Here is a 113,451-nt window from a genome sequence, read left to right as displayed (position 1 = left end):
CGCCCACCGATGACCACGCGGCGAGCAGCGCCGACGAGAGTGGGCCGTAGACCCGGGAGAACGCGGCGCCAGCCTCGTCGTCGCCCCACGGCGAAGCGTCCGCCGGCACCCCGGACCGGGCCGCAGCCGATACCGCGGCGCCCACCGCGGACAGGTCGCGGGCCGCGCGGCCGACCGCCGACGGGTCGAGGAAGACCTCAGCCATGGCGGCGTAGCAACGCGTCGAGCTGCCCGGACCGCACATAGTCGGCCACCCCGGAGCCCGGCGGCAGATAGCCCGCCACCAGCTCGTGGACCGCCGCGGTGGCCGACGTCGTCGCCGAACGGACCGTCGCCGTCGCCACGGCCGCCAGTTGCTCCGGGCGGTGGGCGCGGTAGGCGGCCGGGTCGAAGACCAGGCGCACGAGTTGCCCCCGGGCGTCGACGGTCGCGATCACCAGGCCGTCTGGCGACGACGCCGTCGACGAGAACGCGGCCAGGCGTTCCTGCAGCTCGGCCATGCCGGCGCGGATGCGCTCGTATTGGCCGAGGACCTCGTCGAAACGCCCGCGGAGGGCGTCGTTGACCGCGCGGTCCGGCATTGCCGATTCTCCCAACCCCGCAGGCAGAGATCACCGTAAGTCACGCCGACGATACCGGGAGACATAGATCGATGTGACCCCGTCGACAGGAACTTTCCGGCGGACGGCCATGTCCCGGGGCCACCGACCCGCGTTGAGGAAGGGGCCAGCACACGCTGATGGTTGAAAGCCCAGGTCAAGCCCGCGTACGGGGTCTTGGCGGGCCCATGTGCGCACTGATCTCATGTGCCCATCCAGCCGCCGGCGCCGAACCTGTGCAGATTGGACGGTGCACGCCATGACTGTCACCCTGGGCAACCGGTCCGCGATACCGGCACCGCGCCGCGGGTCGGGTGTCTTCGAGCGGGCCCGCACCGTCACCGAACCGGCCCTGCGCGCCGCCGTCGACAGCCTGCCGCCGACCACCCGGCGCGCCGTGGGCTACCACTTCGGGTGGTGGGACGGCAAAGGCAACGACCGCCTTGGTACGCCGGGCAAGGCCGTTCGCCCCGCCCTCGTGCTCGTGGCGGCCGGGGCGGTCGGCGGCACACCGGTCGGCATGGCGGCCGTGTCGGCCGTGCCCGCGGCGATCCCGGCCGCCGTAGCCGTCGAGTGGGTGCACACCTTCTCGCTCCTGCACGACGACGTCCTCGACGGTGACGGCCTGCGCCGGCACTGGCCCACGGTAGCGAAGGCGTTCGGCACCGGGGCCGCCCTCCTGGCCGGCGATGCCCTGCTCGCGCTCGCGTTCGACGTCCTCGCCGCGACCGCGCACCCGGCCGGGGCACTCGAGACCGACGGCTGGCGCGACTGGTGTGGCACGGAGTCGAAGCGGCACCTGCGGGCGGCGCTCGACCAACTCGGGCCCGGCATCACCGTGGACCGGCAGCACGACCTGCGCGCGATCGCCCGACTGGTCGCCGACCGGGACCGGTGAGCCGACGCGTGCACCGGTTCGTCGCCGCCGCGGCACTCGCCGCCGCGGCAGTCCTCTTCCCCCTGGTGCCCGCGAGTGCCGCGGCGCCGGCCTGTGTCAACGGCGGCTACCTCGTGCAGGACGGCGATCTCTTGCGGCTCGCCGACCGGGCGACGGTCGCCCGCTTCGACGCGCCGCTGGACGCGGTCGCCTACGTGCCCGGGAGTCGGGCGTTCTGGGCCGTCAGCGGCGACCAGGTGGTCAGCTTCGACACCAGCGGCCGGATCACCCGGCGGGCCCCGCTGCCCGACGCGCTGCGGGTCACCGGGCCGGTCGCCGTGGCCGGCAGCGCGACCAGCGCCGGGGCCGGCACCGCGGACCGCTGGATCGTGCGCACCGGCCGCGATGTGGTCACCTTCCGCGTACCCGCGCTCAAGGAGGTTGAACGGCACCCGCTCGACGGCCCCGGGGCCGATATCCTGCTGCGACCGCGGATCGCCGACTGGGACGTCGACCCGGCCGACGGACGGCTCTACACGGTTGCGTCCGGGCCGCCCGCCCAACTGCTGCGGATCGACCCGCACACCGGCAGGGTGACACCTGTCGCCGCCCCGAAGGGACTACCACAGACCGGCAGCTTCGGCGCGGTCACCGTCGATCCACAAGGGACGTTGCACGCGCTGCACGACCCGAGCGGCCGGCTCTTCGACCTCGACCTCGCGAAACCCACCATCGCGACACCGCGAACCGCGGGGCCGCGCACCCAGAACCGTTCGGACGCCGCCGGCTGCACCGACGGATGGGACTACGGCGACGCCCCGAGCCCCTATCCGACCCGCCACGCCGCCGACGGCCCCCGCCACCGGATCGCCGACGGTCTCACCCTCGGCACGACAGCCGACGCCGAACCCGACGCCCGCACGGCCGACAAGGACGACGCCCGCCCGCTGGCGGTCCGCCACCGCGCCGGGCCCCTCAGGGTCGAGGTAACCGTGCGCAACACGACGGGGCACAACGCGCTGCTCGCCGCGTGGCACGACCTCGACGGCAACGGCAGGTTCGACGAGCGCGACCTGGCCACGGCCACGGTCAAGCCCGGTGGCGCCGCCCGTAGGGTCACGCTGACCTGGCCGAAGCCGCGCATCAACGCGACCCGGTCCACGGTGCGCATCCGGCTCTACGGCGGCCCGCGGGGTTATCGGGCGCCCGCCCCGAAACCGACCGGCCCGGCGGACAGCGGCGAGGTCGAGGACCACCTGATCACGGTGCCCGCTGCCGCGCCGGACAAGGCACCGCTCGACATCCGGAACCTGGCCGGGCCGGCCGTACCCGATGCCGGTCTGCCCGTGCCCGGCGTTCCCGCGACGCCGCTGCCCGCGCAGCCCCGGCGCCGCCACCCGGTCGCCATCACCGCGCCGCGCGAACCCGACGGGATCCCGCTGACCTGGTCGGTGTTTCTCGGGCTGCTCGTGCCCGCCGCCTCCGTCGCCGCCCGGGCGGCGGCCAAGAGAGGAAGTCGATGAACGTCCTGCTCGCCGGCATCGCCGTCGTGCTCGCCGCGGCGCTCGCGTCGATGGTCGGGTTCGCCATGGTGTCCCGTTATGTGCCGCGCCGCTGGCGGGTCGCCGACGGCGACGCGGCCGGCACGGTCTATTCGACGATCGGCATGGTGTACGCGATCCTGATCGCGATCGCCGCCATCGCGGTGTGGGAGCCGCGCGCCGACGTCGCCAGCAACACCGAGGCTGAGGCGAGCAGCCTGGTCGAGGCCTACTGGTCGGCCAACCGCCTCTCGGGTGCCGACAAAGACGACGTGCGGCGGCTGATCGTCGGCTATCTCCAGGTGGCCGGCGGCTCCGAGTGGGAACACCTGCGTACGGCCCACAGCGGCACGATGACCGCCGAGGGGTTGTCGACGGAGTTGCGCGAGCGGGTCGACACGATCCGGCCCGAGGGCGACGCCGAGCAGGCCGCACACCAGATGCTGGTCGCCCAGGTCAGCACCGCCGCCACCGCGCGGCGGGCCCGGATCGGCGACGCCGACTCGCGAATGCCGGCGCCGCTGTGGCCGATCCTGCTCGGCGGGGCTCTGGTGAGCGTCGGATTCCTCTACTTGTTCGGGCTCCGTCGAACGGTCCCCAATGGACTCATGTTCGCCGCGCTCGGCGGCATGGTGGCGCTGATGCTCTTCGTGCTCTACCAGGTGGAGCTGCCCTACAGCCGAGGATTCGCGGTCGATCCCGGCTCGCTGCGCGCCGCCCTGGAAACGCTGCGCGGCACCGACGGCCTTTGACCACGTCGTCGTGAACCGCGTGCGCGGCGCCGGTCGCGGGCCCTACGCCGCGGCGAAGGCGGCGACGAGGGTATCCAGCCCGCGTTCCAACGTGCGGTCGTCGATCACCAGCGGCGGCAGGAAGCGCAGCACATTGCCGTAGGTGCCGCACGTGAGCGTGAGCAGCCCCCGGCGGTGGCACTCGGCCGACACCGCGCCCGTCGTGACCGGGTCGGGGGTGAGCGTCCCCGGCTGGGTGATCTCGACGGCGAGCATGGCGCCGCGGCCGCGTACCTCAGCGATCCTCGGGTCCTCGGCCGCCAGATCGCGGAGCCGGCCGCCCATCGTCAGGTCGATCCGCCGTGCGGCGGTGACCAGGTCGAGGTCGCGCATCGTCTCGACCGAGGCCAGGGCCGCCGCGCAGGCCAGCGGGTTGCCACCGTAGGTGCCGCCGAGACCGCCCGGATGCACCGCGTCCATGATGTCGGCCCGCCCGGTCACCGCACCGAGCGGCAGGCCGCCGGCGATTCCCTTGGCCAGGGTCATCAGGTCGGGCACGACGCCCTCGTGGGACGAGGCGAACCAGTCGCCCGTACGGCAGAACCCGGTCTGGATCTCGTCGGCGATGAACACCGCGCCCGCCTCGCGCGCCCACGCCGACAGTGCCGGCAGGAACCCGGGCGCCGGCACGACGAAGCCGCCCTCGCCCTGGATCGGCTCGATCAGGACCGCGGCGACGTTGGTGGCGCCGATCTGCGACGAGACCAGGTCGATCGCGCGGGCAGCGGCGTCGGCGCCGGACAGCCCGCCGTCGCGCAGCGGGTAGGACATCGGCACCCGGTAGACCTCGCCGGCGAACGGGCCGAAGCGGTGCTTGTAGGGCATGTTCTTCGCGGTCAGCGCCATCGTCAGGTTGGTGCGGCCGTGGTAGGCGTGGTCGAACGCCACGACCGCCGTGCGTCCGGTCGCGTGCCGCGCGATCTTCACCGCGTTCTCCACGGCCTCGGCGCCGGAGTTGACCAGCATCGAGCGCTTGTCGAAGTCGCCCGGGGTCAGCGCGTTGAGCATCTCGCAGACGGCGACGTACTGCTCGTAGGGCGCGACCATGAAGCAGGTGTGGGTGAAGCGCTCGACCTGTGCCCGCACGGCGGCGACCACCCGCGGCGCCGCGTTGCCGACGGAGGTCACCGCGATCCCCGACGCGAAGTCGATCCACTCCTTGCCGTCGACGTCGGTCAGCGTGCCACCGCCGGCATGGTCCACATAGGATTCGATGACCGAGCTGACGCCTCTGGCCACCGCAGCCGACCGGCGCTTGTGCAGGTCGTGCGAGGTCATCAGGACTCCAGGTTGTGCATCACGTGCTTGACCCGGGTGTAGTCCTCGAGGCTGTAGACCGACAGGTCCTTGCCGTGGCCCGAGTGCTTGAAACCGCCGTGTGGCATCTCCGACACGAAGGGGATGTGGGTGTTGACCCAGACGCAACCGAAGTCGAGTCGCCGGGTCATCCGCATCGCCCGGCCGTGGTCGCGGGTCCAGACGGAGGCGGACAGGCCGTATTCGACGCCGTTGGCCCAGCGGACCGCCTCGTCTTCGTCGGTGAACCGCTGCACAGTGATCACCGGACCGAAGATCTCGTCCTGGATGACCTCGTCGTCCTGCCGGACGCCCGAGACGACCGTCGGCGCGTAGAAGAAGCCGCGCTCGCCGACCCGCGCGCCGCCGACCTCGAGGGAAGCGTGGTCGGGCAGGCGGTCGACGAAGCCGGTGACCCGGCCGAGTTGGTTGGCGTTGTTGAGCGGGCCGTAGAGCACGTCTTCCTCGTCGGGACCGCCGGTCTTGGTGCCGCGGGCCTGCTCGACCAGCGCGGCGAGGAACTCGTCGTGGATGCCGGGCCCGGCGAGCACCCGGGTCGCGGCGGTGCAGTCCTGGCCGGCGTTGAAGTAGCCGCCGACCGCGATCGCCTCGGCCGCCGCGGCCACGTCGGCGTCGTCGAAGAGCACGACCGGCGCCTTGCCGCCCAGCTCCAGGTGGGTGCGCTTGAGGTCGGGCGCGGCCGCGGCGGCCACCTCCCGCCCGGCGCGGGTCGAGCCGGTGATCGAGACGAGTTGCGGCACCGGGTGCGCGACCAGCGCGCGGCCGGTGTCGCGGTCACCGGTCACGACGTTGAAGACGCCCGCCGGGAAGAACTCGGACGCGATCTCGGCGAGCATCAACGAGCTGACCGGCGTCGTGTCGCTCGGCTTGAGGACGACGCAGTTGCCGGCCGCGAGAGCGGGGGCGATCTTCCAGATGGCCATCATCAGCGGGTAGTTCCAGGGTGTCACCTGGCCGACGACGCCGAGCGGCTCGCGGCGTACGTACGACGTGTGCCCGGCCAGGTATTCGCCGGCCGAGCGCCCTTCGAGCATCCGGGCGGCGCCGGCGAAGAAGCGCAGCTCGTCGACGGCGGGCGGCAGCTCCTCGTCGGTGGTGAGTTGGCGGGGCTTGCCGGTGTTGCGGACCTCGGCGTCGACGAGGTCGGCGGCCCGCGACTCGACCGCGTCGGCGAACTTGAGCAGCGCGAGCTGCCGTTGCGCCGGGGTCACGTCACGCCAGCTCTCGAACGCGGTCGCGGCCGCGGTCATCGCCCGGTCCACATCGGCCGCGCCGGAGACCGGCGCCTGCGCGAACACCTCACCGGTGCACGGGTCGACAAGGTCGCTGAAGTTGCCGTCGACCGGGTCGACGTAGTCACCGTTGACGAAGTTGCGCAACTGTTGCTTGTCGCTCATCGTGGCGTCTCCAGGCGTGGAAGCGGGCCATCGGGAGGGCTGCCGTATTCGCAACCCATGTGCCATCCTCGCGACTGAATCCGTTGCTGACAAGGCCTGCCGCCACCGTTTCCGCGAAGATGGCCAGCTGAGCTAGGCTGCCGCCGTGGACCCTGTCGCGTTCTACGTCGCCGGCCGCCCTGAGCACGGAGCCGACCCGGTGACCATCCGGCATCCTTTCGACGGCCATGCTGTCGGCGCCACCACCAACGCGACGCCCGCGCAGGTCGAACGCGCCGTCGCCGCGGCGGCCGCCGTCGCCCCGTCCGCCGCCGCCCTGCCGGCGCACGCCCGCGCCGCCGCGCTCGACCACGTGTCGCAGCGCCTGGCCTCGCGGTCGGAGGAAGTCGCCCGCCTGATCACGGCGGAGAACGGCAAGCCGCTGAAGTGGGCGCGGGCCGAGGCGGCCCGGGCGGTGTCGACGTTCCGGTGGGCGGCCGAGGAGGCCCGCCGTTTCGCCGGCGACCTGCAGCGCCTCGACACCGACCCGGCGGCGACGGGACGCTTGGCCGTCGTACGCCGATTCCCGCGCGGTCCGGTCCTCGGCATCTCGCCGTTCAACTTCCCGCTCAACCTGGTGGCGCACAAGGTCGCCCCGGCCATCGCAGCCGGCGCGCCGATCGTGGTCAAGCCGGCGCCGGCCACGCCGCTCAGCGCGTTGTTGCTGGGCGAGATCCTGGCCGAGACCGACCTGCCGGAGGGCATGTTCTCGGTGCTGCCGCTGCCCAACGAGCGGGCCGCCGACCTGGTCTCCGACCCGCGGCTGCCGGTTGTCAGCTTCACGGGCTCCGGCCCGGTCGGCGCGTCGATCCGCCGAGCCGCCCCCGACAAGCACGTCACGCTGGAGCTGGGCGGCAACGCGGCGGTGCTGCTGTGCGCCGACTGGACGGCCGACGAGGACCTGACCTGGGCGGCGTCGCGGATCGCGACGTTCTCCAACTACCAGGCGGGGCAGAGCTGCATCGCGGTGCAGCGGGTGTTCGTACACGAGTGGATCTATGACGGTTTCCTGCCCCGGCTGGTCGCGGCCGTCTCCGCGCTGCAGACGGGCGACCCGTTCGCCGACACCACCGATGTGGGCCCGCTGATCACCGAGGCGGCGGCGCAGCGGGTCGAGTCGTGGGTGGACGAGGCGATCGCGGCCGGTGCGACACTCGAGCTGGGCGGGCTGCGCGAGGGCGCGAGCTATCCGCCGACGGTGCTCTCGCGGGCGCCCAAGGACGCGAAGGTCAGCCAGGAGGAGGTCTTCGGGCCGGTGCTGGTGGTCTCCCCCGTCACCGACGACGAGGCCGGATTCGCGGCGATCAACGACTCGGCGTACGGCCTGCAGGCGGGAGTGTTCACCCGGAACCTGCAGACGGCCTTCACCGCCCACCGCACCCTGCAGGTAGGCGGCGTGATCGTCGGGGATGTGCCGTCCTACCGCGCGGACCAGATGCCGTACGGCGGCGTGAAGGGGTCGGGAGTGGGGCGCGAAGGGTTGCGCAGCGCGATCGACGACTACACCGAACCGAGGGTGATGGTGTTGACCGGGTTGGATCTTTAGCGGGTTGACTGTTGCGGCAACGCGGCCGGGCCCGGGGCCGGGCCCGGGGCCGGGGCCGGGGCCGGGGCCGGGGGCCGGGGGCCGGGGGCCTGGGCCGGGGCCGGGGCCGGGGTTCATGCCGGACCCGCCGTGAAGGCGCACGGCCCGCGCCACGCCCCCGGGTGGGGCGGGTCGGGCGCGGGCCGTTTGTTTGAGCCGCTGACCTTCGGTGGTGCAGGCGCTTAGGCCTCGCCGGCGTCTGGGCCGCGGCGGCGGAGTTCGTCCACCGCGCCCATGGCGTCGCGGAGCTCGGTGAGCCACTGGTCGGCATGTTCGCCGACCAGGCGGACGCACCACGCCAACGCCTCGGAGCGGCTGCGGGCCACGCCGGCGTCGATCAAGGTGTCGAGGACCTGGCGGTCGTTGAGCCGCAGCCGCGTCATGACCGGCGCGGAGAACGTGGTGAACAAGGCCTCGGTGCCGCCGGTTGCCGCGCCCCAGCTCACCTTGCGGCGCCACCGGTGCTCGACCTGCTGAGCGATCTTGATGCGTTGCTCCCGGGTGTCCTCCCGGTGCTGGGCGATGCGGCCCTGCTCGGCCGACGCGCGGTCGGCATCGGAAGCGTCGGCTCCGAGCTGCGGCTCCGGCAACCGACCAATGATCATGACCTCGTCACGGTCGATGGTGACGGCCGGCGGCTCGGTGAACCAGCCATCCGGCACCGCGCCGGTGATCCAGGCGGCCAGCCCTTCGGCCGGTGGCGGCTCCGCCCGCCCGCCGCGCTGCCCTTCCCATGGGCCCCGAAAACCCCTCATGGCACACCTCCCGCGTTGCTGCTTACTTGATTACAGCATTACACCGTTACGGGAGGCCGGACAGTAGCGGGCGGTTCGCTCTGAGCGGAAATGCCGGACCTCTTCTGCACCCTTATAGGAAGCAGCCCGCGACCAGCGCGCTTCCTGTAGGGCAGCAGAGCAAGGCGACAGAAACAGGCCAGGTCCTTGCTCTGCTGCCAGATAGGCAGCGCTCGGCGCAGCGGTGCTGCCTATCCGGCAGCAGAGCAAACCCAGGTCAGAGGCGGAATGGGATCAGCGCATCGCCCACGGGGAGCCGTAAGCCACCAGCAGGTCCAGGAATGGCCTCGGTGGGAACGCCTCCGGCCCCAGGACGCCCGACCCCGACCACGCACCCTCAGACAGCAGTTCCAACGCGACCACCGGGTTGACCGCTGTCTGCCAGACCACGGCCTGGTGGCCGTACTCGCGCATCGACCACTCGTTGTCGACCACGTGGTAGAGGTAGACCTCGCGGGGCGCGCCGTCGACGCCGACGCCGCGTACCCATGTGCCGGCGCAGGTCTTGCCGCGCATCCGCGGGCCCAGCGACGCCGGGTCTGGCAGGCAGGCCGCGACCACGTCGCGCGGCGCGACCGACACGTCACCAACCCGGATCGGTGCCGTCGAGTCGAGACCGAGGACATGCAGCGTGCGCAGCACCGAGATGAACTCCGCGCCGAGGCCGTATTTGAACGTCACCCGCTCGGCGTCGACCCAGCGCGGGATCAGCAGCACCTCTTCGTGCTCCACGTTGACGCACTCGACCGGGCCGATCCCCTCGGGGAAGTCGAACACCTCCGGCTCCGAGAACGGCTCCGTGGTGAACCAACCCCGCTCCTTCTCGTAGATCACCGGCGGGTTCAGGCACTCCTCGATCGTCGTCCAGATCGAGAACGACGGCGCGAAGGTGTGACCGTCGACCACCAGGTTGGCGCCGTCCCGCACGCCGATCTCGGAGATCGAGCTGAACAACTCGTCGGCCGCGTAGCGCGCGAAGATGTCCGACAGGCCTGGCTCGACGCCGATACCGACCAGGGCCAGCCGCCCCGCCTCCTGCCACAACGACTCGGTCGCGAACTGGGCCGCGCCGAGCACCACCCCGGTCGACGAGTACGGCGCCGTCGGATGCGGCTCCGACAGTGACATCGCCATGTCGAGATAGTCGGCGCCGGCCGCGAACGCACCGTCGAAGATGGACATGACGAACCGCGGGTCGACCGCATTGAAGACGTGGGTCGCGCCGGCGGCCAGGTCGCGCACCTCCGTCGCCGACGACGCGTCGACCTGGGCCGCCACGAAGCGCGGGTCGTTCACCGCCGCGACGACGCGCGACGCACGAGAAAGGGAATAGTCGGCCACCGTCCAGGACGTGAAGAAACCGCGGCGGGCGGCGATCGCGGCGGCCGCGGCGCCGACGCCGCCGGCTCCGATCTGTAGGACACGCATCAGGAATCGAACCCCAAACCGAATCTGTCGAGGGTACGCAGCCACAGGTTGCGCCGGCCCTCGTGTGCGTCCGCGTACGCCATGGACCGGCGCGTCGCGTTGATGACCAGGGAGCGCAACGGTTCCGGCGGGAACGGGACCGGGCGGCTGCGTACGAAGTCCAAAGTGGTCAATGGGGTTGGCGCCCCGGAGAGCAGGTCCAGCGCGACCCGCGCGCCGAACCGGGTGGCGCCCACGCCCAAGCCGGTGAAGCCCGTCGCGTAGGCGAGCCGGCCGCCTAACGCGGTGCCGAAGAACGCGCAGAAACGGGCGCACGTGTCGACCACCCCGCCCCAGCGGTGGGTGAACGTGACGTCGGACAACTGCGGGAACGTCTCGAAGAAATGCCGGGCCAGCGTGGCATAGGTGGGCGCGTCGCGCGACAACGACGGCGCCATCCGGTTGCCGAAGTGGTAGACCGCGTCGTAGCCGCCGAACAGGATCCGGTTGTCGGCGGTCAGCCGGTAATAGTGGAACTGGTTGCCCGAGTCGGCCAGCCCCTGCCGGTGCCGCCAGCCGATCGATGCCAGCTCACCGGCGGTCAACGGGCGGGTGACCAGCGCGTAGTCGTAGACCGGCACGACATAGTTGCGGAGCCGGCGCAGCAACGGCGGGAACGCGTTGGCGGCCAGCACCACCCCACCGGCGCGCACCGAGCCGGCCGGGCCGCACCACGCCAGCACCCCGGCCCCGGCCCGGGCCAGCCTGGTCACCCGGGTGTGCTCGAAGATCCGCACACCCTGCGAAAGGCAGGCATCCCGCAGACCCCAGGCCAACCGGGCCGGGTCGAGCATGACCGTGCGGTCGCGGTGCCAGACGCCGCCGAGGTAGGTGGGCGAGTCGACCTCGGCCCGCACCTCGTCGCGGCCGAGCACCAGCACGTCGTGGCCGTGGCGCCGGGCCAGCGCCGCACCCGACGCGAGTTCGGCCACGTGGTGTGGCTCGGTGGCCAACTCGATCTCGCCGGTACGTTCGACGTCGCAGCGGATGTCGAACAGCGCGATCGTGGCCAACAGGGCGTCGAGGTTGGCCTGGCCCAGGGTCTCCAAGGTCGCTATCTCGGCCGGGAATCTGGCCGCGCCGTTGGCCAGGCCGTGGGTCAGTGACGCCGCGCAGAAGCCGCCGTTGCGGCCCGACGCCGCCCATCCGCAGGTGCCGGCCTCGATCAGCACCACGTCGCGGCCCGGGTCGTCCTGCTTCGCCTGCAACGCGGCCCAGAGTCCCGAGTAGCCGCCGCCGACCACGAGCAGGTCGGCCGAGATGTCGGCCGAGAGTGGCGGCAGCGGATCCGGGCGCTCGGGACGGTCGAGCCAGAAGACCCGGGGCTGCGCGTCCGCGAGCGCCCGACCGACGTTCATGCCACCCGCGCCCCCCGCCGCCGTCGCACGTTGGTCGCCAGCACCAGCAGCAGTGCGATCGCGAACATCGCCGTCCCGACGACGTTGACCTGCGGCGGGATGCCGCGCTGGTTGGCTCCCCAAACGTACATCGGGAAGGTCACCGTGTTCCCGGAGTTGAAGTTCGTGATGATGAAGTCGTCGAAGGACAGGGAGAACGCGAGCAGGGCGGCGGCGACGATGCCGGGCAGCACCAGCGGCAGGGTGACCCGCCGGAAGGTCTGGAACGGCGTGGCGTAGAGGTCCATCGCCGCCTCTTCCAGCCGGGCGTCCATGCCGGCGAGCCGCGCCTTGACCGTGACCACCACGAACGAGACGCAGAACATGATGTGCGCGATCAGGATCGTGACGAAGCCCAGTTGTACGCCGCCCGCGGTGAACAGCGCCAGCAGCGAGGTACCCATCACGAGTTCGGGCGTCGCCATCGGCAGGAAGATCAGCAGGTTGGTCGTGGTCCGGCCGCGGAACTGGTGGCGGGCCAGGGCGAACGCCATCAACGTGCCGAGCACGGTCGAGCCGACCGTCGCCAGCAGGCCGATCCAGGCCGAGCGTTGCAGCGCCGCGCACAGGTCGGCGGGGCCGCACAGGTCGGTCCAGTTGTTGGTGGTGAACGTGTTGAAGTCGTAGGACAGCCGGCTCGACGGCTGGTTGAAGGACAGCCCGGCCACGACGGCGATCGGCAGGAACAGGTAGAGCAGCACCATCAGGCCGACGGCGAGCACCCAGTGGTCGGCAATCCAACGTCCGATCCGGTAACCCATGCCAGCTGGGGTCCTCCGAACCCGGGCCGCTTCCGCGGCCCCGCTTCGTGCGGTCATCGCTAGACCACCTCGTCCGTGCCGGCGCGGCGTACGTAGGTGAAGACGATCGCCAGGATCAGCGCCATCAGCAGGAACGAGAGCGCGGCGCCCTGGGGTGGCTGCTGGCGCGACAGGAACGCCGAGTTGACCACGTTGCCGACCATCGCGGTGTTGGTGTTGCCGAGCAGCGCGGCGTTGATGTAGTCGCCGACCGCCGGGATGAAGAACAGCAGCGTGCCGGCGACCAGGCCGGGCATCGACAGCGGCAGGGTGACCCGGACGAAGGTGCGGGCCGGGCTGGCGTAGAGATCGCCGGACGCCTCCAGCAGCCGGGTGTCGAGCCGCTCCAGGCTGGCGTAGAGCGGCAGCACCAGGAACGGCAGGAAGTTGTAGGTCAGGCCGAGCACCACCGCCACCGGCGTGGCCAGCAGGCGGCCGTCGGCGCCGAGCAGGCCGACATCGCGCAACACGTGCACGAGCCAGCCGTTGTCGGACAGGATCGTCTTCCAGGCCAGCGTGCGCACCAGGAAGCTGGTGAACATCGGCGCGACCACGCAGACCAGCAGCAGGTTCTTCCAGCGGCCGGCCTTCTGCGCGATGGCGTAGGCCAGCGGATAGCCGATCACGATGCCGATCACGGTGGCGATGCCGGCGTAGGCGAACGAGCGGACCACCTGCGGCCAGGCGTACGCGAGCGCGTCCGGGTAGTTGCCGAACTCCCACGTCATCGCGTAGCCCGTGGTCACCGAGCCCGACGGGTCGTAGAGGCTGGTCGCGCCGAGTTGCAGGGTCGGCACGACGAAGAACAGCACCAGCCAGGCGAAGCCGGGGAGCAGCAGCAGGTAGGGCAGCCAGCGGCGGCGGCCACGGGACAGCTCGGGGGCGGCGGTGGGTGCTTCGACCGGCCGGGCGCCGACGCCGGTCAGCAGGCTCACGTCCCGACCCCGCTTCGGGAGGTCGGGCGTTGTTCGCCCTGACTGCTGAGCCGGCTGGTTCGCTCGCTGCGCTCGCTCACGAGACGGCCCCGACGGCGTCGGGTGTGTCGAGTTCCGGCGTGGTGCGGTCGCCCTCGCCCGGCTCGCGGTGGAGCAGGAACGCGTGCTCGGGGCTCCAGTGCGCGGTCACCTCGCCGCCGACCGGCAGCGGTGCGGCCGAGCCGCCGTTGGGCGCGAACACCGCGAGCTCGGTGCCCCAGCCGGTGCGCACCAGGTATTGGGTGCTGACGCCGACATAGGACGAATCGGTGATCACGCCGCTGACCGACTGGTGGCCTGACGGGACGTCGCCTGTCGAAGAGACCAGAGCCAACTTCTCCGGGCGTACGCCGAGGAAGACCGGCCCGGTCTCGGCGCGGGCCCGCACCGCCGGCACGGCGAACCGCTGCCCGTAGGCCTCGACCAGCACGTCGCCGCCGGACCGGCCGGCGACGTCGCCGGCGAGCAGGTTGGACTGGCCGAGGAAGTTCGCGACGAACGGGCTCGCGGGGTATTCGTAGATCTCCGCGGGCCGGCCGAGCTGCTCGATCCGTCCGGCGTTCATCACCGCGACCGTGTCGGCCATCGTCATGGCCTCTTCCTGGTCGTGGGTGACGTGCACGAACGTGATGCCGACCTCGGTCTGGATCCGCTTGAGCTCGATCTGCATCTGCCGGCGCAGCTTGAGGTCGAGGGCGCCGAGCGGCTCGTCGAGCAGCAGCACCTGCGGGTGGTTGATCAGTGCCCGGGCCAGCGCGACCCGCTGCTGCTGGCCGCCGGAGAGCTCGGCCGGCCGGCGCTTGGTGAAGCCCTCCAGCTGGACCAGCGCCAGCATCCGCTCGACCTGCGGCGCGATCTCGCGGACCTTGCGCCGGCGCAGCCCGAAGGCGATGTTCTCGAAGACGTCGAGGTGCGGGAAGAGCGCGTAGCTCTGGAAGACCGTGTTGACCGGGCGCTGGTAGGGGCGCAGCCGGGTGATGTCGCGGTCGCCGAGCCGCACCTCGCCGGCGGTCGGTTCCTCGAGCCCCGCCACCATCCGCAACGTGGTGGTCTTGCCGCAGCCGGAGGCACCGAGCAGCGCGAAGAACGAGCCCTGCGGGACGGTCAGGCTCAGGTCGTCGACGGCGGTGAACTGGCCGAACCGCTTGGTGACGTTGGTGATGCGCAGGTCGCCGGCCTCGGAAGCGGTCACCATGTCAGGCTCCGATGACCTTCTGGAACGCGGCCTCGTACTCCCGTTCCTCGGCTTCGGTCAGTGCCTTGAAGACCTTGGCCTTCTTCAGCAGGGCGTCGTCGGGGAAGATCAGTGGGTTGGCCGCCAGGTCGGGGTCGATCTTCTCCATGGCTTCCTTGGCGCCGCTGACCGGACAGATGTAGTTGACGTAGGCCGCGACCTCGGCCGCCACCGCCGGGTCGTAGTAGTAGTCGAGGAACTGCTCGGCGTTGCCCTTGTGCGCGGCCTTGTTGGGCACCGAGGAGTTGTCGGAGTAGAGCATCACGCCGGCGTCCGGCGCGACGAACTTCACCTTGGGGTCTTCGAGACCGAGCTGGATGATGTCGCCGGACCAGCCGATGCACGCGGCGATGTCGCCCTTGGCCAGGTCGGGCGCGTAGTCGTTGCCGGTGAACCGGCGGATCTGGCCGGCGTCGACCGCCTTCTGCAGCTTGTTGATCGCGTCGTCGAACTGCGCCTTGGTGAAGTCGGACGGGTCGTGGCCGTTGGAGGCCAGGATCAGGCCCATCGTGTCGCGCATCTCGGTCAACGCGGTCACCTTGCCCTTGAGGTCGGGGCGGGTGAGCAGGTCGTCGACGCTGCGGATCTCCTTGGTGACGTTGCCGTTGTAGGCCAGGCCCGCGAGGCCCGACTGCCAGGGGACCGCGTACTCGTTGTTCTTGTCGAAGGGCCGGCCCTTGAGCGAGGGCAGCAGGTTCTTCGAGTAGTTGGGCATCTTCGTGAGGTCGAGCTTCTGCAGCCAGCCGAGCCGGATCATGCGCGCGCTCATCCAGTCGGTGAGCACGATGACGTCGCGGTCGGTCGGTTGGCAGGCGGTCAGCTGGTTCTGCACCTTGCCGAAGAACTCGTTGTTGTCGTTGATGTCTTCGGTGTAGCTGACGGCGATGCCGGTCTTGGCCTCGAATGCGGCCAGCGTCGGGCGCTTCGACTCGTCTTTCTCATCGACGTCGATATATTGGGGCCAGTTGGAGACGATGAGCCGCTTGTCGGTGGCGGAGGAATCTTCGCTGACACAGGTGGCCTCGGTCTGCTGTGCGCCTTTGGTGCCGCAGGCGGCCAGGGCGCCGCCGGTCAGCGCGAGGCCGCCGGCAGCGAACGCGCCGCGCATCAGCGTGCGACGGGAAAGGGAGGAGCGCGTGGTCGAAAGCAAAGCCGCTGCCTCTGGCGACAACGGCGGGTGCGAGCGGTAGCGCATCGGGGGCTCCCGGTTCGGCCTAGTCGGGGGGATAGCTAGACGACGACCGATCCTGACATGCGATAACCCTTGTCACAAGGGATTCCGTTGCCGCTCTCGTAGTTGACGACGAAATACGGAAGACTTGTCGGTGTAACGCCGTGCCGTTAATGAGGAGGAACCTTAGATGGGCATGTCGGGCAACGGGGCCGGTCCGGCTTCCACCGCCGCCGCCGGGATGCGGCGGGTGGCGGTCCGCGACGGGGCCAGCCACGCGCTGCTCGACGACGTCGCCAAGCAGATCATCGAACAACTGCAGGAAGACGGGCGGCGGCCGTACGCGACGATCGGCAAGGCGGTCGGCCTCTCCGAGGCGGCCGTCCGGCAGCGCGTGCAGCGGCTGCTCGACGCCGGGGTGATGCAGATCGTCGCCGTCACCGATCCCCTCCAACTCGGCTTCCCGCGCCAGGCCATGATCGGGCTGCGCATCTCCGGCGACCTGGAGCAGGTGGCCGACCGGTTGGCCGAGTTGCACGAGGTCGACTACGTGGTGATCACGGCGGGCTCGTTCGACCTGCTCTGCGAGGTCGTCTGCCGCGACGACGACCACCTGCTGGAGATCCTCAAACGGCTGCGCGCGGTCGAGGGCGTCGTGTCGACCGAGGCGTTCGTCTACCTCAAACTGCGCAAGCAGACCTACACGTGGGGCACGGCGTAGCCCGCTTCCGCTTCGGATTTCGTCGCATCTAGCGGTGTTGACTGACGTAAACCCTTGCGAGTATGCGCGATCTCGTGCGATAACCGTGGTAGGTGCTGTGGGCCCACCAGGGTCCGCACGACGACGCGATGGGGAATCCGATGGCCAACGCCACCGACCACCTGTGGATGCACTTCACCCGGATGTCCAGCTATCGCGACGGGGAGGTGCCCACGATCGTCCGCGGCGACGGCGCCTATGTGTGGGACGCGCATGGCCGCCGCTACCTCGACGGGCTCGCCGGCCTGTTCGTGGTCAATGCCGGCCACGGGCGCACCGAGCTTGCCGACGCCGCCGCCAAGCAGGCCGCGGAACTGGCCTACTTCCCGCTGTGGTCGTATGCCCACCCGACGGCGATCGAGTTGGCGTCGCGGATCGCGGAACTGGCGCCGGGTGACCTCAACCGGGTCTTCTTCACGACCGGCGGCTCGGAAGCGGTCGAGGCGGCGTGGAAGTTGGCGCGGGCCTACTACAAGCGGGTCGGCAAGCCCAACAAGCACAAGGTGGTCAGCCGGCACATCGCCTATCACGGCACGTCGATGGGCGCCCTGTCGATCACCGGGCTGCCGGGGATCAAGGCCGACTTCGAGCCGCTGGTGCCGGGCGGGATCAAGGTGCCGAACACCAACTTCTACCGGGCGCCTGAGCACGGCGACTCGTTGCTCGACTTCGGCCGGTGGGCGGCCGACGAGATCGGGCGGGCCATCGAGCGCGAGGGTCCGGAGACCGTCGCGGCGGTGTTCCTCGAGCCGGTGCAGAACTCGGGGGGCTGCTTCCCGCCGCCGCCCGGGTATTTCGAGCGGGTGCGGGAGATCTGCGACGCGTACGACGTGTTGCTGGTTTCTGACGAAGTGATCTGCGCCTGGGGCCGGCTCGGCTATTACTTCGGCGCCGAACGATACGGCTACCAGCCCGACATCATCACCACAGCGAAGGGCCTGACCTCCGGGTACGCGCCGCTGGGCGCGATGATCGCGCGCGACGAACTGATCGAGCCTTTCCTGTCGTCGTCGTCGATGTTCGCGCACGGCGTGACGTTCGGCGGGCATCCGGTGTCGTGCGCGGTGGCGCTGGCCAACCTCGACGTGTTCGCGCGGGAAGACCTGACCGGGCACGTGCGGTCGCTGGAAGACGCGTTCCGCTCGACGTTGTCGCGCCTGCTGGACCTGCCGATCGTGGGCGACGTACGCGGTGACGGTTTCTTCTACGGGATCGAACTGGTCAAGGACAAGACGACCCGGGAGACGTTCGACGAGGCCGAGTCGGAGCGGCTGTTGCGCGGGTTCTTGTCGACGGCGTTGTTCCAGGCCGGCCTCTACTGCCGGGCCGACGACCGCGGTGACCCGGTGGTGCAGTTGGCGCCGCCGCTGATCTGCGAGCAGCAGCAGTTCGACGAGATGGAGCAGATCCTGCGGACGGTGCTGACGGAGGCGTGGCAGCGCCTGTGATCTCGTTATGGATGGGCGCACCGCCGGCGTTGCGTCCGTCGCTGCCGGGGTCGACCTCGGTGGACGTCGCCATCGTCGGCGCCGGTTACACCGGGCTGTGGACGGCCTACTACCTCAGCGCGGCGGCGCCGTCGTTGCGGGTGGCGGTGCTGGAGCAGTCGTATGCCGGGTTCGGCGCGTCCGGGCGTAACGGCGGCTGGTGCTCGGCGCTGTTGCCGTCGTCGTTGCCCACGCTGGCGCGGCGTCATGGGCGGGCGGCCGCGGTCGCCTTTCAGCGGGCGATGAACGCCACGGTCGACGAGGTCGGCCGGGTCTGCGCCGCCGAGGGGATCGCCTGTTCCTTCCACAAGGGTGGGACGGTGACGGTGGCCCGGTCGCCGGCGCAGCTGTCACGGGCCGCCGCCGCGGTGTCGTCCGCCGCTTCGTTCGGGTTTCCCGAGGTGACGCTGCTGTCGGCGGCGGCCGCGTCGGCCCGGCTCGGGGCCACGTCGGTGCTGGGCGGGGTGTTCACACCGCACTGCGCGGCGATCCAGCCGGCGTCGTTGGTGCGCGGGTTGGCGTCGGTGGTCGCCGCGCGCGGCGTCGCTGTGTACGAAGGGACGCCGGTGACCGCCCTCCGGCCCGGGGCCGTGGAGACGCCGTTCGGGACGGTGCGGGCCCCGGTGGTGGTGCGGGCGACGGAGGGATATACGGCCGGGCTGCCCGGGTACGGGCGCGCGGTGGCGCCCATCTACTCGCTGATGGTGGCCACACCGCCACTGCCGGCGTCAGCGTGGGACGCGATCGGCCTGGCCGACCGGGAGACGTTCAGCGACTTCCGGCACCTGATCATCTATGGGCAGCGGACGGCGGACGGGCGCTTGGCGTTCGGCGGGCGGGGCGCGCCCTACCATTTCGGCTCGTCGGTGTCCGCGTCGTACGACCAGGAGCCGGCGGTCTTCCTCGCCCTCCGCCGGACGCTCGGCGCTCTGTTCCCGGTGCTCGGGCCGGTCGCGGAGATCGAGTTCGCCTGGGGCGGCCCACTGGGCGTGACGCGGGACTGGACGGCGTCGGTGGGCCTGGACCGCTCGTCGGGCCTGGCCTGGGCCGGCGGCTACGTCGGCGACGGGGTAGGCACCAGCAACCTGGCCGGCCGCACCCTGGCCGACCTGATCCTGGAGCGGCCGTCGGAGCTGGTCTCGCTGCCGTGGGTGGGGCATCGGTCGCCGGGCTGGGAGCCGGAACCGTTGCGCTGGCTCGGCATCAACACCGCACTCCGCGCAACCGCCTCAGCCGACGCCGCCGAATCCCGCACCGGCCGCGCCTCCCGCCGGGCCGCCGTGATCGACCGCCTGATCGGCCACTAGCCGACTCGCGCTGGTCGCGGCTCCGCGACCGCGGCTTGGCCGAGGCGGCGAGCTATCGCGAGCGCCGCACAGACCGGGCCGCCGCACGGACCGGGTCCCGCCGCACGGACCGGGTCCCGCCGCACGGACCGGGCCCGCCGCACGGACCGGGTCCCGCCGCACGGACCGGGCCTCACCCCACGGACAGGCCTCACCCCACGGACAGGCCTCACCCCACGGACCGGGCCTCGGCGCTTCCGCATGGCGTGGGGGCGGTCGCGGGCGGTGGTCGAGCTGGGTCTTGGTTGTGTGGCGCGGGCCTGGCAGGGACGGGCCCCCTAGGGCCCGGCCCGGTCTCCGGCGGGAGCGACGGTCCGGACCACCGCGGACCCGGGAAAGGATCATGGGTTCGGATCGTCGGCGAAATGCCGGTTAGGTCCTGGTTATTGGCTTGGCGGGATGACCCGGAGGTGGCCGCGGCGGCCTTGGTGGTGGCCGGCGTGGGGCATGTCGTCGAAGTCGTCGTAGCGGCCTGGGCGGGCTGCTTCGCGGACGGCGTCGGCCAGGGCGACCAGGTCGTCGGTTGTGGGTGGGGGTGGGTCGAATGCGCCTTCGTGGCGGACTACTTCCCAGCCGCGGGGGGCGGTCAGGGAGCGGGCGTGGGTCTCGCACAGGTCGTAGGTGTGCGGCTCGGCGAACTGGGCGAGGGGCCCGACCACCGCGGTCGACTCGTGGTAAACGTAGGTCAGCGTGGCGACAGCCGGCCGGGGGCAGCCGTTTCTGGAGCAACGCCGTGGAGACCTCACGGCGGCACGTTATCGCCCCCGCCCGGGCGTTGCCCCGCCTTGCGCCGCGACACGCCGATCGCAGGGCTAGGCTGAGGCTGCTTTTCCCCAGGAGGTGCGCCATGACCAGCCCGGCCAACCGCCGCCCGCCGTCCGGCCGGCGTCGCGACCGTCATGGTCGCGGGCTGCGGGGGCGACTGGTCCCCGCGACGGTGCCCCTGGCCCGCACCAAGGCGGAGATCTTTGATGATCTTGTCCTGGATACGGTCGAGAGCCTCGAGCACCGGTTCGCCAAGGAGCTCGCCGGGGTCGAGTTCGCGGTCGAAGACGTGCCGCCGGACCTGAACGTCTACGACACCGACGTGCTCGAAGACGGCGAGGTGCCGCTGGCCCGGCTGTTGCCCGGGCGCCCCGGCCGGGCCGACATGGCGCCGCGGATCGTGCTCTATCGGCGGCCGCTGGAGTTTCGGGCCATGGACCATGACGACCTCGCCGATCTGGTGCACGACGTGATCATCGAGCAGGTCGCCAATCTGCTCGGGCTGGATCCTGACGAGCTGAGCTGAGCACCCTGGATGCGGTCGAGGGCCCGCATCGCGAACGATGGTGGCCCTCGGTCCCGTCATAGATCTTGTTGTGCCGCTCCTCGCGGGTTCCCCCTCCGCCCCGGCGCGGCCGGCTTCTTGCCCTGGTGCGGGTTAGGTCAGGCGACGACGCGGCGCTTCAGCTTGCGGCGCTCCCGCTCCGACAGCCCGCCCCAGATCCCGAACCGCTCGTCGTGCCCGAGCGCGTATTCGAGGCACTCGGCCTTGACGTCGCAGCGCGAGCAGATGCGCTTGGCCTCGCGGGTCGAACCACCCTTCTCGGGAAAGAACGCTTCCGGGTCGGTCTGCGAGCACAGCGCCCGCTCCTGCCACTCCGGCGCGTTGCCGAGCAGGTCGGCGCCCTCGACACGGCCATCCATTACGTTTGCCTCCTTTCGCACGCCGGCCCAGCGGCCGACGTAACCCCCTCGCGGAAGGCCCTACTTTTTCGCCCGTACGGTCCTATTTGTCATGTCCCGTTCGAACGACCCCAGTGAAATTACACGCGTGTAATGCGTGCGTCGTCAAGCGGAACCTGATAAATAGGCCCACTCACCGGCGTGCCGTGCACGACTCGCGGGATTGCGCCGTGGCCCTTTGGCTCCCTACCGATCCAGCCCCCGGCCGGGTAACGCTCGATCACCGAGATTCCCACCAGGCCCGATCCCACAACCGCACATAACGAATCAAACCATGACAGTCCTCCCTTGATCCACCCGGCCTCGGCTAGTCCCCCGGTCGGGGGCTGACCCCAGAGTGGACCTTGGCGGCAAGGTGGACGCTGTGTACCCGCAGTGGGTTGGCTGGCAAACGGCACCTACGCTGCGGGTCGTGGCGATCTCGGAGTACGTGGGCGGTCTGCGGCGCGTCGTTGGGACCAGTCTGCTCATGCTGCCGAGCGCGTGTGCGGTCGTGGTCGATGATCGCGGGCGGGTTTTGCTGGGGCAGCGGTCGGACAACGGCCAGTGGTCGCTGCCCGCGGGAGCGGTCGATCCTGGGGAGCAGCCGGCGGAGGCTGCCGTTCGTGAGGTGTTCGAAGAGACCGGGGTGCGGATCGCTGTCGAGCGGCTGGCTGGGGTGGCCCTGCGCGAGGTGACGTATCCCAATGGAGATCTCTGTCAGTACCTCACTGTCTGGTTCCGGTGTCGGGCCGTGGGCGGGGAGGCCGTGGTCAACGACGAGGAGTCGACGGCCGTGGATTGGTTTTCGCTAGCCGCGCTGCCTGAGCTGGACGCGGTCGACCGGTTGCGCATCGAGACGGCGCTCGATGACGCGGCACCGGCGTGGTTCGCCGTGCCGGGTCAGGTCTACGACTGGCTACCCGGTCGGGCCTGATCGCCTTTCCGCCGGGCGGCGGGCGGGCGCCGGGCGGCAGGCGGGCGCCGGGCGGTCGGCGGGCGGTCGGCGGCGGGGTCGCGACGTCAGTGCAGCCCGTAGGCGGTCGTGCGTTCGCGGGCCGGGCGGCCGGCGGCGGCGGCGATGGCCTTGAGCTGCTCGACCGTGCGCGCCGAGCCGTTGGCCGACCCGGCCATCCGGGAGATGGTCTCCTCCATCAGCGTGCCGCCGAGGTCGTTGCAGCCGCCGTTGAGCATCGCGACCGTGCCCTCGTCGCCGAGCTTGACCCAGGAGCACTGGATGTTGTCGATGCGGCCGTGCAGCAGCAGCCGGGCCATCGCGTGCACGACCCGGTTTTCCCGCCATGTCGGGCCCGGGCGGGCGATGCCGGCCAGGTAGATCGGCGCGTTGGTGTGCACGAACGGCAGGGCCACGAACTCGGTGAAGCCGCCCGTCCGGTCCTGCACCGACGCCAGCACCCGGAAATGGCCGAGCCATTGGCGGGGGTGGTCGACATGCCCGTACATCATCGTGGAGCTGGATCGGATGCCCAGCTCGTGGGCGGTCGAGACGACCTCGACCCAGGTGGCGGCCGGCAGTTTGCCCTTGGTCAGCACCCACCGGACGTCGTCGTCGAGGATCTCGGCGGCCGTGCCGGGGATCGTGTCGAGGCCGGCGTCGCGGAGGTTCTCCAGCCAGTCGCGAACCGACATGCCGCCCTTGGCGGCGCCAGTCACGATCTCCATCGGGGAGAACGCGTGGACGTGCATGCCCGGCACGCGTTGCTTGATGGCGCGGACCATCTCGGCGTACGCCGTGATCGGCAGTTTCGGGTCGATGCCACCCTGCATGCAGATCTCGGTGGCGCCGGCCGCCCAGGCTTCCTCGGCGCGGTCGGCGACCTGGTCGACCGAGAGGCGGAAAGCGTCGGCGTCGCGTTCGCGCTGTGCGAAGGCGCAGAACCGGCAGCCGACGTAGCAGACGTTGGAGAAGTTGATGTTGCGGTTGACCACGTAGGTCACGTCGTCACCCACGGTGTCGCGGCGGACGTCGTCGGCGATCCGGCAGAGCTCGTCGAGCGCGGTGCCGTCGGCGTTGAACAGCGCCATCGTGGCCGCCTCGTGCCGCTCGTCGAGCAGGGCCGCGGGGTCGGTCGCGGCTAGACGAAGGCCGGCGAGGACGTCGGACGGCGCCCGCCCGGCATTGCCGCCACCCGCCTCGGACCGCGCCCGCCCGGCGGCGCCGTCGCCCGCCCCGGACCGCGCCCGGCCGGCGGCGCCGTCGCCCGCCTCGGACCGCGCCCGCCCGGCATTGCCGCCGCCCGCCTCGGACCGTGCCCGCTCAGCGGCGCCGCTGCCCGCCTCGGACCGCGCCCGACCGGCGCCGCCTGCCGTGCCGAGCTCGACCGCCTCGGGTGAGATTCGGCCGGCGATCTCGGACCAGTCGCCGTAGACCGAGTCGAAGTCGCCGCGGCGGTCGCCCGTGCGGCCGGTGGTGTCGATCGTCTTGTGCAGGTCGGTGCGGCCGCCGGGCACGAACGCCTCGTCGGGCTCCTGCCACGCCCGGCCGACCGGCAGCGTGCCCTCCATGGCCAGGCCGGTGTCGGCGTCGGCGAGCGCCGCGACGTGCGCGGACAGGCGGGGGTCGAGCCAGGGGTCGCCGCGCCGCACGTATTCCGGATAGATCGTCAATCGCTCGCGCAGCGTGAAGCCGGACGCGGCCGACCGGGCGGCGAGTTCGTCGATCATCGGCCAGGGCCGCTCGGGATTGACGTGGTCGGGGGTGACCGGCGAGACGCCGCCCCAGTCGTCGATGCCGGCGCGCAGGAGCAGGTCGTATTCGCCCTCGATCAGGTTGGGCGGCGCCTGGATGCGGGCGCCCGGGCCGAGGATGATCCGGCCGACGGCGATCGTCGCGGCTAGGTCGTGCAGCTCGGCGTCGGGCATGCCGCGCATCGCCGTGTCGGGCTTGGCCCGGAAGTTCTGGATGATGACTTCCTGGATGTGGCCGTATTCGCGGGCCGTGCGGCGGATCGCGAACAGCGCGTCGGCCCGCTCGACCAGGTTTTCGCCGATGCCGATCAGGATGCCGGTGGTGAACGGCACGCCGACCCGGCCCGCGTCGTCGAGGACCCGCAGCCGGACCGCGGGCTCCTTGTCGGGCGAGCCGAAGTGTGGCCCGCTCTTGTCGGACCACAGCCGGGTCGCGGTGGTCTCCAGCATCATGCCCATGCTCGGCGCGACCGGCTTGAGCCGCTGCAGCTCGGCCCAGCTCAGCACGCCCGGGTTAAGGTGCGGCAGCAGGCCGGTCTCTTCGAGCACGGCAATCGCGCTGGCGCGCACGTAGTCGAGCGTCGAGTCGTAGCCACGCGCGTCGAGCCACTCACGCGCCGCCGGCCAACGCTCCTCAGGGCGATCACCGAGGGTGAACAGCGCTTCTTTGCACCCCTGTGCGGCGCCTGCCCGCGCGATGGCGACGACCTCGTCGCGGTCGAGGAACGCGGCCGGCAGCCGGTGCGGCACGGTGGCGAACGTGCAGTAGTGACAACGGTCCCGGCAGAGGCGGGTCAAGGGAATGAAGACCTTGCGGGAGTACGTCACGACGCCCGGCCGGCCGGCGTCGCGCAACCCGGCGTCGCGGATGGTGCCGGCGATGCGCAGCAGCTCGTCGAGCGGCTCGCCGCGCGCGGCCATCAGGTCGGCCGCCTCGCCGAGGTCGAGCGCCTTGCCGTCGGCAGCACGGGCCAGCGCCCGCCGGATGCTCGCGGCAGTGGGCGGCGTGGGCGCGGTCGGGATCAGATCAGCCACCGTTGAAGCGTAGGCGTTGCCACCGACAGCTTTCCGTGGTGACTGTCACTTGGACGCCGGGATAAATCTTGCGTAGTCGTGAACCGGCCGGCCGCCCCGATCCGATGAAGAGGTATGAGCGGAACGCAGCCAACACCTCAGCCGACAGTCACCACGACCAATGGCCCGTCGCCGTCCGCCACGACATCCATCGTGGAGCCGACCCCTTCGGCTGCAAGCGCGGCACGCAGCCGGTGCACGTCAGAGCCGAGCGAGACCAGGGCAGCCGGGCCACCGGGAGCCGCCGGTCGACAGCGGACCCGGTAGCGGTCGGCGGTCTGCCCGAGTCCGACGGCGTTCGGCTGGCCTGGTTCGGCGGCGTTCGGCTGGCCTGGTTCGGCGGCGTTCGACTGGCCGGGTCCGGCGGCGTTCGGCTGGCCTGGTTCGGCGGCGTTCGGCTGGCCCGGTTCAGCGCCGTCGGGCTGGCCGGGTCCGGCGGCGTTCGGCTGGCCGGGTTCAGCGGCGTTCGGCTGGCCCGGTTCAGCGCCGTCGGGGTGGCCTGGTTCGTCGGCGCTCGGCTGGCCGGGTTCAGCGGCGTTCGGCTGGCCTGGTTCGGCGGCGTTCGGCTGGCCTGGTTCGGCGGCGACCTCGAAGGTTGTCCGAGCGCTGCCGGCGATGGTGGTCAATGCACGGCGGACAGACTTGGCCAGGTCCGTCTCGTCGAGTTGCACGAACGGCGGCTGGCCGTCGTCCGCGAGCCGGGCTGCGGCGCGGAGGCCCTCGGCGCGGGCCTCGGCGGTGCCTAGCGAGAAGAGGTCCTGGTCGGCGCCGCGGACCAGCACGGCCGCGCCGTCGCCGTCGGCGGCCGGAAGGGGTGCGTCGAGGTAGCCGCGGACGACGGCTACCGGCACCTGGGCGCATTTGCCCTTGACCAGTTCGCCGGCGGCGGCCAGCTCGTCGATCACCGCCATCTGGGTGATGGAGAGCTCGTTGCCGTAGGGGTCGACCTCGCCGCGGTGGTCGCGGATGGCCGGCACGCCGGCGGCGCCGAGGGCTACGTCGGTCAGGCCGTTGCGCCATGGGCGGCCCATCGTGTCGGAGATCACTACGGCGACGTCGAGGCCGTGCCGTTCGCGCAGCGTGGCGCGCAGGGCGCGGGCGGAGGCGTCCGGATCCTTGGGAAGGAGCACCAGGTGAGCGCGATCGACGTTGGACGCGTCGATGCCCGCGGAGGCCATCACGAAGCCGTGGTGGGTCTGCACGATGCGGGTCTGACCGCGGCGGGCCACCGGGCGGGCGGTCTCCGCGCGGAGCACCTCCTCGCGGGCCACGGTGCGCTCGTCGCCGTCGACGGGCACGTCGACCAGGCTGCCTTCCGCCTTCGACACGATCTTGCTGGTGACGACCAGCACGTCACCGGCGCGCAACCACGGCGCGGCGGCGGTGATCGCCGCCGCCAGGTCGTCGCCGGGTCGCACGTCGCCGATGCCCTCGACCGGCAACACCTCGAGCCGCATGCCCACTCCCCCGCCAGCCGCCGTCTGATCGACAGCGCTCATCCCGACACCCGCAACGATCCCAGACCCGGCAACCATCCCGAGCCCGGCAACGTTCCCAGAACCAGCGGCGGTGGTGGTCATGCCAGGTCGACCGCCGCGCGGACCATCTCGGCCGTCGCCTGCTCGTCGGTCATCCAGAGTGGAACGGCCTTGACCGTCACACCGGGCACCTCGGCGCCCGCGTCGGTGCTGTCGACCAGCCAGCCGTCGAGGATGCCGTTGGCACCCCGGGCGCCGTAGAGGCCGCCGACCGCGGCCGCGGTGCACGGGACGCCCAGCACGGCGAGGCATTTGTCGGCCATGCCGCGCACCGGGCTGCCGCCGATGATCGGCGACACGCCGATCACGGGTGCGGTCCCGCCGGCGAGCGCGTCGCGCAGGCCGGGCACGCCGAGGATCGGGCCGATGCTGACGACCGGGTTGCTCGGTGCGACCAGCACCACGTCGGCGGTGGCGAGCGCTTCCAGCACGCCCGCGGCCGGCTTGGCGGTCTCTGCGCCGACGAAGACGAAGCGGCGGGTGGGCACGTCGCCTCGGTGGCGTACCCACCATTCCTGGAAGTGGATCGCCTTTTCGCCGTCGAGATCGACCACGACGTGCGTTTCGACCCGGTCGTCGGTGGCTGGCAGCAAACGCACACCAGGTTGCCAGCGTTGACACAGTGCCTCGGTCACGGCCGAGAGCGGGTAGCCGGCGTTGAGCATCTGGCTGCGCACCAGGTGCGTGGCGATGTCTTTGTCGCCCAAACCGAACCAGGTCGGCTCGGCGGCGTACGCGGCCAGCTCGGCCTTCACCGCCCAGGTCTCACCGACCCGGCCCCAACCGCGTTCTGGGTCCGCGGCGCCACTCAGGGTATACATGACGCTGTCGAGATCGGGACAAATCCGCAGGCCGTGCATGGTCACGTCATCGCCGACGTTGACCACAGCGGTGACCTCGGCGCCGATGTCGCGGGCATAGGCCCGGACGCCGGTCAAAAACCGCGCCCCGCCGATACCTCCAGCCAAAACGACGATGTGCATATCGCAATCCTTACCTACACTGCCGGCTTTGCGACGCTCGGGCGACTACGCTCACGAAAGCCATCTTCCGTCATCGCCCCAGGGGGAGCCGTGACCACCCAACCCGAGGCCGGGCCAAACGAACAGACCTCGGCCAATCAGATCACCAAGCCTTGGCGCGAGTTGATCGCGCTGGTCCTCGTCGGCGCCAACGCCGTACTGCTCTTCGTGGGCCTGATAGACCTGCTAGTGCCCTATTCAGCGAATGTCGGGTTCTCCAGCCGGGCCGGCGGAAGCTTCTTCGACTTCGCGGGCATCGAGGCGATCGTCCTGCCACTGCTCGCTGTGCTGTTGGCCACACACCTCAAGCCGGCGGTGCCCAGGGCCAAGCTGGTGACCCAGGTCGCCCTGGTCGAATACGCGGTCTCCGCGGTCTTCGGCGTGATCGCCCTGCTGGCCTGGCTGTTCGGGTCGCTGGTCGACGGCGAGGTCCGCGCCGCCTTCACCGGGCTGCTGGTCCGCATCGCCTACGCGGGCATCTTCGCCGCCGCGAGCTTCCTGATCTACAAGATCTGGCGGACGCTCTACTACGTGCCGAGGCCGAAGGCCCAGCCCGGCGTCTATGGCACTCCGGGCGCGCCCGGCGGCTACCCGCCGGCCGGTCCCGGCCCGATGGGCCAGGGCCAGGGCCAGCCTGGGTACGGCACGCCTGCCGCCCACGGCCAGCCCGGCTACCCGCCGCCGCCGGCCTACCCGGGTTCGACGCCGCCCGCACCGCCGACCTTCGGCGGCCCGGGCACCCAGACCGCACCGGGTGCCACCGGCGCTTCGGGGCAGCCCGGGGCCTACCCGCCGCCGGGCGGCTCCACCCCGACGGCGTCCGCGCCGTCGACCGAGCCGGCCACCTGGCCGCCGGTCCCGGGTCCGGAAGGCGCGCAGTCGCCGCAGGCCACCCAGACGATCACCGCCCCGCCGGCCGCCACCCCGGCCGCACCGATCGCCGACCCGCCCACGGCACCGATCCCCACGAGCGACGGCGACCGGACCCAGGTGATCAACCCGGCCAGCCAGCAGCCGAGCGCCGGCTCAGCTCCGCCGCCGTCCTCGGCCGACGACGAACCCACCCGGCCCGACATGCACTGACGGCCACCCGCACCACCGATCGGGGGCAGCGGTCCCGGCGCCAGCCGGACCGCTGCCCCCGATCTTTTGCGCATCGGCGGGTCCTGATGGACGAGAGTTCCTAGGCCCCGCCCAGCAACACGTCCCGCCACCTGATTGAGGCGCTATCTGGACCTCTGGCGACGCCCGACGCTGCGGCCCGATGTACCCACCTCACAGGCGCGCAGCCGACGGACAATCTGATCAACAGGTGCCGAGAATGGCCAACACGGGCAACCTCGTATAGCCGCGACCCGGCACGTACGGCCCGCAGGCCGCAGCCAGACGCGGGACACGCGGTCGCGTGGCCGCGGCAATCGGGGCGGCCTGGCGGGGTTCGTTGCGGTGGTGACGTGGCCAGGGCGTTGCGGCGACGTGGTCGGCGACAATCGGGGCGGCCGGGCGGGGCGTTGCGGCGACGTGGTCGGCGACAATCGGGGCGGCCGGGCGGGGCGTTGCGGCGACGTGGTCGGCGACAATCGGGGCGGCCCGGCGGGGCGTTGCGGCGACGTGGTCGGCGACAATCGGAGCGGCCCGGCGGGGCGTTGCGGCGACGACATGGTCGGCGGCGTCGGGTGGCCGGCGCGCCGGGTGCGTAGCGGCGATGAGGTGGCCAGCGTCGGCGGGCGCTGAGCAGTTCGGCCACGCGCAACCGTCGTCGCCGCAACGGTCGTCGAGTTCGGGTGCGCAACGGCGTGAATCGCTGAGAGACCGCATCGCGCGCGAGGCGACGTCAGTGCGGCCGGGAGCGATCTAGTAAGAGCAGGCAGGTCATGCCGCGGTGCGCAACGACGAGAGCATCGAGAGGCCCGGCCACCGGCGCTTGCGGCGAGCGGGCATCCAACCGGCGATCCCGTCCCGGATCAACCTGTCCAAACGCCGACCCTGGAATGGGACCGGCACCACCCGCCGTGCCCCCGCGTCGCGGCGGGTGGTGCCCGGAGCGGCGACCTGGGGAGGGAGGTCGTCGCAAAAGGTATTCCGGCCGCCACCTCCACGACCTGGCGGTCGCGGGCCCTCGTTGGTGGCCGGCCGGACGGCAATGCCGCCCCGGCGATGTGGGCGCTAACACGAGCATGGCGAAAGCGCGCGTCGAGCGCGAGGAGATTCAGGCCAGGCTGAAACATCGAGGTCAGGCGGTACGCTGAAGCTTCCCGCCCGCGACATCAGCCACCGGAGTCCACGACACCGTGCTGCGGATCTACTTCTCCCGTGACGATGTCGCGCGCACGCGGGTCGCGCCGGGGGCGGATCCGGTGTGGGAACTGATTCTGAGCGTGCATTTCTTCCGGGCCCGGCGGCGGGATCGGGATCCGCTGCTCGCCGGCTGGCGCCGCGACGTCGCGACCCTGCTGCGGCATCCCGAGCAGGACGTGCGGTTGCTCCTCGCGCTCAACCCGCCGCAGGGCTACTTTCCCGACTTCCTCACGCCCTTCGCCAGCCGCGCGGGGCTTCCGGCCGCCCTGGACGCCATCCGCTCGACGCCGGCCCGGCAGTTGCGGCGCGACCTGACGATTCTCGCCGCGGGGAACAGGCTGCCACCGGGGGTCTCGGGGCTGGCCCGCGGAGACACCGCCGCCCTGCGGCATCTCACCGACTCGATGGAGACCTACCGGTCGTTGGCGATCGCTCCCTATTGGAACCGGATCGAGAACGCGGTCGAGGCCGACCGGGGGCTGCGGGCCCGGGCCATGCTCGCCGACGGAGCCGACGGGCTGTTGGCCAGCCTGCGGCCGGCCATGCGGTGGGACGGGCAGGTGCTCGAAGTGCGGCACTACCCGGTGAGCCGGGAACTGCACCTCGACGGACGCGGGCTGTTGCTGGTGCCGTCGTTCTTCTGCGCGCGTACACCGGTGACGCTGGTCGATCCTGATCTTCCGCCGGTGCTGGTCTACCCGGTCGAGCGGCTCGGCGGGCTCGACCAACCGCCCGAGCCCGGCCGCCAGCGGGCGCTCGCCGCCCTGCTCGGGCGGACCCGGGCCCGCGTGCTGGAAGTCGTCGGCGACGGCGCCTCGACCAGCGAGATCGCCCGCCGGCTCGACATCTCGCCCGCCGCCGCGAGCCAGCACACCGCCGTGTTGCGCGACGCCAACCTGCTGGTCAGCCGCCGCGACGGCAGCACCATGCTGCACACCCTGACCCCGCTCGGGCGGGCGATGCTCGACTAGTCGTGCCAGAGCGCGATGCGGTGGTCTTCGTCGGTGACGTAGACGCGCGCGCCGTCGACGACCGCCAGGCCCTCGACGTTGTGGAACGGCGCCAGGTCGTCGACCACCTCGCCGACCACCGCGGTGTGCTCGCCGAGCGCGAACCGCACGTGGGTGCAGGTGACATCGCCACCGGTCGGGTGGTCGTCGAGCAGCACCGAGCCCTTGCCGAGCGCGTCGATCGAGCCGACCACCGCCTCGAAACCCGACGGGGTCGCGGTCAGCGCGCGGAAGCCGGTGAGCGTGCCGGGCGGGGTGACACCGGTCAGGGCGTAGGCACGGACGACGGACGGCCACGTACGCGGGTCGGCGTCGAACATCCCCTCGACCCCGGCGATCTCCACCATGATGGGCTCGCCGGCCGTGGTCACCGGAAAACGCAGGCCGAGCAGCAACGTTCCCGACGGCGTGAACGCGGCCGCCTCCACGTTCAGCGGCAGATCGCCCGCGACGAGGCGCGAGGCCCAGCTCTTGGCGTTGGCCGTGCCCCGCGTCCGCGTCTCCGCGATGAAACGCGAATGCACCCGCTCACCCGGCGGCAACGGCGAGATGTCGGCCGCCGCCAGCGCGTCGTTGATCGCCCGGTGCAGGCGGAACTGGTTGCGCACCACGTCGAGGCGCACGACACCGTGTGCGGCGTCGGCCTCGCGGAAACGGGCGAAGAACGCCCGCTTCGGCCGCAGCGGGCCGGCCTTCGACCCGAAGTGGGAGCCGATCACGTAGACCCAGCCGTCGCGGTGTGCGAGCGCCTCGCCGTCTTCGGTGCGTCCGGCCTCGTGGGCCGCGTCGAAGCCCTGGTGGTGCGCCGCCCAACTGCCGTCGTCGGCCTGCACGAGCAGCGCCACGCAGGCCTCGACCGGGCCCTCGTCGAGCACCGTCCACAACCCACGCCGGGCGCCGTGTGCCGCCAGCAGGTCGGGCGAGAGGACGGGCAGCAGGTCGCTCGCCTCGTTGCCGGCGACGGTCAGCTCCACGTGGCGCAGCGGTGCGGTCATGGGTTCCAGACTAGGAAAGGCGAACTACTCAGCAGAAGCCTTCGTCGCCGCGCGCCTTGAGGTCCTCTACCAGCTGTTTGACCTCTTGGGAGCGTTCGCGGGAGCAGACCAGCACGACGTCGGGCGTGTCGACGATCACCAGGTCGCCGACGCCGAGCGCGGCCACCAGGCGGCCCGAATGGGGCACCACGACCAGGCGGTCGGTGTCGCGGAGCAGCACGCCGGGCTTCTCGCCGGGGTGGTCGTCGTTGCCGCCGAGCACCACGTTGCCGCGCGAGTCGCCGGGGAGCACGTCGCCGAGCGTCTGGAAGTCGCCGACGTCGGTCCAGCCGAAGTCGCCGGGAACCGTGCCGACCCGGCCGACTGCGGCCGCGCCCTCCATCACCGCGTAGTCGACGGAGATCTTGGTCAGGGTCGGCCAGGTGACGGTCAGGACCTCGTCGCGCGTGGGCGAGTCCCAGGCGGCCGCGACCCGGCACAGGCCCTCGTGCAGCGACGGCTGCTGGCGTTCGAGCTCGGCGAGGAACGCGTCGACCCGCCACACGAACATGCCGGCGTTCCATAGGTAGTCGCCGGCCTCGAGGTATTGCTTGGCCAGCTCGTAGGCCGGCTTCTCGGCGAAGGCCTCGACCATCCGGACCGGACCGGGGCCGACCGCTTCACCACAGCGCAGGTAGCCGTAGCCGGTCTCCGGCCGGGTCGGCGTGATCCCGATGGTCATCAACAGGCCCTGCTGAGCACCGGCCACCGCGGAACGCACCACCGAGACGAAGCCGGCCGGGTTGGTGATCAGGTGGTCGGCCGCGAAAGCGCCCATGATCGCGGAGGGGTCGTGCCGGGCGATCAGCGCCGCCGCCAGGCCGATCGCGGCGCACGAGTCGCGGGCCGAGGGCTCGACCAGGATGTTTTCCTCGGGCAACGCGGTCAACTGGCGGGCCACGCCGGCCGCGTGGGCGGCGCCGGTCACCACCATCGTGTGCTCGGGGCCGGCCAGCGGCGCGACCCGCTCGACCGTCGCCTGGAGCAGCGACAACGGGCTGCCGGACAGCGGGTGGAGGAACTTCGGCTGGTGTAGGCGGGACAGCGGCCACAGTCGGGTGCCGCTGCCGCCGGCCAGGATGACGGCGTGCATCGCGACATCATGCCGGACGTCGGGTGCGGCGTCGGTCATGCCCGGGCCCGCTGCCAGGCCGCGATGTGCACCTCGGCGCTGGACTCCCAGGTGAACTCCTTCGCGCGGTCGAAGCCGGCCTTGGCCAGCGCGTCGCGGCGGGGTTCGTCGTCGAGGAGGGCGCCGAGGTCGAGCGCGATCTGGTCGGGGTCTTCGCTGGTGTAGGCGACCGCGTCGCCACCCACCTCGGGCAGCGACAGCCGCGGCGTGGTGAGCACCGGCACGGCGCACGCCATCGCCTCGAGGATCGGCAGGCCGAAGCCCTCGCCGAAGGACGGGTAGGCGGCGACCAGCGCGCCGCCCAGGAAACCGGGCAGGTCGGCGTAGCGCAGGTAACCCGGGCGCAGCAGCCGCAGGTGGCCCGGCACGTCGGCGACCGCGCGGTCGATGTCGTCGTCGTGCCCCTGGCCGCCGGCGATCACCAGCGCGGGCGGGTTGGGCCGGTCGTGCACCGCCTTGACCCAGCCGCGGATCAGGCTCGGCACGTTTTTGCGGGGCTCCTTGGCGCCGAGGAACGCGACGTAGTTGGTGCCGGCCAGGCCGAGCCGGGCCGCCACCCGGGCCTTCTCGTCGGGCGTCGGCGGGTGGAAGGCGGTCGGGTCGACACCGTGGTAGGCCACGTCGAGCCGGGTCGGGTCGGCGTCGAGCAGCCTGATCAGCTCGTCGCGGGTGGCCTTGCTCGGCACGATCACCCGATGGGCGCGGCGCAGCGAGGTCTTGATCGCGCTGCGGAAGAACGTGCGGCGCGACTTGTCGTAGTGTTCGGGCTCGGTGAAGAAGGTGGCGTCGTGGACGGTCACCGTGACCGGGCAGCCGGCCCGCAATGGGCAGGTGTAGAACGGCGAGTGCAACACGTCGGCCCCGACCTGCTGGGCCAGCAGCGGCAGCCCGGTCTGCTCCCAGGCGAGGCGGGCGGGCCGGTGCGCGACCGCGGCCGGCGCGGCGACCACCTCGGCCGCCGGCAGCATCCGGGTGTAACGCTCCGCATCCGTCCGCAGGCCCACGACGGCCAACTCGACCTCGGAGCCGATGACCTTGCCGAGCGCTCCTAGCAGTCCGTCGACGTAGCGGCCTACTCCGCCGCGGTCGGCGGGCACGCTGGTGGCGTCGACGAGTACGCGGGGCGGACCGGAAGTCACGGTGCGGGCTCCTCAAGGGTGCGGTGTGTGCCAGGCCACTATGGCGCAAGCCTACGCTGGGCCAGCGACGGGCCGGAGCCGGTGACACCGTCACGACACGGCAAACGATCGATGGCTAGTGGGTAAGGTGCGTTTGATGCCCGAGGAAAATACGGTGCCCGGCGGGGGCGAGATCGCCAGGATGTTTGCCGCCGCTGTCCGGCGAGATCCGACAAGACCGCTTTTGACCTGGTACGACGACGCGTCCGGCGACCGCACCGAGCTGTCCGGCACCACTCTCGACAACTGGGTCGAAAAGACCGCCAACCTGCTCGTCGACGGCTCCGGCCTGGGTGAGGGCGACCGGGCCGGCGTGCTGCTACCACCACACTGGCAGAGCGCGGCCGTGCTGCTCGGCTGCTGGACCGCCGGTGTCGAGGTGGCCACCGCCCCGGGGCCGGTCGACGTGCTGTTCGCCGCCGCCGACCGGGTCGGCGAAGCGGAAGCCTGGCCGGCCGGCGACCGCTACGCGCTCGGGCTGGCCCCGCTCGCGCTTCCACTGCGTGACGTGCCGGCCGGCTGGCAGGACTACGTGATCGCGGTCCGGGCGTTCGGCGACGTCTACGGCGCCTACCCCCGTGGCAGCGCGGACTGGACCGCGGCCGACCCCTTCGATCTCAAGCCGGGCGACCGGGTGCTGATCGACGCTTCCACCCGGCCCGACCCGCGGGAATGGCTGCTCGCACCGTTGGCCGCCGGGGCCAGCATCGTGCTGTGCGGCAACCTGGACCGGGCCAAACTGGCCGGCCGGATCGAGAGCGAGCAGGTCACCCGCGACCTCAGCTGACCCCCTCGCGGGCCAGCTTCTCGAACGCCGCCAACGTCTCCGGGTTGGCCAGCGCGCCCTTGGCGGCCGCGTCGTCGACCCGCGAGCCGGTCAGGATCTTCTTGACGGGCACCTCGAGCTTCTTGCCGCTGAGCGTGCGCGGCACGCCCGGAACGCGGTAGACCGAATCCGGCACGTGCCGCGGCGACAGTGCGGTGCGCAGCTCCTTGGCGATCTTGGCCGTCAGGTTGCCGTCGAGATCGCGGCCGTCGGTGGTGACCACGAAGAGCAGCAGCTCACCGGCGCCGCCTTCGGCATCTTCCAGGTGTACGACCAGCGAGTCGGCGATCTCCGGCAGCCCCTCGACGACCGAATAGAACTCCGACGTGCCCAGGCGTACGCCGCCGCGGTTGAGCGTCGCGTCGGAGCGCCCGGTGATCACGCAGCCGCCGTGGTCGTTGATGGTGATCCAGTCGCCATGCCGCCAGACGCCCGGGTAGACGTCGAAGTAGGCCTCGCGGTAGCGGCTGCCGTCGGTGTCGTTCCAGAAGCCGACCGGCATGCTCGGCATCGGCTCGGTGATCACCAGTTCGCCCAGTTGGTCGAGCACCGGGGTGCCGTCCGGGCCGTAGGCCTCCACGGCCGCGCCGAGCGCCCGGCAAGCGATCTCACCGGAGCGCACCGGGAGCAGCGGGACGCCGCCGACGAAGCCGGTGCACACGTCGGTGCCCCCGGACAGCGACTGGAGTTGCAGGGTGTCGCTGACGGCCGCGTACACCCAGGCGAAGCCCTCGGGTGGCAGCGGTGCACCGGTCGAGCCGAGCCCGCGCAGGGCGCTCAGGTCGTGATCGGCCCGCGGCACCACCTCGGCCTTGCGACAAGCGAGCAGGAACGGCGCGGACGTACCGAAATACGTCATTCGGGTGTCTTCGGCCAGCGCCCACAGGGTGTCGAGGCTCGGCGCCGCCGGGTTGCCGTCGAACAGCACGATCGTCGCGCCGACGGCCGGGCCCGAGACGAGGAAGTTCCACATCATCCAGCCGGTCGTGGTGAACCAGAAGAACCGGTCGGCCGGGCCGAGGTCGTGATGCAGCGCCAGCATCTTGAGATGTTCGAGCAGGATGCCGCCGTGCCCGTGCACGATCGGCTTGGGCAGCCCGGTCGTGCCCGAGGAGTAGAGCACGTAGAGCGGGTGGTCGAACGGCAGCGCCGCGAAGGTCAGCGGCTCGTCGGTGGGCGCGGTGAGATCGGCCCAGCCCGACTCGGTGCCCGGCTCCAGGTAGTCGATCAGCACCAGGTGCTCGACCGACGGAAGCGCGTCGCGGATCGCCTTGACCTCGGCCCGGCGGTCGACCGGCTTGTCGCCGTAGCGGTAGCCGTCGACGGCGACCAGCACCTTGGGCTCGATCTGCTGCCAGCGGTCGGTGACGCTGCGGGTGCCGAACTCAGGTGCGCACGACGAGAAGATCGCGCCCAGGCTGGCGGTGGCCAGCATCAGCACGTAGGTCTCCGGGATGTTCGGCGCGTACGCCGCGACCCGGTCACCCCGCCGCACACCGAGCCGGCGCAGGCCCGCGGCGCAGCGGTGTACGGCATCCCGAAGTTGATCTTTGGTCAGCGTCTGTGGCGCGCGGGTCTGGCCGTGCGCGATCACCGCGGGGTCGTCGCCGGAACGACCGGGCATCCGCAGCACGTTCTCGGCGTAGTTGAGCGTGGCGCCGGGGAACCAGCGGGTGCCGGGCATCTTACGGTCGGTGAGCGTGGCGGTCGGTGGGGTGTGGCTGACCACCTCGAAGTAGTCCCAGACCGAACCCCAGAACGCGGGCAGGTCCTGGACCGACCACTGCCGCAGCGCCTCGTAGTCGGCGAAGGCCAGACCCCGCTCGCGCTCGAGCCAGCGCAGGTAGTGACCGATCCGGCTGGTCTCGCGCACGTCTGAGGGTGGCGCCCACAAAACCTCGTTGCTCATCCGGCCATCCTCCCCCATCCGGGGGTGCGGGCATGTGGGTGCCGCGCACACATTCACGGTCAGCGACAGGCTCCGGTACCGTGCTCGCGTGCGTCATCTCTGGAGCCTGCTCGCCGGCATCGTCGCCGCACCGCTGGTCTGGATCCTGCTCGCGCTCGGCCAGGACGGATCGACCTCGACGATCACCACGTGGGCGGATACGTCCACGTTCAACACGGCCCGGCTCATCGAGCCCGCGGTCTACCTCGGCGCCGCCGGCGTCGCGCTCGGCGTGCTCGCCACCCTGCGCTGGTCGCCACTGGGCCCGCTGGTCGCGGGGCTGCTGCTGATGGCGCCCTACGTCGGCATGTTCGTGGCGCCGCTGCGGGTGCGCTCGGCGGTGCCGGGCGGCTGGCGGCTGTTCGGCGACCCGCTGCCGCTGCGACTGCCGCTCGACAACGGCACGCTGTTCTTCCTCGGCCTGTTGCTCGCGATGGCGGCGTTCAGCCTGCAGCGCTGGCGGCGCTGGCCGGTGGCGGCCGCCTTCGCCGGCGGCTCGGGTCGGTCCGGATTGGACGACACCGACCCGGACCTGTTCACCGGGCTGCCGGCCGACCCCGACTCGCGACCGCCGACGCTGGCCTACCCGCCGGCCGACCCGCCGGCGTCGTTCGGTGCCACCCGACCCGGTGACGCGCCGACCGCGGGATCGTCGCCGTGGGCGTCACCACCTGCTCCCTACCGGCCAGACGGTACGGCCGAATAGGCGACTGAGTTCGGAACCCTCCCGGGGTACGGTGCGCATCACCTACCCCGTAGGGAGGCCCGATGCGTCATCTCGGATCACTGGTCCTGTCGCTCGTCCTCGCACCTGCGATCTGGGTGCTGGCCGGCTACGGGTCGAGCGAGGTCGCGGTCGCCGCCGGTGACGTCGACCTGCGACTGATCGGCGGGTTCGCGGCGATGGCCGCCGCCGGCGTGCTGCTCACCCTGCTCGTGCTGACCCGGCTGTCGCCGGTCGGTCCGGCGGTCGCCGGTCTGGCCTTCCTCGCCTTCAGCGCCTGGGTGGCGCTCGACAAGGGGCTGGTCGCCGACCTGCTCCGGGTCGACTTCTTCGAGCGGCCGGCCGGGCTGGTCAACCCGGCCCTCGGCATCGGTCCGGTGGTCGGCGTCCTGATGTTGCTGACCGTGACCAGCCCGCGGCGGTGGCGGCGCTATCCGGTGCCGGTGCCGCAGCCGGCGGTCCATCCGGGCACCGGTGTCGGTTGGCCGCCGGCCTATCAGCCGGCGCACTCCGCCTATCCGACGTCGCCCGGGGTCGGCGCGGCGCCGGCGTCACCCGCCAATCCCTTCGCGCCGCCCGGGCTTTACGGGCAGGGCGTCGGCTCGCCGGTGGCGCCGACGTCCGGCGGCCCGGGGCCAGTATCCGCGGCGCCAGGGCCGGTATCCGCGCCGCCCGGGCCAGCCGGCCCCGCGCAGGCAGGTCCGCCGCTCGCGCATCCCGGGCCCCCGCAGGCGCCGCAAATGGGGCAGCCTGGACCGCCGCCAGGCACCCCTGGCCCGCCGCCAGGCACCTCTGGCCCGCCGCCAGGCACCCCCGGCCCGCCGCCAGGCACCCCCGGCCCGCCGTCAGGCCCTCCCGGACCGCCACCCGGCCCTACCGGCCCGCCACCCGGCCCTACCGGCCCGACGCCTGGTCCGCCCGGAATGAGCCCGGCCGGTCCACCCGCGCCACCGCCGCGCAATCAGGGGTCGGTGCGGACGCCGTCGGCGGCGGGCACGCCGCCCCCGCCGCCGCCGCAGTTCACCCCGCACGTGCCGCGCCAACCAGACCCGACCGAGGCGGCCGACGCCAGCGACGCGACGACCCGGATCACATCCGCGCCAACGCCCCCGCCGCCGGCGCCCGCCCTCGCGCCGTCCGACGAGACGACCCGGATCGCACCCGCGCCGACGCCCCCGCCGCCGGCACCGGCCACCGCGCCATCCGACGAGACGACCCGGTTCGAGATGCCGCCGAAGCCTCCCGCGACCGGCGACGAGACGACCCGGCTGACGACCGGCGACGAGGAGACCACCGTGCTGCGTGGCCGCGACGACGACGCGGTCGAGGAGAACGACGACGCGACCAGGCGGCTGCACGCCACCCCGCCACCGCCGGCGGCCTACCCGCCGCCGGGGCACTCGACGCCGACCACCCCGCCGACCGACCCCGACGCGACCCGCCGGCTGTAGCCCTGCCGGGCGGCGGCTAGATGACGCCCTTGAGCAACTGGCGCGCGAGGACGATCCGCTGCACCTGGTTCGTACCCTCGTAGATCTGGGTGATTTTGGCGTCGCGCATCATCCGCTCCAGCGGATAGTCGCGGGTGTAGCCGTAGCCGCCGAGGAGTTGGACCGCGTCCGTGGTGATCGCCATGGCGGTGTCGGAGGCGAAGCACTTGGCGGCGGCGCCGAAGTAGGTCAGGTCGGCGTCGCCGCGCTCGGACCGGCCGGCCGCGGCGTAGGTGATCTCGCGGGCCGCGGTCAGCTTCATGCCCATGTCGGCGAGCATGAACTGGACGCCCTGGAAGTCGGCGATCGGCTGGCCGAACTGGTGCCGCTCCTTGACGTAACCGAGGGCGTAGTCGAGAGCACCCTGCGCGATGCCGACGGCCTGCGCGGCGATGGTGACCCGGGTGTGATCGAGGGTGCGCATCGCGGTGGCGAACCCGGTGCCCGGTTCGCCGATGAGGCGCGAATCAGGAATATGCACATTGTCGAAATAAACTTCGCGAGTCGGTGAGCCCTTGATGCCGAGTTTCTTCTCCGGGGCGCCGAACGAGACGCCGGCATCCGACTTGGACACCACGAAGGCGGAGATGCCGCGGGAGCGCGCGGTCGGGTCGGTGACCGCGAAGACCGTGTAGAACTCCGACACGCCGGCGTTGGTGATCCAGCGCTTCACGCCGTTGAGCACCCAACCGGTCGCGGTGCGTTCGGCCCGGGTCGTCATCGACGCGGCGTCGCTGCCCGCCTCGGGCTCGGACAGGCAGTAGGAGAACATCGCCTCGCCGCGGGCCACCGGCGGCAGGAACTCGGCCTTGACCGCGTCGGAACCGGCCAGCAGCAACGGCATCGTGCCCAGCTTGTTGACCGCGGGGATCAGCGACGAGGCCGCGCAGGCGCGGGCCACTTCCTCGATGACGATCGCGGTGGCGAGGGCGTCGGCGCCGGCACCGCCGTATTCGACGGGGATGTGCGGAGCGTGGAAGTCGGCGGCACGCAACGCTTCGTAGGACGCTTTGGGAAACTCGCCCGTTTCGTCAGCGTCGGCCGCGTTGGGCGCGACCTTGGCATCGCACACTTCGCGTACGGCGGCGCGGATGATGCCGTGTTCTTCGGGTATCTGGTAAACATCGAACGAACCGTCTGTCATGATTGCGGCCCTCCCCTTGGCCGGCGGTGAGCGCCACCGGTAGCGTGCGTCGGGCATGTGACTATCCGGCCCAGCATCGAGAATACCGGCCGGTAACCTTGGCTCGGATGCACGGTGGGTAGGCTCACGCACTATCCTCGCCTGCGCATGCAGGCGAGCCCGTTCCGGCGGGCGACAAGAACAGATGTCCTAACTGACGCGCCGCGCTGGCGCGACCAGCCCCGACAACGACGTGGCGCACAGCGGCGCCGCCGAGCGTGAGCGGAGAACCAAGGCGTGACGATCCCGTACCCGAACACCCAGCCCATGCCGGCGATCGCGGCGGTGACGCCCCCGTCCGGAGCCGCCCGCCCGCGGCTGACCTTCCTCGGCACCGGTTACCTGGGTGCGACGTACGCCATCTGCTACGCGGAACTCGGCTACGAGGTGCTCGGTTTCGACGTCGACGAGGCGAAGATCGCCGGCCTGTCCGCCGGCGTGGTCCCGTTCCACGAGCCCGGCCTCGACGAGTTGCTGCGCCGCAATATCGCGGCGGGTCGCCTGCGCTTCTCGACCGACTACAAGGAAGCCGCCGACTTCGGCGACGTCCACTTCATCTGCGTCGGCACACCGCAGCGGGCCGACGGCATGGGCGCCGACCTGACCTACGTCGAGACCTCGGTGGTCGGCCTGGCCCAGCACCTGAGCCGCAAGGCGCTGATCGTCGGCAAGTCGACCGTGCCGGTCGGCACCGCCGAGTGGATCGAGCAGCTGGTCGGCAAGCACGTCGCACCGGAGCTGGGCGTCGAGGTGGCCTGGAGCCCCGAGTTCCTCCAGGAGGGCTTCGCCGTCGAAGACGTGCTGCGGCCCAACCGCATCGTCGTGGGTGTCAAGAGCGATTGGGCCAATGGCCTGCTGTACGCCGCGCACAAGGGCGTCTTCGACCTCGCCGCCACCGAGGACCGCGAGGTCCCGCTGGTGATCACCGACTTCGCCACCGCCGAGCTGGTCAAGGTCGCGGCCAACGCGTTCCTGGCCACCAAGATCTCGTTCATCAACGCGATGGCCGAGGTCTGCGAGGTCGCCGGCGGCGACGTCACCCAGCTCGCCCGGGCGATCGGCTACGACCCGCGGATCGGCAACCGCTTCCTCCAGGCCGGCGTCGGCTTCGGCGGCGGCTGCCTGCCCAAGGACATCCGCGCCTTCCAGGCCCGGGCCCAGGAGCTGGGCGCCGGCGAGGCGCTGCGCTTCCTGCACGAGGTCGACCTGATCAACCTGCGCCGCCGCACCCGGGTACTGACGCTGGCCGCCGACCTGCTCGGCCGCCGCTCCGGCCCGGCCGGCCCCGACCTGTCCGGCGCCAAGATCGCGGTGCTCGGCGCGACCTTCAAGCCCAACTCCGACGACATCCGCGACGCGCCGTCGCTGGCCGTCGCCGGGTTGCTCCTCAAGGCCGGCGCCGACGTGCGGGTCTACGACCCGGAGGGCATGGACAACGCGAAGAAGGCTTCGCCGGACCTGACCTACGAGCCGAGCCTCAACGACGCGGTCCGCGACGCCGACCTGGTCTGCGTGCTGACCGAGTGGGCCGACTTCCGCAACGCCGACCCGGTCGCCCTGGGCGAGCTGGTCGCCGGCAAGAAGGTCATCGACGGCCGCAACTGCCTCGACGCCACACTGTGGACGCAGGCTGGCTGGGTCTACCGCGGGATGGGTCGCCCGTAAGGGTCTTTTTCGCCGAAGGGCGCTCTCGGGGTTCCGTTACCCGGGGGCGCCCTTTCACATTGGAGGGACGTCACCGATTTCGGGTGTCGCGTCCGGACACGCCCAAAGGGACTGTTCAATCGACGTCCGCTATGGGCATGCTTCGGTATAGGCGTCACTGTCCTGCCGCGGAGAGGTGCGATGGAAAGGTATCCGTGTCCCTCCTGCGGCCGGGAGATCGACCCCGCTCCCCGCTGCCCTTACTGCAACGCTGAGCAGGGCAGATGGGCCGACGAGGTGGCCCGCATCGAGCGCGAGATCGCCGAGATCCGCAAGCAGGACATCCAGGTCGCCCGCGAGCAGCGGCTGCTCGCACAGCGTATGCAGGCCGCGCAGTTCCAGCGCGACATCCTCAACGCGGCCAACCAGGAGCGGCTCAAGCAGCAGATCGGCAAGCCACGCCGGGTGCTGCGCCGCCGGGTGTTCCGCCGGCCGCCCACGGCCGGCGCCGGCGTGCCGCCCACCGCCGGTCCGCGCGGCACGCGGATACCGCGGCAACAGCCCGGCGGTGCCCCGCCGGCCGAGCCGCCCCCGCCACCCCGGGTGATGGATCTCGACGATGACGACGGGCTGCGCCCCGAGGCGTCGACCCGCGAGATCCAAAACGTCTACCTCGGCCTCGGCGCCCTGCTGCTCGGTGCCGCGGCCGTCGTCTTCGCGGGCGTCACCGGCGGCGCGATCAGCCGCCTGGCGATCCTGATCGGCGCCGCCGGGCTGATGCTCGGCGTCGCACCGTTCATCGGCGCCCGCCGGTTGAGCTCGACGGCCGAGACCATCTCCGCGGTCGGCCTGATGTTCGTCCCCATCATCGGGTACGCGTTCTACCTGATCCCCGACGTGCGGAACGGACCGGTCCCGGGCGAGGTGTTCGCCGGCATCGTGTTCGCGGCGACCGCCGCGATCGCCGCGGTCTACGCCGGTGCCACCGGGCTCAGCGTGCCCCGCTACGCCACCGTGCTTGCGCTCCAGCCGGTGATCCCGATGCTCACCCACGGCTGGATCACCGGGCCCACCGGATGGGCCTTCTCGCTCGCGGCGGTGGCCGCCCTCGACGTCTGGCTGGCCCGGCAGTACGCGGCCTTCGGGGCGCTGGTCCCGCCGGCCTGGTCCGGTCGCCTGGTTACGCCACCGGTCGACGACGCGCCGGCGACCGGCCGGCCGGGAGCCTTCCAATGGCCCCGTAGGTTCGGCAAGGGGGCCTCGCCGGGCAGCGCAACGGAGTCGGGGGGCACGGGCGCACCCGCCGCGAAGACCGGCGGCGCAGCCGGCTCGGGCGGCACGGACGCGACCGGCGCGGCGGCGACCCGCGGCCCGGCAGGCCCGGGCGGCGCCGCGGGGACCGGCGGCGCGGCAGGCCCGGGAGGCACCGCGGGGACCGGCGGCGCGGCAGGCTCGGGCGGCCAGGCGAACTCCGGCGCGTCGGCGGCCGGCGGCCCCGCAGGCCCGGGAGGCGCAGGCGCGGCCGGGTCGGGCGCCGCGGCGGCGACCGGCGGCATGGCAGACGACGGGCCTGCGACACAGACCCGGGCCGCCGACGCGGCGGCAGGTGAGAGCGGCGACGAGACCGGCTTCGGCGTCGGCTCCCGCTCGGGCGCGGTGCCGGCCGGCGGTGGCGGACCGAAGGTCGCCCGGATCATCTCGACGCCGATCCCGCCGCACCAGCGGGGCGACGGCGAGCCCGCCCCGGGCGCGCGGCCGGAGGCCGCCGCCGAGGAAGCCGAGGTGCTGCTCGACTCCGGGCCGGCCGACGCGCCCGTGTCCGGCCCGCCGCCGCAGACCTCGATCACCGCGCGATGGCTGCGGGAGATGTCCTGGGTGCTGTTCGGCATCGCCATCGGTGCCGCGCTCATCTACGCCGTGGCCGGGCTGGTCGACGCGCGTACCGTGCCGACCGCCACCGTCGCGGGCCTCGCCCTGGTCGTGGCCGCCGCCGTCGGGCTGATCGGGTCGCTCTCGCTGCGCCGCCGGCCGCTGCCCGACGTCGCCGGCGGGATCATGACGCTGGCCATCATCGGTGCCGCCGGCCGGGTCGCCTCGGTCGCGCTGCCCGGGCACGCGCTGGTCGTGGTCGCCGCGATCATCGCGCTGATCGGGCTGGCGGTCCGGGCGCTGCCCGACGACTCCCGGCGGGGGCCGCAGCTCGCCTCCACGGCCGCGCTGCTGGTGATCGGCATGGTGATCGCCGGCAACACGCTGCGCGCCGCCATCGCGCCGATCGACGCCGCGCTGCCGATGTGGCGGGCCGACCTCGCCGGCTACGAGGCCCGGCTGGCCGCGTCCATCGGCACCGCGCAGTGGCAACTCGCGGTCGCCGCCGCCCTGCTGACCATCGGGGCGGTGCTGGCCGCGCCGCGCGAGATCCGCCGCGAACTCGCGGTCGCCGGCGCCGCGCTGACCGCGCTGGCCGCGCCGGCCTCGTTCCACCTGGGCTGGGCGGCCGCGCCGTGGCCGGCCGCCGTCGCCGCGATCGCCATCGGCGTCGCGGGGTTGTGGGCCCGCACGCCGCGGGCCGGCATCGCCCACGCGGTCGGCGCCGCCCTGGTCGGCCTGGCCGCCGCCGGCGCCTCGGCCGCCCGGCCGTCGCTCAGCGCCGCGGTGCTGTTCCTGATCGCCGCCAGTGGCGCGCTCATCGCCTCCGCCGCCCGCACCACCACGCTGCGCGCCAACGCCGGCGCCGAGCCGGTCGGCGAGTGGGCGGCCGGCGGTGCCGCGTTCGCGTTCCCCGGCGCGGTGGCCAGCTTCGTCGCCGCGACCGTGCCGGGCGACACGGCCACGGTGCCGATCCTCGCCACCGCGTTCCTCGCGGTCTGCGCCACGCTCAGCTTCGCGGCGCTCAACCGGGTCGCCGAGCGCCACCTCAGCGTCCCGCTGACCGTGGGCACGGTGCTCGGCACGATGGGCGTCGCGGCCGCCGCGTTCGCCGCGCCCGAGGCGGCCGTCGCCGACAAGCTGGTCGGCGCACTCATGCTGGTCGCCGCCGTGCTGCTGTTCCTGGCGCCGTCGATCGACCACGGCCGCCGGGCCGACCGGATGCTCGACGGTGCCGACTACGCGTCGGCGGCGGCGACCACCGCCCTGATCGGCGCGCTGGCCCGGATCGCGGCGATCCTGGCACCGGGCGGCGAGATCGCCACCGTGGCCGCGCTGATCCTGGTCGTCGCGATCGGTGTGCGCGCCCTGCCGGAAGACTGGCGGCGCGGCCCGGCGCTGGGCATCGCGGTCGGCGGTGGCGTGATCGCGGCGATCGCCGGTTACCAGTCGCTCGCCGGCGGCCTGCGGATCCTCGCGACCCCGGGCGCCCTCTGGGACGCCGACCTGACCCGCTGGCCGGGCAGCACCGGAGGCGGCGCCTCGTGGCAGGCGCCGGTGGCGCTCGTGCTGCTCGCCGGCGCGGCCGCCATCGTGCTGCCCCGGCCCTGGTCCTACGACGTGGCCGGGGTGTTCGTCGGCCTGGCCACGATCGGCGCGCCGGCCGCCCTCGGCCTCCCCTGGTACTCGCCGATCGTCGTCGGCGGCGCGGTGGCCACCATCTACGGCGTCGCGGCGGTGATGGCCGCCGACCCCCGCGCCGGCCTGGCCCGGATCTGGGTGGCGGCCGCCGTCGCCCTGCACGCGGTGGGCGCGAGTGTGGTCCGGCCGTGGACCACCGCGGCCGCGCTCGGCATCATCGTGCTGATCGGCGCCGTGGTCGCGACCCTCGCCTCGACGGTCGTGGCCGGCCCCGACGGCGGGCCGGCGACCGCGGGCTGGCGCACGCCGCTCTTCCCGCGCACCGGGGCCGAGCGGCCGGCACCCGCGCCCGGCCGCGACGACGACCTGGGTGCGCCCACCGGCGGCAGTGGCACGGCGACCGCCACGATGACCCGGCCGCGCACGACCCGGGTGACCGCCCCGGCCGAGACGCTGGCCGACGTGGCCGCGCCGCCGCACCTGAGCACCATCGGCGGGCTCGCCCTCGGTGGCGCGCTGCTCGCGCTGCCCGGCGCGCTGGCCGGCTTCGCCGCGTCGGCGGGGAGTTCGGCCGCCGTGGTGCTGAGCGCCGCCCTGGCCGGCTCCAGCCTGGGGATGGCGCTGCTCGCGCTGGCGCGTACCCGGATGGCGCCCTTCCTGCCCTATGCCACCGTCGGGCTGGCCGGCGGTGCGACGATCACCGCCGGCACCGCGCTGGCCACCGGTGTCTCACCCGGGGTGTACGCGGCCGCGGCCGCCATGCTGGGCATCCTCGCCGAGTTGCTCCGGGCGACCGTCTCGCCGGGCGGCGAGGCCGAACGGGTCCGCCGGTGGAGCGCGTTCGGCGGGGCACCGTGGCGCCGGAGCCCGGGGCTGTCGGGCCGACGCTGGTCGGTCGAGCCGGCGATGGGCGCGCTGCTGGTCGCCGTACCCGGGACGCTGTTCGCCCTTTATGCCCTGGGCCCCGCCCTGGTCGAGTCGCTGTTCGCGCCGCTGCAGGTGGTCAACCACATCTGGGCCGGCCCCCCGGAGGCGCTGCTCTCGCCGCCGCCCGACGCGGTCGAGCCGTCCAATGTGCTCTCCGCGCTGCTGCTGACCAGCGCGGCCGGCCTCGCGGCGCTGGCGTTCTCCCGCGGCCGCCCGCTGCGGGCGATCCCGGTCGTGCTGCCCGGCATCGCGGTAACCATCCTGATCACGCCGGTCTCGCTCGGCTTCGGCTGGCCCAACAGCATCCGCGCGGCGCTGGCGGTGTTCGCGGTGGCCATGATCGGCCTCGCCCTGACCCCGCCGCCGCCGGAGTCGGAGTTGGCGCAGTCGCTGCGCTCGGCCCGGATCGCGACCTTCGTGATCGGCCTGGCCGCCGGCAACGCCGGGTTGTCGGGCAGCCTCGCGACCCGGCCGATGACGCTGCTGACGCTCGGCAGCGCGGTCCTCGTCGGTGCGGTGGCCGCGTTGTACGGGCGCACGCAGCGGGCCCGCATCCTCGGCTGGCTGTTCGCCGCGGTCATGGCGCAGGCGTTCGTGTTGACCCTCGGCCTGGTCGCCGGCCTGCCCCGCACCACGTCGGCCTTCGGCGTGCTCGCGGTCGGCGCGGCGCTGCTGGTCGGCGCGGCGCTGGTGCCGCGGCTGCGCCGTCCCGAGGCGGCGCAGGAGGCGACCACGGTCGAGTGGAGCGGCTACGCGGCCGGCCTGATCGCGTTCGCGCTGGCGTTCGACTCGCTGCCGCACCTGGCCGGCCTGCTTGCCGCCTGGGGCGCGGTGCTCGGCATCGCGGCCGGCCGGCCCGGCCGCCGCGCGTCCCGCCGCCGGGTCATCTTCTACACCGCCCTCGGCTGCGAGGTGGCCGCCTGGTGGCTGCTGATGCACCTGGTCAACGTGCGGCTGCTGGAGGCCTACACGCTGCCGTTCGCGGCGGTGGCGCTGCTGGCCGGCATGATCGAACTCCGGCAGCGGCCGTCTTTGGGCAGTTGGCTGGCCTACGGCCCGGCGCTGGTCGCGGCGTTCCTGCCGACCACGGTGCTGGTGCTCACCAGCGACACCACCGACACCCGCGAGCTGCTGCTGCTGGTCGGCGCGGCCGCGACCCTCATCTTCGGCGCGATGGTCAAGCAGCAGGCGCCGGTCATCGTGGGCGCGGTGGTCACCGGCATCTCGGCCATCCACTTCACGGTCACCCGGGTCGGGCCCTACTACGTCGTGATCCCGATCGGCATCATCCTGCTGATCCTCGGCGCCAACAACGAGAACCGGCGGCGGGCGCAGGAACGCATCCGCACCCTGCGCGGGATGCGCTAGCGGCCGTAGTGGCGCAGGTCGACCGGGCTCCCGTCGGGTGCCGTCCACTCGGCCTGGGTGGTGTGCGTGTGCCGCCAGCCGGTGGCCTCGTAGAAGGCGACGGCGGCGGAACGCTGCTCGTCGGCGACGTCGAGCGTCAGTCCCACGTGGCGCTCAGTCGCCCAGGCGGTCGCGGCGGAAACCAGCGCGCGCCCCACTGACCTGCGGCGGGCGGCCGGCGCGACGAAGAGCCGGCACAACTCGCCGGGCTGCCGGACCGCGACATGGCCGTCGATCACGCCGCCGGGCCCTTCGGCCACCCAGGCTCGCGACAGCCCCGCCGGCGTCAGCCACAAACGAGGATCGGAAGGCCAGTTGAGAGGGTACGAATCGGCCTCGTGCACCGCACGCAGCGCCGCGACGCAGCCGTCCAGGTCAGCGGCCAGCCGGAGCCGGATCACGGCGTCGGGCGCAGCGACGCCCTGAGGGCGGCTTCCTTCTCCGCGACCAGCACCTCGAGCCCGGCCTGGAACTCGATCATCTTGTGCCGCAACGCCGGGTCGGCGGCGGCCAGGATGCGCACCGCGAGCAGTCCCGCGTTGCGGGCACCGCCGATCGACACCGTGGCCACCGGGACGCCCGCCGGCATCTGCACGATCGAGAGCAGCGAGTCCATACCGTCGAGGTATTTGAGCGGCACCGGCACGCCGATCACCGGCAGCGGCGTCGCCGACGCGACCATGCCGGGCAGGTGGGCGGCGCCCCCGGCGCCGGCGATGATCACCTGGAGGCCGCGGTCGGCGGCGGTCCGGGCGTACGCGATCATCTTGTCGGGTGTGCGGTGTGCGGAGACGACGCCGACCTCGTAGCCGACGCCGAACTCGTCGAGGACCTCCGCCGCGGCGCGCATCGTCGCCCAGTCGGAGTCGCTGCCCATGATCAGACCGACCGCCGTCACGGATGCGTCCCTTCGCGGAGCCACCAGGCCGCGCGCGCCGCCCGGGCGCGGGCCGAAACCAGGTCGTCGCCCAGCACCGTCACATGGCCGATCTTGCGGCCGGGCCGGGACTGCTTGCCGTAGAGATGCACCCGCGCGCCGGGATCCTCGGCGAACAGGTGGTGCAGGCGCTCGTCGGTCGACATCCCGCCGGCCGGCCCGCCGAGCACGTTGGCCATCACCACGACCGGCGCGGCCAGCGCCGTGTCGCCGAGCGGATAGTCGAGGACGGCCCGCAGGTGCTGCTCGAACTGCGGCGTGCGGGCGCCCTCGATGGTCCAGTGACCCGAGTTGTGCGGCCGCATGGCCAGCTCGTTGACGACCAGGCCGCCGGGCGTCTCGAACAGCTCGACGGCGAGCAGGCCGACCACGTCGAGCGCGGTCGCCAGGTCGATCGCCAGCTTCTGCGCCTCGACCGCGAAATCCTCGGGCAGCAGCGGCGCGGGAGCCAGCACCTCGACGTTGATCCCGTCGCGCTGCACGGTCTCGACCACCGGGTAGACCGCGACCTGGCCGAACGGCGAGCGCGCCACCTGGACCGCCAGCTCGCGGCGCAGGTCGACCAGTTCCTCGCCGATCAACTCGGTGCCGCTGGCCACCACCTCCGCGGCCGCCTCGGGCGAGTCGACGACCCAGACGCCGCGCCCGTCGTAGCCGCCGCGGGTCGCCTTGAGCACCAGCGGCCAGCCGACCCGCTCGCCGAACGCGGCCAGGTCGGCGGCCGAGGTCACCGGCTCCCAGCGCGGCACCGGCGCGCCCAGCTCGGTGAGGCGTTCCCGCATGCGCCGCTTGTCCTGCGCGAAGACCAGCGCGTCGGCGGACGGGAAGACCTTCACGCCCTCGGCGGCCAGCGCGCGGATGTGCGCCTCGGGGACGTGCTCGTGGTCGAAGGTGACCACGTCGCAGCCCTTGGCGAAGGTGCGCAGCGCGGTCAGGTCGGTGTGCTCGCCGATCTGTACCTCGGCGGCGACCATGGCCGCGCCGTCGTCGGGATGCGCCGCGAGCACGTGCAGCGACTGGCCGAGGGCGATGGCGGCCTGGTGGGTCATGCGGGCCAGCTGGCCAGCGCCCACCATGCCGACGACAGGCAAACCGGTGCGGGAATCCATGGCGGGAAAAGCCTATCCCGGCCTCACCGGCGGGTGAGCTGCGCGGTGAGGTCTGCCACCGCCGTCGTCGGGCGATCACAGACGAAACCGCGGCAGACGTACGCCGTTGCCGCACCGTCGAGCAACGGTCGATCGGCCAGCAGGGGTACGCCCGGCGCGTCCGGTGGGCCGACCAGCACCACGGCGCCGGGCGGGGCCAACTCGTAGGCGGTCGAGACGAGCGGGTCGTCGGTCGGGTCGGTGCGGGTGGCGATGACGATCTCGTACGGGCCGGAGAGCAGGGCCTCGGCCGTCGCGGCCGCGTACCCGCTGAATCTCGGGTGTTGACCGACGATCGGGGCGACCGTGGCGAGCGCCGCCTCCGCCGCCTCGCGGTAGCGGGGCTCGCCGCGCAGCGCGGTGTAGCTGGTCAGCGCCGCCGCCAGCGCCGAGAGCCCGCCCGGCGTCGCGTTGTCGGTCGGGTCGGCCGGCCGGGTGACCAGCCGCTCGGCGTCGTCGGCGGTGTCGTAGTAGCCGCCGTTGCCGGTCGGGAAGTGCGCGAGCGCGGCGTCGAGCAGGGTGCCGGCCAGGTCGAGCCAGCGCCCGTCGAGGGTGGCCTGGTGCACGGCGCAGAACGCCTCGGCCACGGCGCCGTAGTCGTCGAGCACGCCGGCCGGGTCGCCGACCACGCCGTCGCGGGACACCCGGCGCAGCCGGCCGTCGACCACGTGCCGCTCGGCCAGCAGCGTCGCCGCGCGCACGGCCGCGTCGAGCGACTCGGCGCCGCCGGTGGCGAAGTAGTGCTCGACCAGGCCGGTGATCGCCAGCCCGTTCCAGGAGGCGACCACCTTGTCGTCGCGGGCCGGCTGGGGCCGGTTGGCGCGTGCGGCGAGCAGTCGGGCGCGGACGTCGGCCCAGCGGTCGACGACCGGCGGGTTGGCGTCGTCGATGTCGCGGGCCAGCCGCAGGACGCTGGCGCCCTTCTCAAACGTGCCGGCGGCGGTCACCCCGAAGACGCCGGCCGCGTACGCGCCGTCTTCCTGGCCGAGCGCCTCGACGAGTTGGGCCGGCGTCCACGAGTAGGTCAGGCCCTCGACCCCGTCGGTGTCGGCGTCCAATGCGGACGCGAAGCCACCCTCGGGTGTGCCGAGGTCGCGGACGATGAACTGGGCGGTCTCGTCGGCGATCCGGCGGGCCAGCGGGTCGCCGGTCAGCCGCCACAGGTGCGTGTAGACGCGCAGGAGCAGGGCGTTGTCGTACAACATCTTCTCGAAATGCGGCACGATCCAGCGCGCGTCGACCGAGTAGCGGGCGAAGCCGCCGGCGAGTTGGTCGTAGATGCCGCCGCGGGCCATCGCCTCGCAGGTGTGCCGCACCATCTCCAGCGCCTGCGGGTTGCCGGTGCGCTGGTATTGGCGGAGCAGGAACAGCAGGTTCATCTGCGGCGGAAACTTCGGCGCGCCGCCGAAGCCGCCGTTCTCGCCGTCGTAGTCGGTCGCGAGTTGCGCGGCGGCCGCGTCGAGCAGTTCCGCGGTGATCGGCGCGCTGATCCCGCCGAGCGCCTGCGCCCCGCCGACGGCCTCGACGACCGCGGCACCCTGGCGCAGCACGTCGTCGCGCTGCTCGCCCCAGGCCTTGGTGACCGACTGGAGCAGCCGGGAGAAGTTGGCCTTCGGGAAGTAGGTGCCGCAGAAGAACGGCGTGCCGTCGGGCGCGGCGAACACGGTCATCGGCCAGCCGCCCTGCCCGGTCATCGCCTGCGTCGCGGTCATGTAGACGGCGTCGACGTCGGGCCGCTCCTCGCGGTCGACCTTGATGCTGACGAAGTTGTCGTTCATCAGCCGCGCCACACCGGCATCTTCGAAGGACTCGTGCGCCATCACGTGACACCAGTGACAGGCGGCATAGCCCACGGAGATCAACACCGGCACGTCGCGGCGCTTCGCTTCGTCGAAGGCGGCGCTGCTCCACGGCCACCAGTCGACCGGGTTGCCGGCGTGTTGCAGCAGGTAGGGCGAGGTGGCGTCACCGAGCCGATTCACACCTCCAGCCTTTCACACGCTGCGGCCCACGGCCGCGAACGCCTTGGCGATGTTCCACTCGGCCAGGTCGAGCATCCATTGCCGGTCGGGAAAGTCGGTGCTCGCGATCCGCAACGGCCCCTCGATCAGCGACAGCACCTGGGCGTAGCGGTAGAACTCGAGCCGCTCCGGGTCGCAGTCGACCGGGTCGAGCCGCCGGTAGTGATCGCCGAAGCGCATCTGGATCCAGGCGTGGTCCCACTCGATGTCGAAGTAGGCCAGGCCCTCGAAGTCGATCAGCACGGGTTCGTTGGCTTCGGTCACCAGGACGTGGTCGGGACCGAGTTCGCCGTGCACCAGCGCGTAGGTCTGGCGTGGTCTGACCGCCGCCCAGAGGGCGTCGACGTGGGTGACGATCCGGTCCCGGGCGGCGGCGAGGCGGCTGTCGCGCTCCGCGGCCGCGTCGAGATCGGTGAGGGCCCGGTCGCGGATGATGTCTTCCGTGCGGCGGGCCTGCGACCCGATGGCGGCGAGCTTGCCGTAGTGGGGGCCGAACGTGGTGTGCATCCGCCTGATGGCGGCGCCGAGCTCGGCCAGCGGCGCGTCTTCGGCGTCGAGGCGGTCCTCCAGCTTCGTCGACCCCGCGTCTTCGACGAGCGCGAGGTCGGCGTCGAGGTGCCGGCGGGAGCGGTCGAAGAAGATCAACCCCGGCACGCGTACGCCGGCGGCGCTGAGCGCGGCATGGTTGGCGGCGAACAGGTCGGGGCCGTTGGCGTCGGTGAAGGGGTCGTCCGGCACGGTGGCCGCGGGTGGCCAGTAGTTCTCGGCCTCGGCCCAGACGTAGGCGATGAGGCTGGTGCCGTCATCGAGCGTGAGTCGGTAGACGCCCTTCTTGGTGCCACCGGCCAGCCGGGTCAGCGTGCTCAGCCGTCTTGCTGTTTGGTCGGCGACGACGTCGCGCAGGTCGTCGGCTCGCAGGAAGGTCCGCACCACGCCGGCTATGGTTCTGCGCCCGGCGGTCCACCGCAAACGACTTACGGCGCCGCAGAGTCGACGCCGCCGACGCAACCCCTGGCCGGAGCGAAGCGGGCGAAGGGTCAGGCCGACCCATCAGCACGCAGCGGAAAGACCTGCGCCCGGGCCGAATCGGTGAGCTGACTGAGCACAGCCACGATCTTGTCCGCCGGCATCGGCTTGAAGAAGTGATAGCCCTGGGCGGCACCGCAGCCGAGGGTTTCCAGAGCCAGCCGCTGGGCGGCCGTCTCGACCCCTTCGGCCACGACCCGCAACCCCAGCTCCTGGCCGAGACCGATGGTGAACCGGACGATCGCCGCCGCCTGGGGAGAGTCGGCCATCCGCATCACGAAGGAGCGGTCGACCTTGACCTCGTCGACCGGGACGCGGGCGAGGAAGGCCAGCGACGAGTACCCGGTGCCGAAGTCGTCGAGCGCGATCCGCACGCCCATCGACCGCAGCCCGGCCAGGACCTCGTCGATCACGTCCTGGTCGCTCATCACGACCGTCTCGGTGATCTCCATGACCAGCCGGTCGGCCGTGACGTCGTGCTGGCGCAGCAGCTCGGCCACCGCGTTGGGCAGGTGCTGGTCGAGCAGGTTGTGCGCGGACAGGTTGACCGCGATCGGCACATCCATGCCGTGCGCGGCGACGTCGGCGGCCACCTGCAGAGCCTTGTCGATCACGTAGAGCGTGAACGCACCCAGCAGATCGCTCTCCTCGGCCGCCCGCACGAAGTCGCCGGGTTTGAGGACGCCGCGCCGCGGGTGTTTCCAGCGGATCAGGGCCTCCACCCCGGTCGGCGCGCCCGTCGTCAGGTCGACCGCGGGCTGCAGGGCCAGCACGAGCTGGTCGTCGACCTGCAGGGCCTCGCGCAGTTCGGCCAGCAGCGTCAACTGATCGGTGCTGCTCTCGTCGCGGCTCGGGTCGTAGCAGGCGGTGTTGCCGCCGCCGCCCTCCTTCGCCTGCCGCAGCGCGATGTCGGCCCGGCGGAGCAGCTCCGGCAGGTTGGCGCTGCCGGCGGCCGAGACCACCACACCCGCGGACGCGTCGACCGCGACCTGGATGCCCTGGACCTCGGTTGGTGCCGCCACGGCGTCGACCAGCTCGGCGGCCCGGTCGAGGGCCCGCGAGGTGCTCATCCGTTCGACGCCCGCGATCAGCAGCGCGAACTGGTCGACTCCGAGCCGGCCGAGCAGCTCGCCGGGGCCGGTCAGCAGCTTCATCCGGGCGGCCGCGGCGGCAAGGAGTTCGTCGCCAGCGGCGTGGCCAAGGGTGTCGTTGACCGTGCGGAAGCGGTTGATATCGACGACCGCCAGGGCGACCGGGTGGTCACGGCTCAGGCGGCGCAGCGCGGCGTCGCCCTGTGCGATCACCGCGGCCCGGTTGAGCAGGCCGGTCGGCGCGTCGTGGACGGCGTCGTACGACGAGCGTTCGCGCAGCAGTGACCAGGCGCGGTGGGTGACCGCGTCGTGCAGCGCCACCGCCAGCGTGTCGCCGAACGACCGCAGGGCGAACTCGTCGCGGGCGGACGGCAGGGTCGGCCGAGGGAGGGCGACCCGGATCTGGCCGACCAACTGGCCCCGCACGGTCAGCTCGCGGACCAGGGTGGACTCGGCGTCCTCGGTGGCCGGGCGCTCGTCGGAGTCGTCGACACCGCTGCCGCCGTCGGCGTCGCCGTAGTAGTGGCGCCAGCCGCCGTCCATCCGGACCACGTCGAGGTCGACCCGCTCGGCCACCAGCAGCCGCAGGGCGCCGGCGACGCCGGCGGTGGCGACCTCGTCTTCGTCGAGCTTCTTGAGGGCGCTGGTCGCGCCGGCGAACTCTTCCCAGGCCCGGCGTTCGTCGGCGGCGCGCAGCCGCTGGCCGTAGGTCTGCTGGAGCAGCCACAGCGCCGGCGGTAGCAGCAGCAGCCAGCGCGGGTCCTCGTGGACCATCGCGACCACGACCAGGCCGACGACGACGTTGCCGACGAACATCAGCAGCTTGTCGTTGAGCGCCCGCAGCAGCGTGGCGAACAGCGGGACGCCATGCACCAGCCGCAGCGTGACCACCGCGAGCAACGCGCCGACCAGCAGGTAGGTGAGCGCACCGAGGATCAGCGCGGCGGCCAGGGGCGGGGTGAGCGGAGCGCCGATCGGGTCGGCGAGGCGGCAGGCCACCGTCACGGCGGCGGCGACGGCGACCGTCTGGCACGCCGCGATGTGCAGGACCTCGAGCGGCGTGCGGAGCTTCGCGAAGACCGAGAGCAGGAGCCAGGCGGCGCCGGCGCCAGCGAAGGTCGCGGCGGGCAGCCAGCCCGATGGTGCGGTGTAGAGGCCGATGATCAGCGCGGCCTCGCCCCAGTTGACGGAGAGTCGACCGGAGCCGATGCGTAGTCGGAGGCTGGCGAGTTGCGCCAGCGCCATCACGCCGCAGGCGATCGCGAACCGGCCGGCGGCCGGCAGCGGGTCGCCGGTCGGGACGACCGCGGGCAGCAGCAGGCCGGCGGTCGTGGCGCCGGCCGCGAGCACGAGCAGGAAGCCGGTGAAGCCGTGCGCCCGCGCCGGCACCTCGGCTGCCCCGGAGCCACGGGCCACCCGCCACAGACCGGCACGCAGCGCGCTCATCGCCGACTCCCGCCCACGGGACGGTCGGCGAGACCTCGGCAATGATCGCCAAACGACAGATCGCGCCGGGAGCGGCCGGCGATCGTCATCGGCGGCCCCCTTCCGCGCACGCCACGGAAACCCACACGGGTCCCCACGGCGGAAGGCTAAGCCAAACGGAGTGGGTGCAACAGGGGGTAGACGTCTGCTTTGACCGTCAATGAACGCTGTCGTGCCTGGTCAGATCCGGAATGACCAGTCTGGAACGAATCCAGTGCTGGTCAGGAACGGTCAGTCGGCGCGGCAGGTTTCGTTGCGACAGATTTCGCGGCGGTCGGATCCGCGACACTCTCATCCTGACCGGGGAAGCGTTCGGGTAGCCGCTTGAGCCGCTTGTTCATGTTGCGGATCAGCAGGACCGTCGCGGTGCCCAGCAGGATGATCAGGAGCAGCCCGGTCGGGCCGGCCAGGCCGCCCTCCCGGGTGTCGCCGAAGTTGTTCACCGCGAGCACGCCGGCAACCGACAACATGGCGACACACTCCTCTTCCGACCGGGGGGACCCTCACGCTACGCCCGCCACCTCAGGCGGCGCGCACCGCCTCCCGGATGCCCGCGAACAGGTCGGACTCGGGCACCGGGCTGTCGACCAGCGACTTGACCAACTCGAAGTCTTCGGTGGGCCAGACCTTGCGCTGGATGTCGAGCGGGACCCGGAACCAGAAGCCGTCGGGGTCGACCTGGGTGGCGTGTGCCCGCAGCGCGTCGTCGCGCACCTCGAAGTAGTCGCCGCACTCGACCCGCGTGGTGACCCGGTCGCCCTTGTCTTCGCGGGTGTCCCACTCCTTGAGCCAGTCGGTGTAGGGCGACTCGAGCCCGGCCGCCAGCATCGCCTCGTGCATCGCCAGCACGCGGGCCTTGCTGAAGCCGAGGTTGTAGTAGAGCTTGAGCGGCTGCCACGGCTCGCCCAACTCGGGGTATTTCTCCGGATCGCCGGCGGCCTCGAAGGCGGCCACGCTGATCTTGTGACACATGATGTGGTCGGGGTGCGGGTAGCCACCGTTTTCGTCGTAGGTGGTGACGACGTGCGGACGGAACTCGCGAATCAGGCGCACCAGTGGTGCCGCGGCCACCTCGACCGGCTCGAGCGCGAAACAGCCCTCGGGCAGCGGGGGCAGCGGGTCGCCCTCGGGCAGGCCCGAGTCGACGAAGCCCAGCCAGGCCTGCTTGACCCCGAGGATCGCCCGGGCCGCGTCCATCTCCGCGCGGCGGATCTCGCTGATGTTTTCCCAGACGTCGGGTCGGTCGAGCTTGGGGTTGAGGACACTGCCGCGCTCACCGCCGGTGCAGGTCGCGACCAGGACGTCGACCCCCTCGGCCACGTAACGCGCGGACGCCGCCGCGCCCTTGCTCGACTCGTCGTCGGGATGTGCGTGCACCGCCATCAGACGCAACTGCTCAGCCACGAACCTGCTCCCCCTCATACCTGCCGTGGGCCTGGTCATCCTCGGCTGCGAGGATGGAACCCTGCCATTCTGGCCGATCGCACCGACAGAAATCCGTCGGGCCAGCCTGAGGGGTGCCCCCGTTGACCGAGACGCATTCAGCAACCACGCCGGCCGCTCCGGTGTTCCCGCCCGGCCGATATGGCCGCCGGCGCGAACGGCAGCGTCGCCGCCCGTGGCTGGTGGCCGGGCTCGCCCTGGTCACCCTGCTGGTCGGCAGCCTCGTAGCGGTCCGGCTCTACAAAAACTACGGGGACCCGGCGTACGACGCACAGGTAGTGACCTATACCGACATCGACGACACCGGCCTTACCCTGGTGTTCCGGGTGACCATCCCAGAAGGTGGGCAGGCGACCTGCGTGCTGCGGGCCCGATCCAGGGACGGCGCCGTGGTCGGCACCCAGGACGTGCTGGTCAGGGACGAGCCCGGCGACGGGACCACGCAGGTGACGCAGCGGATGACGACGTCCGCGAAGGCCATGATCGGCGAAGTCCTGCGCTGCGTACCAGCTCAGTAAACGGGTGTTTCGGGCGCGACACCCGATGGTCGATCGCTGGTAAGTTGGAAGTTCGTATTTGTCACCCGCCAACCAAGGAGATCGTCTGTGTCCACGACCGACCGCGGGGCTCCCGTCACATGGTTGTCCCAGGACGCGCATGACCGGCTCCAGGCGGAGCTCGACGAGCTGATCGCGGCCCGGCCGGTGATCGCCGCCGAGATCAACGCCCGCCGCGAGGAAGGCGACCTGCGCGAAAACGGTGGTTACCACGCCGCCCGTGAAGAGCAGGGAAAGCAGGAACACCGGATCAGCTACCTCAAGGAGCTGTTGCGCACCGCGCAGGTCGGCGACCGGCCGACCGCTGACGCGGTCGCGCCCGGCACGGTGGTGACGATCCACTTCGACGACGACGCCGACGACACCGAGACGTTCCTGCTCGGTTCGCGCGAGATCGCCGCGACCACCGACCTGACCGTCTACAGCCCCGAGTCGGCGCTCGGTAAGGCCATCCTCGGCGCACACAACGGCGACACCGTGACCTACACGGCCCCGAGCGGCGCCGACATCAAGGTCACCGTGGTCACCTTCGCGCCGTTCGAGGGCTAGCGCAGCTCGGCCCGCGCGAGCACGCCCACGCCGCCCTCGAAGGTCAGCTCCGGAAACCAGAAGTCGCGGGTCACCTCGACAAAGCCCAGCTCGGTGTGCAGGTCGAGCGACGCCTGATTGCGCGCTCTCGCGAAATACCAGACCGCCTCGGCGCGCTCGAAAATCGACGCCATGCGGGCCACGGTGAGCGCCCGGCCGACGCCGCGCCGTCGGTAGGCCGGGTCGACGACCAGTCCGAGCAGATACCAGCCGGCCGGCGCCGCGTTGTCAGGCGCGTCGGCCGGCGGCGTGTACAGGGCGCTGCGGCCATACCCGATGATCCGCCCTTCGTCCTCAGCGACGTGCAGCATCCGATCAGCGTCGGTCGCGCTGTCACGCAGCGAGTCGGCCCACGTCACCGGGTTGAGACCGAGCACGGTGACCGCGAGTTCGAGGCAGCCCGGCACGTCGTCGAGACCGCCGCGGCGCACCGGCACGGAAGGGCCGGCGGATGGCCGATCCGGCTTGTACGCCGCGAACCAGGTCATCCGAAGGACACCACGTACCCGCTGGCCCGCAGCGCGCCGACCACCAGGTCGGAGTGCTCGGCGCCGCGCGTCTCGACGGACAGGGCGACCTCGACCTCGCCGAGTCGCAGGTGCGGGTTCTGCCGCTGGTGCACCACGTCGACCACGTTGGCCGCCTGGCCGGCGATCTGGCCGAGCAGGTTGGCGAGCTGGCCCGGGCGGTCGGCGCAGCGCACCGTGATCCGCAGGAACCGGCCGGCGGCCGCGAGGCCGTGCTCGATCACCCGGCGCAGCAGCATCGGGTCGATGTTGCCGCCGGAGAGCACCGCGACGGTCGGCGGCTCGGCCTCGACCACGCCGGCGAGCAGGGCCGCGACGCCCACCGCGCCGGCCGGCTCGACCACCAGCTTGCCGCGCTCCAGCAGCATCAGCAGCGCCCGCGAGATGTCTTCCTCGGTGACCGTGACGATCTCGTCGACCAGCTTCTCGACGTGGGCGAAGGTGATCTCGCCCGGGCAGCCGACCGCGATGCCGTCCGCGATCGTCGAGAAGCTGGCCAGCCGGGTCGGCTCGCCCGCGGCCAGCGAGGGCGGGAACGCGGCGGCATCGGCCGCCTGCACGCCGATCACCCGCAGGTGCGGGTTGATCGCCTTGGCGGCCACGGCGATGCCGGAGACCAGCCCGCCGCCGCCGACGCCGGTCACGATGGTGCGCACCTGCGGGCACTGCTCGAGGATCTCCAGCGCGACGGTGCCCTGGCCCGCGATCACGTCGGGGTGGTCGAACGGGTGGATGAACACCGCGCCGGTGCGGTCGGCGAACTCCTGGGCCGCGACCAGCGACTCGTCGACGGTGGCGCCGACCAGCTCGACGGCCGCGCCGTAACCCTTGGTCGCGGCGACCTTCGGCAGCGGCGCGCCCTCGGGCATGAAGACGGTCGAGCTGGTGCCGAGCATCTCGGCGGCCAGCGCGACACCCTGCGCGTGGTTGCCGGCGCTGGCGGCCACCACGCCGCGGGCACGCTCGGCGTCGGTCAGCCGGGCGATCCGGACGTACGCGCCGCGGACCTTGTACGAACCGGCGCGCTGCAGGTTCTCGCATTTGAGCCAGCCCGGCCCGCCGAGCTGGGCGCTCAGCGGGCGGGACGGTTCGAGGGGGGTGGTTCGCACGACGCCGGCCAGGAGCTGCCGCGCCGCCTCGACGTCGGCGAGGCCGACCAGGTCCGTCATGCCCCGATCGTCGCACTTCCGGCATCGGCCGGCGCGGCGGGCCGGCTTGTAACCCGCGTCACCCGCCGATCGCCGGGCTCGGGTCGATGGGCAGGTTCCGGTTCTGCGCCTCGTACCAGCCGCGGTGGATCCGGTCCTCCTGCGCCGCAGAGACCCGGGGCACGAAGACGGCGAACGCGGTCGCGGCGACGACGGCCGCGATGCCGGCGACGGTCTCGGCGGCGGCGAAGGTCTGGTACTGGTCCGCCAACGCGTCGAGGTCCGCGCCGGTCTCGGGCTGGTTGTCGAACACCGTGCTCGCCACCCGGTCGACGGCATAGGTGACGACCAGGGCGAGCCACCAGACGACGGTCAGGGCGCTGACCCACCGCTCGCGGCTGCTCTGCCGGGCCACGTTGGCCGCCAGCCGAGCGGGAATGACCGCGTTGGCGAACGGCATGAACCAGCCGCCGATCGCCCAGCCGGGGCTGAGCACGGGCTGCGTGTCGGGGAACGCGTCGAGGTTCTTGCGGGCCCGCCACAGCCAGATGATCGTCAGGGTCAGCGCGGTCAGCTGGGCCAGCGTGGTGGCGAGAGAGACCACCGTGGTCAGGTCTTCGAGCGCGATCGCGCCGTCGAGGTCAGCGGCGACGACCGCCGCGTCGACGCCCTTCCAGATTGCCCACAGCATCGCCGGGTAGACCACATTGCCCACGGCCGCCAGCGCGACCACCGCGACCGCGGCGATGCCGACGCCGCGTACCCGATATGTCTTGTGCCCTTCCCAGACCGCCTGGCTCATGACCCTCCCCCGCTTCATTGATCTTGGACCGGATGATTCTGCGGTCCGTTCCGCGGCGAGGAGGTCAACCATGTGGCTCGATATCGACGCCGATCAGGGGGTGCCGGCCGGATCGGCGACCCGGGGCCAGGAGGTGGCGTGCCGGGGCCAGGGCGCGGCCAGCTCGAACTGGCCGGCGACGGCCAGCAGCAGCGTCTCGCTGCCGGGCGGCCCGACGAGTTGCACGCCCAGCGGCAGCCCGTCGGGGCGCAGGCCGACCGGCACGACCAGCGCCGGCAGCCCGGCCAGGTTCCACGGCGCGGCGTAGGGCGCGTAACGCAGGCTGGTCAGCGCGTTGGACCGCCACGACCGGGCCGACCACCGCTCGGCCGCCGGGGGTGCCGCGGCCAGCGCCGGGGTGACCAGCACGTCGACGCCGTGGTCGGTGAAGAAGTCGATCGAGCGCTGGCGCCAGGCGTCGCGGTCGTCCTGGCGGACGTAGCCGCGGCGGGTGACCCAGTCGCCGAGCGCGGCGTGCCGGCGGGTGCGGCCCTGCAGCGTGGCCCGGTCGAGGGCGTCGAAGTCGGCGTCGCTGGCAGCAGCGGCGAACCAGTGCGCCATGCCCTTCAAACCCAACGACATCGGGTAGACCGGGTCGATCGTTGCCACGTCGTGCCCGGCGCCGACCAGCACCTTCGACGCCGCGGCGACGGCGTCGCGGTTGGGCGCGTCGGGCCGGATGCCGGCCACCGGCGAGCGGGTCGACACCGCGAACCGCAGCCGGGCCGGCTCGACCAGCTTCTCCGGCTGGCGGCCGGCGAGCACCGCGAAGACCATCGCCGCGTCGGCCACGCTGGTGGCGAACACGCCGTGCTCGCTGAGCCCGAACCAGCCGTCGGCGCCCAGCTCGCGTGGCACCACGTCGCGGCCGGGCTTGAGGCCGAGCAGGCCGCAGCAGGCGGCCGGGATGCGCACCGAGCCAAGCCCGTCGGTGCCGTGCGCGACCGGCACCATGCCACTGGCGACCGCGGCCGCCGCACCGCCCGACGAGCCGCCGGGCGTGCGGTCGGTGCGCCAGGGGTTGCGGGTCACCGCCGTCTCGTCGTCGGTCATCGCGAACAGCGCCAACTCCGGCATCCGGGTGAGGCCGACGGCGACCGCGCCCGCGCCGCGCAACCGGCGGACCACCTCGTGGTCTTCGGCCGCGATCGGTGCCCGGGCGGCAGCCGAACCGTTCCAGATCGGCGCGCCGGCGATCGCCGTGTTCTCCTTGATCGCCACCGGGACGCCGGCCAGCGGCAGGCTCGACAGGTCTTCGAGAACGTCGACCTCTTCCGCCTCGACGATCGCCGCGCCGGCCCGGACGGTCCGGAACGCGGACACGACCGGGTCGGCGGCGGCGATGTGGTCGAGATGATCGGCGACGACACGGGTCGCGGTGGTGTCACCGCGCCGCACGGCGCGCGCGATCTGGCGCGCGGTCGCGCCGACCCAGCTCGGCACAGTCTCTGGCACGGGCCACCCTCCCCATCGGGCCTACGCACCGCATCGTCTCAAGTGGTCAGCCGAGCGCGCGCTCCAGGTCGGCCAACAGATCGTCAGCGGTTTCAATGCCGACCGACAGTCGCACAAGATCCGCCGGAACTTCAAGCGGGGAGCCGGCCGCGCTGGCGTGTGTCATCCGGCCCGGGTGCTCGATCAGCGACTCGACGCCGCCCAGCGACTCGGCCAGCACGAAGAGCTTGGTGCTCTCGCAGATGCGGACCGCCGCCTCCTCGCCACCGGCCGCGCGGAACGAGACCATGCCGCCGAAGCGCTTCATCTGCTTGGCGGCCGTTTCGTGCCCCGGGTGGCTGGTCATGCCCGGGTAGAGCACCTCGGCGACCGCCTTGTGCTGGCGCAGGTAGTCGACCACCCGCTCGGCGTTGTCGCAGTGCCGGTCCATCCGCACGCCCAGGGTCCGGATGCCCCGCATGGTCAGCCACGCGTCGAACGGCCCGTTGACCGAACCCATCGCGTTCTGGTTGTACGCGAGCCGCTCACCGAGTTCGTCGTCGCCGACGATCAGCGCGCCGCCGACCACATCGGAGTGCCCACCGATGTATTTCGTCGTCGAATGCACCACGACGTCGGCTCCCAGGCTCAGCGGTTGCTGCAGGTAGGGCGACGCGAACGTGTTGTCGACGACCAGCAGGGCGCCGGCGTCCCGGGCCAGCGCGGCGGTGGCGGCGATGTCGTTGATGCCGAGCAGCGGGTTCGACGGCGTCTCGATCCAGATGACCTTCGTCTGACCCGGCCGGATCGCGGCCCGGATCGTGTCGATGTGGTGGATGCTGGCCGCGGTCCAGGTCAGCCCCCAGCGCTCGGCCACCTTGGCGAAGAGCCGGAACGTGCCGCCGTACGCGTCGTCCGGGATCACCACGTGGTCGCCCGGCTGGCACACGGTGCGCAGCAGGGTGTCTTCGGCGGCGAGCCCGCTCGCGAACGCCAGGCCGCGGCGGCCGCCCTCGAGCGCGCGGAGGCACTCCTGAAGGGCGTCGCGGGTCGGGTTGCTGGAGCGGCTGTATTCGTAGCCCTCGCGGGGCACGCCGACGCCGTCCTGGGCGTACGTGCTGGTCTGGTAGATCGGCGGCACGACCGACCCGGTGCGCGCCTCCGGGTCCTGGCCGGCGTGGATGGCGAGCGTCTCGAAACCGTAGGTCATTGGATGGAGGCTAGTCTTCGTCGGTGGCGGACTGCGTGTTCTGTGGCATCGTGGCGGGCGAGGTGCCCGCGTTCGTGGTCGGATCGACCGACGATTGCGTCGCGTTCCTCGACACCCGCCCCGTGTTCAAAGGCCACACGCTGGTCGTACCTCGTGAGCATTTTGTGGTTTTGTCTGATCTGCCGGCTTCCGCCTTGTCCGGATATTTCGGGTTCGTGCAGGCCGTTGACCGGGCCGTGCAGTCGTCCCTCAACGCCGGCGGCTCGTTCGTGGCGATCAACAACCGGGTCTCCCAGTCGGTGGCACATCTGCACACCCACGTCGTGCCGCGCACCAAGGGCGACGGTCTGCGCGGCTTCTTCTGGCCGCGGACGAGGTACGCGTCCGACGACGAGGCCAACGACTACGCGAAGCGGATCGGCGCGGCGCTGTAACTTCTCGGCATGACAACACGCGTCGTGGTGACCGGCGGCAGCGGCAAACTGGGCCGTGCCGCCGTGCGAGAGCTGATCGAGCACGGGTACGAGGTGCACAACGTCGACCGGGTGCCGTCGCCGGACCCGGTGGCCCCGTTCACCCGCATCGACCTGGGCGACTACGGGCAGGTCGTCGAGGCGCTGGCCGGCATCGAAGACCGCTACGCGTCGGTCGACGCGGTCGTACACCTGGGCGCCATCCCGGCACCGGGCCTGACCGCCAACGCGGCGACGTTCACCCACAACATCACCGCCACGCACCACGTCTTCGCCGCGGCCCGCGCGGCCGGCATCACGAACGTCGTGTGGGCGAGCAGCGAGACGCTGCTGGGCCTGCCGTTCGGCGACGTTCCCCCGCCCTACCTGCCGGTCGACGAGGAATATCCGGCGCGGCCGCAGTCTTCCTACGCGCTGGCCAAACACCTGGAAGAGCAGATGGCGGCCCAGTTCTGCCGCTGGAACCCGGCGCTGAAGATGATCGGCCTGCGGTTCTCCAACGTGATGGAGCCGGCCGACTACGCGGCCTTCCCGTCCTATGCGGCAGACCCTCGGCTGCGTAGTTGGAACGCCTGGTCCTACATCGACGCCCGCGACGGCGCCCAGGCGGTGCGGCTGGGACTGGAACTCGACGCCACCGGCATGGACATCTTCATCATCGCCAACGCCGACTCGGTCATGCCGCAGAAGTCGGCCGACCTGGCCGCCGAGGTCTTCCCCGACATCCCGATCACCCGCGACGTCGGCGACCACGGCACGTTCCTGTCGATCGAAAAGGCCCGCCGCGTGCTCGGCTACGAGCCCCGCCACAGCTGGCGAACCGAGCCGGCGGCCTGATCACGAGACCATCCAGCGCCAGGCACCCAAATCGGTTACAGTTATTTCGGATGCCCTTGCGGCAGGGGGTGGGGACATGGCGCGATCAAGCGCCCTCAGCGCGGCGACGCGGGTCGAGCCTGATCCGGATGATCAGGAACGGGCGGCGGCGGTGAGCCGGGTAGTCGCCGACGCCGACCGCCTCACGATCCTGCTTCCCGACGGTCGCGAGATCGAGCTCCCAGCGGCCCTGGTCAGCGTGCTCCGGGCGACGGCCGACGAGTTGTCGGCGGGGCACGCGGTGACGGTCCTAGCCTCCGAGGTGTTGCTCAGCCCGGCAGAGGTCGGAGAGCTTCTCGGGTTGTCGCGGCCGTTCATCGTGCGTCTGCTCGACGAGGGCCAGCTACCCGCCGAGTACCTACCGGACAGTCGTCACCGCGTGGTGCGCCTCGCCGCCGTTCTCGAGTTCCAGGCGCGCCGAGAGCGGCGGCGCACTGGCCGCCGCCGGATCGCGGAGATCGCGGAGAACGAAGACCTTCCCTACTGAAGGACAGGAGTCGCACGTGGCCCGCGTGTTCGTGGACACCAACGTGCTGTTCCCGTTCTCGGTCATGGACCTCATGCTCGCGCTGACCGAAGACGCGGTGCACGAGTTGGTGTGGACCGATGCACTCCTCGCGGAGTAGGAACGGGTCATCGTTCGTGAACATCGCCGCAGTGCGATGTCGGCAGCGGCGATCACCTCCGCCATCCGCACCTACTTCGCCGAGGGCCGCGTTCCCGTCGAGGCCTATCGGGACCTGATTGACACGATGCCGGGAAATGATCCCGATGATCGCCAACACATGGCGGGTGCGGTCGTCGGGCGAGCGACGGTGATCGTCACATGGAACCTGACCGACTTCCCGACGACCGATCTGGCCGCCCACGGAATACGCGTCATGGATCCAGATGGGTATCTGTGCGATCTCATCGTCGATCGGCGCACCGAGGTGGTGGCCACCGTCGTGCGAATGGCCGCCGAGAAACGGAAGCCGGCGATGACGGCGCACCAGATGGCGGCGGCCTTCGCCCGCGCCGGGACTCGATACTTCGCCGCGCGGTTGAGCGACCGGCTCGATGCCCGTCTACGCGGGGAACCTGACGACGGGAATTTCGTCGCCGCGGCCCGCGTGGGTGCCTACTGCACCGCACATCGGCCCCCGCGCACCCACGACATCGAACTCGTGGTCCCGCCGCACCAGGCGGTCGGCGAGGCATCGCACGCGTTGGTGATCAAGACATTGCTGATGGAGATGCTCAACGCTTGGCCCAACGGCACCACTCTTGTCATCTCTTACGACGAGCAGGCCTACACGCAGGTCCTCACCTATCCGCCGAGCATCCAGACAGAGATAGGGCGACTGTCTCCGCTACAGATGGACGCCGCCGTCAGGTTTGGCTGGATCGATCCGTCGGCGGTCACCAAGGGCGCGACGGATTTCGAGTCGCGCCCAGTGTGGGAGCGAAACCCGCTTCGGGAGTGGATGCATCCATTCGACAAGCCGGCGGACGTCGCCGATTTTCTTTCGGCCAGCGTCCGGACCATCCTGGCCAAGGATCCCGCCGACGGTTACACGATCAAACTCTTTAACGTGCACGTGGGGAACACCTGACGACATGGGGCCGCTATTCGTCAGTGGTGCGGGCCGTGGCGGCCGAGGGTCGTCACCGGTCCCGCGCCCGGGCGGGTCCACTCCGCCGTCGGGCGGCCGGTCTCGCCCCAGGTCGAGTTGCCGTCGGCGTCGGTGCGCCAGTACCAGCAGGCGTGCTGGCCCTTGGGCCAGCCCTCCGGGTTGTCTTCCCACGCCTCGCCGCGGCCGTAGACCGTGCGGTCGAGCAGGCCGAAGACGCCGTTGATGGCCTCGTTGCCGCGGCCCGTCGTGCGGTAGGTCAGGAACGTGCGGTCGCCGTCGCGCAGGTAGCTGGTCAGGTAGCCCATCTCGCCACCGACCGGCTCCGGGACGTCGCGGACCGAGTACCAGGGCAGGGTGTAGCCCATGAAGTCGACGAAGTCGGCCACCTCGGGCCAGGCGCCGGTGGTGAGGAAGGCGAACGAGACGCCGCGGGCGTTGAGATAGGCCGCGTCCTTGATGTTCCACGCCGTGAACGTGCAGCCCTCGCACTGCCCCTGGTGCGGCGTGTCGTCGTACCACATGTGCTTGTAGACGACGAGCTCGTCGCGGCCCTGGAAGAGGCTCAGGAACGGGACCGGGCCCTCGGGGCCGACGACCTGGACCGTGCCGTCGAACTCGACCATCGGAAGCCGGCGACGCGCCGCGGACAGCGTGTCGCCCTCGCGAGTGTAGGCCTTTTCGCGGACCAGAAGCTCGTCGCGCGCGGCTTGCCAGGTGGCCATGTCAACAATGGGCGGGCGTGCGTCGCTGCTCATGCCGCCAAGTCTGGCCCGGATGCGTGCATCCGCGCCAGCGCACAACGCGGTCGGGCGGCGAGGCGGGTCAGCGTTCGCCGCTCGGCTCTGGCGCGGATCCGGTGATCCGCGCCAGCGCCATGGGTTACGCCGTCTTGGCCACGCCCACCGGGCAGGTCATCCCGTTCGGCCCGTGGTTGCAATACCCGTACGGATTCTTGCTGTCCGACAGGTACTGCTGGTGGTAGTCCTCGGCGTAGTAGAACGTGTCCAGCTTGCCGATCTCCGTGGTGATCTCGCCGTGGCCGGCGGCGCGCACGATCGGGGCGAACGCCTCCCGCGACGACTCGGCCGCGGCCAGCTGCTCGTCTGAGGTCACGTAGATCGTCGACCGGTACTGGGTGCCGACGTCGTTGCCCTGGCGCATGCCCTGGGTCGGGTCGTGGTTCTCCCAGAAGACCTTGAGCAGGTCCTCGTACGCGATCTTGGTGGGGTCGTAGACGACCTGCACGGCCTCGGTGTGGCCGGTGCGGCCGGAGCAGACCTCTTCGTAACTGGGGTTGGGCGTCTGACCGCCGGCGTAACCGGCCGCCGTCGAGATGACCCCCGGCAGCGTCCAGAACAGGCGCTCAGCACCCCAGAAACAGCCCATGCCGAAGACGGCGACCTGCGCACCCTCCGGCCACGGGCCGACCATCGGCGTGCCGAGCACGACGTGCTTGTCGGCGACGGGCATCCCGAGCGGGCGGCCCGGCAGCGCCTCACCCGGGGCGGGCAGATCGGACTTCATTCGACGCAGGAACACGGTGGTACTCCTCTCGTTCTGCCATGTGTAACACCGGCGGAACGGCAACCCTTACCCGAGGCTCAGAACCACCGTGACCTGCGGTTTTGTTGACAGAGGGCGGAACGAAGGGGCCCACCCAGGACGGAAATGGGCCCCTTCGTGCGAAGCGGTCGGGCGGGCAGCGTCAGCTGCGCGACCACTTCTGGTTGGCACCGCCGGTGCAGTCCCAGATCTGCAGCCGGGTGCCGTTGGCGGAGCTGACGCCGGTGGCGTCCATGCACTTGTTGGCCTGCGGGTTGACGATGTCGCCGGAGCCGCTGAAGGTCCAGCGTTGGGCGCCGCTGCCGTTGCAGTCCCAAATCTGGAGCTTGGCGCCGTTGGCGGTGGAGCCGGACGGGACGTCGAGGCACTTGCCCAGGGCGCGGACGGAGCCGTCCGAGGCCCAGGTCCACTGCTGCGCGGCGGTGCCGTTGCAGTCCCAGAGCTGCACCGCCGTGCCGTTCGCCGGGTTCGCGCCCGCCACGTCGACGCACTTGCCGCCGATGCCGGTGATCCGCCCGCCACCGCCGGTCGGCGGCGGGGTGGTGCCGCCGGGCTGGGCGTACGCGCGAACGTAGTCGACGGTCATCGTCTGCGGATAGGTGCTGGAGCCGTCGGGGTATCCGGGCCACAGGCCGCCGACCGCGACGTTCATGATCATGAAGAACGGGTGGTCGAAGACCCAGCGGTCGCCGCCCAGGTCGGCGGGGGTACGGCGCTGGTATTCATTGCCGTCGACATACCAGACGATCAGGTTGGGCGACCAGTCGACGGCGAACGTGTGGAAGGCGTCGGCGAAGGGGCTGCCGATCGTGTAGGGGGCGCCGATGCCCTCCCCGCCCGAGTAACCGGGGCCGTGGATCGTGCCGTGGACCGTGTTGGGCTCACGGCCGATGTTCTCCATGATGTCGATCTCGCCGCTGGTCGGCCAGTTGACCGGCGTGCCGAGCATCCAGAACGCCGGCCAGATGCCCTGGCCGCGCGGGATCTTCATACGCGCCTCGAACCGGCCGTAGGTGCGGGTGAACGTGGCCGCGGTGAGCAGCCGGGCCGACGTGTATTGGCACGTGCCGTAGTGGCACTGGTAGTTGGCGGGGTTCTCCCGGCGGGCGGTGATCACCAGGTTGCCCGCGCCGTCCATGGCGGCGTTGCGGGTGCTGTTGGTGTAGTACTGCTGCTCGTTGTTGCCCCACCCGCTGCCGCCGATGTCGAACCGCCATTTCGACTGGTCGACGGCGCTGCCGGAGGGTCCGTTGAACTCGTCGGACCAGACCAGTGGCCCGGGTGCTGGTGCCGCGCTGGCGGGGCCGGCGGCCAGTGGCACGGTCAATGCCGTTGCCACTAGCGCGGCGGCGGCCGCGGCAGCGATCAAGGTGCGGGGACGGAGCACGACGATCACCTCATCAGGCGATAGATAGAGACAGATGTAACTGTCTGGCAACCTGTCAGATAGATGAACGTCGTGTCAAGAGAGCGCTCTCAGAGATTTACGGGAATTTATGAACCCAACACCCGGGGTACGCGTCAGCCGTGCAGGCCGCCGGCCGCGACGTGGATGAAGACGGCCGACACCTCGTTGGCGTTGGACAGCGTGTCGACGTAGCCCTGCGCCGGCTCGAGCGCCTTCTCCAGGTCGGCCGAGGACTGCTTGGTGGCGGCATCACCGAAGACGACCACGCTGAGGCTCACCGGGCGCTTGTCGTCGGCGCTCTCCTCGAGGGCGGCCGACAGCCCGTCGAGGGTCAGCTTCGAGCCCTTGTCGTCGTTGCGGCCGTCGGTGAACAGGAGCACCCGGTTGGGCACGTCCTTGCGGGCGTTGTCCTGGGCGCTCCTGTAGGCGGCCAGGATCGTCTCGTACAAACCGGTGCCGTCGGAATGGGTCCTGAGGTTCTTGCACGCCTCGACGGTCGCGTCGCGGTGCGTCGGGGTGAGCGACTCCGCCGGCAGCAACTCGTGATAGTCGCGCGGCGGGTCGAGTTGCTTGCCGAACTCCCACAAACCCAGACGGCTGTCGTCGGGCAGCAGACCTTCGAGTGACTGGCAGCCCTCGGCGACCAGCTTGATCAGCGATTGCTTCGAGCCCGGCGCCGGGTCGGCCATCGAGTCCGACACGTCGACCACCACGAGCAGATCGGTCTGGCGGTCCTCGGCATACCAGGTGGCCAGCACGTGGTCGACGTGGTGCGCGCCGAGGAAGGGCATCGCCTTGGCCGCCAGCGCCGGCAACTCCTCGGCGCCCGGCGGCGGGTCGTCGGGCGTCGACGCCCGCGGTGCGCGCAGGCCGGCGGCGTTGATGGCCTCGGTGCCGTCGGCCGAACCCAGCGCGTCGAGCAGCCGGGCCAGGGCGGCCGCGCGGTCGTCGTCGGCCAGGGCCGCACTCGTCGGGAACCAGGTGAAGCGCAGCGCCACCCGCCAGTCCTTGCCGGCCAGCACCGCGCCACCGGTTGCGATCTTGGTCAGCTGCGGCACGAGCGAGTATTCGGCGACCAGGCCGACCTCGCCGGGCAGCCGGGGCAGCGCGAGATCGCCGCCGCGCACCGTGCGGGTCTTCGCGAACGCCCTCGACAGCACCTGGGCGGAGGCGTCCATACCCTGCTCGTTCCAGATCGTCTCGGCCATCGAGCCGGCGCCGACCATGCCGTCGCCGGAGGTGCCGGGCTCGCGCACGGCCAGGCGTACGGACGAGTCCGTGTCGAGGAGCGTGGCCAGCGCGAACCAGGAGTCGCCGGCGGCGCGGACCTTCGTCGCGGTCCGCGCGTCGGTGACCATGTAGATCGGGCTGTCGGCGAGGACGGTGCCGGCGCCGCCGGTGCCGACCGTGTTGTTGGGGCCGAGCCGGGCCAGGCCCAGGTCGGGCGCGGTGCCCACCCAGGAGGTGTCGTCGGGGATCCACAGGTCGGCGCCGGTCTGCCGGACGGTGTCGGGCGCGGCCCGGCCGTCGGCGACCACGATGTCCATCCGCACGCACGTGTCGGTCTTGGCCAGCCGGGCCGACAGTGCGGACAGCACCGGCGCGAACGAGGCCGCGGTGACGACCTTGAGCTTGCGGTCGCACGCCGCATCGCCCGACGACAGCGCCGACCAGCCGTCGCCGCGCACCACGATCAGGCCGGCGGCGACCAGTGCCGGCAGCCCGAGCAGCAGAAACGCGAACACGGTCCAGCGAGCCACCCCGGTGCGGGCCGCGTGCTTCCCCATCACGTCGTCCTATCCCCCTCGACGCGGCACGACCGTCCCCCAAAACCGGTCACATCGGCCGCTGTCCCGTGATTGCTGGCAAAATTCGATCTCTGTGCTGGCGCCAAAAGTGGCATATGACCCAGAAAAAACCGTTGCTCGGCACCTCGTCGCGTGGATAGCGTGGCCATACACGGGAAAGGAGGTGGTCCAGCTTTGTATAGCACTGGGACTCGTGAGGTGGCTGTCCGCTAGCCGCTGTCCTTGACAGTTTCCGATCGTCGAGACCGTGTGGCAGCGGTGCGGCGAAACCGAAGCAGCCACCCGGCCCCCGAGGTTCCGGCCCAGTCCAGCCGGTCCGTGCTCGCACGGAAGCCTCGGGGGTCGCTGCTATTCCGGGGCATAATCGCGAAGATCTAACGCGATCCGTACGGACGACCTACTTCGATCCGATCAGTCAATCGGCTGACAGCCGTTCTGGAGCCATTTCCGTGACGCTCTCACTACGACCCGCACATGCCGATGACATCGAGGCCATTGGCCGCCTCCATTACGACTCGCGCATTGCCGCCTACCGCGAATTCGTGCCGATGGCGGGGCTGCGCGCCCTTTCGCCCGAGTTGCTCACCGCCTGGTGGCGGGAGCGGTTCGGCTACGAGGCCGACACCCACCGGCTGACCGTGGCGGTCGACGACGACACCCCGGTCGGCTTCAGCTACGTCGGTCCGGAAGAGGAGTTCACCCCCGAGACCGGCCAGCTCTACGCGATCCACCTGGACCCGGCGGCGCAGGGGCGCGGCATCGGCCGGGCGTTGATGCGCGACGCGCTGGCCGCGATGAGGGAGGCCGGCTGGCGGCAGGCGGTGCTCTGGGTGCTCGAGGGCAACGCGCACGCCCGGCGCTTCTACGAGCGGGGCGGCTGGCTTCCCGACGGCCGGGAGCGCGAGGAGCTCATGGGTGCGGCGCCCACCCGCCAGCTGCGCTATTCACGAAGCTGGCTGGGCGAGAGTGCGTGACCGAGATATGCGGGGGAACCGATTGGTCACGCACCCTCGCCCGCCGTACCCAACCGCTGCCCGGTAACGCCTGGCCGGAGGCGTCGTGACCGGCGGAGGCTAGCCGGTCCGGACCGCAGGTGGGTGTTTGCGGGAATGTCGCAGTGCTGGCGGAGCACGCGACGGTCACCGCGGGTGCGGTTGTCTTCAGTTAGCTCACGGCGACCTTGCGGCGGTCGGCGCGAGCGACCACGCGCACGCTGTTGAGGTCGTGCCGGGCCGTCCAGCCTTCACGCCAGGAGCGACGGGATGCCGCCAGGGCGTGCTCGGCGGCGCGCCGGGAGTGGCAGGGCCAGGCCCCACCGCACCAGTCGCAGCCACCGTCGCGGCCGGGTCGTGCGTGGCGCCCGAGAATCTCCCGGGCGTCTTGCCAGAGGAGCCGGTCGACAACATCGTCCGGCGCGGTTTCGCGGCCCGATGTGGCCCGCAATGTATGGTCGACGCTGACCATCGGTCCCCCTCGTTCGCGGCGGCCCGCCGGCCGCCGTACGCATATGGAACCGTCTCTCGGTCGCCCGCAATCGGACAGTCTGTGCGACTTCCGGGATTAATCCGCTTTGGGCTCTTGGCGGCGCGGAAGCGGGTCCACGACATTCGAGACCGAAACCCGTGCCCGGCTCGCATAATGAGCCATGAGCAGGGCAGAGCCGCCTTTGGCGCCAGGGTCAGAGCCGCCTTTGCTACGCCTGATCCGCGAGGGCGTCATCGGCGACGACCAGGTGATGTGGGGCCCCTACGGACCCCGCCGGGTGACCTACGCCGACTACACCGCGTCCGGCCGGGCACTGACGTTCGTCGAAGACTTCATCCGCGACGAGGTGCTGCCCCGCTACGCCAACACGCACACCGAGTCGTCCGGCACCGGGCGGCAGACCACCCGGCTGCGCGAAGACGCCCGGGCGGTGATCCGGGACGCGGTCGGCGGCGACGACGACACCGTGGTGATCTTCGCGGGCTCCGGCGCCACCGGCGCGATCGACAAGCTGGTCCGGATTCTCGGCATCCGCATTCCGGCCGAACTCGACGACGGCTACGACCTGCGCGCGCAGATCCCGCTCGAGCACCGCCCGGTGGTGTTCATCGGCCCCTACGAGCACCACTCCAACGAGTTGCCCTGGCGCGAGACGATCGCCGACGTCGTGGTCGTGCCGGAAGACGCCGACGGCCACGTCGACCGCGCGGCGCTGGCCGCGGTCCTGGCCAGCTACGCCGACCGGACGCTCAAGATCGGCTCGTTCTCGGCCGCCTCCAACGTCACCGGGATCATCACCGACACCGCCGCCATCTCCGCCCTGCTACACGAGCACGGCGCCCTGGCCTGCTGGGACTACGCCGCCGCGGGCCCCTACGTCGACATCTCGATGGCCGGCAAGGACGCGATCTTCCTGTCGCCACACAAGTTCGTCGGTGGTCCCGGCACGCCCGGCGTGCTGGTGGTCCGCCGCCACCTGCTGCGCAACCGGGTGCCGACGGTGCCCGGCGGCGGCACCGTCGACTATGTCAACGGCTTCATGCACCACTACCTGAGCGACCCGGCACACCGCGAGGAGGGTGGCACCCCGGCGATCGTCGAGTCGATCCGAGCCGGCCTGGTGTTCGCGCTCAAACAGGCGGTCGGCACGGAGGTCATCGGCGAGCGCGAGGAGCGGTTCCGCCGGATCGCGATGGACGCCTGGGCGGCCAACCCGGCGATCGAGGTGCTCGGCAACCCGCACGCCGACCGGCTCTCCATCCTGTCCTTCGTGGTCCGCCGGCCGGGCGGCCGCTATCTGCACCACAACTTCGTCGTGGCGCTGCTCAACGACCTGTTCGGCATCCAGTCCCGGGGCGGCTGCTCGTGCGCCGGCCCCTACGGCCACCGGCTCCTGGGCATCGACCTCGCCCACTCGCAGCGGTTCGAGCGCGAGGTGATGGCCGGCTGCGACGGGATCAAGCCCGGCTGGGCCCGGGTCAGCTTCAACTACTTCCTGTCCGAGGCGGTCTGCCGCTACATCGTCGAGGCCGTCGACCTGGTCGCCCGCGACGGCTGGAAGCTGCTGCCCGACTATCGCTTCGACCCCTATTCCGGGCTCTGGCGGCACCACCACGGCCTGGCCGAACCGGCGCTGCGGCTGACCGCCCTCACCTTCGACGGCGACGGGCTGCGCTGGGCCGGCGCGACACCACACGACCGGGCGCCCGAGGAGGCGCTGCCGGGCTATCTGGCGGAGGCCAGAACCATCTTCCAGGCGTACGACGGAAGCAACTGCGCCGAGGGCAGCGGCGCCGCGGCCGTGTCACCCGGCTTCGAGGCGCTGCGCTGGTTCGACCTGCCCGCGGTCTGCCTGAGCCCGGTCGAGCCGCTGGCCGCGCCCTTTTCGCTCTGAGCGAATCCCCTCGAACGCCGGCATTCCCGGCGGGGGGCAGCGTGTTGTGGCTGACGTGGATACCGAATGGACCGAACCGGAGCACGACGAGGCCGCCGCGCTCGACGCCTACTCGCGGATCGTCACGACGGTCGCCGCGCAGATCCTGCCCAGCGTGGCCGCCGTGTCGGTGCGCACCGGCCGGGGTGCCGGCGCCGGCTCGGCGGTGACCTTCACCGACGACGGCTTCCTGCTCACCAGCGCCCACGTGGTCGAGGCCGCCCAGGGTGGCACGGCCACCTTCAGTGACGGAGCCGAGGCCGGCTTCGACGTGGTCGGCCGCGACTCGCTGTCCGACCTGGCCGTCCTGCGGGTCCGAGACGCGGGTGCCCGGCCGGCCCCCTTGGGCGATGCCGACCGGCTCCGGATCGGCCAGCTCGTGGTGGCCGTCGGCAACCCGATGGGGCTGGCCGGCTCGGTCACGGCGGGCGTGGTCTCCGGCCTCGGCCGGTCCCTGCCGGCCCGCGAGGGGCGCGCGATCCGGCTGATCGACGACGTGATCCAGACCGACGCGGCGCTCAACCCGGGCAACTCCGGCGGCGCCCTGGTCGACTCGTCCGGCCAGGTGATCGGGATCAACACCGCAGTCGCCGGCTACGGGCTCGGCTTGGCGGTGCCAATCAACCGCAACACCCGGCAGATCATCGGCGACCTGATCAAGGACGGCCGGGTACGCCGGGCCTGGCTGGGCGTCGCCGGCGTGCCGGTGCCGCTGCCGCCGCCGGTGGCCGAGCGCGCCGGCCAGCGCTCGGGCCTGCGGGTGGTCGAGGTGGTTCCGGGCAGCCCGGCCGGGGTCGCCGGCATCTACCTCGGCGACATCCTGCTGACCGCGGGCGGGCAGCAGGTGCAGAACGTGCAGTCGCTGCAACGGCTGATGCTCGGCCCGGCGATCGGCACCCGGATGCCGGTCACCCTGCTGCGCCGGGGCGCCTACGTCGACGTGGTCACGGTGCCGGCCGAACTGCGGACGTGACCGAGCCGGCTCCCCCTGCCGAGGAGAGCCGGCTCGGTTTTGTGCCGGGTGTGTCAGGTCAACGGGCGGCGAGGTGGCGGCGACGCCGGCGGCGGCCGAGCAGCATCAGCGTGCCGCTGACGACCAGGATGGACAGCGCGGCGATCAGCAGTCGGGCGGTCGGCGGCGCGGTGGAGACCGGTTGGCCGGAGCCCGCGCCGCCCTGGCCGGGCAACGGGCCGTAGTTGGCGACGACCGCGGGCCCGCTGCCGGACGGGCTCGCCGCGGGCGTCGCCGACGGGCTCACGGACGGGCTCGCCGACTCGGTCGACGGCCAGAACTGAATCGTGTCGTCGTCGGCCGCCGCGTCGCCGGGCAGTTCAGCGCCAGCGTCAGCCGGCGGTGGCTCCTCGGAGACCGCCGTCGCGGACGGGTCGCCGGCCGGTGGGTCGGTCGGTGGGTCGGTCGGTTCGAACACGGGCGCAGCGGGCTCGTTCATCCAGGCCCAGGGCAGGCCGGAGTCGAGCGGGGCCGGGCCGGCGTCGGTCGGCGACGGCCACATCGGCGGCGCTTCCACGCCAGGCACCCCGGTGCTCACCGGCTCGGGTGTCCGGGTCGCCGCCGGCTCGACCGCCATGGTCCCGGGCGCCGTCGTCTCCGGCGCCGTCGTCTCCGGCGCCATCGTCTCCGGCGCCATCGTCTCGCTCGGCGCGGTCGCCGGCTCCGTCATGGCCGCGACCGGGGTCTCGGCCGAAGTTTCGGTCACCGGGCTGGTCGCCGGTGGCGCCGTGCCCGGAGTGCCGGCCGCAGCCGCACCACAGTGGATCGTGGTGTTGAACGGCAGGTCGTGGGTCTCACCACCGTCGGTGGCCGCGGTTCCGTGTGTGTAGCTCTTCACGACCAGGTTCCCCTCGTTGTTGGCGGTGTTGACGTCGGTGAAGTCCGCGTTCGGCGCGTAGATCGTGCCCTCCGCGGTGTCGGCGCCGACCTGCGTGATCGCGGTCGCGTCCGGGAAGTTCATCAGGATGTACGGCGCCTGGTTGTCGCTGACGCCGGCGAAGTTGGCGGTCCGCCACTCGTAGGAGCCGCCGGACCGCACGTTGACCAGCAGCGGCGTCGCGGCGCCGGGCTGGGTGTTGAAGGTCAGGTCGGACAGGTTGTTGAACTCGTCGCCGGTCAGGTTGAGCACGTTGGTCTGGCCCGGCGTCAGCGAGACGTAGGCCTTGGTTCCCGCGGTCTCGATCGGCCGGGGCAGCTCGCGGCCGTCGGAAGTGCGCAGCGTCGCGGTCTCGGCGCAGGTGTCGAACTGCTGCGACCGCTCGCGGAAGGTGGCGAACACGTCGGAAAAGTCGAGCGCTTCTTGCTTGGCCAGATTGGCCTTGCGGGCGCCCGACCCCGAACCGCGCGGCGGGTCGGCGGCCCGCAGCAGCACGCCCGGCCCGTCGTCCTTGCCGGCCGCGGCGCCCAACCCATCGGTGTCGGCTCCGCCGGCACCGCGGCCGCCGTCGAGCACGGTCGCGTCGACCACCGGCGGCGCGCCGAGCAGCGCCCGGCCGCCGATGACCAGCGGGCTGTCGCCGTCGCCGAGCCGCACGGAGCGCTCGGTCGCGATCCGGTAGCCGCCGCCGAACGTCAGGTCACCGCCGACCGCGACCGGTCCTTCGCTCTCGGTGCCGGTCAGCGTCGCGTTGCCCTCGACGAGCACGAGGAAGCCGAGCCCACCCTCGACCGGGTTGACCGGCCCCGTCGCGGCCGCCGGCGTCAGCATCCACAGCGACGCGCCGGCCGCGACGGCTCCTGCCGCCGCCGCGGCCGCCCATCTCGCTTTCCTGGCCATGCGAAAACCGCCCCCCGAAGCGAATAAACCTCCAAGGAGCAGTATTCACCGCGAATAGGACAGAGTTCGCGTTTTAGGTTAAGTCGCGCTAAGTCGGTCTGACCAGGCCGTCAGCGGGCACCAAGGTGTGCCAGCAGGTCCTGCCGGGTGATCACACCCTTGGGCTTGCCGTCGATCAGCACCAGCGCCGCGTCGGACTTCTCCAGCAGCGCCACCGCCTCGCTGACCGGCTGGCCGCCGCCGATCATCGGCAACGGCGTGTGCATGTGCTTCTCGACCATGTCGTGCAGGTGGGCCTGGCCGGTGAACAGCGCGTCGAGCAGTTCCTTCTCGACGATCGAGCCGGCGACCTCGCCGGTCACCACGGGCGGCTCCGCCTTGAGCACGGGCACCTGCGACACCCCGTACTCCCGCATCCGGTCGATCGCCTCGCGAACCGGGTCGGTCGGGTGCACGTGGACCAGTTCGGGCATCTGACCGCTCTTGCCGGCGAGCACGTCGCGCACCGTCGGCTCCTCGCCGCCGGTCGACAGGAAGCCGTAGCGGGCCATCCAGTCGTCGTTGAAGATCTTCGACAGGTAGCCGCGGCCGCCGTCGGGCAGCAGCACGACGATCACGGCATCGGGGCCGGCGCGGTGCGCCACCTCGAGCGCGGCGGCGACCGCCATCCCGCACGAACCACCGACCAGCAGGCCCTCCTCACGGGCCAGCCGCCGGGTGATGTCGAACGAGGTCTTGTCGGAAACCTCGACGATCTCGTCGCAGATCTCCCGGTCGTAGGTGTCGGGCCAGAAGTCTTCGCCGACACCCTCGACCAGGTAGGGCCGGCCGGTGCCGCCGGAGTAGACGGAGCCCTCGGGATCGGCGCCGATCACCTTCACCGCGCCGCCGGAGGCCTCCTTGAGGTAGCGGCCGACGCCGGAGATGGTGCCGCCGGTGCCGACGCCGGCGACGAAGTGGGTCACCCGGCCGGCGGTCTGCTCCCAGATCTCCGGGCCCGTCGTCTCGTAGTGCGAGCGCGGGTTCTCCGGGTTGGCGTACTGGTTGGGCTTCCAGGCACCGGGGATCTCGCGGCTGAGCCGGTCCGAGACGCTGTAGTAGGAGCGCGGGTCCTCCGGCGCGACGGCGGTCGGGCAGACCACCACCTCTGCGCCGTACGCCCGCAGCACGTTGCGCTTGTCCTCGCTGACCTTGTCGGGGCAGATGAAGACGCAGCGGTAGCCCTTGAGCTGGGCGACCAGCGCCAGCCCGACCCCGGTGTTGCCGCTGGTCGGCTCGACGATCGTGCCGCCGGCCTGCAGCAGGCCGGCCTTCTCGGCGGCCTCGACCATCCGCAGGGCGATGCGGTCCTTGACCGAGCCGCCGGGATTGAAGTATTCGACCTTGGCCAGCACCGTCGCGTCGATCCCGGTGGCGACGTTGCGCAGCCGGACGAGCGGCGTGTTTCCGATGAGGTCGACGACGTTGTCGTAGTAGCGCACGGCGTTGTGCCCTTCTGGGTCCGCCCCGCCGGGACAGCGGGTCGATCCCAGCCTACGTGCGCAGGTCAGGAGAGAACGGTGCCGGGTATTGTCGCCTTCCGCCTGGCCTCCCAGACCAGGAACCGCTCGGTTTCGCCGAGCACGCTGCCGGCCAGCCAGGTCACCATCACCAGGTCGTCGACCAGCCCGAAGACCGCCAGAAACATTTCGGGTACGAAGTCCAGCGGCGAAACCACGTAGATCGTCGCGGCGGTCATCAGGGCTAGGCGCATACCGCCGTCGTACTCACCGCTGGCCGTTGCTTTGATCATCCGAGGTAGGGCCGCGAGGCGGGTGCCCAGGCCGGGCCCGCCCCGGGCGCCGGCGGTCAACGCCCGGCCGAGGGCAACGAATGCCGCGCTGCGCTTCAAGGTCTTCGCCATCGTGTTTGGACCTCCTGGGCATCATGATGCCCAGAACGCGCCACCCCGAACCGCTGCGAGGTTTGTTCCGCAAAACACCTGCCGCGGCGTGCAGCACCTTTTCGACGCCAACGGAGTTAGCCTCGTAGCCGTACATCACGCATGGGGGGCACAGCCAATGGGGGCAGCCGAGGCAGCGGCCTGGCGCACGGCCGCCCGGACGGCCGCACGGTTCACGGCGGTCGGCGCGGGCGTCACAGCGTTCGGAGCGGTGGCGGGAGCCGCGCTCATCGTCGGCCAGGCCGAGCAGGCCCGTCGCCGGATCCCGCAGGCGCAGGAGCCGCCGCCGCGGGGTGACGGTGTCTACGGCACCCGGTTTCCGGGCGAGCCGATCGAGATGGTGGTCCTCGGCGACTCGTCCGCCGCCGGGTACGGCGTGCACAAGCCCCGCGAGACCCCCGGCGCCCTGCTCGCGACCGGCGTCTCGCGCCGGCTCCAGCGCCCGGTCCGGCTGCACCGGCACGCGGTCGTCGGCGCCCTCTCGGCCGGCCTGCCGCACCAGGTCGAGGCCGCCCTGGAGCGCACGCCACACCCCGACCTCGCCGTGATCATCATCGGCGGCAACGACGTCACCCACCGCACCAGCACCCACATCGCCGTGCGGCACCTGGTCAACGCGGTCCGCAAGTTCCGCGCCGCCGGCGCCCGGGTGATCGTCGGCACCTGCCCCGACCTCGGCACCATCCAGCCGATCCAGCCGCCGCTGCGCTGGCTCGCCGGCCGATGGAGCCGGCAACTGGCCGCCGCGCAGACCGTCGCCAGCGTCGAGGCCGGCGCCTGGACGGTCTCCCTCGGCGACCTGCTCGGCCCGCGCTTCGCGGCCGAACCGGCCCGGATGTTCAGCCTCGACCGGTTCCACCCGTCCGCCGACGGCTACGCGCTCGCCGCCGCCTCGATGCTGCCAACCGTGCTCGCCGCGCTCGGCGCGCCCGAGGAGCGGATGGCGCTGTCGGCCGGCGAGGGCGTCCGCTCGCTGCCGCAGGCCGCGCAGGAGGCCGCCCGCCAGCCCGGCACCGAGGTCAGCGGCACCCAGGTCGCGGGCCGCGACCGGGGCCCGGCCGGCCGCTGGGCCACCCTCCGCCGTCGCCCGACCGCGTGGTTCACCCCGGGCGCGAGTGGAGCTCGTCGCCTGTTCGGGAACCTGCGAGGAGCCGCGCCGACGTTACCCTTGGAGCAGGAGCGCGAAGACGCGCATCCGTCCACGGTGGAGGAGTTGGCATGACGTCACGCGGTCTGGTCGGCTGGATGGGCCGAACGGCCGCGATGACGCTGGCCGCCGGCACCCTCGGCGGTGCGGCCCTGCTCGCCGGCGAGTTCATGGCCGCCCGCAACCGCCGCTACGCGCAGCCACAGCTCGGCCTCGCGCTGCGCACGACCGTCGGCCGGGAGGGCGCGCCCGAGGTGCGCCTGGTGCTGCTCGGTGACTCGACATCGCTCGGCGTGGGCGTCGACGACGTCGGCGACACGGTCGGCGGCCAACTCGCCCGGCTGCTCGCCGACGAGGCCGGCGTGCGGGTGCACCTCTCCTCGGTCGGCGTCTCCGGTTCGCGCTCGACCGACCTGGCCACCCAGGTGGCCCGCGCCCTGCTCGGCGAGCGGCCCGACCTCGCGGTGATCCTGATCGGCGCCAACGACGCGACGACGCTGCGCCGGCCCGGCGAGTCCGCGGCCTACCTGGCGGCGGCCGTGCGCCGACTGCGCGACGCCGGCGTCGAGGTGGTCGTCGGCACCTGTCCCGACCTGGGTGCGGCCCGCGCCATCGACCAGCCGCTGCGCGAGATCGCCGGCTGGTGGGGCCGGCAGACCGCGGCCGCACAGGGCCGCGCGGTGCACGCCGCCGGCGGTGCCGTGGTCGACCTGGGCGCCGAGACCGGCGCCGTGTTCCGCGCCGACGCCGGCACACTCTGCTACGACGGCTTCCACCCCTCGGCCGACGGCTACCGGGTGTGGGCACACGCCCTGCTACCCGCCGTTTCGGCGCTGGCCGGGCTGGGCCGTTCCGCCGCTTCCTAGCTACCGCGGTCGCCCATCGGATTGAGAGGAATCGCATCCTCACGGCTGGCGGATCGCGGGTTAACGTGGGATATGGCCATCCAGTCGGACCGCGACGCCGTCATTGTCGCTACCGCTCGCTCCCCCATCGGTCGGGCTGTCAAAGGGTCGCTGCGGGAGCTGCGGGCCGACGACCTGACCACGACCATCGTGCGGGCCGCCCTCGACAAGGTGCCCGAGCTCGACCCGACCACGATCGACGACCTCTACCTCGGCTGCGGCCTCCCCGGCGGTGAGCAGGGCTTCAACATGGCCCGGGTGGTCGCGACCATGCTCGACCTCGACGGCCTGCCGGGCGCCACGATCACCCGCTACTGCTCGTCGTCGCTGCAGACCACGCGGATGGCGTTCCACGCGATCCGGGCCGGCGAGGGCGACGTCTTCATCTCCGCCGGCGTCGAGTGCGTGTCGCGGTTCGCGCGGGGTTCGTCCGACTCGCTGCCGCCGGAAGCGCAGGCACTGGTCGGCGGCGGGTGGGACAACCCCCGGTTCGCACCGGCGCGTTCGCGCACCAAGGCCGCGGCCGCGGGCGGCGGCGAGGTGTGGCACGACCCGCGCGCCGACGGTGAGCTGCCGGATGTCTACCTGGCGATGGGCCAGACCGCGGAGAACCTCGCGCAGGTCAAGGGCGTGAGCCGGGAAGAGATGGACGAGTTCGGCGTACGCAGCCAGAACCTCGCCGAAAAGGCCATCGCCGACGGTTTCTGGGCCCGCGAGATCACCCCGGTGACGACCCCGAGTGGCACGGTGGTCTCCCAGGACGACGGCCCGCGCGCCGGTGTGACCCTCGAAGGCGTGGCCGGCCTCAAGCCGGTCTTCCGCCCCGACGGCCGGATCACCGCCGGCAACTGCTGCCCCCTCAACGACGGCGCCGCGGCCGTGATCGTGATGAGCGCCGGTAAGGCCCGCGACCTCGGCATCACCCCGCTCGCCCGGATCGTCTCCACCGGCGTCACGGCCCTGTCCCCGGAGATCATGGGCCTCGGCCCGGTGGGCGCCTCGCTGCAGGCCCTGCAGCGGGCCGGCATGACCATCGACGACGTCGACCTGGTCGAGATCAACGAGGCCTTCGCGGCCCAGGTCATCCCGTCCTACCAGGACCTGGGCATCCCGATCGACAAGCTCAACGTGATGGGCGGCGCGATCGCGGTCGGCCACCCCTTCGGCATGACCGGCGCCCGCATCACCGGCACGCTGATCAACTCACTGGACTGGAACGACAAGACCATCGGCCTGGAAACGATGTGCGTAGGCGGCGGCCAGGGCATGGCGATGGTGTTGGAGCGGCTGAGCTGAGTTTTGGAGGGTTCGCTTCGTAGCCCTCGGTAGGGCACCAGGATCTCCGGACGGGGACAAGCCCGGTCTTCCTTTCGGTAACCCGTGCACCGGTCTGGAGATCCTGGCCTGTCGGCATACGCCGACGAGGAGCGTTGTCTTTGCCAACGTGGCCGCCTGCCGGCCCGTGACGGAGGCGCCGCGTCGGCGGCCAACTGCGCCTTTCCCACGCCGTCGCCTTGCCCGAGCCTCGGGGTGTCCCGGTGCCGACACCCGACTCACGCTCCGACCGCGACGACGGCCGCGACCCCGGCTGCGACCGCGACGCCGGCTACCACCGCGACCGCGACGCCAGCTACGACCCCGACCGCGGCTACCACCGCGACGCGACGCCAGCTACGACCCCGACCGCGGCACCACCGCGACCGCGACGCCGGCTACGACCCCGACCGCGGCTACCACCGCGACCGCGACGCCGGCTACGACCCCAGCCGCGGCTACCACCGCGACCGCGACGCCGGCTACGACCCCAGCCGCGACTGCGACCGCGAGCGCGAGGTCGGCACGACCCTGACCGCGGCTACGACCGCGACCCGCCTACGACAGCGGCCCGTGACTGCGACCGCGAGCGCGAGGCTGGCTACGACCCCGGCTGCGTCCGCGAGCCGATCTATGACCGCGACCCTGACCCGACCGCGGCTGCGACCACGGCCCCCGCCCCGACTCCGGACACGGCTGCGACCCTGACCAGACCGCGGCTGCGACCGCGACCCGGCCGCGACCCCGGCCACGGCTGCGGCTGCGGCCCCGGGCCGCGACTGCGGCCCGGGCACGACTGCGGCGAGGATGCGAGCAGGGATGTGGGGGTTCAGGCGACGCGGGTGATGCGGTTCGGGGGTGGTTGGGGTGTCGCGTCGGGGTGGAGGATCGCGGCCAGGGCCTCGACGCCGTCGATCAGGCGGGGGCCCGGGCGGACGATCAAGGCGTCGGCGTCGATGGCCCAGACCGCGGTCGACGGGAAGTGGTGCAGCACCGTTCGGGCCTGGTCCGCGGCACCGGCCAGGTCGTAGCCGCACGGCGCGACGATGACCACGTCCGGCGCGGCGGCCTGGAAGGCCGGCCACGTGGTGGGGGCCGAGCGGGCACCCGGGTGCGCGACCACCGGGGTGCCGCCGGCGGCCGCCACCAGGTCGGGGATCCAGTGCCCGGCGCCGAACGGTGGGTCGGTCCACTCGATCACCGCGACGCGGGGTGTTCGCCGGCCGGCGACCGCGGCCGCGACCGCCGACAGCCGGGCGTGCAGCGACGCGACCAGGGTCGCGGCCTCGACCGGCGCGCCGGCCCGGTTGCCGACCGTGAGGATCGTGTCGAGGACGTCGGCCAAGGTGTGTGGGTCGAGGGTGAGGACGTCGGCGCGGCACCCCAAGTGGTCGAGGGCGTCGGCCACGCGGCCTGCCGGGAGGGCGCAGACGCGGCACAGGTCCTGGGTCAGGATCAGGTCCGGGGACAGGTCGGCCAGGGCGTTCGCGTGCAGGGTGTAGAGGTCGGTGCCCGTGGCGGCCGCCGAGCGGACGTAGGCGTCGATCTCACCTGGGGTCAGGTCGCGGGTGTCGCGGCCGCCGACGACCACGGCCGGCGACGGGCGGCCGGGCGGGACCGTGCACTCGAAGGTGACGCCGACCAGGTCGTCGCCCAGGCCGAGGGCGTAGACGATCTCGGTCGCGGAGGGGAGCAGCGAGACGAGGCGCAGGTCAGCCAACCTTCCAGGTCGTCACGTCGGCGATGCGCTTGCCGGGGCCGAGCAACTGCTCCAGCGTCGTGCGCAAGGTGGCCTCGTTGACGGTGCCGTCGGCCAGCACCACGCACTGGGCCTTCCAGAACGCGAAGTCGGCGCGGGCCTGTGCGCGTTGGAAGTCGCCGATGCCGGGCACGATGCCCTCGGTCGCGGCCTGGGTGAACAGCTGCGACGTGGGCTGCTTGAAGGTGCCCATCGAGGCCGTGCCGTTGGCGCCGTAGGGCGCGATGAAGAAGCCCTCGGGGATGGCGAAGCCGGCGTCGGCCGCCGCTGCCCAGCGCATCGGGCCGGGCTCCCGCGGGTTGGCCGCCGGGACCGGGATCATCACGCCGCCCGGCGAGACGCACTCGCGCCAGAGGCCGCTGCTGATGAACTCGGGGACCGGGGCGCGGTCGATGACCGGCGTCGGCTTGGGGAAGATCGGCACCAGGGCCAGCGCGACCAGGACCGGGACCAGCACCCGGCCCGGCTGCCAGCTCAGCTTGAGGGCCGTGTCGACCGCCACGACCAGGACCGTCGCGATCAGCGGGATCAGCGCCAGCGCGAACCGCATCGGCAGGGCACCGTCGACCACCGGCAGGCCGAGCAGGAGCCGGTAGGGGCCCCAGATCTCGGTGCGGGTGCCGTTGACGACCAACTCGGGGCCCAGCGACAGCGCCGCCATCACGACCGCGGCGATCGCGCAGGCCAGGATCAGCGGGCGACGGATCAGCCAGATCGCGCAGCCGACCGCGACCAGGATCAGCGGCCAGCCCAGGAACGTGTTGTATTCGGCGGCGCCGGTGCTCAACCGGGCGCTCTCGGCCCGGCCGAAGACCGACAGCGGCGAGATCGTGGCGAAGCTGGCCAGGTCGGCGGAGAAGAAGTGCGGGCTGAAGACGCCGTTGGGCACGCTCTGTGGGCCCTTGAACTGGAACCACAGCGGGTAGAGCAGCATCGCCAGCGACAGCCCGAATCCCACCGCCAGGCCGCCCGCCGCGCCGGCGAGCACCCGGCGGCTGAACCGTGGCCGGACGCCGAGGTAGACCAGCGTCATGATCACTAGTGTGAGCGCGCTGAGGAACAGCACCTCTTCGCCGATGAAGACCTGGATCGCGACGGTGATCGCGAGCACGACCCCGAAGATCACGATGCGGCGCCAGTCGCGACCGCCCTCGCGGCCGGCGTTGGCCGGGTGCCGCGGGTCGGCGGCGCGCAGGATGCTGACCACCGACCAGACCAGCACCGGCACCAGCCAGAGAGCGGTCATGTGCAGGTGGCTGTTGTTTTGCGAGATCATGCCGGGCGCGAAGCCGCAGAAACCGCCGCCGATCGCCGCGGCCAGCCGGTGGGTGCCCAGCACCCGGCGGAACAGCAGGTAGAACGCGACCGCCGTGAGCCCGAGGGTCAGCGTGGCCAGCAGCGCGAAGGTGACCGGCGCGCCGAACAGCAGGGTGACCGGGGAGAACAGCGCACCGAGGGCGATGACCGTGGTGTTGGCCATCAGGTTGACACCGTCGGGCGCGTTGAGCCGGTCGGTGAGCAGCGAGAAGTCGCCGTGCAGGACCCGCGAGTCGACGGCCAGGAACCACTCGTAGAGCGTCTGGTCTTCCGGGTTGAGGCCCAGCGCCCGGTTGGTCGGCGACGGCCAGAGGCCGTGCATGATCCAGAACGCCAGCAGCAGGTAGGCGAGGCAGATGCCCAGGCTGGGCAGATGGGGCCGGAGCCGGGCGACGGACCAGCGCGAGGACCGACCGGCCACCGGCGTCTGGTCGGCGGGGTCGGCCTGCTGCGCGGCGCGGGCAGTGCTGGTCACGCGCTAGACCCTAGTATGCGCAGCGGCGCAGCAGGTGCCGCCTCCACCGTAGCTGTGGATAAGCGGTTACCGTGACAGGAATACGCCCGGGTGGTGGAACGGCAGACACGGCTGCCTTAAAAGCGGCTGCCGAAAGGCGTGCGGGTTCGAGTCCCGCCCCGGGCACAGCGTCCACCCCAGACGAACAGCTTTGCGCGCACTTAGGGCCGGCTTACCAGTACCCTTTGGGCACTCAATTCTTCCTCAGGGAGGCCGTAACTGTGAAAACGTCCAACCCCGTGCTCGCAGGGCTGGGCCAGGCGGCGGAGCGCGAACGCGCAGCCGGCCAGCCGGGGTACGCCCAGCCGTACCCGGGCGGCGCGGGTGCCTATCCCGCCGCGCCGCCCGCGGTGCGACCGATGTCGATCGATGACGTCGTCATCAAGACCGTCGCGCTCCTCGCGATCGTCGGCGTCGCCGGCGCCGTCGCCTGGAACGTGATCCCCGATTCGCTCCTCCGTCCCGCCTGGATCGGCGCCGCGCTCATCGGCCTGGTCCTCGGCCTGGTCATTTCGTTCATGCGGATGGCCAACCCGGCGCTGATCGTCACCTACGCGGTGGTCGAGGGTGTCTTCGTCGGGCTGGTCAGCAAGTTCTACGAGGAGATCGCCGGCTACCACGGCATCGTCCTGCAAGCGGTCGTCGCCACCTTCGGCGTCTTCTTCCTGATGGCGATGCTCTACAAGGCCAAGGTCATCCGGGCCACGCCGCGGTTCATCCGGTTCATGGTGGCGGCGCTGGCCGGCGTCTTCGCCGTGATCATGATCAACCTGGTGCTGTCCCTGTTCGGCTTCGACACGGGCCTGCGCGACAACGGTGCCCTGGGCATCGGCTTCAGCCTCGTCTGCATCGTGATCGCTTCGCTGAGCTTCGTGCTCAGCTTCCACGAGGTCGAAGAGGGCGTCCGGATGGGCCTGCCCGAGCGCTACTCCTGGGTCGCCGCGTTCGGCATCCTGGTCAGCCTGATCTGGCTCTACCTCGAGGTGCTGCGCCTGCTCAGCTTCCTGCAGGGCGACGACTGACCCGAGATCGGCCGGAAAGCGCCCCCGCGTCGCACGACGTCGGGGGCGCTCCCATTTTCCGGGGTTAAAGTCAATCCGGGGGTACGCGATGCGAAGTTCGAACCCGGTCCTGACCCACCTGGACGACACCGCCCGCACGGAGCGCCAGGTGCTCGGCCAGGCACCGGCCAGCCAGGCGATGACCATCGACGACGTGGTCGTCCGCACGGTCGCGCTGCTGGTGCTGACCACCGCGGTCGCCGCCGTGTCGTGGTTCACCATCCACGGCGGCCCGGCCCTGCGCTTCGGCATCATCGGCGGCTCGATCGGCGGCATCGTGCTCGCCCTGGTGATCAGCTTCCGGCGGATCACCAACCCGGCCGTGATCAGCCTCTACGCGATTCTGCAGGGCGTGCTGCTGGGGGTGGCCAGCCGCGGTTTCGAGGAGCTCTACCCCGGCATCGTGATCCAGGCGGTGGTCGGCACGCTCGGGGTGTTCCTCGGCATGGCGGTGCTCTACAAGCTCCGGATCATCCGGGCCACACCGCGGTTCACCCGCTTCGTGATCGGTGCGCTGATCGGCGTGGTCGTGCTCGGCTTCGCCAACCTGATCGTGTTCTGGGTCAGCGGCCGGCAGGGCCTGGAGGTCTACACCCAGACCGGCCAGGTCGGCTGGGTGCCCTACGTGTTCGCGATCGTCTGCATCGGCGTCGGCGCGCTCACCTTCATCCTCGACTTCGCCGCCGTCGAGCAGGGCATCCGCTACGGCCTGCCGCGCCGCTACGCCTGGTACTGCGCATTCGGCATGCTGGTCGGCCTGATCTACCTCTACTGGCAGATCCTCCGCCTGCTCAGCTACATCCGGCGCTAGATTCGGCCGGTGACTGACGAGGATCTGGGCCGCACCGTCGACCTGCTCACCCGGCAGGTTTCGCACTGGGAGGCGCCACGCTGGTCCGCGCCCGCGGCGGCCGGCGAGGGCACCCGCGGCGACGCCGTCTACCACCTGGTCCAGCGCCTGGCCGACCTGGCCGCCGACGTGGAAGGCAGGGTCCGCCAGGAGGTGCCGCGGCTCGCCAGCGACACCGCACTGCCCGACCAACTCCGGGTGGTGGCCGCCGACCTGGTCGCCGCCGACCCGGCGCCGGAGGTGCTGGTGGTCGCCGCGACCGACGTGGCCGCCGTCCGCGCTCTCCTCTAGACCCTGCTGAAGCCGCCGCCCCACCAGGTGGTGACCAGGTCGGCGTATGTCGACGGGGCCTCCTCCCAGGTGAAGTGCGCGGCGTCGATCACGTCGAGCTTGCTGTGCGGCAGCCGGTCGTGCAGGAACTCGGCGTTCGACGGCGGCACGGCGCGGTCGTCGCGGCCGGCGATGATCTCGACCGGCGTCACCAGCTGGGGCAGCCGGTCACGCAACACCGGAAGATCTTCCGGGTACGCCCGCGCGTAGCTCATCGACTCGACGAACCGATCGCCCTCGTACGACGTGAGGTAGTCCTCGCGGATCTCGCCGGGTAGGTCGTACCCCTCGATGGTGTCGAGGGCCTGGCTCACGATCTCGCGGCCGTCCACGTCGCGGTATTCGTCGATGCTGTCGCTGAGCACCCAGTCGCGCAGCGGCCCCTCCAGCGTGATCGGCACGCTGCTCGCCCCGCTGCCGACGACCAGGCTGCGGATCCGGCCGGGATGGTCGGCGGCGGCGAACAGCGCGGTGCCGGTGCCCACGTCGGGCCCGACGACATGCGGCTGCTCCAACCCGAACTCGTCGGCGACGCGCACGACGAACTCGCCCATCGCGTGCGGCGACATCATCTTGTCGCGCCGCTGGGACATCCCGAATCCCGGCAGGTCGATGGCGACCAGATGGGTGTCGGCGGAGAGCTGGGGCCACATCTGGTCGAACGCGTAGACGCTCTCCGGCCAGGGGCTCAGCAGCAACGCGTCGGCATCGCGCGGCGCGCTCTCGGCATACCGGATGTTGAGCCCGTCGATGGTCCTGAACCGCGGTGTGATTTGTTGGTTTTTGGCCATTTGTCGACACTACGCTGATTTGCCGGATTCACCCACGGGTGCTATCTCGTTCTTGACACTACCTCGCAGTGCGGAGTAGCTTCCTCCACCGTGGACACCACCCAGCTGCTCAAAGGGGTGCTCGACCTCGCCGTGCTGGCCGTGCTCAAGGACGAAGACGGTTACGGCTACGACATCCTGCGCCGGCTCCGCACCGCCGGCCTCGACGAGGTCGGCGACGCCTCCGTCTACGGCACCCTGCGCCGGCTCTTCCAGGCCGGGCTCCTGACCACCTACGTCGTGCCGAGCGAGGAAGGGCCGCACCGCAAGTACTACGGCCTCAACGCCGCCGGCCGCGACCAGCTCAACCGCGCCGGCAAGACCTGGCGAACCTTCGCGTCCACGATGGACGCCCTGCTCGACGAACGGGGGGTGGCGGCATGAGTGTCGCGACTGAGCAGGAGGCCTACCTCGACGCGGTCCGGCGGGCGCTGGCCGACCTCGACCCGGCGACCCGCGACGAGTTGCTCGAAGACCTGCCCGAGCACCTCGCCGAGGTGGCCGCCGAGGGCGAGTGCCCGCTGGTCGACCGGCTCGGGCCGCCCGAGGCCTACGCGGCCGAGATGCGGGCCGCCGCCGGGATCGCCGAGCCGGCCTCGACGCCGCGCGGGCTCGACGACCGGGTCGCGTCCGCGGTGCGCCGGGTCCGCGGCACGCTCGGCGTCGCCGACCGCAAGGCCGGGCCGGTCTTCGGGTACGCGCGGGCGAGCGAGTTCCTGCGGATGCTGCTGCCGGCCTGGTGGGTCCTGCGCGGTTACCTGGTCGCGATGCTGATCACGGTGGCGACTACGAGCGGCATCGGACTGCTACCCCGGCTCGGCGGAAGCACCCTGGCCGCGGTGCTGATGCTGGTCGTCTGCGTGCTCGCGTCGATCTGGCTCGGCCGCCGCGAGGCCAGCCTGCCGCCGGTGCCCAAGACCGTCGTCGTGCTCGCCGGCGTGCTGCTGTTCGTCTTCGGTGTGGTCGGCTTCGACAAGGCCGACACCAACGGCAGCGGTTACGTCGATTTCGGCCAGCCGCAGAGCGTCTCCAACAACCCCTACGAGTATGTGCAGGACGTCTACGTCTACGACGCGAACGGCAACCCGCTGACCAACGTCAGCCTCTTCGACCAGGACGGCAACCCGATCAGGATGGGCGATCCCTACCGGTGCGGCACGTCCTACCGCTACCAGACCGATGTCGGTGCCACCGCCGCCTATCCCTACTGCCCGAACCAGTCGCCCTACCAGATCGCGCCGCGGCCGGGCGTGCCGGTCGTGGTCGCGCCGACACCGGAGCCGACGACAGAACCGACGACCGAACCGACAGCCGGGCCGACAGCCGTCCCGACACCCGAGTCGACGGCCGAGCCGACCGGCGTGCCGACACCCGGTCCGACGAACTGATCATCATATTTACCGTCATCGACAGCGACGTGGCGTGCACCGAGCGCGAAAATCGAGGTGTATGCCACGTCCCCGTCGTCTTTCGTTCGCCCGTACGGCATGGCAAGGTTTTGGCACCGCTACCCGCGGACCGCAAGCGGCAGCCGACGATGTCTGACCCGACAGGAGGACGGCCCATGGGTATGAAGGTCAGTTACCCGAGTGCCGGGGGCACCACCGACGGCTATCTCGCCGTGCCGGACGGTGCCGACCGGTCCACACCCGGCGTGATCGTGCTCCACGAGGCGTGGGGCCTGGTGCCACACGTCACCGGGATCGCCGACCGGTTCGCCGAGGCCGGGTTCGTCGCGCTCGCGCCCGACCTGTTCCGCGGCCGGGCCACCACCGACCCCGAGCGCGCCCGCCAACTCGTCGCCGACCTGCCGCTGGAGCAGGCCGCCGCCGACATCACCGGCGCGGCCGAGTTCCTCGCCGGTCGACCCGAGGTGGCCGGCGAGATCGGCGCGGTCGGCTTCAGCATCGGCGGCAGCCTGGCGCTGTGGGCGCCGGCGCTGTCCGATCGGGTGACGGCCGGTGTCGGCTTCTACCCGTCGCTGCCCTGGGCACGACTCAACCCTGACTGGTCCGGCTACGCCGGCAAGCACGCGGTCATCCACTGCAGCGAGGAAGACGGCACCTCCACCGCCGCCGAGGTGCGGGCGGCGGCCGCCGCGATCGAGGCGGCCGGCGGCACCGTCAAGCTCTACGACTACCCGGGCAGCCGGCACTCGTTCTTCAACGACGACAGCCCGGCCAGCTACGACCGGGTCGACGCGGTGACCGCGTGGGCCCGCACCATCGAGACCGTGCGGAGGCTCGCGCCGACGGTGGTGTAGGAACAAGCGGTGGTGCACACTCCCGCCGAGGTCGTCGCGCGTGCTGCCGGGTCTGCCGACCTGGCAGCGCTCGACGCCGCCGAGATCGACTGCTTCGCCTGCCCGCGCCTGGTCGCCTGGCGCGAAGAGGTCGCCGCGACCCGGCGGGCGTCCTTCCGCGACCAGGTTTACTGGGGACGCCCGGTGCCCGGCTTCGGCGTCGCCGACCCGCGGATCGCGATCCTCGGGCTGGCGCCGGCCGCGCACGGCGGCAACCGCACCGGGCGAATCTTCACCGGTGACCGCTCCGGCGACGTGCTGTTCGCCGCGCTGCACCGCGCGGGCCTGGCCAACCAGCCGACCAGTGTGTCCGCCGACGACGGTCTCGCGCTGCACGACCTGCGGATCTTCGCGTCGGTGCGGTGCGCGCCGCCAGACAACAAGCCCACACCGGTCGAGCGCGACACGTGCGCGCCCTGGCTCTGGCGGGAACTGGAACTGATAAAACCGACTGTGCGCGTCGTGGTCGCGTTGGGTGCGTTCGCGTGGGCAGCGTGGTGGCCGGCGATGAGCAGGGTGTACGGCGGCACGCCGCCCAGTCCGCGCCCCGCGTTCGGTCATGGGGCACACTGGACGAGCCCGACCGGTGGATATCCCCACCTGCTCGGGTGTTACCACGTCAGCCAGCAGAACACCTTCACCGGCCGGCTGACACCCGCGATGCTCGACGAGGTCTTCGCTCGGGCCAAGGAGTTGGCCGAGGGGGCATAGGCATGGATCTGGCGTCCCTGCGCCGCTGGTGGCCGCTCGCGCTGGTGATCGGCCTGCTCGGCCTCGCCGCGCTCTCCGCGGGCCACTCGTCGCTGCAGATCGGCCAGGTCGAGTCGGGCACCGCGGCGCCCCCGCCGGCCGCGCAGGAAGACTTCAGCACCCCGGTCGCGCCGACCTTCCCGCCGACGCCGGAAGAGGTCGCCGCCGCCGAGCCGAGCGAACTTCCCGGCTGGCTCGCGCCGGCGGCCGCGGTGCTCTGCGCCGCCGCCGTGCTCGTCGTCATCGTGCTGGTGGTCTGGCTGCTGGTCCGCGACGGCCTGCGCCGGTTGCGCCGCCGCCCGGTCCGCTACACCGAGGAGAAGCAGGCCGCGCCCAACGCCGACCAGGTGGTCGCCGCCGTAGACGCGGGCCTGACCGACCTGTCCGACACCGACGGCGACCCGCGCCGCGCGGTGATCGCCTGCTGGCTGCGGCTGGAGCAGGCGGCCGCCGCCGCCGGCACGCCGCGGCAGGTCGGCGACAGCCCGACCGACCTGGTCGCCCGGCTGCTGCACGCCCACCAGGTCAGCGCCGACGTGCTGGCCGCGCTGGCCGGCGTCTACCGCGAGGCCCGCTACGCCACCCACACGGTCGACGACCGGATGCGCGCCCAGGCCCGCTCGGCGCTGCAGCGGATCCGCACCGAGTTGACAGACACGTCGGGAGTCCTCGGCCACCCGGATGCTGCCGCCTCCGGGCGCCCTCCGGTCAACGAGGTGTCGGCATGACCCATCCCGCCGCAGCGGACTACGACGACGACCTCGACGACCGGGTCGACGACGAGACGCTGATCGACGACCTGTTCACGTTCGAGGCCGACGACGAGGCCGGGCCGGTCGCCGAGCGCTCCGCCACCGGCCTGCGGTGGTGGGTCAAGGCGGTCTTCGTGGCCGCCGCGCTCGCCGCCGTCGCGGTGTTCGCGCTGCGGCTGTTCGGCTACACCGTGCCGGTGCCGGCGGTGGTCGGCGTGATCGTGGCGCTGATCGCGCTGCGCCGGGTGACCACCTCGCTGGTGCCGCCACAGCTGACCCGCAACCGCCGGCGGTCGTCGGCGGGCACCGAAGACGGCACCTACAACTTCACCGACCGCGACGCGCTGCGCACGGTGGTCGGTCGCTGGGAGCGGCTGCTCCAGCGCGCCGGCAACGACAACGGCTCGGCCCGGGCCGTCCACCGCACCCTCGCCGACCTGGCCGACGAGCGGCTGCGACAACGGCACGGGCTGACCCGGGCCGGCGACCCCGACCGGGCCCGCGCGCTGCTCGGCGAGCCGCTGTGGGCGTTCCTCGCCACCCCGCCCAACCGCAACCTGGCGCCGCGCGACGCGGCGGCGTACGTCCAGTCATTGGAGAGGTTATGAAGGACCTGGTCCCCGTGCCCGTCTACGAGGTCGGCCGGCTGGCGCGGGCGGTGCTCGACTCGGTCGGCACGGTGGTGGTGGGCAAGCGCGAGTCGCTGGAGTTGGTCCTGGCCGGCATCCTGGCCGGCGGTCACGTGCTGCTCGAAGACCTGCCGGGGCTGGGCAAGACGCTGACCGCGCGCTCGTTCGCGCAGGCGCTCGGCCTCGACTTCCGGCGGCTCCAGTTCACCCCCGACCTGCTGCCCGCCGACGTGACCGGCTCGTTCCTCTACGACCAGCGCCGGGCCGACTTCAGCTTCCGGGCCGGGCCGGTGTTCACCAACCTGCTGCTGGCCGACGAGATCAACCGGACGCCACCGAAGACCCAGTCGGCGCTGCTCGAGGCGATGCAGGAGAAGCAGGTCTCGGTCGAGGGCGTCACCTACCGGCTCGACCCGCCCTTCCACGTGCTGGCGACGGCCAACCCGATCGAGTACGAGGGCACCTACCCGCTGCCCGAGGCCCAGCTCGACCGGTTCCTGCTGCGGGTCTCGTTCGGCTACCCGAACCGCGACGAGGAATGGATCGTGCTCCAGCGGCGGATGTCCCGCCGGCGCGAAGAGGCCGAGTTGGAGCCGGTGGTCGACGCCGGCACGCTGCGCGGCATGCAGGCGGCGATCGAAGACGTCGCGGTCGAAGACTCGATCGGCCGTTACATCGTCGAGCTGACCGCGGCCACCCGCGCGCACGCCTCGGTGCTGGTCGGCGCCTCGCCGCGTGGCTCGCTGGCGTTGCTGCTGCTGGCCCGGGCCAAGGCGGTGCTCGCGGGCCGCGACTTCGTGGTGCCGGAAGACGTCAAGGAGGTCGCGCTGCCGGCGCTGGCCCACCGGATCACGCTGCGCCCGGAGATGTGGCTGCGCCGGGTCGACCCGTCCTTCGTGGTCTCCGAGGTGCTGGAGCAGACCCCGGCACCGGCCAGCGGCGCGCTGCCCAGCTACCACGCGACCAACGGGGGCGTGCACCTGGCCGAGGTGCCGACGCCTTCCCGGCACGCCTCGCAATGACCCTGCTGGCCGCGGGCGAGGCGGACGCCGCCACCGACGAGCCGCAGTGGGTGCCGACCCGCGCGCTCGGCCGGGCGGTGCTGCTCACCGGCCTGCTGCTGATCGCCGGGGTGCTGCTCGGCCGGGTCGACCTGGTGGTGATCGCGACGCCGTTCGCGATCGGCACCGCCTTCGCCCTGCGCCGCCGGCCGGCCGCGGTGCCCAAGGTCCGGCTCGGCACCGACGACAACCACCACGTCGAGGGAGCCGCGCTGACCGCCGGCGTCCAGGTGGTCAACCGCGACACGGTCGGCTACGACCTCGTCGTCGTGCGTACCCTCGTCTCGCCCTGGCTCAGGGTCGAGAAAGCCGACCGGCCACACGTGATCACGGTCGCCCGCGGCGGCTCGAAGGAGATCGAACTCGACGGCGAGGCACAGCGCTGGGGCCGGCACCCGCTCGGCCCCGCCTCGGCCCGGATCACCGCGTGCGACGGGCTGATCGCCGGCCGGCCGGTGGTCAGCGGCGCCCGCAACGTGCGGGTCTATCCGATGACCGAGCCGTTCGACGCCGACGAGGCGATGCCCCGCGCGGCCGGCCTGGTCGGCGGTCACCGCTCCCGCCGGCCCGGTGAGGGCGGCGAACTCGCCGGCGTCCGGATCTTCGGCCCCGGCGACCGGCTGCGCCGGATCGACTGGCGGGTGTCCCTGCGCACCGAGCGGCTGCACGTGGCCGCGACGCTCTCCGACCGCGACGCCGAGGTCGTGCTGCTGCTCGACGTGCTCAACGAGGCCGGCCGCTCCGGCGGCGTCAACGGCTCCGCCTCGGTGATCGACACGACGGTCCGGTCGGCGGCCGCGATCGCCGAGCACTACCTGCACCGCGGCGACCGGGTCTCGCTGCTCGAATACGGCCCGGTCGCGCGCCGCCTCCGCCCGGCCACCGGCCGCCGCCAATACCTGACGGTGCTGGAGTGGCTGCTGGACGTGAAGGTCTACCCGGCCGATTTCCAGCCCTACGAGACGGTGTTCGGCTCGCAGGTGCTCTCGCACAACGCGCTGGTCGTGGTGCTCACCCCGTTGATCGACACCCGCTCGACCGAGATGCTGGCCCAACTGGCCCGCTCGGGCCGCTACGTGGTGGCCGTCGACACGCTGCCCGACGCCGCGGCGGCGCCCAACCGCGGCCCGTGGACGGAGATCGCCAACCGGGTCTGGCGGCTGGAGCGCGACAACATGATCGGCCAACTCCGCGAGCACGGCGTGCCCGTGGTGTCCTGGGCCGGCGCCGGCAGCCTGGACGCGGTGCTGCGCGACGTCGCCCGGCTGGCCTCGGGACCGAAGGCGGTGGGTCGATGATCGGGGCGCTGACCGGCCGGTTCCGCGCGGCGCAACTCGCCGTCACGCGGGCCACGCTGATCCCGCTGCTGGTCCGCTCCGCGGTGTTCGTGGCGTTCCTGGCAGCGATGGGGTTCGCCTTCCCGCCGGCGATCTTCTTCGCGCGTACCGTCGCCGCCCTCGTGGTCGTGGCCGCGATCCCCGCCTTCGCGCCACGCGGTGCGATCACCACGCTCCTGATCGTCGGGATCGTGGTCGGCTGGGTGGTGGTCACCGCGGAGGTCGTCGAGGGCATCCAACTCTGGCGGCTGCTCGGCCTGTCGACCGCGCTCTACCTGGCGCACACGCTGGCCGCCCTGGCGGCGGTGCTGCCGACCGACGCGGTGGTCGCGCCGGAGGTGCTGGCCCGCTGGGTGGCCCGGGCGGCGGCGGTGGTGCTGGCCGCGGCGGTCTGCGGCGTGCTGCTGGTCTCGATCGCCGGAGCCGGCGGCGACAAGGTGCTCACGGCGGCCGGGCTCGGCGGCCTTGTGGTGGCCGTCACGGTCGCAGCAGTGCTCGGCTGGCTAGTCAAGCGTCGAACCTGAACAGTAATGGAGGTCACGTTGTTGTCCTCCATCACAAATGGCCCTTCGGATGCGAATTCCGGAGCCGAAAAGCGGATCGTTGATGTCGTGAGACGTCAACGGATTCTCGTGGTCGGTGCCGGGCACGTCGGGCTGTACGCCGCTCTTCGCATGTCGAAGAAGCTGCGCTCCCGCGAGGCCGAGGTCATCGTCGTCGATCCCCAGCCGCACATGACCTACCAGCCGTTCCTGCCGGAGGCCTCGGCGGGCAACATCTCCCCGCGTCACTCCGTGGTGCCGCTGCGCCGCGAGCTGAAGAACTGCACCATTGTCGCGGGATCCGTCACCAACGTCGCCCACGACCGCAAGGTCGCCACGGTGCAGCCGATCATCGGCCCGCCGCGCGAGATCGAGTACGACCACATCATCGTGGCGCCGGGTTCGGTCTCCCGCACCCTGCCCATCCCCGGCCTGCGCGAGCACGGCATCGGCTTCAAGACCATCGGCGAGGCCATCTACCTGCGCAACCACGTGCTCGACCAGCTCGACGTGGCGGCCGCGACCACGGACCCGGCGGTCCGCGAGCGGGCCCTGACGTTCGTCTTCGTCGGCGGCGGCTACGCCGGCATCGAGGCGCTGGCCGAGATGGAAGACATGGCGCACGACGCGGTCCGGCGCTACTACCCGGAGCTGTCGACCGACGAGATGCACTGGGTGCTCGTCGAGGCGACCAACCGGGTGCTGCCCGAGGTCGACCGCGACATGGGCGCCTACACCGTGCAGGTGCTGCTCAAGCGCAAGCTCGACATCCGGCTCGGCACCCGCCTGGAGTCCTGCGTCGACGGGGTGGTCAAGCTCTCCGACGGCGACAGCATGCCGGCCGACACGATCGTCTGGACCGCCGGCGTCAAGCCGTCGCCGATGCTCGACGCCGTCGACCTGCCCCGCGACGAGCGCGGCCGGCTGACCGCCAACGCGTCGCTGCAGGTCGTCGATGGCGACCGGGTCGTCGAGGGCGCCTGGACGGCCGGCGACTGCGCCGCCGTTCCCGACCTGACCGGCGCGCCCGGCGCGTTCTGCTCGCCCAGCGCACAGCACGCGGTGCGCCAGGCCAAGCGGCTGGCCGACAACATCCGCCGGGTGATCCGTGGGCACCAGCCGGTCGACTACAAGCACAAGCACGTCGGCAGCGTGGCCAGCCTCGGCCTGCACAAGGGCGTGGCCCAGGTCTACGGCATCAAGCTGACCGGCATCCTGGCGTGGCTGATGCACCGGGCCTACCACCTGAGCCGCATCCCGTCGGTCAACCGCAAGGCCCGGGTACTGGTCGACTGGACGCTGGCCCTGTTCCTGCGCCGCGAGGTGGTCTCCCTGGGCCAGCTGCACGCGCCGAAGGAAGAGTTCACCGACGTCACCCCACACATCGACCCGCCTCCGGCACCGCCGACGGTGCCGCTCCCCGAGCGGGTGCGCGTGGCAGCCGGTCGCAGATAGGCCAGGGGGCGTCCCTCACGAGGGGACGCCCCCTTTCACTACCTCGAACCTGACCCCGGTCAGCCGCTCGGACTCGGCCCAGAGCCGTTCCTGCAGTTCGAGGTCGTGGCTCGCCGGCGACGCCGCTACCGGCACGGCCCGCCGGCCGGTGAACTCGCGCCAGCCGCTCGGGCCGAAGTAGTCGCCGCCGCGGGCCCGCGGGTCGGTGGCCGCCCGCAGGGTCGGCAGGGCGGCCCGGTCCTCGTCCTGGATCAGCCAGGAGAACAGCCACTTCGTGCGCCGGCTGACCACGAACCGGAAATGCCACGGGCTGTGCCGCATGAGCTCGGTTCGGGCGGCGCCGGGGTGTGCGGCTAGCGATGCGGTCCCGGTGCCGGCCAGCCTTCGCTGGAGGGCGTGTGCGAAGAGCAGATTCGCCAACTTCGACTGGGCGTACGCCGTCAACGGCTCGTAGCGTTTCTCGGACTGCAGGTCGGCGAAGTCGAGCACGCCGCGGTGGTGGCCGTTGCTGCTGACCGTGACCACCCGGGACGCCGCGGTGGCCAGCAGGCGATCGAGCAGCAGGCCGGTCAGCGCGAAGTGGCCCAGGTGGTTGACGCCGAACTGGAGCTCGAACCCGTCGGCCGTGCGCGAGTAGGGCGGCATCATCACCCCCGCGTTGTTGACGAGCAGATCAAGCCGCGGGTACGCGTCGCGAAACGCCCCGGCCGCGGCCCGCACCGACGTCAGGTCCGCCAGGTCGAGGTGTAGCGGGTGGGCGGCGCCGCCGCGGCCCCGGATCGCCGCGGCGGCGCGGGCGGCCTTGTCGACGTCGCGGCAGGCGAGCACGACGGTCGCGCCGTGCGCGGCCAGCACCTCGGCGGTCACCCGGCCGATCCCGGTGTTGGCGCCGGTGACCAGCGCGACCTTCGGACGAAGATCGCCAATGCTCCAGTCCATGACTCTCCCCCTATAATCGGGACGCGCGTCCCGTCTACGTCAGAATATACGGGACGAGCATCCCGTTTAGGAAGGAGTCGCGTGCGCGCGGATGGTGTGCGAAACCGGCGCAAGGTCCTCGACGCCGCGATGGCGGCCTTCGCCACCGACGGCCTCGCGGTCCCGGTCGCCGAGATCGCCAGGCGGGCGGGCGTCGGCACCGGCACGGTCAGCCGGCACTTCCCGGCGAAGGAGTCGCTCTACGAAGCGATCGTCCTGACCCGGGTCGAGGAGATCGTCGCGCGGTTGGCAGAGCTTGCCGCCACCCGGCCGCCGGGCGAGGCGTTCTTCGCGTTCCTCGCCTACATGGTCGACCAGGCGGCCGAGAACCGCGGCCTCGCCGAGGCCCTGGCCGGGGCCGGCTTCGACATCGAGGCCGCCGCCACCCGCGGTGGCCACGACCTGGACGGCGCCGAGGCCGCGTTGCTGGCCCGGGCCCAGCAGGCCGGCGCGGTGCGCGCCGACGTGACCAACGCCGACGTCAAGGCACTGATCGTCGGCTGCGTGGCCCGGGAGCGCGGCGCCACGGACCCGGCGGCCCGCCGCCGGATGGTCGAGATCGTCAGCGCCGGCCTACGTCGACAAGGACCGGCGAACGGTCAGAGATAGAGCTTGCGCCGCTTGAGCCGTTCGTGTAGTTCGTCCGGGAAATTGACCGTGGTGACCATATGGAAACCAAACCGGCCGTACACAGGCATTTTGCTAGCCGGAAAGGCTGTAGGCGATGCCGTCGAGGATGTCGTGTTCCGAGGCGATCACCGAGGTCATGCCTGCGCGCTCCATGATGATCCGCAGGATCAGGGCGCCGGCGCCGATGACGTCGGCGCGGCCCGGGTGCATGATCGGGTTTTCCAGGCGTTCGGCCGGGGTTTTCGAGAGGAGGTCGGCGGTCACCTTGGCCACGTCGTCGTAGCTGATCCGGGCGTGGTGGATCCGGTTCGGGTCGTAGCCGGGCAGGTCCAGGGCGATGCCGACCACCGTGGTGACCGAGCCGGCCAGGCCGACCAGCGTCGCCGCGGCACGGCCCGGGACCGCCTCCAGCGCCCGGTCGACCACCGCCGCGATGTCGGCCTCGGCCGCCGCCACCTCGGCCGCCGTCGGCGGGGTGCTGTGCAGATGGCGCTCGGTCATCCGGACGCAGCCGACGTCGACCGAGATCGCCGCGTCCGGGCCGGCGGCCGACGAGCCGGTGACGAACTCCGTTGAGCCGCCGCCGATGTCGACGATCAGGAACGGGGTCGGCGCGACCAGGCCGCGCACCGCGCCCGTGTAGGACAGCCGGGCCTCCTCGTCGCCGGAGACGACCTCCGGCGCCACGCCGAGGGTGGTCAACACCATGTCGGTGAAGTCGACCGCGTTGGCCGCGTCGCGGGAGGCCGAGGTCGCGCACATCCGTACCCGGGAGGCGCCCAACGCCCGCAGCTGCGCGGTGTAGTCGGCGAGCGCGACGCGGGTCCGCTCGATCGCCTCCGGTGCGAGCCGGCCGGTCTGGTCGACGCCCTGGCCGAGCCGCACGATCTCCATCCGGCGGGTCACGTCGACGAGGCGCCCGTCGGGGCCGATGGCGGCGACGAGCAGGCGGATGGAGTTGGTCCCACAGTCGATGGCAGCTACCCGGGTCACAAGGTCGACACTACGAGAGGTGCAGCAGCATCCGGGTGTTGCCCAGGGTGTTCGGCTTGACGCGTTCGAGGTCGAGGAACTCCGCGACACCTTCGTCGTACGAGCGCAGGAGCTGCTCGTACACCGCTGGCGGCACCGGGGCCCCGTCGATCTCGCGGAAGCCGAACCGGCCGAAGAACTCGGTCTCGAATGTGAGCACGAACACCCGCCGCACGCCGACCTCGCGCGCGGCGGCGATCAGGGCGGTCACCAGCTCGTACCCGATCTTGCGGCCCTGGTGTCCCGCGTCGACCGCGACCGTGCGGATCTCGGCCAGGTCTTCCCACATCACGTGCAGCGCGCCGCAGCCGACGACGGTCTCCCCGTCGACGGCGACCCAGAACTCGAGGACGTCTTCGTAAAGCGTGACGGTCGCCTTGCTGAGCAGCCGGCCGCCGGTGCTGAACGTGTCGATCAGGCGGCGGATGGCCCTTACGTCGCCGGTGCGGGCACGGCGGACGACGATCTCGGCCATGGCTAGTCGGCCACCTCGACGCAGGGCCCGGCTTCCCACCAGGGCCCGATCGCGGCCAGCGCCTCGTCGCCGAACGGGTTGACCCCTTCGCCGACCGCGAGGGCGTGGCCGACCAGCACGTGCAGGCACTTGACCCGGCCCGGCATGCCGCCGGCCGAGATGCCGTCGATCTCCTCGACGTGTTCGATCGACTCGCGCCGGCTCAGATAGTCCTCGTGCGCGGCCCGGTAGCGCGCCGCGAGTTCGGGGTCTTCGGCGAGGCGGGCGGCCATCTCCTTCATCAGCCCGGCCGACTCCAGCCGGCTGCACGCCGCCGTGGCCCGCTGGCAGGTCAGGTAGAACAGCGTCGGGAACGGGGTGCCGTCGGAGAGCCGCGGCGTCGTCTCGACGACGTCGGGCAGCCCGCACGGGCAGCGGTGGGCGACCGCGCGGATCGCCCGCGGCGGCCGGCCGAGTTGCTCGGCGACGGCGGCCCGGTCGTGCTCGGACGCCTGCTCGCGCACCGGCGGCGGGATCACTTGGCCGCCCCAGCGTTGGCCGCCCCGATGCTCGACCAGAGCGTGTCATACCAGGGGTCGGGCTCGGGCGGCGTGGCACCGGGCGGCGGCAGGCCCGCGTCGCGGGCGGCTCCGTCGGGGTCGGAGAGCAGGATCAACAGCTCTTCGCCGGGGAGGACCATGAAGAAGCGGCTCCTCGCCTGGGTCTTGATGTAGTTGGGGTCTTTCCAGAGCGCCGCCTGGTCCTGCAGCTCTTTGATCTTCTGGCGCTGGGCGGCCTGCGCCGACTCCATCTCCGCGATGTCGGACTGCTGGTTGAGATAGACCCGGATCGGATAGGTGTAGGCCAGGGCCAGCGCGATCAGCACCGCCACCAGCACCGTCGCCCGGCCGGTGAGCCGGCGCGGCTGCGGTGCGGCAGTGCGGCGGGCGGCCGCACCGGTGGCACCGGCGCCCGTGCGGCGCGCGGCCGCCGGCCGGTTGGCCGACCGCGGCGTGGTGGCGACGACGGTCTCCCGCGCGCTGGACCGGGCGACCGCCGACCGGCCGGAACTCCGACCGGCGCTGCTGCTGGAGCGACGGGAGGGCCCTTGCCCGCTCGGCATGCGGCGCTGCGTCACAACCCGACACCCCCTCCCCCGAGGTCCCGGCGTGCCGGGGCCTCCGCGGAGGCCCCGACGCACGCGGGGTCAGCTAGCCGAACGGTACCTCGGGAAGGCGCCCGCGCCGGCGTAGCGCGCCGCGTCCGCGAGTTCCTCTTCGATCCGAAGCAGCTGGTTGTATTTGGCGACCCGGTCGGATCGGGCCGGCGCACCGGTCTTGATCTGGCCGGAGCCGACCGCGACGGCAAGGTCGGCGATCGTGGTGTCTTCGGTCTCGCCGGAGCGGTGGCTCATCATCGTCGAGAAGCCGGCGCGGTGGGCCAGGTCGACCGCGTCGAACGTCTCGGTCAGCGAGCCGATCTGGTTGACCTTCACCAGCACCGCGTTGGCCGACCGCTCGGCGATGCCGCGGGCGATCCGCTGCGGGTTGGTGACGAACAGGTCGTCGCCGACGATCTGCACCCGGTCGCCGACGCTCGCGGTGAACGCGGCCCAGCCGGCCCAGTCGTCTTCGGCCAGCGGGTCTTCGATCGACACGATCGGGTAGTCGGCGACGAGCTTCTCGTAGTAGGCGCTCATCTCGTCGGAGCTGCGCTTCTCGCCCTCGAACGTGTAGACGCCGTCGGCGAAGAACTCGGTCGCGGCCACGTCGAGCGCGAGCACGATGTCGGTGCCGAGCCGGTAGCCGGTCTTCTCGACCGCCTCCGCGATCAGGTCGAGCGCGGCGGCGTTGGTCGGCAGGTTGGGCGCGAAGCCACCCTCGTCGCCGAGCCCGGTGGACAGGCCCTTGGTCTTCAGCACGGCCTTGAGGGCGTGGTAGACCTCGGCGCCGCTGCGCAGCGCCTCGCGGAACGTCGGCGCGCCGATCGGGGCGATCATGAACTCCTGCACGTCGACATTGGAGTCGGCGTGCGCGCCACCGTTGAGGATGTTCATCATCGGCACCGGCAGCAGGTGGGCGTTGGGACCGCCCAGGTAGCGGAACAGGCTCAGCTCCGACGCGCCGGCGGCGGCCTTGGCCACGGCCAGCGAGACGCCCAGGATGGCGTTGGCGCCGAGCTGCGACTTGTCGGGCGTGCCGTCGATGTCGAGCATCTTCTGGTCGATCAGCCGCTGCTCGCTGGCCTCGAACCCGACGAGCTGGTCGACGATCCGGTCTTCGATGTTGGCGACGGCCTTCTCGACGCCCTTGCCGCCGTAGCGGCCCTTGTCGCCGTCGCGCAGTTCCAGCGCCTCGAACGCCCCCGTCGACGCACCCGACGGCACCGCGGCCCGAGCGATCGTGCCGTCGTCGAGCCCGACCTCGACCTCGACGGTGGGGTTGCCGCGCGAGTCCAGGATCTCCCGGGCGACGATTCCCTCAATGGTGGCCACTGTTCCGACTCCTCAGTGTGTTGATGTCGTGGTCTCGCGGCCGCGACGCTGCGTCCCGCATGAGCCTATCGGGGGCTACCCTCGGCTCCGTGAGCCGGTTCGTGCCCGACGCGGTCGCGGCCACCCCGCCCGGCCCCGCTGACCACTGCGTGCTGGTCGCCGGGCGCCACCTGCTGACGCCGTTCCCCCGTCGGGGTGACCTCGACGGCGTGGTCGACGACCACGCCTGGGTGCCCCTCGGAGCCCTCGACGGCGTGCGCGTCTGGGCGGCCGGGGTGCCCGAGCGGATCGACACGCTCGGTGACTGGCAGCGCTGGCCGTCGGTGGCCGCGGCGCTCGGCGAACCGCTGGCCGCTGTCGCCGGCCGGGCGCTACAGATCGTCACCTGGCGGCGCGGCCACCGCTACTGCGGCGGCTGCGCGACCGAGCTGGCCGACGTGCCCGGCGAGCACGCCCGCCGCTGTCCCGGTTGCGACCTCTACGTCCCGATGCAGCTCTCGCCGGCCGTGCTGACGGCGATCCGCCGCGGTGACGAGATCCTGCTGGTCCGGCACACCTATGGTCCGACCGAGCTGTGGGCGCTGGTCGCCGGCTTCGTCGAGGCCGGCGAGTCGCTGGAGGAGGCGGTGCACCGCGAGGTCGCCGAGGAGGTCGGCCTGACCGTCGGCGGCCTGCGCTATTTCGGCAGCCAGCCGTGGGCGATGTCGGGCCCCGGCGTGGTGCTCACCGGCTTCCTGGCCAGCGCGGCGCCGGACGCCGAGCCGGTGGTCGACGGCAAGGAGCTCGCCGAGGCCCGCTGGTGGCCGTTGCGGGAGCTGCCCGACGCGCTGCCCCCGGCGTACTCCATCTCCCGTTGGTTGATCGACGCGTCGGTGGCCGAGCTGGCCTAGTCGACGACGCGGAACCGTTTGGTGACGACCTGGGTGTCGTCGTCGAGCACGAAGCCGTCGGCGAGCTCGGCCCGCACCTCGGTGCTGTTCCAGAACTCCTCGTGGCCGGCCCGCCACTGCGCCACCGTACGGTCGCCCTCACCCTCGTCGATCGCGTGCTGGAGGTCGACGTCGGCCAGACGGAGCACGCGTACCTCGGTGGTCTCGATCGCGGCGACCCGGCGGCCGTCGGAGTCGACCACCGCCGAGACGTCGCCGACGACCGGCAGCGGCTCGTCGACATAGAGGGCCGCCAGCGCCGTCGTCGTGGTCTTGGCGCCGGACAGGATCGCGGCGACGAGCTTGTCGCGCAGCGGGCCGGGGAAGGCGAACTCGGCCAGCGGAAGGTCGTCGAGGTTCACAGTCGGGGCTCCAGACCGAGCAGGAGGGGCAGGTGGCGCGGCGGCGGCGAGCCGTGGCCGATCATCGCATCGTGCCAGGCCCGGGTCGAGGTGCCGGCCGGGCGGCGCAGCGCGGTGTCGAGAATCTCGGTGTAGCCCACGAAGTAGGTGGACAGCTGGGTCGAGGTGAGCAGCGCGCGGCGCCACTTGCCGGCCGCCTCGCCCTCCTCCTGGAAGCCCGGCCCGGTCATCAGCGCCATCGCCTCCTCCTCGGTCATGCCGTCGCAGTGCACGGCCTGGTCGAGGATCGCGTTGATGGTCATCCGCAGCTGCATCTTGAGCTGCTGGAGCCGGATCGGCAGGCCACCGAAGCGCAACCCGGCCATCACCTCTTCGGCGTAGACGGCCCAGCCCTCGGCGAACGGGCCGGAGACGCCGAGCTTGCGCACCCGGGTGCTGCCCTGGAACCGGCGCGAGTGCGCGAGTTGCAGGTAGTGGCCCGGCATCGCCTCGTGCACGGTCAGGTTGCGGATCATGTGGTTGTTGTATTCGCGGTAGAACGACTCCACCCGCTGCGGCGACCAGTCGGCCGGCGTCGGCGAGATGCAGTAGAACGTCGGCAGCTCCGCGGTCTCGAGCTGGCCCGGCGAGTCGCAGTAGGCGACCGCGACGCCGCGGGCGAACTCGGGCATCTCCTGGATCACGCACGGGTCGTCGACCAACGAGACCAGATCGTGCTCGCGTACGAAGTCAGTGGTCTCGACCATCGTCTGCTTCGCCAGGTCGAGGATCGTGTCGTTGGTCGGGTGCTCGGCGCCGAGCCGGTCGAGGGCCTCGCGCACGGTCTCGTCGGTCGCCGGCCCACCGGTCATCTCCGCGGCGGCGCGGCGCAGGTCGCCACCGATCCGGTCGAGGTTCTCCCGGGCCCGGTCGAGCACCTGGCCGGCGGTCAACTCGGTGTCGAGGGTGTGCCAGAGCCGCGCCTCCCAGAGCCGGCGCCCCAGCCGCGGGTCGCGCTCGGCCGTGGGCAACTGCTCCCGCAGCCACCCCGTGAACTCGTCGAGCGCGGCGACGGCAGCGTCGGCGGCCGGCTGCACCGTCGCCCGCATCGGCGGCGCCTGCTCCAGCATCGCCGGCACCTCGTCGCGCACCAGCGCGGCGGTGCCGGCGAACTGCCCGATCGCGGTCTCGACGTGGATCCGGGGCATGTCACGCAGCGTGCTGCGCGCGATGGCCAGCGCGTCGGGCACGGCCTCCAGCCGCTGGGTGAGGCTTTCCAGCCGCACGTCGACGGGCGCGAACGGCCGCGCGATCAGCTCGTGGATCAGGTCGCCCGGGTTGTGCGCCAACGGGTTCCAGGTGTGCTCGCGCACCTCGGACAGCTCGAACATGCCCCGCTCGACCCGCGCGTTGAGGATCGCGTGGTCGACCTGCTCCTGCGCGTCGAGCGCGTCGCTGTCGACCTCGGCCAGCGCGCCGCTGGCGTCACGGAGCATCGCGAAGCGGGCCACGACCCCGTCGGGCGACAGGTCGGGCAGCTCCCCGTCGAGGCGATGGTCGCCGGCCGACGCGGCGAGGTGCGGGTCGCTGTCGAGCAGCGCGTCGACGATCCGCTCGGCGAGGGGGACGAACTCGGGCATGGGGTCCAACCTAGACGATCAGCTCAGCTCAGATCAGCTCACGCAGCCGCCGGATGCTCGCGGCGAGCCGGTCGGGCGTCTGACCCGCGTACCCGATGACCAGACCTGGCGGGCCGCCCCGGGTGAGCCTGGTCGCGCTCAGGGGCACGGGCCCGAGCCCTTGTCGGTACGCCCGTTCGGCGAGCGCCGCGTCGTCGGTGCCCGGCGGCAGTTCGACGACGAGGTGCAGGCCCGCGGCGACGCCGTGCACGCGACAGCCCGGCATCTCCTTGGCCAGGGCAGCGACGAGCGCGTCCCGGCGCTGCCGGTGGGCCCGGCGGGCCTGCCTGAGGTGGCGGTCGTAACCGCCGGTGGCCAGCAGGTGCGCGAACGCGAGTTGCTCCAGGGTCGGGCCGCCGTAGTCGGCCGCCGCTTTGGCCGCCCGCACCGACGCGGCCCGGTCCTTCGGCGGGCAGAGCCAACCCAGCCGCAGGGCCGGCGCGAGCGCCTTGCTGGCCGAGCCGAGGTGAGCCACGACGTCGGGTGCGAGACCTTGCAGGCACCCGACCGGGTCGCGGTCGTAGCGGAACTCGGCGTCGTAGTCGTCCTCGATGATCAGCTTGCCGGTGGCGCGGGCCCAGGCGATCAGCGCGGCCCGCCGGTGCGGCGCCAGGACGACGCCGGTCGGGTACTGGTGCGCCGGCGTGACCAGCACGGCCGGCACGTCGCTGGCTTCGAGGGTGGCGACGTCGAGGCCGTCGCCGTCGACCGGGATCGGCACGAGCCGCAGGCCCTGCGCCTCGAGGTGGACCCGGATGCCGGGGCTGCCGGGCTCCTCGACGCCGATCCGGTCGGCGCCTCGGCCGCGCAGGTGGTGGGCGATCAGCGAGAAGGCCTGCGCGGCGCCCGTCGTGACGACGACGTCGTCGGCGGTCAGCCGGGCGGCGCGGACCCGTCCGAGGTAGTCGGCCAGGGTCTGGCGGAGGCGGGGTGCGCCGGTGGCGTCGGAGTAGCCGAGGTCGGCTGGGGTGGCGGCGGCGAGCACCTGCTCGTAGGCGCGGCGCCAGGCGGTGCGCGGAAAGGCGGTCAGGTCGGGCTGGCCGGGGCGGAGGTCGGCCGGCAGGTTGCCGGCGAAGGGCCCGGGGTGGCTGTTCTGGAGGCTTTGCTCTGCACCCATATAGGAAGCACCCGCGTGTTCGGGTGCTTCCTGTATGGGTGCAGAGCAAGGAAACGACGGCGTGGCGGCGACCGACGTGCCGGCGCCGCGTGCTGAGAGGAGGCGGCCCTCGGCGATGAGTTGCTCGTAAGCGCCGACCACCACGCCGCGGGAGACGCGTAGGTCCGCCGCTAGCTGGCGGGTCGAGGGCAGCCGGGTGCCGGGCGCCAGGCGGCCGTCGGTGATGGCCGCCCGCAGCGCCGTCGTGAGTTGGTCACCGAGACCGGGCCGGGACCGGTCCAGGTCGAGCAGCGCCTCCATGTGGTCTCCTCAATCGCGGTATGAGTGGACCTGTTGACCGGACCATTGTCGCCATAGCGTCGGGTCATGGCCATCTCCAAGGGCACCGCCCTGGCGTTCTGCGTGCTCGGCATGACGCTGGTCGGCAGTTCGGTCGCGGTCAGCCAACTGCTGCTGGACTATCCGGTGCTCACCGCGCAGGCGGTCCGCTACGCCGTCGCGGCCGCGGTGCTCTTCCTGATCGCGCACCGGTTTCCGCGGCTCGGTGGTGCCCGGCCCGGCGTCCGCCCGACCCGGCGGGAGGTGGGCATCCTGCTGGTACTCGCGGCGACCGGGATGGCCGGGTTCAACGCCTGCATCATGCTCGCGCTGCGCCACGACACCGAGCCGGCCGTGGTCGGCACCGTGATCGGCGCGGCGCCGCTCGGACTGGCGTTGCTCGGGCCGTTGGTGGCGGGTCGGCGCAACCGGCCGAGCCTGCGGATCGTCGCCGCGGCCGCGGTCGTCGTCGCGGGCACCGCGCTGGTCGAGGGGACCGGGCGGGCCACGACCGTCGGGCTGCTCGGCACCGTCGGCGCGCTGGTCGGCGAGATCCTCTTCTCGCTGCTGGCCGCGGTCGTGCTGCCCCGGCTCGGTGCGGTCCGGGTGGCGGCCTACAGCTGCGGGCTGGCCGTACCCCTGCTGCTGCTCGGTGCGCTCGTCGCCGGCGAACCCGCGGCCTGGCGGCTGCCGACGGCGACCGAGGCCGGCGCCCTGGCCTATCTCGCCGGGCTGATGACGGTCGCGGCGTTCGTGGTGTGGTTCATCGGCCTGGAGCGGCTCGGCGTCGAGCGGGCCGGCATGCTGGTCGGGCTGATGCCGGTCGCGACGCTGGCCACGGCCGCGGTGATGGCGTCCGCGTGGCCCGGCCCTGGTCCGGCGATCGGCGTGCTCACGGTGGCCGCGGGACTGGCGTTCGGCCTGACCGGGCCGGCACCGGCCCAAAGCGGACACCCGGCCCCGGCCCAAGGCGAACGCCAGGCCCCGGCCGGACGCCCGGCACCGTCGGCTCAGGACGAGCGCTCGGCCGCCCTGACCGCGTCGGCGTAGCGGAGGGCGGCGGCACGCAGCGCCGCCTCCGGGTCCTCGCCGGCCGCCCGCGCCGCCGCGACCAGCCGCAGCAACCGGGCGCCGAGGTCGTCGCCGGTGGGCAGGTCGACGGTGACGCCACCGCGTTCCGCGCGCTGCAGGAACTTGGCGGCCAGGGCGAGCGCGGGCTGGGCCAGGGCGACGCCGTCCATCACCGAGTCGCGTGACTTCTCCGCCTTCTTGATCTGCTCCCAGTTGTCGATGATCTCCTCGACGGAGCCGACCTCGGTGCCGGCGAAGACGTGCGGGTTGCGGCGGATCATCTTGTCGACCAGGCCCGCGGCGACGTCGTCGACCGTCCAGCGGCGGCCCTCGGGCAGTTCCTCGGCCAGCCGGGCGTGCAGCACCACCTGGAGCAGCACGTCGCCGAGTTCCTCGCGCAGGCCGGTCAGGTCCTGGGCCTCGATCGCGTCGTAGGCCTCGTACGCCTCTTCCAGCAGGAACTGGGCCAGCGACTGGTGGGTCTGGGCCCGCTTCCACGGGTCGCCGCCCGGCGAGTAGAGGCGGTCCATCACCGCGACCGCGTCGAGCAGGCGGGCGCCGGCCGGGTCCCAGGAGCCGTAGGTCACCTCGAGCTCGGCCAGGCCGGGCTCGCGGGCCAGCCGCAGGCCCAGCTCGCGGGCCAGGTCGGGGTCGCCGGTCGGCCCGGCCAGCCAGACCACGTCACCGGCGCGGGCGTGCTCCAACAGCGCGTCGACCCGGGGCGGCACGATGGTCACCGCGCCGCCCGCCTCACGCACGGCGGCGGTCAACGCGGACTCGGCGGCGGCCAGGACGGGCTGCGCGCGAAGCGCGTCCCAGGCGGCAGCCGTCAGCAGGCCGGCCGGCAGCCGGGGCGAGGTGACGAGCAGCAGGATGCGAGGCACGGACTCAGGCGCGGTCGTTGACCGTGTCGCCGCCTTCGAGGTAGGGCAGGTCGTAGAAGACCGCGCCGCTCTGGGAGGAGACCACCATCGGCGCCGACAGCGGCAGGTAGCGCGGGTTGACCGAGGTGTCGCTGGCCGTGGCCGCCTTCTCCAGCATGCCGGTGAGCTGGTAGGCGGCCGCGACGAACTCGCCGTCGCCGAACGCCTGCTTGATCTGAGCGAGGTCGAAGCCGGCGTCGATCGCCTTGACCTTGACCAGGGCGTCGTACACACCGCGCAGTTGGTCGTCGGTCGCCTTGCCCACGCTCGTGCTGATCTTGGCGAAGATGCCCTGCGAGAGGTTGACCCACTCGGTGTAGTCCTTGGCGTAGGTGCTCTCCGCCGGCACGCCCAGCTCGGTCGCCACCTGGTCGGCGGTCACCGCGTTGACGGGCTGGACGCCCTGGTCCTTGGCGACCTGGCGGCCGAGGTCGAGGCTGACCTCGAGGTCGACGACCTGCTGGCGGCTGACCGCGGGGCTTGGAACCGGGGTCGCACCCGGCTGCGGCTGCGCGGTCGGGTCGGCCGCCGGCGTCGCGGTGCTCTTGGCGCCGTCGAAGATCTGCGTGACCTGGGCGTCGGTCACCTTCCGGTCGCCCAGGTAAGCGGCGACCGAGGGCTCGGACCGGCAGGCGGCCAGGCCGCCCAGGCCGAGGGCGGCGACGACGACAATCGACGCGAGACGGCGGGCACGAAGCATGGTCGACACTCTCTCACGCCCCGTGCCAGCCGCTCGAACTACCCCAAGATGTCGCGCACCAGTTGCTCGCACCACTCCAGCAGGGCCTGGTCGCGAAGCGGTTCGCCGCCGACCCGGCGGGTGGTCGGCCGCGGCACGCTCACCTGGTCGGTCGCCGACTTGTAGACCGCGTCGGGGTGGTAGCGCTTGAGCCGCAACTGCTTCGAGTCGGGCAGCGGCATCGGCGAGAACCGCAGGTGGCGGCCCTGCACCGAGACGTCGGTGATCCCGTGTGAGCGCATCACCAGCCGGAACCGGGCGATCGCCACCAGGTTGCGGACCGGCTCCGGCGGCTCGCCGTAGCGGTCGGTCAGCTCGGCCACGATCTCGTCGAGCTTCTCGGTCGTGCGGGCCTCGGCCAACTTGCGGTACATCTCCAGGCGCAGCCGCTCGACCGCGATGTAGTCGTGTGGCAGGTTGGCGTCGATCGGAAGGTCGATCTTGAAGTCGAACTCCTCCTCGGGCTTCTCGCCCTTGAACGCCGACACCGCCTCGCCGACCATCCGCACGTAGAGGTCGAAGCCGACTCCCTCGATGTGGCCGGACTGCTCGCCGCCGAGCAGGTTGCCCGCGCCGCGGATCTCCAGGTCTTTCATCGCGACGTACATGCCGGCGCCCAGCTCGGTGTGCTGTGCGATGGTGGCCAGCCGCTCGTGGGCGTGCTCGGTCAGCGGCTTGTCGGGCGGGTAGAGGAAGTAGGCGTAGGCCCGCTCCCGGCCCCGGCCGACCCGGCCGCGGATCTGGTGGAGCTGGGCCAGGCCGAGCAGGTCGGCCCGCTCCACGATCAGCGTGTTGGCGTTGGGGATGTCGATGCCGGACTCGACGATCGTGGTGCAGACCAGGACGTCGTACTCCTTCTCCCAGAAGCCGACCATGACCTTCTCGAGCGCGTCTTCGCCCATCTGGCCGTGTGCGACCGCGATCCGCGCCTCGGGCACCAGCTCACGCAGCCGGCGCGCCGCCCGGTCGATCGACTCGACCCGGTTGTGCAGGTAGAAGACCTGCCCGTCGCGGAGCAACTCGCGGTGGATGGTCGCGGCGACCTGGCGGTCGTCTTGCGCGCCGACGAAGGTCAACACCGGATGCCGCTCTTCGGGCGGTGTCGCGATCGTCGACATCTCGCGGATGCCGGTGATGGCCATTTCGAGGGTACGAGGGATCGGCGTCGCCGACATCGTCAGCACGTCGACCGAGGTGCGCAGCGACTTGAGCCGCTCCTTGTGCTCGACGCCGAAGCGCTGCTCCTCGTCGACCACGATCATGCCGAGGTTCTTGAACCGGGTCGCCGACTGCAGCAGCCGGTGCGTGCCGATCACGATGTCGGCCGTGCCGGCGGCGGCCATGTCGAGCGTCTGCTCGGCCTCCTTCGGCGTCTGGAACCGGGACAGTTGCCGGATCTCCACCGGGAACTGGTTCATCCGCTCGGAGAACGTGTTGAAGTGCTGCTGCGCGAGCAGCGTCGTCGGCACCAGCACGGCGACCTGCTTGCCGTCCTGCACCGCCTTGAACGCCGCGCGTACGGCGATCTCGGTCTTGCCGTAACCCACGTCGCCACAGATCAGCCGGTCCATCGGGATCGCCTGCTCCATGTCGCGCTTGACCTCGTCGATCGCCGAGAGCTGGTCGGGCGTCTCGGTCCACGGGAACGCGTCTTCCAGCTCGCGCTGCCAGGGCGTGTCGGGGCCGAACGAGTGGCCCTTGGACGCCTTGCGGGCGGCGTACAACTGGATCAGTTGCGCGGCGATCTCGCGGACGGCCTTGCGGGCCCGGGTCTTGGCCTTCTGCCAGTCGGTGCCGCCCATCTTGTGCAGCGTCGGCGTCTCGCCGCCGACGTAGCGCGACAGCTGGTCGAGCTGGTCGGTCGGCACGTAGAGCCGGTCGCCGGGCTGGCCCCGCTTGGAGGCCGCGTATTCGATGACCAGGTATTCCCGGCTCGCGCCGTTGACCACGCGCTGCACCAGCTCGACGTATTTGCCGATGCCGTGCTGCTCGTGCACGACGAAGTCGCCGTTGCGCAACTCCAGCGGGTCGATCGTGTTGCGCCGCCGGCTGGGCATCTTGCGCATGTCGCGGGTGGTCGCGCCGCGCCCGCCGGTGACGTCGTTGCCGGTCAGCACGACCAGCCGGGACGCCTCGTCGACGAACCCGTGGTTGAGCCCACCGCAGGTGACCAGCACGTCGCCCGCGTTGGGCGGCGTCTCGATGCCCTCGGTCAGCACCGCCCCGAGGCCGGCGTCGCGGAGCACCTCGACGGCCCGCTGAGCCGGCCCGTGCCCCTCGAAGACCAGGGCGACGGCCCACCCGTCGGCCCGCCACTGCTCGACGTCTTTGATGACCCGGGCCGTCTCGCCGTGGTAGAGCGTGGTCGGCTGGGCCGCCAGCGCGATCGCGTCACCCGCGTCGGGCGTGACGGTCACGGCTTCGACAGGGTCTTCCCAGGGCTGCGGCTCGGCCTCGACGACGCTCTCGACCAGCCCGAACGGCGACACCGACCACCACGGCTGGCGCAGCTCCCCGGCGGCGTGCCGCACCTCGGCGAGCGTCTTGAACGCGGCTGCGCCGAGGTCGATCGGCGCCTGACCACCGACGGCGGCCGCGGCCCAGG

102 protein-coding genes, 1 tRNA gene and 1 pseudogene (2 of these 104 running past the window's edge) are annotated in these 113,451 nt (G+C 72.0%); 47 read left to right on the top strand and 57 right to left on the bottom strand.

Annotated elements, in window-relative coordinates; genetic code table 11:
* Positions 1-205: the 5' portion of a hypothetical protein gene (locus tag AB0J74_RS09630; RefSeq protein WP_363446430.1), read on the bottom strand. 98 nt of this gene lie to the left of the window's left edge; only the first 205 of its 303 coding nucleotides appear in the window; the start codon lies at positions 203-205; its stop codon lies beyond the left edge, outside the window.
* Positions 198-581 carry a YbaB/EbfC family nucleoid-associated protein gene (locus AB0J74_RS09625; RefSeq protein ID WP_363446428.1) on the bottom strand — a complete coding sequence of 128 codons (384 nt, stop codon included), beginning with the start codon at positions 579-581 and terminating at the stop codon, positions 198-200. Before AB0J74_RS09625 ends, AB0J74_RS09630 begins: the two co-directional genes overlap by 8 nt.
* Before the next feature lie 277 nt (positions 582-858).
* Between AB0J74_RS09625 and AB0J74_RS09620 the strand changes: the two genes are divergently transcribed.
* The 3 genes from AB0J74_RS09620 to AB0J74_RS09610 are packed head-to-tail and all read left to right on the top strand — an operon-like array spanning position 859 to position 3,769.
* The gene (locus AB0J74_RS09620) at positions 859-1,497 is read left to right on the top strand and encodes a polyprenyl synthetase family protein (protein WP_363446426.1); all 639 of its coding nucleotides are present in this window, start codon (positions 859-861) and stop codon (positions 1,495-1,497) included.
* A gap of 8 nt (positions 1,498-1,505) precedes the next feature.
* Positions 1,506-2,999: a GEVED domain-containing protein gene (locus AB0J74_RS09615; protein WP_363446424.1), complete on the top strand. Its 1,494-nt coding sequence runs from the start codon at positions 1,506-1,508 to the stop codon at positions 2,997-2,999.
* Positions 2,996-3,769: a hypothetical protein gene (locus AB0J74_RS09610; RefSeq protein ID WP_363446422.1), complete on the top strand. Its 774-nt coding sequence runs from the start codon at positions 2,996-2,998 to the stop codon at positions 3,767-3,769. The genes AB0J74_RS09615 and AB0J74_RS09610 overlap by 4 nt, the downstream gene beginning before the upstream one ends.
* A 42-nt stretch (positions 3,770-3,811) precedes the next feature.
* Here the strand turns inward: AB0J74_RS09610 and gabT are convergent, their stop codons facing one another.
* The gene (gene gabT / locus AB0J74_RS09605) at positions 3,812-5,089 is read right to left on the bottom strand and encodes a 4-aminobutyrate--2-oxoglutarate transaminase (RefSeq protein ID WP_363446616.1); all 1,278 of its coding nucleotides are present in this window, start codon (positions 5,087-5,089) and stop codon (positions 3,812-3,814) included.
* Positions 5,086-6,522: a gamma-aminobutyraldehyde dehydrogenase gene (locus AB0J74_RS09600; RefSeq protein ID WP_363446420.1), complete on the bottom strand. Its 1,437-nt coding sequence runs from the start codon at positions 6,520-6,522 to the stop codon at positions 5,086-5,088. The genes gabT and AB0J74_RS09600 overlap by 4 nt, the downstream gene beginning before the upstream one ends.
* Before the next feature lie 145 nt (positions 6,523-6,667).
* Here AB0J74_RS09600 and AB0J74_RS09595 point away from each other — a divergent pair, with 145 nt between their 5' ends.
* Positions 6,668-8,107, top strand: a complete 1,440-nt coding sequence (locus AB0J74_RS09595) for an aldehyde dehydrogenase family protein (protein WP_363446418.1) — start codon at positions 6,668-6,670, stop codon at positions 8,105-8,107.
* 221 nt (positions 8,108-8,328) lie between these two features.
* Here AB0J74_RS09595 and AB0J74_RS09590 read toward each other — a convergent pair whose 3' ends face one another.
* From AB0J74_RS09590 to AB0J74_RS09560, 7 genes are all read right to left on the bottom strand, one after another.
* Positions 8,329-8,901, bottom strand: coding sequence for a hypothetical protein (locus tag AB0J74_RS09590; RefSeq protein ID WP_363446416.1), 573 nt, complete (start codon positions 8,899-8,901; stop codon positions 8,329-8,331).
* 273 nt (positions 8,902-9,174) lie between these two features.
* Positions 9,175-10,368 carry a saccharopine dehydrogenase C-terminal domain-containing protein gene (locus AB0J74_RS09585; protein WP_363446414.1) on the bottom strand — a complete coding sequence of 398 codons (1,194 nt, stop codon included), beginning with the start codon at positions 10,366-10,368 and terminating at the stop codon, positions 9,175-9,177.
* Complete coding sequence (locus AB0J74_RS09580) at positions 10,368-11,765, bottom strand: FAD-dependent oxidoreductase (protein WP_363446412.1); 1,398 nt, start codon at positions 11,763-11,765, stop codon at positions 10,368-10,370. The genes AB0J74_RS09585 and AB0J74_RS09580 overlap by 1 nt, the downstream gene beginning before the upstream one ends.
* Entirely contained in the window at positions 11,762-12,565 is an 804-nt protein-coding gene (locus tag AB0J74_RS09575) for an ABC transporter permease (protein ID WP_363446410.1), read from the bottom strand. Before AB0J74_RS09575 ends, AB0J74_RS09580 begins: the two co-directional genes overlap by 4 nt.
* 59 nt (positions 12,566-12,624) lie before the next feature.
* Positions 12,625-13,539, bottom strand: coding sequence for an ABC transporter permease (locus AB0J74_RS09570; RefSeq protein ID WP_363446408.1), 915 nt, complete (start codon positions 13,537-13,539; stop codon positions 12,625-12,627).
* A 76-nt stretch (positions 13,540-13,615) separates the two neighbouring features.
* Complete coding sequence (locus AB0J74_RS09565; protein ID WP_363446406.1) at positions 13,616-14,773, bottom strand: ABC transporter ATP-binding protein; 1,158 nt, start codon at positions 14,771-14,773, stop codon at positions 13,616-13,618.
* 1 nt (position 14,774) lies between these two features.
* Entirely contained in the window at positions 14,775-15,962 is a 1,188-nt protein-coding gene (locus AB0J74_RS09560; protein ID WP_363446404.1) for a spermidine/putrescine ABC transporter substrate-binding protein, read from the bottom strand.
* Positions 15,963-16,224: 262 nt separating this feature from the next.
* Between AB0J74_RS09560 and AB0J74_RS09555 the strand changes: the two genes are divergently transcribed.
* The 3 genes from AB0J74_RS09555 (at position 16,225) to AB0J74_RS09545 (ending at position 19,537) form a co-directional block, all read left to right on the top strand.
* Positions 16,225-16,704, top strand: a complete 480-nt coding sequence (locus tag AB0J74_RS09555) for an Lrp/AsnC family transcriptional regulator (protein WP_363446614.1) — start codon at positions 16,225-16,227, stop codon at positions 16,702-16,704.
* Between the two features lie 140 nt (positions 16,705-16,844).
* Positions 16,845-18,191, top strand: a complete 1,347-nt coding sequence (locus AB0J74_RS09550) for an aspartate aminotransferase family protein (protein ID WP_363446402.1) — start codon at positions 16,845-16,847, stop codon at positions 18,189-18,191.
* 11 nt (positions 18,192-18,202) lie between these two features.
* Positions 18,203-19,537 (top strand): FAD-binding oxidoreductase, encoded by a 1,335-nt coding sequence (locus tag AB0J74_RS09545; protein ID WP_363446612.1) that lies wholly within the window; start codon positions 18,203-18,205, stop codon positions 19,535-19,537.
* 422 nt (positions 19,538-19,959) lie between these two features.
* On the opposite strand, the gene AB0J74_RS09540 is transcribed toward AB0J74_RS09545, so the two are convergent.
* Positions 19,960-20,322, bottom strand: coding sequence for a DUF3499 domain-containing protein (locus AB0J74_RS09540; protein WP_363446400.1), 363 nt, complete (start codon positions 20,320-20,322; stop codon positions 19,960-19,962).
* A 101-nt stretch (positions 20,323-20,423) separates the two neighbouring features.
* On the opposite strand from AB0J74_RS09540, the gene AB0J74_RS09535 reads away from it, so the two are divergent.
* Entirely contained in the window at positions 20,424-20,867 is a 444-nt protein-coding gene (locus AB0J74_RS09535) for a metallopeptidase family protein (protein ID WP_116066831.1), read from the top strand.
* Between the two features lie 137 nt (positions 20,868-21,004).
* Here AB0J74_RS09535 and AB0J74_RS09530 read toward each other — a convergent pair whose 3' ends face one another.
* Positions 21,005-21,265, bottom strand: a complete 261-nt coding sequence (locus AB0J74_RS09530) for a WhiB family transcriptional regulator (RefSeq protein WP_116066832.1) — start codon at positions 21,263-21,265, stop codon at positions 21,005-21,007.
* A 451-nt stretch (positions 21,266-21,716) separates the two neighbouring features.
* Here AB0J74_RS09530 and AB0J74_RS09525 point away from each other — a divergent pair, with 451 nt between their 5' ends.
* The gene (locus AB0J74_RS09525; RefSeq protein WP_363446398.1) at positions 21,717-22,220 is read left to right on the top strand and encodes an NUDIX domain-containing protein; all 504 of its coding nucleotides are present in this window, start codon (positions 21,717-21,719) and stop codon (positions 22,218-22,220) included.
* Positions 22,221-22,306: 86 nt separating this feature from the next.
* Here the strand turns inward: AB0J74_RS09525 and AB0J74_RS09520 are convergent, their stop codons facing one another.
* From AB0J74_RS09520 to cofD, 3 genes and pseudogenes are all read right to left on the bottom strand, one after another.
* Entirely contained in the window at positions 22,307-25,027 is a 2,721-nt protein-coding gene (locus tag AB0J74_RS09520; RefSeq protein ID WP_363446396.1) for a bifunctional FO biosynthesis protein CofGH, read from the bottom strand.
* 728 nt (positions 25,028-25,755) lie between these two features.
* Positions 25,756-26,523, bottom strand: a pseudogene (locus AB0J74_RS09515) (coenzyme F420-0:L-glutamate ligase); the annotation flags it as partial.
* 119 nt (positions 26,524-26,642) lie between these two features.
* The gene (gene cofD / locus AB0J74_RS09510; protein WP_363446394.1) at positions 26,643-27,587 is read right to left on the bottom strand and encodes a 2-phospho-L-lactate transferase; all 945 of its coding nucleotides are present in this window, start codon (positions 27,585-27,587) and stop codon (positions 26,643-26,645) included.
* A gap of 90 nt (positions 27,588-27,677) precedes the next feature.
* Here cofD and AB0J74_RS09505 point away from each other — a divergent pair, with 90 nt between their 5' ends.
* From AB0J74_RS09505 to AB0J74_RS09495, 3 genes are all read left to right on the top strand, one after another.
* Positions 27,678-28,709, top strand: coding sequence for a hypothetical protein (locus AB0J74_RS09505; RefSeq protein ID WP_363446392.1), 1,032 nt, complete (start codon positions 27,678-27,680; stop codon positions 28,707-28,709).
* Positions 28,710-29,072: 363 nt separating this feature from the next.
* Complete coding sequence (locus tag AB0J74_RS09500; RefSeq protein WP_363446390.1) at positions 29,073-29,360, top strand: hypothetical protein; 288 nt, start codon at positions 29,073-29,075, stop codon at positions 29,358-29,360.
* A gap of 557 nt (positions 29,361-29,917) precedes the next feature.
* The gene (locus tag AB0J74_RS09495) at positions 29,918-30,895 is read left to right on the top strand and encodes a helix-turn-helix domain-containing protein (RefSeq protein ID WP_363446388.1); all 978 of its coding nucleotides are present in this window, start codon (positions 29,918-29,920) and stop codon (positions 30,893-30,895) included.
* Here AB0J74_RS09495 and AB0J74_RS09490 read toward each other — a convergent pair.
* From AB0J74_RS09490 to AB0J74_RS09480, 3 genes are read right to left on the bottom strand one after another with little or no spacing between them, the layout of a single operon-like run.
* A complete protein-coding gene (locus tag AB0J74_RS09490; protein WP_363446387.1) occupies positions 30,892-31,929 on the bottom strand; it encodes a hypothetical protein in 1,038 nt (345 codons plus the stop codon). The two genes, AB0J74_RS09495 and AB0J74_RS09490, sit on opposite strands and share 4 nt — an antisense overlap.
* Before the next feature lie 28 nt (positions 31,930-31,957).
* Positions 31,958-33,100, bottom strand: a complete 1,143-nt coding sequence (locus AB0J74_RS09485; protein WP_363446385.1) for a sugar phosphate nucleotidyltransferase — start codon at positions 33,098-33,100, stop codon at positions 31,958-31,960.
* Positions 33,097-34,239: a glycosyltransferase family 1 protein gene (locus AB0J74_RS09480; RefSeq protein WP_363446383.1), complete on the bottom strand. Its 1,143-nt coding sequence runs from the start codon at positions 34,237-34,239 to the stop codon at positions 33,097-33,099. The genes AB0J74_RS09485 and AB0J74_RS09480 overlap by 4 nt, the downstream gene beginning before the upstream one ends.
* Positions 34,240-34,375: 136 nt before the next feature.
* Between AB0J74_RS09480 and AB0J74_RS09475 the strand changes: the two genes are divergently transcribed.
* On the top strand, positions 34,376-35,065 hold the full coding sequence (locus AB0J74_RS09475; RefSeq protein WP_363446381.1) for a TIGR03089 family protein: 690 nt from the start codon (positions 34,376-34,378) through the stop codon (positions 35,063-35,065).
* On the opposite strand, the gene AB0J74_RS09470 is transcribed toward AB0J74_RS09475, so the two are convergent.
* Positions 35,058-37,013, bottom strand: coding sequence for an acetoacetate--CoA ligase (locus tag AB0J74_RS09470; protein WP_363446379.1), 1,956 nt, complete (start codon positions 37,011-37,013; stop codon positions 35,058-35,060). The two genes, AB0J74_RS09475 and AB0J74_RS09470, sit on opposite strands and share 8 nt — an antisense overlap.
* Positions 37,014-37,101: 88 nt before the next feature.
* On the opposite strand from AB0J74_RS09470, the gene AB0J74_RS09465 reads away from it, so the two are divergent.
* Entirely contained in the window at positions 37,102-37,758 is a 657-nt protein-coding gene (locus AB0J74_RS09465) for a hypothetical protein (RefSeq protein ID WP_363446377.1), read from the top strand.
* Positions 37,759-37,820: 62 nt separating this feature from the next.
* Entirely contained in the window at positions 37,821-39,227 is a 1,407-nt protein-coding gene (locus AB0J74_RS09460) for a hypothetical protein (protein WP_363446375.1), read from the top strand.
* Between the two features lie 16 nt (positions 39,228-39,243).
* On the opposite strand, the gene AB0J74_RS09455 is transcribed toward AB0J74_RS09460, so the two are convergent.
* Positions 39,244-40,413, bottom strand: a complete 1,170-nt coding sequence (locus AB0J74_RS09455) for an acyl-CoA dehydrogenase family protein (RefSeq protein WP_363446610.1) — start codon at positions 40,411-40,413, stop codon at positions 39,244-39,246.
* A 273-nt stretch (positions 40,414-40,686) separates the two neighbouring features.
* On the opposite strand from AB0J74_RS09455, the gene AB0J74_RS09450 reads away from it, so the two are divergent.
* Both AB0J74_RS09450 and AB0J74_RS09445 read left to right on the top strand, forming a co-directional pair.
* On the top strand, positions 40,687-42,114 hold the full coding sequence (locus AB0J74_RS09450) for a UDP-glucose/GDP-mannose dehydrogenase family protein (RefSeq protein ID WP_363446374.1): 1,428 nt from the start codon (positions 40,687-40,689) through the stop codon (positions 42,112-42,114).
* A gap of 180 nt (positions 42,115-42,294) precedes the next feature.
* A complete protein-coding gene (locus AB0J74_RS09445) occupies positions 42,295-47,898 on the top strand; it encodes a permease (RefSeq protein ID WP_363446372.1) in 5,604 nt (1,867 codons plus the stop codon).
* On the opposite strand, the gene AB0J74_RS09440 is transcribed toward AB0J74_RS09445, so the two are convergent.
* The 8 genes from AB0J74_RS09440 to mca all read right to left on the bottom strand — a co-directional run bounded on the left by AB0J74_RS09440 (position 47,895) and on the right by mca (position 57,049).
* Positions 47,895-48,338: a GNAT family N-acetyltransferase gene (locus tag AB0J74_RS09440; RefSeq protein WP_363446370.1), complete on the bottom strand. Its 444-nt coding sequence runs from the start codon at positions 48,336-48,338 to the stop codon at positions 47,895-47,897. The two genes, AB0J74_RS09445 and AB0J74_RS09440, sit on opposite strands and share 4 nt — an antisense overlap.
* Positions 48,335-48,835, bottom strand: coding sequence for a 5-(carboxyamino)imidazole ribonucleotide mutase (purE, locus tag AB0J74_RS09435; RefSeq protein WP_363446368.1), 501 nt, complete (start codon positions 48,833-48,835; stop codon positions 48,335-48,337). The genes AB0J74_RS09440 and purE overlap by 4 nt, the downstream gene beginning before the upstream one ends.
* Positions 48,832-49,983, bottom strand: a complete 1,152-nt coding sequence (locus AB0J74_RS09430; RefSeq protein WP_363446366.1) for a 5-(carboxyamino)imidazole ribonucleotide synthase — start codon at positions 49,981-49,983, stop codon at positions 48,832-48,834. Before AB0J74_RS09430 ends, purE begins: the two co-directional genes overlap by 4 nt.
* 23 nt (positions 49,984-50,006) lie before the next feature.
* Complete coding sequence (locus AB0J74_RS09425; RefSeq protein ID WP_363446364.1) at positions 50,007-52,004, bottom strand: thioredoxin domain-containing protein; 1,998 nt, start codon at positions 52,002-52,004, stop codon at positions 50,007-50,009.
* 12 nt (positions 52,005-52,016) lie between these two features.
* The gene (locus AB0J74_RS09420; protein ID WP_363446362.1) at positions 52,017-52,976 is read right to left on the bottom strand and encodes a phosphotransferase; all 960 of its coding nucleotides are present in this window, start codon (positions 52,974-52,976) and stop codon (positions 52,017-52,019) included.
* Positions 52,977-53,080: 104 nt separating this feature from the next.
* Positions 53,081-55,606 carry a bifunctional diguanylate cyclase/phosphodiesterase gene (locus AB0J74_RS09415; protein ID WP_363446360.1) on the bottom strand — a complete coding sequence of 842 codons (2,526 nt, stop codon included), beginning with the start codon at positions 55,604-55,606 and terminating at the stop codon, positions 53,081-53,083.
* 260 nt (positions 55,607-55,866) lie between these two features.
* Complete coding sequence (locus AB0J74_RS09410) at positions 55,867-56,115, bottom strand: hypothetical protein (RefSeq protein ID WP_363446358.1); 249 nt, start codon at positions 56,113-56,115, stop codon at positions 55,867-55,869.
* Positions 56,116-56,167: 52 nt separating this feature from the next.
* Positions 56,168-57,049 (bottom strand): mycothiol conjugate amidase Mca, encoded by an 882-nt coding sequence (gene mca / locus AB0J74_RS09405; RefSeq protein ID WP_363446356.1) that lies wholly within the window; start codon positions 57,047-57,049, stop codon positions 56,168-56,170.
* Between the two features lie 122 nt (positions 57,050-57,171).
* On the opposite strand from mca, the gene AB0J74_RS09400 reads away from it, so the two are divergent.
* Both AB0J74_RS09400 and greA read left to right on the top strand, forming a co-directional pair.
* Positions 57,172-57,606 (top strand): DUF4307 domain-containing protein, encoded by a 435-nt coding sequence (locus tag AB0J74_RS09400; protein WP_363446354.1) that lies wholly within the window; start codon positions 57,172-57,174, stop codon positions 57,604-57,606.
* A gap of 87 nt (positions 57,607-57,693) precedes the next feature.
* On the top strand, positions 57,694-58,194 hold the full coding sequence (gene greA, locus AB0J74_RS09395; RefSeq protein ID WP_363446352.1) for a transcription elongation factor GreA: 501 nt from the start codon (positions 57,694-57,696) through the stop codon (positions 58,192-58,194).
* Here the strand turns inward: greA and AB0J74_RS09390 are convergent.
* The 5 genes from AB0J74_RS09390 to AB0J74_RS09370 form a co-directional block, all read right to left on the bottom strand.
* On the bottom strand, positions 58,191-58,721 hold the full coding sequence (locus tag AB0J74_RS09390; RefSeq protein ID WP_363446350.1) for a GNAT family N-acetyltransferase: 531 nt from the start codon (positions 58,719-58,721) through the stop codon (positions 58,191-58,193). The two genes, greA and AB0J74_RS09390, sit on opposite strands and share 4 nt — an antisense overlap.
* Positions 58,718-59,929 carry a threonine ammonia-lyase gene (gene ilvA, locus AB0J74_RS09385; RefSeq protein WP_363446348.1) on the bottom strand — a complete coding sequence of 404 codons (1,212 nt, stop codon included), beginning with the start codon at positions 59,927-59,929 and terminating at the stop codon, positions 58,718-58,720. Before ilvA ends, AB0J74_RS09390 begins: the two co-directional genes overlap by 4 nt.
* A 58-nt stretch (positions 59,930-59,987) precedes the next feature.
* Complete coding sequence (locus AB0J74_RS09380) at positions 59,988-60,710, bottom strand: DUF4328 domain-containing protein (RefSeq protein WP_363446346.1); 723 nt, start codon at positions 60,708-60,710, stop codon at positions 59,988-59,990.
* 93 nt (positions 60,711-60,803) lie between these two features.
* The gene (locus tag AB0J74_RS09375; RefSeq protein ID WP_363446344.1) at positions 60,804-62,204 is read right to left on the bottom strand and encodes an amidase family protein; all 1,401 of its coding nucleotides are present in this window, start codon (positions 62,202-62,204) and stop codon (positions 60,804-60,806) included.
* A gap of 46 nt (positions 62,205-62,250) precedes the next feature.
* A complete protein-coding gene (locus AB0J74_RS09370; RefSeq protein ID WP_363446342.1) occupies positions 62,251-63,393 on the bottom strand; it encodes a cystathionine gamma-synthase in 1,143 nt (380 codons plus the stop codon).
* A 23-nt stretch (positions 63,394-63,416) separates the two neighbouring features.
* Here AB0J74_RS09370 and AB0J74_RS09365 point away from each other — a divergent pair, with 23 nt between their 5' ends.
* The 5 genes from AB0J74_RS09365 to AB0J74_RS09345 all read left to right on the top strand — a co-directional run bounded on the left by AB0J74_RS09365 (position 63,417) and on the right by AB0J74_RS09345 (position 66,337).
* Positions 63,417-63,827 (top strand): HIT family protein, encoded by a 411-nt coding sequence (locus AB0J74_RS09365; protein WP_363446341.1) that lies wholly within the window; start codon positions 63,417-63,419, stop codon positions 63,825-63,827.
* 9 nt (positions 63,828-63,836) lie between these two features.
* Positions 63,837-64,703: an NAD(P)-dependent oxidoreductase gene (locus tag AB0J74_RS09360; RefSeq protein WP_363446339.1), complete on the top strand. Its 867-nt coding sequence runs from the start codon at positions 63,837-63,839 to the stop codon at positions 64,701-64,703.
* Between the two features lie 76 nt (positions 64,704-64,779).
* Positions 64,780-65,229 carry a helix-turn-helix domain-containing protein gene (locus AB0J74_RS09355; RefSeq protein WP_363446337.1) on the top strand — a complete coding sequence of 150 codons (450 nt, stop codon included), beginning with the start codon at positions 64,780-64,782 and terminating at the stop codon, positions 65,227-65,229.
* Positions 65,230-65,245: 16 nt separating this feature from the next.
* On the top strand, positions 65,246-65,368 hold the full coding sequence (locus AB0J74_RS09350; protein ID WP_363446335.1) for a hypothetical protein: 123 nt from the start codon (positions 65,246-65,248) through the stop codon (positions 65,366-65,368).
* Positions 65,369-65,404: 36 nt separating this feature from the next.
* Positions 65,405-66,337: a hypothetical protein gene (locus AB0J74_RS09345; RefSeq protein ID WP_363446333.1), complete on the top strand. Its 933-nt coding sequence runs from the start codon at positions 65,405-65,407 to the stop codon at positions 66,335-66,337.
* A gap of 20 nt (positions 66,338-66,357) precedes the next feature.
* Here AB0J74_RS09345 and AB0J74_RS09340 read toward each other — a convergent pair whose 3' ends face one another.
* From AB0J74_RS09340 to AB0J74_RS09325, 4 genes are all read right to left on the bottom strand, one after another.
* Positions 66,358-67,113: a DUF899 family protein gene (locus AB0J74_RS09340; RefSeq protein WP_363446331.1), complete on the bottom strand. Its 756-nt coding sequence runs from the start codon at positions 67,111-67,113 to the stop codon at positions 66,358-66,360.
* A gap of 124 nt (positions 67,114-67,237) precedes the next feature.
* Positions 67,238-67,897, bottom strand: a complete 660-nt coding sequence (gene msrA, locus AB0J74_RS09335; protein ID WP_363446329.1) for a peptide-methionine (S)-S-oxide reductase MsrA — start codon at positions 67,895-67,897, stop codon at positions 67,238-67,240.
* 166 nt (positions 67,898-68,063) lie between these two features.
* Positions 68,064-69,308: a family 16 glycosylhydrolase gene (locus AB0J74_RS09330; RefSeq protein ID WP_363446327.1), complete on the bottom strand. Its 1,245-nt coding sequence runs from the start codon at positions 69,306-69,308 to the stop codon at positions 68,064-68,066.
* A gap of 134 nt (positions 69,309-69,442) precedes the next feature.
* Complete coding sequence (locus tag AB0J74_RS09325) at positions 69,443-71,116, bottom strand: VWA domain-containing protein (RefSeq protein ID WP_363446325.1); 1,674 nt, start codon at positions 71,114-71,116, stop codon at positions 69,443-69,445.
* A gap of 470 nt (positions 71,117-71,586) precedes the next feature.
* On the opposite strand from AB0J74_RS09325, the gene AB0J74_RS09320 reads away from it, so the two are divergent.
* Positions 71,587-72,111 carry a GNAT family N-acetyltransferase gene (locus AB0J74_RS09320; protein WP_363446323.1) on the top strand — a complete coding sequence of 175 codons (525 nt, stop codon included), beginning with the start codon at positions 71,587-71,589 and terminating at the stop codon, positions 72,109-72,111.
* A gap of 190 nt (positions 72,112-72,301) precedes the next feature.
* On the opposite strand, the gene AB0J74_RS09315 is transcribed toward AB0J74_RS09320, so the two are convergent.
* Complete coding sequence (locus tag AB0J74_RS09315; protein ID WP_363446321.1) at positions 72,302-72,601, bottom strand: hypothetical protein; 300 nt, start codon at positions 72,599-72,601, stop codon at positions 72,302-72,304.
* A gap of 226 nt (positions 72,602-72,827) precedes the next feature.
* Between AB0J74_RS09315 and AB0J74_RS09310 the strand changes: the two genes are divergently transcribed.
* Positions 72,828-74,516, top strand: a complete 1,689-nt coding sequence (locus AB0J74_RS09310) for an aminotransferase class V-fold PLP-dependent enzyme (protein ID WP_363446319.1) — start codon at positions 72,828-72,830, stop codon at positions 74,514-74,516.
* A 46-nt stretch (positions 74,517-74,562) separates the two neighbouring features.
* On the top strand, positions 74,563-75,528 hold the full coding sequence (locus AB0J74_RS09305; protein WP_363446317.1) for a trypsin-like peptidase domain-containing protein: 966 nt from the start codon (positions 74,563-74,565) through the stop codon (positions 75,526-75,528).
* Positions 75,529-75,586: 58 nt separating this feature from the next.
* Here AB0J74_RS09305 and AB0J74_RS09300 read toward each other — a convergent pair whose 3' ends face one another.
* The 3 genes from AB0J74_RS09300 to AB0J74_RS09290 form a co-directional block, all read right to left on the bottom strand.
* Positions 75,587-77,344: a collagen-binding domain-containing protein gene (locus tag AB0J74_RS09300; RefSeq protein ID WP_363446315.1), complete on the bottom strand. Its 1,758-nt coding sequence runs from the start codon at positions 77,342-77,344 to the stop codon at positions 75,587-75,589.
* A 110-nt stretch (positions 77,345-77,454) separates the two neighbouring features.
* Positions 77,455-78,825 (bottom strand): cystathionine beta-synthase, encoded by a 1,371-nt coding sequence (locus tag AB0J74_RS09295; RefSeq protein ID WP_363446313.1) that lies wholly within the window; start codon positions 78,823-78,825, stop codon positions 77,455-77,457.
* A 65-nt stretch (positions 78,826-78,890) separates the two neighbouring features.
* Positions 78,891-79,247, bottom strand: coding sequence for a YkvA family protein (locus AB0J74_RS09290; RefSeq protein WP_363446312.1), 357 nt, complete (start codon positions 79,245-79,247; stop codon positions 78,891-78,893).
* A gap of 157 nt (positions 79,248-79,404) precedes the next feature.
* Between AB0J74_RS09290 and AB0J74_RS09285 the strand changes: the two genes are divergently transcribed.
* The 3 genes from AB0J74_RS09285 to AB0J74_RS09275 all read left to right on the top strand — a co-directional run bounded on the left by AB0J74_RS09285 (position 79,405) and on the right by AB0J74_RS09275 (position 82,634).
* Positions 79,405-80,508 (top strand): SGNH/GDSL hydrolase family protein, encoded by a 1,104-nt coding sequence (locus AB0J74_RS09285; protein WP_363446310.1) that lies wholly within the window; start codon positions 79,405-79,407, stop codon positions 80,506-80,508.
* The gene (locus tag AB0J74_RS09280; RefSeq protein ID WP_363446308.1) at positions 80,505-81,299 is read left to right on the top strand and encodes an SGNH/GDSL hydrolase family protein; all 795 of its coding nucleotides are present in this window, start codon (positions 80,505-80,507) and stop codon (positions 81,297-81,299) included. Before AB0J74_RS09285 ends, AB0J74_RS09280 begins: the two co-directional genes overlap by 4 nt.
* 72 nt (positions 81,300-81,371) lie before the next feature.
* Entirely contained in the window at positions 81,372-82,634 is a 1,263-nt protein-coding gene (locus tag AB0J74_RS09275) for an acetyl-CoA C-acetyltransferase (RefSeq protein WP_363446306.1), read from the top strand.
* Between the two features lie 847 nt (positions 82,635-83,481).
* Here AB0J74_RS09275 and AB0J74_RS09270 read toward each other — a convergent pair.
* Positions 83,482-84,372, bottom strand: coding sequence for an ABC transporter substrate-binding protein (locus AB0J74_RS09270; RefSeq protein WP_363446304.1), 891 nt, complete (start codon positions 84,370-84,372; stop codon positions 83,482-83,484).
* Entirely contained in the window at positions 84,365-86,203 is a 1,839-nt protein-coding gene (locus AB0J74_RS09265) for a hypothetical protein (protein ID WP_363446302.1), read from the bottom strand. The genes AB0J74_RS09270 and AB0J74_RS09265 overlap by 8 nt, the downstream gene beginning before the upstream one ends.
* An 84-nt stretch (positions 86,204-86,287) precedes the next feature.
* Here AB0J74_RS09265 and AB0J74_RS09260 point away from each other — a divergent pair.
* The 4 genes from AB0J74_RS09260 to AB0J74_RS09245 all read left to right on the top strand — a co-directional run bounded on the left by AB0J74_RS09260 (position 86,288) and on the right by AB0J74_RS09245 (position 88,444).
* Positions 86,288-86,368, top strand: a tRNA-Leu gene (locus AB0J74_RS09260).
* Positions 86,369-86,463: 95 nt separating this feature from the next.
* Positions 86,464-87,264, top strand: a complete 801-nt coding sequence (locus tag AB0J74_RS09255) for a Bax inhibitor-1/YccA family protein (RefSeq protein WP_363446300.1) — start codon at positions 86,464-86,466, stop codon at positions 87,262-87,264.
* An 88-nt stretch (positions 87,265-87,352) separates the two neighbouring features.
* Positions 87,353-88,114, top strand: coding sequence for a Bax inhibitor-1/YccA family protein (locus tag AB0J74_RS09250; protein WP_363446299.1), 762 nt, complete (start codon positions 87,353-87,355; stop codon positions 88,112-88,114).
* 9 nt (positions 88,115-88,123) lie between these two features.
* Positions 88,124-88,444, top strand: coding sequence for a hypothetical protein (locus AB0J74_RS09245; RefSeq protein WP_363446297.1), 321 nt, complete (start codon positions 88,124-88,126; stop codon positions 88,442-88,444).
* Here the strand turns inward: AB0J74_RS09245 and AB0J74_RS09240 are convergent.
* Positions 88,441-89,274, bottom strand: coding sequence for an alpha/beta hydrolase (locus AB0J74_RS09240; RefSeq protein ID WP_363446295.1), 834 nt, complete (start codon positions 89,272-89,274; stop codon positions 88,441-88,443). The two genes, AB0J74_RS09245 and AB0J74_RS09240, sit on opposite strands and share 4 nt — an antisense overlap.
* A 90-nt stretch (positions 89,275-89,364) precedes the next feature.
* Between AB0J74_RS09240 and AB0J74_RS09235 the strand changes: the two genes are divergently transcribed.
* From AB0J74_RS09235 to AB0J74_RS09190, 10 genes are all read left to right on the top strand, one after another.
* Positions 89,365-89,697, top strand: a complete 333-nt coding sequence (locus tag AB0J74_RS09235; protein ID WP_363446293.1) for a PadR family transcriptional regulator — start codon at positions 89,365-89,367, stop codon at positions 89,695-89,697.
* Complete coding sequence (locus tag AB0J74_RS09230) at positions 89,694-90,701, top strand: hypothetical protein (RefSeq protein ID WP_363446291.1); 1,008 nt, start codon at positions 89,694-89,696, stop codon at positions 90,699-90,701. Before AB0J74_RS09235 ends, AB0J74_RS09230 begins: the two co-directional genes overlap by 4 nt.
* A gap of 176 nt (positions 90,702-90,877) precedes the next feature.
* On the top strand, positions 90,878-91,576 hold the full coding sequence (locus AB0J74_RS09225; protein WP_363446289.1) for a dienelactone hydrolase family protein: 699 nt from the start codon (positions 90,878-90,880) through the stop codon (positions 91,574-91,576).
* Positions 91,577-91,585: 9 nt separating this feature from the next.
* Positions 91,586-92,326 carry a uracil-DNA glycosylase gene (locus AB0J74_RS09220; RefSeq protein WP_363446287.1) on the top strand — a complete coding sequence of 247 codons (741 nt, stop codon included), beginning with the start codon at positions 91,586-91,588 and terminating at the stop codon, positions 92,324-92,326.
* 2 nt (positions 92,327-92,328) lie between these two features.
* The gene (locus AB0J74_RS09215; RefSeq protein ID WP_363446285.1) at positions 92,329-93,093 is read left to right on the top strand and encodes a DUF4129 domain-containing protein; all 765 of its coding nucleotides are present in this window, start codon (positions 92,329-92,331) and stop codon (positions 93,091-93,093) included.
* The gene (locus AB0J74_RS09210) at positions 93,090-93,725 is read left to right on the top strand and encodes a hypothetical protein (RefSeq protein ID WP_363446283.1); all 636 of its coding nucleotides are present in this window, start codon (positions 93,090-93,092) and stop codon (positions 93,723-93,725) included. The genes AB0J74_RS09215 and AB0J74_RS09210 overlap by 4 nt, the downstream gene beginning before the upstream one ends.
* A complete protein-coding gene (locus AB0J74_RS09205) occupies positions 93,722-94,768 on the top strand; it encodes a MoxR family ATPase (RefSeq protein ID WP_363446281.1) in 1,047 nt (348 codons plus the stop codon). Before AB0J74_RS09210 ends, AB0J74_RS09205 begins: the two co-directional genes overlap by 4 nt.
* Complete coding sequence (locus tag AB0J74_RS09200) at positions 94,765-96,105, top strand: DUF58 domain-containing protein (RefSeq protein WP_363446279.1); 1,341 nt, start codon at positions 94,765-94,767, stop codon at positions 96,103-96,105. The genes AB0J74_RS09205 and AB0J74_RS09200 overlap by 4 nt, the downstream gene beginning before the upstream one ends.
* Positions 96,102-96,668, top strand: a complete 567-nt coding sequence (locus AB0J74_RS09195) for a hypothetical protein (RefSeq protein WP_363446277.1) — start codon at positions 96,102-96,104, stop codon at positions 96,666-96,668. The genes AB0J74_RS09200 and AB0J74_RS09195 overlap by 4 nt, the downstream gene beginning before the upstream one ends.
* Before the next feature lie 87 nt (positions 96,669-96,755).
* A complete protein-coding gene (locus AB0J74_RS09190) occupies positions 96,756-98,141 on the top strand; it encodes an NAD(P)/FAD-dependent oxidoreductase (protein WP_363446276.1) in 1,386 nt (461 codons plus the stop codon).
* 15 nt (positions 98,142-98,156) lie between these two features.
* Here the strand turns inward: AB0J74_RS09190 and AB0J74_RS09185 are convergent, their stop codons facing one another.
* Positions 98,157-99,080 carry an oxidoreductase gene (locus AB0J74_RS09185; protein ID WP_363446274.1) on the bottom strand — a complete coding sequence of 308 codons (924 nt, stop codon included), beginning with the start codon at positions 99,078-99,080 and terminating at the stop codon, positions 98,157-98,159.
* A gap of 81 nt (positions 99,081-99,161) precedes the next feature.
* On the opposite strand from AB0J74_RS09185, the gene AB0J74_RS09180 reads away from it, so the two are divergent.
* Positions 99,162-99,728, top strand: coding sequence for a helix-turn-helix domain-containing protein (locus tag AB0J74_RS09180; protein ID WP_363446272.1), 567 nt, complete (start codon positions 99,162-99,164; stop codon positions 99,726-99,728).
* 93 nt (positions 99,729-99,821) lie between these two features.
* Here the strand turns inward: AB0J74_RS09180 and AB0J74_RS09175 are convergent, their stop codons facing one another.
* From AB0J74_RS09175 to eno, 5 genes are all read right to left on the bottom strand, one after another.
* Positions 99,822-100,742, bottom strand: a complete 921-nt coding sequence (locus AB0J74_RS09175; protein ID WP_363446270.1) for a Ppx/GppA phosphatase family protein — start codon at positions 100,740-100,742, stop codon at positions 99,822-99,824.
* Between the two features lie 10 nt (positions 100,743-100,752).
* Positions 100,753-101,256, bottom strand: a complete 504-nt coding sequence (locus AB0J74_RS09170) for an amino-acid N-acetyltransferase (protein WP_363446268.1) — start codon at positions 101,254-101,256, stop codon at positions 100,753-100,755.
* A gap of 2 nt (positions 101,257-101,258) precedes the next feature.
* The gene (locus tag AB0J74_RS09165; RefSeq protein WP_363446608.1) at positions 101,259-101,771 is read right to left on the bottom strand and encodes a DUF501 domain-containing protein; all 513 of its coding nucleotides are present in this window, start codon (positions 101,769-101,771) and stop codon (positions 101,259-101,261) included.
* Positions 101,771-102,373 (bottom strand): septum formation initiator family protein, encoded by a 603-nt coding sequence (locus AB0J74_RS09160; protein ID WP_363446266.1) that lies wholly within the window; start codon positions 102,371-102,373, stop codon positions 101,771-101,773. The genes AB0J74_RS09165 and AB0J74_RS09160 overlap by 1 nt, the downstream gene beginning before the upstream one ends.
* 69 nt (positions 102,374-102,442) lie before the next feature.
* Positions 102,443-103,729 carry a phosphopyruvate hydratase gene (gene eno / locus AB0J74_RS09155; RefSeq protein ID WP_363446264.1) on the bottom strand — a complete coding sequence of 429 codons (1,287 nt, stop codon included), beginning with the start codon at positions 103,727-103,729 and terminating at the stop codon, positions 102,443-102,445.
* Positions 103,730-103,818: 89 nt separating this feature from the next.
* Here eno and nudC point away from each other — a divergent pair, with 89 nt between their 5' ends.
* Positions 103,819-104,619, top strand: coding sequence for an NAD(+) diphosphatase (nudC, locus tag AB0J74_RS09150; protein WP_363446262.1), 801 nt, complete (start codon positions 103,819-103,821; stop codon positions 104,617-104,619).
* On the opposite strand, the gene AB0J74_RS09145 is transcribed toward nudC, so the two are convergent.
* From AB0J74_RS09145 to AB0J74_RS09135, 3 genes are read right to left on the bottom strand one after another with little or no spacing between them, the layout of a single operon-like run.
* On the bottom strand, positions 104,616-105,020 hold the full coding sequence (locus AB0J74_RS09145; RefSeq protein WP_363446260.1) for an ASCH domain-containing protein: 405 nt from the start codon (positions 105,018-105,020) through the stop codon (positions 104,616-104,618). The two genes, nudC and AB0J74_RS09145, sit on opposite strands and share 4 nt — an antisense overlap.
* On the bottom strand, positions 105,017-106,639 hold the full coding sequence (locus AB0J74_RS09140; protein ID WP_363446258.1) for a DUF885 domain-containing protein: 1,623 nt from the start codon (positions 106,637-106,639) through the stop codon (positions 105,017-105,019). Before AB0J74_RS09140 ends, AB0J74_RS09145 begins: the two co-directional genes overlap by 4 nt.
* A 28-nt stretch (positions 106,640-106,667) precedes the next feature.
* Positions 106,668-108,095 carry a PLP-dependent aminotransferase family protein gene (locus AB0J74_RS09135; RefSeq protein WP_363446256.1) on the bottom strand — a complete coding sequence of 476 codons (1,428 nt, stop codon included), beginning with the start codon at positions 108,093-108,095 and terminating at the stop codon, positions 106,668-106,670.
* 66 nt (positions 108,096-108,161) lie between these two features.
* Between AB0J74_RS09135 and AB0J74_RS09130 the strand changes: the two genes are divergently transcribed.
* Complete coding sequence (locus AB0J74_RS09130) at positions 108,162-109,163, top strand: DMT family transporter (RefSeq protein WP_363446254.1); 1,002 nt, start codon at positions 108,162-108,164, stop codon at positions 109,161-109,163.
* Here AB0J74_RS09130 and AB0J74_RS09125 read toward each other — a convergent pair.
* The 3 genes in view from AB0J74_RS09125 to mfd are tightly spaced (at most 38 nt apart) and all read right to left on the bottom strand, a layout consistent with a single transcriptional unit that may run on beyond the window.
* Positions 109,124-110,068 (bottom strand): MazG family protein, encoded by a 945-nt coding sequence (locus tag AB0J74_RS09125; RefSeq protein WP_363446252.1) that lies wholly within the window; start codon positions 110,066-110,068, stop codon positions 109,124-109,126. The genes AB0J74_RS09130 and AB0J74_RS09125 overlap by 40 nt on opposite strands.
* 4 nt (positions 110,069-110,072) lie before the next feature.
* Positions 110,073-110,807, bottom strand: coding sequence for a hypothetical protein (locus AB0J74_RS09120; protein ID WP_363446250.1), 735 nt, complete (start codon positions 110,805-110,807; stop codon positions 110,073-110,075).
* Between the two features lie 38 nt (positions 110,808-110,845).
* Positions 110,846-113,451 carry the 3' portion of a transcription-repair coupling factor gene (gene mfd, locus AB0J74_RS09115; protein ID WP_363446248.1) on the bottom strand. The gene runs 973 nt beyond the window's last position, so 2,606 of the gene's 3,579 nt are visible here — the last part of the coding sequence; the start codon falls outside the window, past its right edge; its stop codon occupies positions 110,846-110,848.

The organism is Asanoa sp. NPDC049573 (genome assembly GCF_040676615.1).
Lineage (GTDB): Bacteria > Actinomycetota > Actinomycetes > Mycobacteriales > Micromonosporaceae > Asanoa.
This window is presented reverse-complemented; position numbering and strand designations above follow the sequence as displayed.

Bases quoted from the DNA above. Each gene is read 5' to 3' on its own strand.
- AB0J74_RS09530 (WP_116066832.1), bottom strand. From the start codon at position 21,265: ATGGATGGCCGTGTCGAGGGCGCCGACCTGCTCGGCAACGCGCCGGAG.
- AB0J74_RS09210 (WP_363446283.1), top strand. From the start codon at position 93,090: ATGACCCATCCCGCCGCAGCGGACTACGACGACGACCTCGACGACCGG.
- AB0J74_RS09250 (WP_363446299.1), top strand. From the start codon at position 87,353: ATGCGAAGTTCGAACCCGGTCCTGACCCACCTGGACGACACCGCCCGC.
- AB0J74_RS09410 (WP_363446358.1), bottom strand. From the start codon at position 56,115: ATGTTGTCGGTTGCCGGCGTGCTCGCGGTGAACAACTTCGGCGACACC.
- AB0J74_RS09285 (WP_363446310.1), top strand. From the start codon at position 79,405: ATGGGGGCAGCCGAGGCAGCGGCCTGGCGCACGGCCGCCCGGACGGCC.
- AB0J74_RS09195 (WP_363446277.1), top strand. From the start codon at position 96,102: ATGATCGGGGCGCTGACCGGCCGGTTCCGCGCGGCGCAACTCGCCGTC.
- AB0J74_RS09390 (WP_363446350.1), bottom strand. From the start codon at position 58,721: ATGACCTGGTTCGCGGCGTACAAGCCGGATCGGCCATCCGCCGGCCCT.
- AB0J74_RS09620 (WP_363446426.1), top strand. From the start codon at position 859: ATGACTGTCACCCTGGGCAACCGGTCCGCGATACCGGCACCGCGCCGC.
- AB0J74_RS09565 (WP_363446406.1), bottom strand. From the start codon at position 14,773: ATGGTGACCGCTTCCGAGGCCGGCGACCTGCGCATCACCAACGTCACC.
- AB0J74_RS09550 (WP_363446402.1), top strand. From the start codon at position 16,845: ATGGCCAACGCCACCGACCACCTGTGGATGCACTTCACCCGGATGTCC.
- AB0J74_RS09625 (WP_363446428.1), bottom strand. From the start codon at position 581: ATGCCGGACCGCGCGGTCAACGACGCCCTCCGCGGGCGTTTCGACGAG.
- AB0J74_RS09460 (WP_363446375.1), top strand. From the start codon at position 37,821: ATGCGTCATCTCGGATCACTGGTCCTGTCGCTCGTCCTCGCACCTGCG.
- AB0J74_RS09140 (WP_363446258.1), bottom strand. From the start codon at position 106,639: ATGCCCGAGTTCGTCCCCCTCGCCGAGCGGATCGTCGACGCGCTGCTC.
- AB0J74_RS09475 (WP_363446381.1), top strand. From the start codon at position 34,376: ATGCCCGAGGAAAATACGGTGCCCGGCGGGGGCGAGATCGCCAGGATG.
- AB0J74_RS09355 (WP_363446337.1), top strand. From the start codon at position 64,780: ATGGCGCGATCAAGCGCCCTCAGCGCGGCGACGCGGGTCGAGCCTGAT.
- AB0J74_RS09135 (WP_363446256.1), bottom strand. From the start codon at position 108,095: ATGGAGGCGCTGCTCGACCTGGACCGGTCCCGGCCCGGTCTCGGTGAC.
- AB0J74_RS09215 (WP_363446285.1), top strand. From the start codon at position 92,329: ATGGATCTGGCGTCCCTGCGCCGCTGGTGGCCGCTCGCGCTGGTGATC.
- AB0J74_RS09575 (WP_363446410.1), bottom strand. From the start codon at position 12,565: ATGGGTTACCGGATCGGACGTTGGATTGCCGACCACTGGGTGCTCGCC.
- ilvA (WP_363446348.1), bottom strand. From the start codon at position 59,929: ATGACGGACCTGGTCGGCCTCGCCGACGTCGAGGCGGCGCGGCAGCTC.
- AB0J74_RS09445 (WP_363446372.1), top strand. From the start codon at position 42,295: ATGGAAAGGTATCCGTGTCCCTCCTGCGGCCGGGAGATCGACCCCGCT.
- AB0J74_RS09280 (WP_363446308.1), top strand. From the start codon at position 80,505: ATGACGTCACGCGGTCTGGTCGGCTGGATGGGCCGAACGGCCGCGATG.
- AB0J74_RS09555 (WP_363446614.1), top strand. From the start codon at position 16,225: ATGCGGCGGGTGGCGGTCCGCGACGGGGCCAGCCACGCGCTGCTCGAC.
- AB0J74_RS09590 (WP_363446416.1), bottom strand. From the start codon at position 8,901: ATGAGGGGTTTTCGGGGCCCATGGGAAGGGCAGCGCGGCGGGCGGGCG.
- AB0J74_RS09275 (WP_363446306.1), top strand. From the start codon at position 81,372: ATGGCCATCCAGTCGGACCGCGACGCCGTCATTGTCGCTACCGCTCGC.
- cofD (WP_363446394.1), bottom strand. From the start codon at position 27,587: ATGCACATCGTCGTTTTGGCTGGAGGTATCGGCGGGGCGCGGTTTTTG.
- AB0J74_RS09230 (WP_363446291.1), top strand. From the start codon at position 89,694: ATGAGTGTCGCGACTGAGCAGGAGGCCTACCTCGACGCGGTCCGGCGG.
- AB0J74_RS09545 (WP_363446612.1), top strand. From the start codon at position 18,203: ATGGGCGCACCGCCGGCGTTGCGTCCGTCGCTGCCGGGGTCGACCTCG.
- AB0J74_RS09130 (WP_363446254.1), top strand. From the start codon at position 108,162: ATGGCCATCTCCAAGGGCACCGCCCTGGCGTTCTGCGTGCTCGGCATG.
- AB0J74_RS09200 (WP_363446279.1), top strand. From the start codon at position 94,765: ATGACCCTGCTGGCCGCGGGCGAGGCGGACGCCGCCACCGACGAGCCG.
- AB0J74_RS09290 (WP_363446312.1), bottom strand. From the start codon at position 79,247: ATGGCGAAGACCTTGAAGCGCAGCGCGGCATTCGTTGCCCTCGGCCGG.
- AB0J74_RS09300 (WP_363446315.1), bottom strand. From the start codon at position 77,344: ATGGCCAGGAAAGCGAGATGGGCGGCCGCGGCGGCGGCAGGAGCCGTC.
- AB0J74_RS09470 (WP_363446379.1), bottom strand. From the start codon at position 37,013: ATGAGCAACGAGGTTTTGTGGGCGCCACCCTCAGACGTGCGCGAGACC.
- AB0J74_RS09360 (WP_363446339.1), top strand. From the start codon at position 63,837: ATGACAACACGCGTCGTGGTGACCGGCGGCAGCGGCAAACTGGGCCGT.
- AB0J74_RS09380 (WP_363446346.1), bottom strand. From the start codon at position 60,710: ATGAGCCAGGCGGTCTGGGAAGGGCACAAGACATATCGGGTACGCGGC.
- AB0J74_RS09585 (WP_363446414.1), bottom strand. From the start codon at position 10,368: ATGCGTGTCCTACAGATCGGAGCCGGCGGCGTCGGCGCCGCGGCCGCC.
- AB0J74_RS09535 (WP_116066831.1), top strand. From the start codon at position 20,424: ATGACCAGCCCGGCCAACCGCCGCCCGCCGTCCGGCCGGCGTCGCGAC.
- AB0J74_RS09415 (WP_363446360.1), bottom strand. From the start codon at position 55,606: ATGAGCGCGCTGCGTGCCGGTCTGTGGCGGGTGGCCCGTGGCTCCGGG.
- AB0J74_RS09325 (WP_363446325.1), bottom strand. From the start codon at position 71,116: ATGGGGAAGCACGCGGCCCGCACCGGGGTGGCTCGCTGGACCGTGTTC.
- AB0J74_RS09370 (WP_363446342.1), bottom strand. From the start codon at position 63,393: ATGACCTACGGTTTCGAGACGCTCGCCATCCACGCCGGCCAGGACCCG.
- AB0J74_RS09490 (WP_363446387.1), bottom strand. From the start codon at position 31,929: ATGACCGCACCGCTGCGCCACGTGGAGCTGACCGTCGCCGGCAACGAG.
- AB0J74_RS09170 (WP_363446268.1), bottom strand. From the start codon at position 101,256: ATGGCCGAGATCGTCGTCCGCCGTGCCCGCACCGGCGACGTAAGGGCC.
- AB0J74_RS09225 (WP_363446289.1), top strand. From the start codon at position 90,878: ATGGGTATGAAGGTCAGTTACCCGAGTGCCGGGGGCACCACCGACGGC.
- AB0J74_RS09345 (WP_363446333.1), top strand. From the start codon at position 65,405: ATGTCGGCAGCGGCGATCACCTCCGCCATCCGCACCTACTTCGCCGAG.
- AB0J74_RS09340 (WP_363446331.1), bottom strand. From the start codon at position 67,113: ATGAGCAGCGACGCACGCCCGCCCATTGTTGACATGGCCACCTGGCAA.
- AB0J74_RS09610 (WP_363446422.1), top strand. From the start codon at position 2,996: ATGAACGTCCTGCTCGCCGGCATCGCCGTCGTGCTCGCCGCGGCGCTC.
- AB0J74_RS09485 (WP_363446385.1), bottom strand. From the start codon at position 33,100: ATGACCGACGCCGCACCCGACGTCCGGCATGATGTCGCGATGCACGCC.
- AB0J74_RS09120 (WP_363446250.1), bottom strand. From the start codon at position 110,807: ATGCTTCGTGCCCGCCGTCTCGCGTCGATTGTCGTCGTCGCCGCCCTC.
- AB0J74_RS09430 (WP_363446366.1), bottom strand. From the start codon at position 49,983: ATGGATTCCCGCACCGGTTTGCCTGTCGTCGGCATGGTGGGCGCTGGC.
- AB0J74_RS09315 (WP_363446321.1), bottom strand. From the start codon at position 72,601: ATGGTCAGCGTCGACCATACATTGCGGGCCACATCGGGCCGCGAAACC.
- AB0J74_RS09205 (WP_363446281.1), top strand. From the start codon at position 93,722: ATGAAGGACCTGGTCCCCGTGCCCGTCTACGAGGTCGGCCGGCTGGCG.
- AB0J74_RS09600 (WP_363446420.1), bottom strand. From the start codon at position 6,522: ATGAGCGACAAGCAACAGTTGCGCAACTTCGTCAACGGTGACTACGTC.
- AB0J74_RS09580 (WP_363446412.1), bottom strand. From the start codon at position 11,765: ATGAACGTCGGTCGGGCGCTCGCGGACGCGCAGCCCCGGGTCTTCTGG.
- AB0J74_RS09185 (WP_363446274.1), bottom strand. From the start codon at position 99,080: ATGGACTGGAGCATTGGCGATCTTCGTCCGAAGGTCGCGCTGGTCACC.
- AB0J74_RS09240 (WP_363446295.1), bottom strand. From the start codon at position 89,274: ATGGCCAAAAACCAACAAATCACACCGCGGTTCAGGACCATCGACGGG.